Annotated in this window: 116 protein-coding genes, 2 pseudogenes and 1 riboswitch (1 of these 119 cut by a window edge); of the genes and pseudogenes, 21 read left to right on the forward strand and 97 right to left on the reverse strand. The window is 73.8% G+C overall.

Features of this window, described 5'->3' with window-relative positions; translation table 11 throughout:
* From LPA54_RS12050 to LPA54_RS12080, 8 genes and pseudogenes are all read right to left on the reverse strand, one after another.
* Positions 1-940 (reverse strand): annotated as a pseudogene (locus tag LPA54_RS12050) (hypothetical protein); the annotation flags it as partial.
* Positions 940-1,416, reverse strand: coding sequence for a hypothetical protein (locus LPA54_RS12055; protein WP_228976667.1), 477 nt, complete (start codon positions 1,414-1,416; stop codon positions 940-942). The pseudogene LPA54_RS12050 and the gene LPA54_RS12055, both read right to left, overlap by 1 nt.
* 11 nt (positions 1,417-1,427) lie before the next feature.
* A complete protein-coding gene (locus LPA54_RS12060; protein ID WP_228976669.1) occupies positions 1,428-2,564 on the reverse strand; it encodes a hypothetical protein in 1,137 nt (378 codons plus the stop codon).
* A gap of 97 nt (positions 2,565-2,661) precedes the next feature.
* Positions 2,662-3,840: a hypothetical protein gene (locus tag LPA54_RS12065; RefSeq protein WP_228976670.1), complete on the reverse strand. Its 1,179-nt coding sequence runs from the start codon at positions 3,838-3,840 to the stop codon at positions 2,662-2,664.
* A gap of 94 nt (positions 3,841-3,934) precedes the next feature.
* Positions 3,935-4,138, reverse strand: coding sequence for a hypothetical protein (locus LPA54_RS12070; protein ID WP_228976671.1), 204 nt, complete (start codon positions 4,136-4,138; stop codon positions 3,935-3,937).
* The gene (locus LPA54_RS42270; RefSeq protein ID WP_267487045.1) at positions 4,135-4,260 is read right to left on the reverse strand and encodes a hypothetical protein; all 126 of its coding nucleotides are present in this window, start codon (positions 4,258-4,260) and stop codon (positions 4,135-4,137) included. The genes LPA54_RS12070 and LPA54_RS42270 overlap by 4 nt, the downstream gene beginning before the upstream one ends.
* Positions 4,260-4,397 carry a hypothetical protein gene (locus LPA54_RS12075; RefSeq protein ID WP_228976672.1) on the reverse strand — a complete coding sequence of 46 codons (138 nt, stop codon included), beginning with the start codon at positions 4,395-4,397 and terminating at the stop codon, positions 4,260-4,262. Before LPA54_RS12075 ends, LPA54_RS42270 begins: the two co-directional genes overlap by 1 nt.
* Complete coding sequence (locus tag LPA54_RS12080) at positions 4,397-4,729, reverse strand: hypothetical protein (protein ID WP_228976673.1); 333 nt, start codon at positions 4,727-4,729, stop codon at positions 4,397-4,399. Before LPA54_RS12080 ends, LPA54_RS12075 begins: the two co-directional genes overlap by 1 nt.
* A gap of 240 nt (positions 4,730-4,969) precedes the next feature.
* Between LPA54_RS12080 and LPA54_RS12085 the strand changes: the two genes are divergently transcribed.
* Positions 4,970-5,302 carry a hypothetical protein gene (locus LPA54_RS12085; RefSeq protein ID WP_228976676.1) on the forward strand — a complete coding sequence of 111 codons (333 nt, stop codon included), beginning with the start codon at positions 4,970-4,972 and terminating at the stop codon, positions 5,300-5,302.
* 978 nt (positions 5,303-6,280) lie between these two features.
* On the opposite strand, the gene LPA54_RS12090 is transcribed toward LPA54_RS12085, so the two are convergent.
* The 11 genes from LPA54_RS12090 to LPA54_RS12140 all read right to left on the reverse strand — a co-directional run bounded on the left by LPA54_RS12090 (position 6,281) and on the right by LPA54_RS12140 (position 13,884).
* Entirely contained in the window at positions 6,281-6,625 is a 345-nt protein-coding gene (locus LPA54_RS12090) for a DUF6087 family protein (RefSeq protein ID WP_228976678.1), read from the reverse strand.
* Positions 6,618-7,079, reverse strand: a complete 462-nt coding sequence (locus tag LPA54_RS12095; RefSeq protein WP_228976680.1) for an NUDIX hydrolase — start codon at positions 7,077-7,079, stop codon at positions 6,618-6,620. Before LPA54_RS12095 ends, LPA54_RS12090 begins: the two co-directional genes overlap by 8 nt.
* 18 nt (positions 7,080-7,097) lie before the next feature.
* Complete coding sequence (locus LPA54_RS12100) at positions 7,098-7,892, reverse strand: STM4013/SEN3800 family hydrolase (protein WP_228976682.1); 795 nt, start codon at positions 7,890-7,892, stop codon at positions 7,098-7,100.
* Positions 7,889-8,392, reverse strand: a complete 504-nt coding sequence (locus tag LPA54_RS12105) for a hypothetical protein (RefSeq protein WP_228976683.1) — start codon at positions 8,390-8,392, stop codon at positions 7,889-7,891. Before LPA54_RS12105 ends, LPA54_RS12100 begins: the two co-directional genes overlap by 4 nt.
* Positions 8,386-9,027 (reverse strand): thymidylate kinase, encoded by a 642-nt coding sequence (locus tag LPA54_RS12110; protein ID WP_228976685.1) that lies wholly within the window; start codon positions 9,025-9,027, stop codon positions 8,386-8,388. The genes LPA54_RS12105 and LPA54_RS12110 overlap by 7 nt, the downstream gene beginning before the upstream one ends.
* Positions 9,024-10,049: a radical SAM protein gene (locus LPA54_RS12115; protein ID WP_228976686.1), complete on the reverse strand. Its 1,026-nt coding sequence runs from the start codon at positions 10,047-10,049 to the stop codon at positions 9,024-9,026. Before LPA54_RS12115 ends, LPA54_RS12110 begins: the two co-directional genes overlap by 4 nt.
* A gap of 172 nt (positions 10,050-10,221) precedes the next feature.
* Positions 10,222-11,223, reverse strand: a complete 1,002-nt coding sequence (locus LPA54_RS12120) for a Scr1 family TA system antitoxin-like transcriptional regulator (RefSeq protein ID WP_228976688.1) — start codon at positions 11,221-11,223, stop codon at positions 10,222-10,224.
* Entirely contained in the window at positions 11,213-11,815 is a 603-nt protein-coding gene (locus tag LPA54_RS12125) for a bifunctional 2-polyprenyl-6-hydroxyphenol methylase/3-demethylubiquinol 3-O-methyltransferase UbiG (RefSeq protein ID WP_228976689.1), read from the reverse strand. The genes LPA54_RS12120 and LPA54_RS12125 overlap by 11 nt, the downstream gene beginning before the upstream one ends.
* 230 nt (positions 11,816-12,045) lie before the next feature.
* A complete protein-coding gene (locus tag LPA54_RS12130) occupies positions 12,046-12,528 on the reverse strand; it encodes a hypothetical protein (RefSeq protein ID WP_228976691.1) in 483 nt (160 codons plus the stop codon).
* Complete coding sequence (locus LPA54_RS12135) at positions 12,525-13,256, reverse strand: Scr1 family TA system antitoxin-like transcriptional regulator (protein WP_228976693.1); 732 nt, start codon at positions 13,254-13,256, stop codon at positions 12,525-12,527. The genes LPA54_RS12130 and LPA54_RS12135 overlap by 4 nt, the downstream gene beginning before the upstream one ends.
* 232 nt (positions 13,257-13,488) lie before the next feature.
* A complete protein-coding gene (locus LPA54_RS12140) occupies positions 13,489-13,884 on the reverse strand; it encodes a hypothetical protein (protein ID WP_228976695.1) in 396 nt (131 codons plus the stop codon).
* A gap of 403 nt (positions 13,885-14,287) precedes the next feature.
* Here LPA54_RS12140 and LPA54_RS12145 point away from each other — a divergent pair, with 403 nt between their 5' ends.
* Positions 14,288-15,571: a Tat pathway signal protein gene (locus LPA54_RS12145; protein ID WP_228976697.1), complete on the forward strand. Its 1,284-nt coding sequence runs from the start codon at positions 14,288-14,290 to the stop codon at positions 15,569-15,571.
* A gap of 23 nt (positions 15,572-15,594) precedes the next feature.
* Positions 15,595-16,146 (forward strand): GNAT family N-acetyltransferase, encoded by a 552-nt coding sequence (locus tag LPA54_RS12150; RefSeq protein ID WP_228976698.1) that lies wholly within the window; start codon positions 15,595-15,597, stop codon positions 16,144-16,146.
* Positions 16,147-16,156: 10 nt separating this feature from the next.
* Here LPA54_RS12150 and LPA54_RS12155 read toward each other — a convergent pair whose 3' ends face one another.
* The 27 genes from LPA54_RS12155 to LPA54_RS12285 all read right to left on the reverse strand — a co-directional run bounded on the left by LPA54_RS12155 (position 16,157) and on the right by LPA54_RS12285 (position 31,450).
* The gene (locus LPA54_RS12155; RefSeq protein ID WP_228976701.1) at positions 16,157-17,023 is read right to left on the reverse strand and encodes a DNA ligase; all 867 of its coding nucleotides are present in this window, start codon (positions 17,021-17,023) and stop codon (positions 16,157-16,159) included.
* Between the two features lie 378 nt (positions 17,024-17,401).
* Positions 17,402-17,737 carry a DUF6233 domain-containing protein gene (locus LPA54_RS12160; protein ID WP_228976703.1) on the reverse strand — a complete coding sequence of 112 codons (336 nt, stop codon included), beginning with the start codon at positions 17,735-17,737 and terminating at the stop codon, positions 17,402-17,404.
* Between the two features lie 396 nt (positions 17,738-18,133).
* Positions 18,134-18,484, reverse strand: a complete 351-nt coding sequence (locus tag LPA54_RS12165; protein ID WP_228976704.1) for a hypothetical protein — start codon at positions 18,482-18,484, stop codon at positions 18,134-18,136.
* Positions 18,485-18,752: 268 nt separating this feature from the next.
* Complete coding sequence (locus LPA54_RS12170) at positions 18,753-19,310, reverse strand: hypothetical protein (RefSeq protein ID WP_228976706.1); 558 nt, start codon at positions 19,308-19,310, stop codon at positions 18,753-18,755.
* A 58-nt stretch (positions 19,311-19,368) separates the two neighbouring features.
* Positions 19,369-19,761, reverse strand: coding sequence for a hypothetical protein (locus tag LPA54_RS12175; protein WP_228976708.1), 393 nt, complete (start codon positions 19,759-19,761; stop codon positions 19,369-19,371).
* Between the two features lie 9 nt (positions 19,762-19,770).
* A complete protein-coding gene (locus tag LPA54_RS12180; protein ID WP_228976709.1) occupies positions 19,771-19,923 on the reverse strand; it encodes a hypothetical protein in 153 nt (50 codons plus the stop codon).
* Positions 19,924-20,022: 99 nt separating this feature from the next.
* Complete coding sequence (locus LPA54_RS12185) at positions 20,023-20,475, reverse strand: hypothetical protein (RefSeq protein ID WP_228976711.1); 453 nt, start codon at positions 20,473-20,475, stop codon at positions 20,023-20,025.
* Between the two features lie 158 nt (positions 20,476-20,633).
* Positions 20,634-20,864, reverse strand: coding sequence for a hypothetical protein (locus LPA54_RS12190; RefSeq protein WP_267487048.1), 231 nt, complete (start codon positions 20,862-20,864; stop codon positions 20,634-20,636).
* On the reverse strand, positions 20,861-21,043 hold the full coding sequence (locus LPA54_RS12195; protein ID WP_228976712.1) for a hypothetical protein: 183 nt from the start codon (positions 21,041-21,043) through the stop codon (positions 20,861-20,863). Before LPA54_RS12195 ends, LPA54_RS12190 begins: the two co-directional genes overlap by 4 nt.
* Complete coding sequence (locus LPA54_RS12200; RefSeq protein WP_228976716.1) at positions 21,043-21,543, reverse strand: hypothetical protein; 501 nt, start codon at positions 21,541-21,543, stop codon at positions 21,043-21,045. The genes LPA54_RS12195 and LPA54_RS12200 overlap by 1 nt, the downstream gene beginning before the upstream one ends.
* A gap of 2 nt (positions 21,544-21,545) precedes the next feature.
* Positions 21,546-21,977 carry a hypothetical protein gene (locus tag LPA54_RS12205; RefSeq protein ID WP_228976718.1) on the reverse strand — a complete coding sequence of 144 codons (432 nt, stop codon included), beginning with the start codon at positions 21,975-21,977 and terminating at the stop codon, positions 21,546-21,548.
* Positions 21,974-23,059, reverse strand: a complete 1,086-nt coding sequence (locus LPA54_RS12210; RefSeq protein ID WP_228976720.1) for a hypothetical protein — start codon at positions 23,057-23,059, stop codon at positions 21,974-21,976. Before LPA54_RS12210 ends, LPA54_RS12205 begins: the two co-directional genes overlap by 4 nt.
* 88 nt (positions 23,060-23,147) lie before the next feature.
* Entirely contained in the window at positions 23,148-23,450 is a 303-nt protein-coding gene (locus tag LPA54_RS12215) for a hypothetical protein (RefSeq protein WP_228976722.1), read from the reverse strand.
* 140 nt (positions 23,451-23,590) lie between these two features.
* Entirely contained in the window at positions 23,591-23,941 is a 351-nt protein-coding gene (locus tag LPA54_RS12220; protein ID WP_306806493.1) for a WhiB family transcriptional regulator, read from the reverse strand.
* Positions 23,942-24,223: 282 nt separating this feature from the next.
* Positions 24,224-24,892, reverse strand: coding sequence for a helix-turn-helix domain-containing protein (locus LPA54_RS12225; RefSeq protein WP_228976724.1), 669 nt, complete (start codon positions 24,890-24,892; stop codon positions 24,224-24,226).
* A complete protein-coding gene (locus LPA54_RS12230) occupies positions 24,889-25,461 on the reverse strand; it encodes a RusA family crossover junction endodeoxyribonuclease (protein WP_228976726.1) in 573 nt (190 codons plus the stop codon). Before LPA54_RS12230 ends, LPA54_RS12225 begins: the two co-directional genes overlap by 4 nt.
* Entirely contained in the window at positions 25,458-26,171 is a 714-nt protein-coding gene (locus LPA54_RS12235) for a hypothetical protein (RefSeq protein ID WP_228976733.1), read from the reverse strand. Before LPA54_RS12235 ends, LPA54_RS12230 begins: the two co-directional genes overlap by 4 nt.
* On the reverse strand, positions 26,168-26,458 hold the full coding sequence (locus LPA54_RS12240) for a hypothetical protein (protein ID WP_228976735.1): 291 nt from the start codon (positions 26,456-26,458) through the stop codon (positions 26,168-26,170). Before LPA54_RS12240 ends, LPA54_RS12235 begins: the two co-directional genes overlap by 4 nt.
* A complete protein-coding gene (locus tag LPA54_RS12245) occupies positions 26,452-27,195 on the reverse strand; it encodes an exonuclease domain-containing protein (RefSeq protein WP_228976736.1) in 744 nt (247 codons plus the stop codon). Before LPA54_RS12245 ends, LPA54_RS12240 begins: the two co-directional genes overlap by 7 nt.
* Complete coding sequence (locus LPA54_RS12250; protein ID WP_228976739.1) at positions 27,192-28,211, reverse strand: RecT family recombinase; 1,020 nt, start codon at positions 28,209-28,211, stop codon at positions 27,192-27,194. The genes LPA54_RS12245 and LPA54_RS12250 overlap by 4 nt, the downstream gene beginning before the upstream one ends.
* 2 nt (positions 28,212-28,213) lie before the next feature.
* On the reverse strand, positions 28,214-29,269 hold the full coding sequence (locus LPA54_RS12255) for a YqaJ viral recombinase family protein (protein ID WP_228976741.1): 1,056 nt from the start codon (positions 29,267-29,269) through the stop codon (positions 28,214-28,216).
* Positions 29,262-29,501, reverse strand: coding sequence for a hypothetical protein (locus tag LPA54_RS12260; RefSeq protein ID WP_228976743.1), 240 nt, complete (start codon positions 29,499-29,501; stop codon positions 29,262-29,264). Before LPA54_RS12260 ends, LPA54_RS12255 begins: the two co-directional genes overlap by 8 nt.
* Positions 29,498-30,022, reverse strand: a complete 525-nt coding sequence (locus LPA54_RS12265) for a hypothetical protein (protein ID WP_228976745.1) — start codon at positions 30,020-30,022, stop codon at positions 29,498-29,500. The genes LPA54_RS12260 and LPA54_RS12265 overlap by 4 nt, the downstream gene beginning before the upstream one ends.
* On the reverse strand, positions 30,019-30,336 hold the full coding sequence (locus LPA54_RS12270) for a hypothetical protein (RefSeq protein WP_228976747.1): 318 nt from the start codon (positions 30,334-30,336) through the stop codon (positions 30,019-30,021). The genes LPA54_RS12265 and LPA54_RS12270 overlap by 4 nt, the downstream gene beginning before the upstream one ends.
* On the reverse strand, positions 30,329-30,778 hold the full coding sequence (locus LPA54_RS12275) for a hypothetical protein (protein ID WP_228976748.1): 450 nt from the start codon (positions 30,776-30,778) through the stop codon (positions 30,329-30,331). Before LPA54_RS12275 ends, LPA54_RS12270 begins: the two co-directional genes overlap by 8 nt.
* 82 nt (positions 30,779-30,860) lie before the next feature.
* Entirely contained in the window at positions 30,861-31,181 is a 321-nt protein-coding gene (locus LPA54_RS12280) for a hypothetical protein (protein WP_228976749.1), read from the reverse strand.
* A complete protein-coding gene (locus tag LPA54_RS12285; RefSeq protein ID WP_228976750.1) occupies positions 31,178-31,450 on the reverse strand; it encodes a helix-turn-helix domain-containing protein in 273 nt (90 codons plus the stop codon). The genes LPA54_RS12280 and LPA54_RS12285 overlap by 4 nt, the downstream gene beginning before the upstream one ends.
* Positions 31,451-31,605: 155 nt before the next feature.
* Between LPA54_RS12285 and LPA54_RS12290 the strand changes: the two genes are divergently transcribed.
* Both LPA54_RS12290 and LPA54_RS12295 read left to right on the forward strand, forming a co-directional pair.
* Positions 31,606-32,055, forward strand: a complete 450-nt coding sequence (locus LPA54_RS12290; RefSeq protein ID WP_228976751.1) for a hypothetical protein — start codon at positions 31,606-31,608, stop codon at positions 32,053-32,055.
* Positions 32,056-32,155: 100 nt separating this feature from the next.
* The gene (locus LPA54_RS12295; RefSeq protein ID WP_228976753.1) at positions 32,156-33,064 is read left to right on the forward strand and encodes a hypothetical protein; all 909 of its coding nucleotides are present in this window, start codon (positions 32,156-32,158) and stop codon (positions 33,062-33,064) included.
* 168 nt (positions 33,065-33,232) lie between these two features.
* Here LPA54_RS12295 and LPA54_RS12300 read toward each other — a convergent pair whose 3' ends face one another.
* The 5 genes from LPA54_RS12300 to LPA54_RS12320 form a co-directional block, all read right to left on the reverse strand.
* Positions 33,233-35,002, reverse strand: coding sequence for a site-specific integrase (locus LPA54_RS12300; RefSeq protein ID WP_228976754.1), 1,770 nt, complete (start codon positions 35,000-35,002; stop codon positions 33,233-33,235).
* Positions 35,003-35,159: 157 nt separating this feature from the next.
* Positions 35,160-36,605, reverse strand: coding sequence for an aldehyde dehydrogenase family protein (locus tag LPA54_RS12305; protein ID WP_228976756.1), 1,446 nt, complete (start codon positions 36,603-36,605; stop codon positions 35,160-35,162).
* A 34-nt stretch (positions 36,606-36,639) separates the two neighbouring features.
* Positions 36,640-37,641 (reverse strand): EamA family transporter, encoded by a 1,002-nt coding sequence (locus LPA54_RS12310; protein ID WP_228976758.1) that lies wholly within the window; start codon positions 37,639-37,641, stop codon positions 36,640-36,642.
* A 90-nt stretch (positions 37,642-37,731) separates the two neighbouring features.
* A complete protein-coding gene (locus LPA54_RS12315) occupies positions 37,732-39,300 on the reverse strand; it encodes a PucR family transcriptional regulator (protein ID WP_228976760.1) in 1,569 nt (522 codons plus the stop codon).
* Between the two features lie 144 nt (positions 39,301-39,444).
* The gene (locus LPA54_RS12320) at positions 39,445-41,673 is read right to left on the reverse strand and encodes an ATP-binding protein (protein ID WP_228976762.1); all 2,229 of its coding nucleotides are present in this window, start codon (positions 41,671-41,673) and stop codon (positions 39,445-39,447) included.
* A gap of 242 nt (positions 41,674-41,915) precedes the next feature.
* Here LPA54_RS12320 and gabT point away from each other — a divergent pair, with 242 nt between their 5' ends.
* Both gabT and LPA54_RS12330 read left to right on the forward strand, forming a co-directional pair.
* Positions 41,916-43,265: a 4-aminobutyrate--2-oxoglutarate transaminase gene (gabT, locus tag LPA54_RS12325; protein WP_228976764.1), complete on the forward strand. Its 1,350-nt coding sequence runs from the start codon at positions 41,916-41,918 to the stop codon at positions 43,263-43,265.
* 183 nt (positions 43,266-43,448) lie between these two features.
* A complete protein-coding gene (locus LPA54_RS12330) occupies positions 43,449-44,237 on the forward strand; it encodes a phosphatase PAP2 family protein (protein WP_228976766.1) in 789 nt (262 codons plus the stop codon).
* On the opposite strand, the gene LPA54_RS12335 is transcribed toward LPA54_RS12330, so the two are convergent.
* The 8 genes from LPA54_RS12335 to LPA54_RS12370 form a co-directional block, all read right to left on the reverse strand.
* On the reverse strand, positions 44,188-46,044 hold the full coding sequence (locus LPA54_RS12335; protein WP_228976769.1) for a chitinase: 1,857 nt from the start codon (positions 46,042-46,044) through the stop codon (positions 44,188-44,190). The genes LPA54_RS12330 and LPA54_RS12335 overlap by 50 nt on opposite strands.
* A gap of 69 nt (positions 46,045-46,113) precedes the next feature.
* On the reverse strand, positions 46,114-46,665 hold the full coding sequence (locus LPA54_RS12340) for a hypothetical protein (RefSeq protein ID WP_228976771.1): 552 nt from the start codon (positions 46,663-46,665) through the stop codon (positions 46,114-46,116).
* Between the two features lie 239 nt (positions 46,666-46,904).
* Positions 46,905-48,323: an FAD-binding oxidoreductase gene (locus LPA54_RS12345; RefSeq protein WP_228976773.1), complete on the reverse strand. Its 1,419-nt coding sequence runs from the start codon at positions 48,321-48,323 to the stop codon at positions 46,905-46,907.
* A gap of 29 nt (positions 48,324-48,352) precedes the next feature.
* Positions 48,353-49,150: an ABC transporter permease gene (locus tag LPA54_RS12350; protein WP_228976775.1), complete on the reverse strand. Its 798-nt coding sequence runs from the start codon at positions 49,148-49,150 to the stop codon at positions 48,353-48,355.
* Complete coding sequence (locus LPA54_RS12355) at positions 49,150-50,112, reverse strand: ABC transporter permease (protein ID WP_228976776.1); 963 nt, start codon at positions 50,110-50,112, stop codon at positions 49,150-49,152. Before LPA54_RS12355 ends, LPA54_RS12350 begins: the two co-directional genes overlap by 1 nt.
* Entirely contained in the window at positions 50,109-51,275 is a 1,167-nt protein-coding gene (locus LPA54_RS12360; RefSeq protein ID WP_228976778.1) for an ABC transporter ATP-binding protein, read from the reverse strand. Before LPA54_RS12360 ends, LPA54_RS12355 begins: the two co-directional genes overlap by 4 nt.
* Before the next feature lie 53 nt (positions 51,276-51,328).
* On the reverse strand, positions 51,329-52,576 hold the full coding sequence (locus LPA54_RS12365) for a spermidine/putrescine ABC transporter substrate-binding protein (protein WP_228976780.1): 1,248 nt from the start codon (positions 52,574-52,576) through the stop codon (positions 51,329-51,331).
* A 78-nt stretch (positions 52,577-52,654) separates the two neighbouring features.
* Positions 52,655-54,214 (reverse strand): gamma-aminobutyraldehyde dehydrogenase, encoded by a 1,560-nt coding sequence (locus LPA54_RS12370; RefSeq protein WP_228976781.1) that lies wholly within the window; start codon positions 54,212-54,214, stop codon positions 52,655-52,657.
* A gap of 176 nt (positions 54,215-54,390) precedes the next feature.
* Between LPA54_RS12370 and LPA54_RS12375 the strand changes: the two genes are divergently transcribed.
* Complete coding sequence (locus LPA54_RS12375; RefSeq protein ID WP_228976784.1) at positions 54,391-54,942, forward strand: NADAR family protein; 552 nt, start codon at positions 54,391-54,393, stop codon at positions 54,940-54,942.
* A 113-nt stretch (positions 54,943-55,055) separates the two neighbouring features.
* Here the strand turns inward: LPA54_RS12375 and LPA54_RS12380 are convergent, their stop codons facing one another.
* Positions 55,056-55,541, reverse strand: a complete 486-nt coding sequence (locus LPA54_RS12380) for a DUF4190 domain-containing protein (RefSeq protein ID WP_228976785.1) — start codon at positions 55,539-55,541, stop codon at positions 55,056-55,058.
* A 126-nt stretch (positions 55,542-55,667) separates the two neighbouring features.
* Positions 55,668-56,399, reverse strand: a complete 732-nt coding sequence (locus LPA54_RS12385; RefSeq protein ID WP_228976788.1) for a DUF4190 domain-containing protein — start codon at positions 56,397-56,399, stop codon at positions 55,668-55,670.
* Positions 56,400-56,486: 87 nt separating this feature from the next.
* On the opposite strand from LPA54_RS12385, the gene LPA54_RS12390 reads away from it, so the two are divergent.
* Genes LPA54_RS12390 through LPA54_RS12400 form a run of 3 tightly spaced genes read left to right on the forward strand, consistent with a single transcriptional unit; the run spans position 56,487 to position 59,019 of the window.
* Positions 56,487-57,512: an adenosine deaminase gene (locus LPA54_RS12390; protein ID WP_228976789.1), complete on the forward strand. Its 1,026-nt coding sequence runs from the start codon at positions 56,487-56,489 to the stop codon at positions 57,510-57,512.
* 26 nt (positions 57,513-57,538) lie between these two features.
* Complete coding sequence (locus LPA54_RS12395; protein WP_228976790.1) at positions 57,539-58,231, forward strand: glycerophosphodiester phosphodiesterase; 693 nt, start codon at positions 57,539-57,541, stop codon at positions 58,229-58,231.
* Positions 58,228-59,019: an SAM-dependent methyltransferase gene (locus LPA54_RS12400; protein WP_228976791.1), complete on the forward strand. Its 792-nt coding sequence runs from the start codon at positions 58,228-58,230 to the stop codon at positions 59,017-59,019. The genes LPA54_RS12395 and LPA54_RS12400 overlap by 4 nt, the downstream gene beginning before the upstream one ends.
* 46 nt (positions 59,020-59,065) lie before the next feature.
* On the opposite strand, the gene LPA54_RS12405 is transcribed toward LPA54_RS12400, so the two are convergent.
* Positions 59,066-59,659: a hypothetical protein gene (locus tag LPA54_RS12405; protein WP_228976792.1), complete on the reverse strand. Its 594-nt coding sequence runs from the start codon at positions 59,657-59,659 to the stop codon at positions 59,066-59,068.
* A 336-nt stretch (positions 59,660-59,995) separates the two neighbouring features.
* Here LPA54_RS12405 and LPA54_RS12410 point away from each other — a divergent pair, with 336 nt between their 5' ends.
* Positions 59,996-61,138, forward strand: a complete 1,143-nt coding sequence (locus tag LPA54_RS12410; protein WP_308112839.1) for a beta-ketoacyl synthase N-terminal-like domain-containing protein — start codon at positions 59,996-59,998, stop codon at positions 61,136-61,138.
* A gap of 124 nt (positions 61,139-61,262) precedes the next feature.
* Here LPA54_RS12410 and LPA54_RS12415 read toward each other — a convergent pair whose 3' ends face one another.
* Positions 61,263-62,699, reverse strand: a complete 1,437-nt coding sequence (locus LPA54_RS12415) for a gamma-aminobutyraldehyde dehydrogenase (protein WP_228976795.1) — start codon at positions 62,697-62,699, stop codon at positions 61,263-61,265.
* A 203-nt stretch (positions 62,700-62,902) separates the two neighbouring features.
* Here LPA54_RS12415 and LPA54_RS12420 point away from each other — a divergent pair, with 203 nt between their 5' ends.
* The 5 genes from LPA54_RS12420 (at position 62,903) to LPA54_RS12440 (ending at position 68,080) form a co-directional block, all read left to right on the forward strand.
* On the forward strand, positions 62,903-63,409 hold the full coding sequence (locus LPA54_RS12420) for an Lrp/AsnC family transcriptional regulator (protein WP_228976797.1): 507 nt from the start codon (positions 62,903-62,905) through the stop codon (positions 63,407-63,409).
* Positions 63,394-64,779 (forward strand): aspartate aminotransferase family protein, encoded by a 1,386-nt coding sequence (locus LPA54_RS12425; RefSeq protein WP_228976800.1) that lies wholly within the window; start codon positions 63,394-63,396, stop codon positions 64,777-64,779. The genes LPA54_RS12420 and LPA54_RS12425 overlap by 16 nt, the downstream gene beginning before the upstream one ends.
* A gap of 217 nt (positions 64,780-64,996) precedes the next feature.
* A complete protein-coding gene (locus LPA54_RS12430) occupies positions 64,997-65,725 on the forward strand; it encodes an ABC transporter ATP-binding protein (RefSeq protein WP_228976802.1) in 729 nt (242 codons plus the stop codon).
* A complete protein-coding gene (locus LPA54_RS12435; RefSeq protein ID WP_228976804.1) occupies positions 65,707-66,909 on the forward strand; it encodes a hypothetical protein in 1,203 nt (400 codons plus the stop codon). Before LPA54_RS12430 ends, LPA54_RS12435 begins: the two co-directional genes overlap by 19 nt.
* 37 nt (positions 66,910-66,946) lie before the next feature.
* Entirely contained in the window at positions 66,947-68,080 is a 1,134-nt protein-coding gene (locus tag LPA54_RS12440; RefSeq protein WP_228976806.1) for an LOG family protein, read from the forward strand.
* 96 nt (positions 68,081-68,176) lie between these two features.
* Here the strand turns inward: LPA54_RS12440 and LPA54_RS12445 are convergent, their stop codons facing one another.
* The 9 genes from LPA54_RS12445 to rpsB form a co-directional block, all read right to left on the reverse strand.
* Positions 68,177-69,199 (reverse strand): ABC transporter ATP-binding protein, encoded by a 1,023-nt coding sequence (locus LPA54_RS12445; protein WP_228976809.1) that lies wholly within the window; start codon positions 69,197-69,199, stop codon positions 68,177-68,179.
* 1 nt (position 69,200) lies between these two features.
* Positions 69,201-70,841 carry an iron ABC transporter permease gene (locus LPA54_RS12450; RefSeq protein ID WP_228976993.1) on the reverse strand — a complete coding sequence of 547 codons (1,641 nt, stop codon included), beginning with the start codon at positions 70,839-70,841 and terminating at the stop codon, positions 69,201-69,203.
* A 35-nt stretch (positions 70,842-70,876) separates the two neighbouring features.
* On the reverse strand, positions 70,877-71,971 hold the full coding sequence (locus tag LPA54_RS12455; RefSeq protein WP_228976811.1) for a thiamine ABC transporter substrate binding subunit: 1,095 nt from the start codon (positions 71,969-71,971) through the stop codon (positions 70,877-70,879).
* 76 nt (positions 71,972-72,047) lie between these two features.
* A riboswitch (TPP riboswitch) is annotated at positions 72,048-72,158 on the reverse strand.
* Positions 72,159-72,187: 29 nt separating this feature from the next.
* Positions 72,188-73,294, reverse strand: coding sequence for a 23S rRNA (adenine(2503)-C(2))-methyltransferase RlmN (gene rlmN / locus LPA54_RS12460; RefSeq protein WP_228976812.1), 1,107 nt, complete (start codon positions 73,292-73,294; stop codon positions 72,188-72,190).
* A gap of 155 nt (positions 73,295-73,449) precedes the next feature.
* Positions 73,450-74,571, reverse strand: coding sequence for a phosphatidate cytidylyltransferase (locus tag LPA54_RS12465; protein WP_228976814.1), 1,122 nt, complete (start codon positions 74,569-74,571; stop codon positions 73,450-73,452).
* Entirely contained in the window at positions 74,571-75,128 is a 558-nt protein-coding gene (frr, locus tag LPA54_RS12470; protein WP_058943998.1) for a ribosome recycling factor, read from the reverse strand. The genes LPA54_RS12465 and frr overlap by 1 nt, the downstream gene beginning before the upstream one ends.
* 127 nt (positions 75,129-75,255) lie before the next feature.
* Positions 75,256-76,020, reverse strand: coding sequence for a UMP kinase (gene pyrH, locus LPA54_RS12475; RefSeq protein ID WP_058943999.1), 765 nt, complete (start codon positions 76,018-76,020; stop codon positions 75,256-75,258).
* Positions 76,021-76,174: 154 nt separating this feature from the next.
* Positions 76,175-77,011 (reverse strand): translation elongation factor Ts, encoded by an 837-nt coding sequence (gene tsf, locus LPA54_RS12480; protein ID WP_228976815.1) that lies wholly within the window; start codon positions 77,009-77,011, stop codon positions 76,175-76,177.
* A gap of 145 nt (positions 77,012-77,156) precedes the next feature.
* Positions 77,157-78,080 carry a 30S ribosomal protein S2 gene (rpsB, locus tag LPA54_RS12485; RefSeq protein WP_228976816.1) on the reverse strand — a complete coding sequence of 308 codons (924 nt, stop codon included), beginning with the start codon at positions 78,078-78,080 and terminating at the stop codon, positions 77,157-77,159.
* Positions 78,081-78,814: 734 nt separating this feature from the next.
* On the opposite strand from rpsB, the gene LPA54_RS12490 reads away from it, so the two are divergent.
* Positions 78,815-79,408, forward strand: a complete 594-nt coding sequence (locus LPA54_RS12490; protein ID WP_228976818.1) for a M23 family metallopeptidase — start codon at positions 78,815-78,817, stop codon at positions 79,406-79,408.
* Positions 79,409-79,654: 246 nt separating this feature from the next.
* On the opposite strand, the gene LPA54_RS12495 is transcribed toward LPA54_RS12490, so the two are convergent.
* From LPA54_RS12495 to LPA54_RS12575, 17 genes and pseudogenes are all read right to left on the reverse strand, one after another.
* Positions 79,655-80,215: a TetR/AcrR family transcriptional regulator gene (locus LPA54_RS12495; protein ID WP_228976995.1), complete on the reverse strand. Its 561-nt coding sequence runs from the start codon at positions 80,213-80,215 to the stop codon at positions 79,655-79,657.
* A gap of 72 nt (positions 80,216-80,287) precedes the next feature.
* Entirely contained in the window at positions 80,288-81,124 is an 837-nt protein-coding gene (gene whiG / locus LPA54_RS12500) for an RNA polymerase sigma factor WhiG (RefSeq protein ID WP_228976819.1), read from the reverse strand.
* 235 nt (positions 81,125-81,359) lie between these two features.
* On the reverse strand, positions 81,360-82,517 hold the full coding sequence (gene dprA, locus LPA54_RS12505) for a DNA-processing protein DprA (RefSeq protein WP_228976997.1): 1,158 nt from the start codon (positions 82,515-82,517) through the stop codon (positions 81,360-81,362).
* A gap of 325 nt (positions 82,518-82,842) precedes the next feature.
* The gene (locus tag LPA54_RS12510; RefSeq protein ID WP_228976821.1) at positions 82,843-84,462 is read right to left on the reverse strand and encodes a YifB family Mg chelatase-like AAA ATPase; all 1,620 of its coding nucleotides are present in this window, start codon (positions 84,460-84,462) and stop codon (positions 82,843-82,845) included.
* On the reverse strand, positions 84,462-84,824 hold the full coding sequence (locus LPA54_RS12515) for a YraN family protein (RefSeq protein WP_228976822.1): 363 nt from the start codon (positions 84,822-84,824) through the stop codon (positions 84,462-84,464). Before LPA54_RS12515 ends, LPA54_RS12510 begins: the two co-directional genes overlap by 1 nt.
* Positions 84,825-84,930: 106 nt before the next feature.
* On the reverse strand, positions 84,931-85,239 hold the full coding sequence (locus LPA54_RS12520) for a DUF2469 domain-containing protein (RefSeq protein WP_058945263.1): 309 nt from the start codon (positions 85,237-85,239) through the stop codon (positions 84,931-84,933).
* A 43-nt stretch (positions 85,240-85,282) separates the two neighbouring features.
* Positions 85,283-85,774, reverse strand: coding sequence for an NUDIX hydrolase (locus tag LPA54_RS12525; RefSeq protein WP_308112838.1), 492 nt, complete (start codon positions 85,772-85,774; stop codon positions 85,283-85,285).
* Between the two features lie 85 nt (positions 85,775-85,859).
* Complete coding sequence (gene lepB / locus LPA54_RS12530) at positions 85,860-86,666, reverse strand: signal peptidase I (protein ID WP_228976824.1); 807 nt, start codon at positions 86,664-86,666, stop codon at positions 85,860-85,862.
* 247 nt (positions 86,667-86,913) lie between these two features.
* On the reverse strand, positions 86,914-88,029 hold the full coding sequence (lepB, locus tag LPA54_RS12535) for a signal peptidase I (protein WP_228976827.1): 1,116 nt from the start codon (positions 88,027-88,029) through the stop codon (positions 86,914-86,916).
* A pseudogene (gene lepB, locus LPA54_RS12540) lies at positions 87,986-88,997 on the reverse strand (signal peptidase I); the annotation flags it as partial. The pseudogene lepB (LPA54_RS12540) and the gene lepB (LPA54_RS12535), both read right to left, overlap by 44 nt.
* Positions 88,990-89,742 carry a signal peptidase I gene (gene lepB / locus LPA54_RS12545; protein ID WP_228976829.1) on the reverse strand — a complete coding sequence of 251 codons (753 nt, stop codon included), beginning with the start codon at positions 89,740-89,742 and terminating at the stop codon, positions 88,990-88,992. The gene lepB (LPA54_RS12545) and the pseudogene lepB (LPA54_RS12540), both read right to left, overlap by 8 nt.
* Positions 89,743-89,811: 69 nt before the next feature.
* Positions 89,812-90,162, reverse strand: a complete 351-nt coding sequence (gene rplS / locus LPA54_RS12550) for a 50S ribosomal protein L19 (protein ID WP_228976831.1) — start codon at positions 90,160-90,162, stop codon at positions 89,812-89,814.
* 129 nt (positions 90,163-90,291) lie between these two features.
* On the reverse strand, positions 90,292-91,113 hold the full coding sequence (gene trmD, locus LPA54_RS12555; RefSeq protein ID WP_228976833.1) for a tRNA (guanosine(37)-N1)-methyltransferase TrmD: 822 nt from the start codon (positions 91,111-91,113) through the stop codon (positions 90,292-90,294).
* The gene (gene rimM, locus LPA54_RS12560; protein WP_228976835.1) at positions 91,113-91,742 is read right to left on the reverse strand and encodes a ribosome maturation factor RimM; all 630 of its coding nucleotides are present in this window, start codon (positions 91,740-91,742) and stop codon (positions 91,113-91,115) included. Before rimM ends, trmD begins: the two co-directional genes overlap by 1 nt.
* An 82-nt stretch (positions 91,743-91,824) precedes the next feature.
* Positions 91,825-92,064, reverse strand: a complete 240-nt coding sequence (locus LPA54_RS12565) for an RNA-binding protein (RefSeq protein ID WP_003980229.1) — start codon at positions 92,062-92,064, stop codon at positions 91,825-91,827.
* 2 nt (positions 92,065-92,066) lie between these two features.
* Positions 92,067-92,522, reverse strand: a complete 456-nt coding sequence (gene rpsP / locus LPA54_RS12570) for a 30S ribosomal protein S16 (protein WP_228976837.1) — start codon at positions 92,520-92,522, stop codon at positions 92,067-92,069.
* Between the two features lie 184 nt (positions 92,523-92,706).
* On the reverse strand, positions 92,707-93,300 hold the full coding sequence (locus LPA54_RS12575; RefSeq protein WP_228976838.1) for a hypothetical protein: 594 nt from the start codon (positions 93,298-93,300) through the stop codon (positions 92,707-92,709).
* A gap of 523 nt (positions 93,301-93,823) precedes the next feature.
* Between LPA54_RS12575 and LPA54_RS12580 the strand changes: the two genes are divergently transcribed.
* Positions 93,824-94,696 carry a methyltransferase domain-containing protein gene (locus LPA54_RS12580; RefSeq protein ID WP_228976841.1) on the forward strand — a complete coding sequence of 291 codons (873 nt, stop codon included), beginning with the start codon at positions 93,824-93,826 and terminating at the stop codon, positions 94,694-94,696.
* Positions 94,697-94,840: 144 nt separating this feature from the next.
* On the opposite strand, the gene ffh is transcribed toward LPA54_RS12580, so the two are convergent.
* The 5 genes from ffh to LPA54_RS12605 form a co-directional block, all read right to left on the reverse strand.
* Positions 94,841-96,394 (reverse strand): signal recognition particle protein, encoded by a 1,554-nt coding sequence (gene ffh / locus LPA54_RS12585; RefSeq protein ID WP_228976842.1) that lies wholly within the window; start codon positions 96,392-96,394, stop codon positions 94,841-94,843.
* Positions 96,395-96,578: 184 nt separating this feature from the next.
* Positions 96,579-99,182 carry a [protein-PII] uridylyltransferase gene (locus tag LPA54_RS12590; protein WP_228976844.1) on the reverse strand — a complete coding sequence of 868 codons (2,604 nt, stop codon included), beginning with the start codon at positions 99,180-99,182 and terminating at the stop codon, positions 96,579-96,581.
* Positions 99,183-99,195: 13 nt separating this feature from the next.
* Positions 99,196-99,534: a P-II family nitrogen regulator gene (locus LPA54_RS12595; RefSeq protein ID WP_228976846.1), complete on the reverse strand. Its 339-nt coding sequence runs from the start codon at positions 99,532-99,534 to the stop codon at positions 99,196-99,198.
* On the reverse strand, positions 99,531-100,892 hold the full coding sequence (locus LPA54_RS12600; RefSeq protein ID WP_228976848.1) for an ammonium transporter: 1,362 nt from the start codon (positions 100,890-100,892) through the stop codon (positions 99,531-99,533). Before LPA54_RS12600 ends, LPA54_RS12595 begins: the two co-directional genes overlap by 4 nt.
* Before the next feature lie 307 nt (positions 100,893-101,199).
* Positions 101,200-102,678 (reverse strand): hypothetical protein, encoded by a 1,479-nt coding sequence (locus tag LPA54_RS12605; protein WP_228976850.1) that lies wholly within the window; start codon positions 102,676-102,678, stop codon positions 101,200-101,202.
* Between the two features lie 430 nt (positions 102,679-103,108).
* On the opposite strand from LPA54_RS12605, the gene LPA54_RS12610 reads away from it, so the two are divergent.
* Positions 103,109-103,813: a bifunctional DNA primase/polymerase gene (locus LPA54_RS12610; protein WP_228976852.1), complete on the forward strand. Its 705-nt coding sequence runs from the start codon at positions 103,109-103,111 to the stop codon at positions 103,811-103,813.
* Positions 103,814-103,909: 96 nt separating this feature from the next.
* Here the strand turns inward: LPA54_RS12610 and ftsY are convergent, their stop codons facing one another.
* Positions 103,910-105,151, reverse strand: coding sequence for a signal recognition particle-docking protein FtsY (gene ftsY / locus LPA54_RS12615; protein ID WP_228976855.1), 1,242 nt, complete (start codon positions 105,149-105,151; stop codon positions 103,910-103,912).
* Between the two features lie 73 nt (positions 105,152-105,224).
* Here ftsY and LPA54_RS12620 point away from each other — a divergent pair, with 73 nt between their 5' ends.
* On the forward strand, positions 105,225-106,652 hold the full coding sequence (locus tag LPA54_RS12620; protein WP_228976857.1) for a cytosine permease: 1,428 nt from the start codon (positions 105,225-105,227) through the stop codon (positions 106,650-106,652).
* On the opposite strand, the gene LPA54_RS12625 is transcribed toward LPA54_RS12620, so the two are convergent.
* Positions 106,649-108,067: a sugar porter family MFS transporter gene (locus LPA54_RS12625; RefSeq protein WP_228976859.1), complete on the reverse strand. Its 1,419-nt coding sequence runs from the start codon at positions 108,065-108,067 to the stop codon at positions 106,649-106,651. The two genes, LPA54_RS12620 and LPA54_RS12625, sit on opposite strands and share 4 nt — an antisense overlap.
* Positions 108,068-108,277: 210 nt before the next feature.
* On the reverse strand, positions 108,278-111,352 hold the 3' portion of the coding sequence (locus tag LPA54_RS12630; RefSeq protein WP_228976861.1) for an AAA family ATPase. 645 nt of this gene lie beyond the right edge of the window; 3,075 of the gene's 3,720 nt are visible here — the last part of the coding sequence; its start codon lies beyond the right edge, outside the window — the gene reads right to left on this strand; it ends in the stop codon at positions 108,278-108,280.

Genomic DNA, 111,352 nt, shown 5'->3' on the forward strand with positions numbered 1-111,352 from the left:
GGGGGTGCTGCTCGGGCGCCGGACGGGCGGCCTCTGTCACCTCCACGGCGGGGGCGTGCGGCGCTCCTGTGCCGGGGGCCGGGAGGGGCGCGGCAGGGGTGTCGGGGAGGGCCGCGAGGACGTTTCCCACGGGGGCGCGGAGCACGGCTTCCAGGTCGTCGACGTGGACGCCCCACGTGCTGCCCTTGCCTTGCCCGCGGATCTGCATCTTGCGGACGGGGATGCCCAGGCGGTCGCAGTGCTGCCGAACAACGGCCACGTCCCACCCCACACTGTCGGGCAGACCCTCCACGAGGGTCGCGAGGTGGACGCCCTTGCGGCCCTGCGCGGTGGCGTCGTGGACGGCGTCGAGGACCAGGCGGACGAACCACAGCTCGGCGGCCTGCTGACGGGCGGCGGCCGCTTCCTCGGGCGTGATGGTGTGCTGCTCCCCCGAAGTTTCATGATCGTTTCGAGGGGTGGCCTCGCGCGCGGGAGCGACGAGGGCGGCCGTGATGATCCAGGCGACGGCCAGCACTCCGAGGACGCTCGGGGCGAACGGGGCGACGGCGCGTGTGACGCTGCCCGCGGCCGCCTCCACCACGCCGCCGAGCACGCCTATGCCGACGGCGACGGCCAGGACGGCGACGGCCGCCTGCTCGACGCGGTCGGTGCCGCTGCGCCCGGCGGGCGTCTTCCTGGACGGCGCGCGCCGTGCCTTGCCCGCTCGGGGGTTCGGCGCCACGTCCTTGGACGGCTCGACATGAGGCTCCTGCGCATCGGCAGCGTCGGCATCGAGAGCGGGTCGCTCCGGGGCGGGCCCGCGCATACGGCGCAGGCAGAACCGTACGTTGCGGACCAGGGTGCCGAGCAGCAGCCGCAGCAGCACCCCGGACCCGGCCACGACTGCGGACACGGTGAGGCCGCGCACGACCCCGGTGACCTCCTGGCGGACGCCCATCACGCACCCCCGGTGATCTTTGCGGCGCCCATGCGGATGATGTTCACCAGGATCTCGAAAATCCCACCGGCCTGGCCGTACGTGACGGCGGCCGCGATGCCGAAAAGCGCGGGGAAAACGGGGCGCTCCCACCGGGGGGCGAACGTGAGCAGGGTGAGGGCGAGGGCGGTTCCTCCGATGCCGGGGTCCCCGAGGCCGCTGTCGCCGATGACGGACGTGGGCACGCTGTTGATGCCGCGTGCCATGTCAGACCACGATCCGCCGGCGGCCTCCCACAGGGTGCCGGTGACGATGCTGAAGGTGCCGGCCCTGTCCCGGTTATGGATCTTGATGCGGTCGGAGCCGCGCACGCCGAGGACGAGGGCAATGGCCGCACCGAGGGACAGGCCGGACAGGGTGATGGCCCCCAGCACTTGAATTAGGGTGATGCCGTCGAAGAGCCCGCCGGACCCGGCGAGTTGGTGGAGCGCGGACACGGTGATGCCTCTCAGTGGGTGGTGCCGGGCTCGTAGAGCAGTACGGCGACAAGGGCGGATGCGAACGGGACGGCGACGATCAAGCGCGCGGTCCAGTGGAGGTGGACGGCTCGGCGGTCGAGGGCCCAGTAGAGGCCGCCGCACATGACGGCCACGGTGAGCAGCAGCGACGCCTCCGGGGCGGCGAGCTGGTACGGGCCGCCGTGCTCGTTGATCCACGCCACGGGGACGGGGGCGAGCTGGCGGCCTGCCTCGGCGGCGCCCAGGACGATGACGGCCCGGAGCCAGGGGTAGACGAGGACGTACCGCACGGCGGGCAGGGCGGTGATGTACCAGGCCGCGACCGCCCCGGCCAGGACGAGGGCCGTGCGGAAAATGCCGGTTGCGGACCGCTCGGCGTACGGGAGGACCTGGCTGAAGAGGTCGACCAGGCCGAGGCTGGCGCCGAGGGCGGCGGCCGCGCCGAGGAAGCCGATCACGCGTAGCCGGTCGTTGCCCTTCTCCGGGTCGGAGGTCCGGGCCCGTACGCGGGCGGTGCGGGGCGCTGCCGGTGCGCGGCGCGGCATACGCCAGCGGGCGGCCGGGCGCGGGGCCTCGGGCTCGTGGTCCTCGTCGTCCTCGTCCTCGTCGTGCTCCACGTCGGTGGTGGCCGCGGTGGGGCCCTTGCGGGGGCCGTTGGCCTGCGTGGGGGCGGGCGGCTCGCCGCCGTCCCGGGTATCCCGGTCGTCGGGGTCCTGCTTGTCCGGCTCGGGCCGGGCCGTGGCCGGCGGGGCGCCGGCCGATCCGTCGATCTGCCACCAGTTCGCGGACTTGGGCGCCCACCACGGCGGAATGCGGGGCGTGCGGTTCGGCGCGGTGGCGGGGTCGGCCTTCTCCGGGGCGGCGGGCTCGACGTCGGCCTGGTCGTCGTGCGGCTCCTCGGCCGGGGCGGCGGCCTCGACGTCGGCCTGGTCGTCGTGCGGCTCCTCAGCCGGGGCGGCGGCCTCGACGTCGACCTGGTCGTCGTGCGGCTCCTCAGCCGGGGCGGCGGGCTCACCCGGCGCGGTGTCCGGCGGCGTGGTGATGGTCGACGCAGCGTCGGGGCCGACGCCACGGCTGCGGAGGAGTTCGCGGATACGGAGTTCGTCGGCTCCGACGTCGACGGTCACCACGCCTCCACACGGTCGGGCGTCGGCCCGGGGTTGTTGATCACGGGATCGTCCTTGGCAGGTGGGGCGGCCGCCCGCGTGGGGCGGCCGCACGGAGTCAGGAAGCAGCAGACTTCTCGGCGTGCTTGCGGCGGTAGCGCTCCACGGTCCCGGCGAGGGTCCGGCTGTCACCGTGAACGGCGCGGACGTGAGCGAGGAGGGCGTCGTCGTCGATGTCCGGGTCCTGGTCCAGGACGTCGAACGTGGTCTGCCGGATGGAGGTGGGCACTACGTGCAGCTGGTGTGCGGGCTGGCCGTGGCCGACCGGCTGGTGGTCCGGACCGGCGGCGGACGGGTGTCCGGGCGTGTCCGGGGCAGACGCGGACGTGGTGTCCGTCGTCGGCGCCTGGACCGGCTGTGGCGGGGGGTTGACCTGTGCGGAGGCGTGTCCAGCCACGTCGCCGGATGGCCTGTACACCGGCGGGGTGGGCGCGACCGGGGGGACCGGGGCCGGGGTGGGGGCCACTGGCGCAGGCTCCTGCGCCGGCCTGCCCGAGGTCTTCCGCAGGGACGCGGAAACCGTCCTCGCCGCGGTGGGCAGCGCCCGCTCCTGGACGGTGTCCAGCAGCGCCCCGGCGGCCTGGTAGTGGCGGCCGCCGACGGCTTGCTGGTAGGCCGCCCTCCGGTCGAGGCGGCGGAAACGGGTGCCGACCCGGGCCCGCGCCGCAATGGTCTGCTCCTGCACGTTCAGCCAGTGCGCGGTCCCCGCGGGGAGCGGTACGGCGTACTGGCGGAACAGCAGCCACCATGAGCCCTTGGCCACTACGTCGATGCACGCGCCGACCGCCGCGGCGGGCATCTCATCGTGCTTGTGGCCGTACATCAGCACGGCGGCCATGCTGTACGCGAGGACAACCCATCCGGCGGTCCGCGCGGCTCCTGCGCGGGTGGGGTCGTCGCGGTCCAGCCACTCGTACCCCAGGCAGACGAGCCAGCCGCTCGCGAATGCCGCGCCCGCCGCGTAGGCGACACCCTCACCCAGCAGGGGGGAGAGCAGCCTGCCGAAGCTGGTCGCCGTGGTGACGATCGCGGTCAGGGTGAACAGGAGCGCGGCGATGAACTCCGCGCGCAGGATGACCTCGTCCCAGTCACGCGGGGGGACGGGCTCCTCCACCTCGTAGGGGACGCGGTAGGTGACGGTGATGCCGTCGATGGTGGTCGTCTCGTCGCGCTCGCGGGTGACCCTGCGGTACCGCACGCCGGGGATGCGCGGCTGCTGCTCGTCGGGGGTGTGCATGAAGGGGCGCCCTTCGCCTGGGTGAACTGGAGACGGGCCGGGCCCACGGAGGTGGGCCCGGCCGGTTCGGGAGGGCGGGCGGGCGGGCGGAGGGTTACCGGCGGCGCCGCTCGCGGTTCCGGTCGGCCTCCTCCCACGCCTGCCCGCGAGCGGCCGCCTTGTCGGCGCCGCTGGTGCGGTGGGTGGTGCGCCGCTTGCGGGCGGCGCGTTCGGTCGCGGACTCACAGCCCGCGTAGGTGGTGGCGGCGAGCTGGCGGTCGTGACCGCCCGCGAGCCAGCCGAAGCCGGGCAGCTTCATCGCTGGCCCCTCGCCGTCTCGTTGGCGACCTGCTCCGCGCGGTCGGCCTTGGCGCGCCCGAGGAGCTGGGCAGCCGTCGCGTTCTTGTCCTCGGTGACGGGAGTCGTCTTCGGCGTCGACATCAGCGCACCCCCTGCGCGAGGACGGCGACCCGGGCGGTGAGGGCCGAGTCCAGCCAGCCCTTGCACTTCGAGCACACGAACTGGCGGCCGTCGCGGCGCATGGTGCGCCCGCAGCACTCCGGGGCCTGCGCGCCCATCAGCGGTCGCCGCCCTTCGCCGGGATCGGCTCGGTGCGCGGGCCGGGGATGCCGGCGATCCGGGGGATCGCGGGGTCGTTGTCGCCGTCGGGCCAGTCGTGACCGGCCTCCGCGGCGGCGCCGCGGAGGATCAGCGCGTACTCGCCCCGGGTGATGCCCTCACGGGGCGCGGGCGCCATGGTGAAGGCCGCTTTGGCCAGCTCCTGGCCCTTGCCGTCGAGCCTCCCCCCGGTGAGCAGGTACGCCTCGGCTCCGAAGGCGACGACCAGGGAGAGCTGCTCCAGCTTGGCGGTCGGGTCGGTGTCGGTGAAGTGGTCCGCAACGGCGAGCACAACGCTATACGCCGCCTTCTGGACCTCCTCAGCCTTCCGATCAGTAATCTGGGTCATGCGTCAGCTCCATCTGACGTGGCCCCCGGTCGGCGTTTCTCAGGCCCCGACCGGGGGCCGACTTGTACGTACGGACCCACGGGAGGTCACGCGATCCAAACCCTAGGGCTTGTTTCGTGAGGATGGCAAGCCCTAGGGTTTGTTTCGCGTGATCGTCCCGCATTTGCAGGAAGGAGCGGGACGTTGGCCGAGGAGACGGAGGAGGTGCCGCCGGAGGTGACGAACGTCCTGGAGGCGATCAAGGCGCTGTCGTCGATAGAGGACGACGCCGCATGCACGAGCGCGGTCTCGGAGGTGCTGCGCCGGTGGCCCGATCTCGGGTCGGAGCTGCGCCAGCTCCGGGAGAAGCGCGTGAACGCCCTGCGGGCCGAGCGGCGGACGTGGGCGGAGATCGCCGGCATCATCGGCGAGGTGACACCCGAGCGCGCCCAGCAGATCGGCAAGGGGCTGAGCGGCGCCCAACGGAAGAAGAACGAGGCGGCGAAGAAGGCCGCCGAGAAGCGGCCCGAGAACTAGCAGGGCCGAGGTGGCGGGCCGATCTGCCCCGAAGTGAAGGCCGTGGCTGCTGCTCCACCGCGCCAACGAAGCCCCCGTTCCCGGTACGGGAAGCGGGGGCCTTCGGCGTATCCGGACAGTGCTGCCGCCTGGTCAGCCGACTCCATCCCCGACGTAGCGTCGACTACACAGGCACTCCGTGCCGCCGGCCTCATGGACGGCGCCGACCCGTCCGGGTGGCACCCAAGCCGTCGTCCCGCCTGACAGTCGCCGTACGGGCCGCCCCCGCCCCGACGCGACTGACCCCGGCCGCCGCTCCACCCATTGAGCACGGCTCCATGCCGGGTCATACGAGGTCCCCGCTGTCGGCGCGGGCCTTCCTACGTAGTCGGCTGGCAGGCCGGGCGCGCCCGGCGGGATAAACGAGCCGCCCGCCCGCCAAGCAGTCGCCGCCGGCCGATAGCGACACCGAGCGCGGGGGCTCCGCCAGGCCGGCGGAGTCCCCGCGAACCGTTCAGTCCAGGAAGGAGCCGTCCCGACGCCGCCCGTGGCCGGACAGCAGGTGCTTACACTGCGGGCAGTGCCGCGAGGTCCCACGCTTCACCGCCCACGAGATCCCCGCCGTGCACAAATGCAGAAAGCCCAGCGCCCAGTCCTGCGCCACCCGCGCGAACCCCGGCTGCGTACACGTCCCACAGTCCCGACAACCGCCAGCCACGCCCAACCCCCTCGCCCTGCGTCCGATGACGCCCGCCACACTGAAGACCACAACGCCGCCCACCGTACCGGGGCTTGCGCAGGCCGACGGTCAATCTGCGCCCTGCGCGGGAAGCGACGAACAATCCGGAGCAGGGCAGCGACCCACCCCGCGGGTGGCGCAACGTCGATCGGCAGCCGACACCTGACCACCTCCGCTCACCCTCGACGTGCACACGACGGCCCACCGCCGACCAATCGGTGGGCCGCAGCTGAGTATCCGGTCAGCCCTGCCTGACGTGGCTACACACTGCTCCCTGTGGGGTCCGGGTCTGGCCGGTGCCATACCTGCGGCGGCCGCCACGGCTGCCACATCGGGGGGAGCTTGCCGGACGGTGGCAGGGGCACGTTCTCCGCGGTCTGCGGGGCGTGTTCGCGTGTGGCTGCGTCGGCGGCTTCCCGGTCGGCGGCCACCCCCTGGGGCACCCACTGGTGTCCGTCCCATTCGCTCACCGCGCGCGGTGCCTGCGGCTCGACGTGCCGGGCGCGGGCCGGGCCGTCGCCCAGCGGAATGGCCCGACGGTCGCCCTGCCGGGGGCGCTGAGCGTTCCGCCGGGCCGCCCACTCCTCCAGCGGCTCGTCACGCATCCGGGGTGCTTCTTCCCAGGTCGGCCTTGCGGGTGAGCATGAGGGCGAGTGGGCCGGCTGGGAGAAGGAAGCGACCGGCCGAAGCTGCGTCGATCGCCTCTTCCAGGGGCCACCACGACAGCTTGAAGTCGACCTCGCTCGGGGTGAGCTGCTGGGGCCCGAGGATGAGGCCGGCCGCCTCGAAGAGGTGGACGCGGGCGGTAGAGGAGAGGGTGATGGCGTAGGAGCCCAGGGAGCGCCAGGAGGAGGCGGTGATGCCCGCCTCCTCCTTCAGTTCACGGTGCGCGCACTGCTGCGGGGTCTCGCCGGGCTCCATCCGGCCGCCGGGCAGGAAGAGGTACTCGCCGCCGTGGTCGGGGAAGTGCGCGCTCAGCAGAGCGACGAGGCCCTGGTCGTCGCGGGCGACGATGACCGACGCGTCCGGTCCGGCGCCGCCGGGTGTGGGGGTGCTCATGGGGCGCGAGCGTAGTCGTCATCCGCGCACCAGGGTTGCGAACGGGACGTTCATGACGGCCGGGTGGGCGATGCCGCGGCCGTGGAAGCCGTCGTCGCCGTAGGCGTCGCCGTGATCGGCGCACATGATGATCAGCCAGCGGCCGCGGCTGGTGAGGCTGGTGATCAGGTGCGCGAGGTGCTCGTCGGCGTAGGCGAGCGCGGCCTGCTGGGAGGCGCGGGTGTCGGTACTGGCGCCCAGGTAGTGGCCGTGCGGGACGTGGGTGGCGGAGACGTTGACGAACAGCAGCAGCGGCCGGCCCGTGTAGTGGTCTGCGACGGCGAGCGCCCGGTCGACCTGGTGGCGGGTGGAGTCCGGCTCGGGGGAGCAGAACCGCGGCTCCCAGTGGTCCTCGTCGAACATCTCCGGCAGGACCGACCCGAGGGGCGTCTCGCGGGAGAAGTACGTCACGCCTCCGATGCAGACACTGCGGTAGCCGTGCAGGGCCAGGCCCTGGAGGAGGTTGGCCGCCTCGAAGACGAAGGTGCCGGGGTGCGGCCTCTTGAAGGCCGGCGGGCGGCACTCCCACAGGCGCGGCGGCTGCTGCGGGTGGGGCAGCTTGGGCAGGAAGCCGGAGAAGAACGCCATGTGGGCCGGCAGGGTGAAGGATCCGGGCGTCTGGCGGCGCTCCCAGCCGCCTGCGGGCAGGAGCCGGGCCAGCTGGGGGGTGCGCCCTGCGTCGAGGGCGTCGCGCGCCACGTCGTAGCGCAGGGAGTCGAGGGTGACGAAGAGGATGCTGCTGCCCGAGCGGATGATGTCGGCGGCGTCGATCACGGCGCGTCCCCCTGCCGGGGTTCGGTCGGGGCGTTCACGATGCGGCCTTTCGCCTGGATGTTGACGGGGATGGGCACGCGGTCCTCGGCGATGCGGCGCCGGATCTCGGCGAGGCCGGTCCCCTCGCGCAAAGGGGCGGCGTCGCGGTCGTAGAGGGTGATGCGGATGTGGCAGTCCGCCGGGTCGCCGTCCGCGGCGAGGTAGATGCCGGGGGTCTGCTCGGTGGCCAGCACGCGCTGAAGGGTCTCCTCGGTTTGGCGGCCGAGGTCGCGGACCAGGCAGGCGTAGTGCTCGGCGTTGATGGCTCCGGACAGCGCGGGCCCCGCGAAGCGGACGGCGGCGGGGTGGCCGTTGTGGGCCAGCGCCAGGACGGACGCCTTCTGGGTGACGACGAGGCAGGCGCCCAGCCACCATCCGACGCCCTCGTGGAGGTCGCCGGGGAACCGGCCGACGGCGCCGCCCTCGCGGATGACCGCGGCGGTGTCGATGGGGTTCAGCATGCCTGGCTCTCCTCGATGTGGGCGCGGATGGCGCGGGCGAGGTCGTCCGGGCTGCGGTCGTCGGTGTCGAGGACGACGGCGCTGGGGTCCGTGCCGGCGACGCGGTCGAAGTTCGCGACCAGCCTGGCGAGGCGGTCCGGCACGGTGAGCAGGTCGGTGTCGTCCTGCTTCAGGTCCGTCTTCGTGGCCAGACGCGCGCGCAAGGTGGCCTGCGAGCAGCGCAGGTAGAACGTGAGGTCGGGCGCCACCAGGTAGGGGTGGAAGGGGGCCAGCAGCCCCTGCACCGTCTCGACCGAGACTCGGTGGACGGCGGCGTGGCAGGCGATCACGGAGGAGATGTAGCGGTCGGCGACGACCGGGCCGATGGCCCGGCACTCGCGGATCCGGTCGGAGGCGTGCAGCGCGCCGGAGAGGTAGAACGCGAACTGCGGCAGCGGACGCAGGCCGCTGTTGGCCGTCTTGGACCAGTCGGCGTGGGGGCGGGGCAGGGTGTGGAGGGAGGAGGCGCCGAGCTGCATGGCCAGGGCGCGGGCGAGGGTCGACTTGCCGATGCCGGAGACGCCCTCCAAGACGATGAACGGGTGGCGGGGGCCGTCGTGGGTCAGCGGCTGGTACGGGCCGGGTGTCGTGGTCACAGGGTCCCCTGGGTGAAGGCGTCGATGTGGTGGGCGACGGCGTGGGTGAGGGCCGTGGGGTCGTCCAGCAGGTCGTTGATCCTGATTCGAAGGTCGTCACGCAGGAGGCAGGGCTGGACGCCGCCGGCGTGGTCGACGCGCAGCGCCCAGAAACCCTCCACGCAGGCGGACCGCTGGGGGCAGGTGCCGCACTGGCCGACGTGGTAGCGGCCGAGGTCGCGGTGGATCACGTCGACCTCGACGCCGTCGATGCGGAAGACACGGCGCCCCTGTCCGACACCGGCGACCTCGGTGTGCTCGTCGGTGGTCAGGGTGCGCAGGTGGCTGATGATGCCGTCCGCCGAGAGCGCTGAGCCGGCCATGCCGGAGTTGAAGTCGGTGTCCACCAGCTCGATGAACTGCACCGGCAGGCGCCGCTCCAGGGCGTAGTCGAGGATGCCGCGGACCTCGTGGGCGTTCTCCTTCAGCAGCAGGCAGTTCAGCTCCACCCGGCGCCCCAGTTCCCGAGCGGCGTCGACGCCGTCCAGGACCGCGGCGATGCCGACCTTCGTCTGCGCGATCTCGTACAGGGAGGCGTCGGAGAAGTAGTGCAGCGACACCTTCACCTTGTCCAGGCGCGTGCGCCGCAGCCAGCTCCGATTCGCCCTCACGCGCGTGCCGTTGGTGATCAGCGTGTACGAGCTGTCGGGGCCCGCGTCGGGAAGGCCGGACAGCACGGGCTTGGCCAGGGGCGAGATGAGCGGCTCGCCGCCGGTGAAGTAGACGCGCTTCAGCCCGGCATCGAGCAACGCGCTGATCACGTTGATCATCTCCTGCGCGTCGAGCTCGCGCCGGCGGGGCTGGCGGCTGCGGTCCAGGCGCTGGAGGGGCGGCGGCACGTCGCTCTCGTTGTGGCAGAAGCGGCAGCCGATGTTGCACCGCGGGGTCAGCGACACGCGCAGTTGCCCGCGAAGGGCGGCGAAGCTCGCGAGCGCCGTCAGGTCGACCGGCGCCTGCGCGGGTGGTGTGAGGAAGGTGGACACGTCGGACCTCCGTCGAAGGAAGGTGCTGGATGGACGTGGGGGGTTGTCGGGTAGTGCTGGAACCCGCCTCCTGCCCGAGCTCTCACACCGGGACCTTGACCCGTGAGCGGCGGGCGGGAGGCGGGGGCTTGTCAGACCGCGGAGCCCAGGGCCCGTGGCCGTGCGGGTGCGGTCATGAGCCGGGCCGTCGGGACCACCAGTAGGCGGCCTCCTGGATGAGGGCGCACGACTCGACGTGGCTGGCGGCGTCGGCGAGGGCCTGGTCCAGGCCCGCCTGGAGTGCGCGGGCGTGGGCGGAGCGGTTTTCGTACCAGGGCGCCTCGGCGGCGCCGGCGTAGAGGTGGCGGTCGTGGACGGTGAACGCGGCGACCTCGCCGACCAGGTGGAGGGCGCTGGTCTTCGCGCTGCGCGGCAGGACCCGCAGGGTCAGGGCGCCGACGTCGGCCAGGCCCAGCAGGTGCCGCAGCTGGCCGGCGGTGATGTCCGGGGCGGCGGAGGGCCGGTGCAGGACGGAGTCGTCCAGCAGGAGCGTGCGCCGTTGGGATGCCGTCCGTCGCAGTTCGGCCAGCCAGCGCGGTTTCACGGCGGGCTCGTCGGGGTCGGGGGCCCAGTGGGCGAGTGCGGCCCGGTACTCGGCGGTGCGCAAGCCCGGCGGGATCCGCTGCGTGGTGAAGTAGACGGCCTGGCTCGCGACCCGGGTGAGCGCCGCGTACCGGGCCACCGCCTCCACGCCGACGTCGACCCACTTGTCCCACGGTCCCCGGTGCACGACGTCCCAGGGGTCGGGGGGCACGCGGTCGTCGGGCTGGCCGTGGTCGCGGGAGTTCCGCGCGATATGGAGGCCACGGGAGGCCGGCAGGTGCCGGCGCAGATACCGGGCCTCCTCCGGATCGGCGCCCCAGTGCGTGAGCAGGACTTCCAGGGCGGGCCCGGGAATGGGGCTCTCGGCGCGCTCCCACCGGCTGACCGCGGAGATGCTGGCGCGGGCGACCGAGGCTGCCTGGTCCAACATGCCGTCGGCGGCTTCGCGCAGGGCACGCAGGTAGATGCCGGCGACGATCTCGACCGGCGCGCGCGGAGCCTGCTCGATGGCGCGCGTCGGGGCGCTGGTGGGTGATGGGGGCATGGGCGTCCTCGTCAGGCCGAAGCGGTCGGGTCGGTTGTCAGCTGTCATGGGGGCGGTGCAGGACGAGCCCTCGGTGGCCGTGGCCGAGGCGGTAGTCGCTCCGGCCGGTCCAGCCTTCCCCTGCGAGCCGGTCGACCTCGTCGGGCGTCATCCCCCGGTAGAAGGGGCCGTCGAGGTAGGAGGGGCGGAGGGGGATCAGCGCGTAGAACACCCCGCCCGGCGCCAGCAGGGGACCGACCTTGTCCAGCAGGACGGCCGGCTCCAGATAGGCGAGGGAAGCGCGGCAGGTGATCAGGTCGATGCTGCCCGCGGTCAGCTCCCCGGGGCACGGGTCGCGCGCGATGTCCCACAGCCGGAAGTCGATGCCCCGCCCGTAGGGGGTGGCGACGCCGCGCCGCAGGGCCTGGCTGATGGCGCGGCGGCTGTAGTCGTAGCCGGTGACCTTCAGGCCCCAGCGGTTGAGCTGCCGCGTCCACCGCCCCGGCCCGCACCCCAGGTCGATCGCCCGCCACCCGGCGCGCGGCCGCACCCGGCGCCGGAAGCGCATGGCCTCCTGCTCGGTGATGAGGCGGGGCTGCTGGCGCAGGTAGTGCTCGTCCCAGTCGGCGGCCGTCACCTCGACGGTCGTGTCGGCGCCCACGGCAGCCTCCACAAGCCGCCCGGGACGCGGGGGATGCGCGGGGTGCGGCACACCGGCAGGGCGGCGCCCCGGCGGGGGCAACGGCTCGCAGGGCATCGAGGGGTCCTTCAGCTTCCGGAGTGAGAGAGGGCCAGGGCGAGGAGGAGGGCGGCGACCGCGACGACGTACACGGCCTGCCCCAGGAGTACGGGCAAGGGGAGCCGGTCGACCGGCTCGGGGCCGCGGGGCCTTCACGGGACGGCCTCACTGACGCATAGCTGGACGAAGGCCAGGCGGCCGGTCAGCAGCCGCAGCTCCTCCTCGTAGCGGCCGGGGTCCGGGTCGAGCTGGTGGCGGTCGGTGAGCAGGACGCCGTCGGCGAACCCGCGCACGCACAGGCTCCGGGTCCGGGCCCATCCCGGGCGCCGCGGGGAGGGCTGGGGGCCGGTGTCGTCGTGGATCCGGTAGCGCACTTCCCATCCGCGGTCCGCCGCGAGCTGTTCCAGCCGGGCGTACGCCGGGCCGGGGTCCTCACCGGGCCAGGTGCACACGTAGGCGACGACCCGGCGCGCGCGGTGGGGCGGCTTCATGTTCATCGCCTGCTGGTTCAGGCGCCGGCGCGTGCGGTACAGGTACAGCCCGTGGGGCTCGTAGTAGCGCGGACCGGCCGCCTCGCGGTAGTCGTACCGCTCGTTCTCGGCGTCCATCCACGCCGTGCGCTCGTCGTACCTCACGCCCGGCCCTCCATCTCGGCGGCGGCCGCGGCCAGGCGCCGCAGGCTGGTCTGCGGCGTCAGGGCAGCCCGCTCGAAGCGGTCCATCAGCGCGCGCAGCGCCGGGCCGTGCGGGCCGCTCTGGTAGAAGACCGCGAGGCCGCTGTCGATCGCGTACAGGGTCTCCTCGCGTCGGGTGATCTCGTGCAGCGCTCCGGCCGGGGCCGCGAGGCAGGCGTCGGCCGGCAGGACGAGCACCGTGACGCCGCCCGCTTCCGCGAGCTCCCTGAGGTGGCACAGTTGCTCGGCCATCACGGCGGGCCCGCCGCGCGGGCGCCGCAGCGCGTACTCGTCGAGGATGAGCGTCGCCGGCCGCTCCAGGCTCGGCGCCCACGCGGGACGGACGTACGTCGCCGACGGGGCGCCGGCCGTGCTGCTCGCCGCCCGGTAGGCGTCGGTCTGGAACAGCGTCGGGATGCCGAGGGCGAAGACGCGCAGGCACCTCGCGCCGGCGAGGACCGCGTGGAGGCGGTCGGTGCGGTGCAGGCCGCCGTCGACCATGCAGTGCCGCTGCCCCTCGCCCTCGGCCTCCGTACGCACGAGGTGCCCGTCCGGCGCCCGCAGCAGCCCGTCCCACTCGCTGATCATCTTCCCCGGCAGGGTCATCAGCTGGTCCAGGGTCAGTGCCTCGATGTGGAGGTCGACCACGCGGTCGGCCAGCGTCGCAGGGAGAGCGGGGGAGGGATGCATGGCGTCCTCGTCAAGGGAGGGGTGGGCGTGCTGCCGGAAGGAGGGAGGTGCCGGCCGTTCCCCCTGACGGACGGGGGGGGAACGGCCGGGGCCCGCACTCCGCGAGCCCGACGGGGGGCGAGCTGCGCCGGAGAGGGGCCGGCCCCGGCCCGGCGGTCAGGCCGCTCCATCCGTCGTGACCCGAGATGGAGGGACCGCGCGCCGGGCAGGGCCCGTCATGGAGGACCGGGTGCTACCGGTCGGTCCAGCGGGCGAGGAGCTCCGAGTCGTGCGGGGAGGGCATCGGCTGGCACCACATCAGCGCCCGCCACAGCAGGCCCGGGTCCACGAAGTACTCCCGCGGCGGCCGCAGCCAGAACGTCCCCGGCCGCCTGGCCCGGGCCCGGGGCGGCAGGTGCAGCGCCACCCCGCCGCCCAGACACAGCCCGTACGGCTGCACCGGCCACCGGGACAGCGTGCCCGGCGGCACCAGCCAGTACAGCCACGCCCCCGTGTCGATCACCGGCCCACACCCGCGCTGCGCGGCGTCCATCCGGTTCACCGCGGCCAGCCCGTCGATAGAGGCGGAGGAGACGACGACCTCACACGTGGTCGGCCCCAGCCGGATCGAGCCACCACCGTCCGTCAACCAACCGCCCAACCGCGCGTCAAACGCCGCAGGTGAGATGCGGAACGGCTGCATCGTGGCTGTCGACGCAGCCACGGCACGGCGTCGCTGAGCTCCGCAGTCAGGAGCTGCCGGACGGGTCGTGCACCCCTGCGACGTGTGAGGTGTGGCCGTTGGCTGAGGGGACATCCTGGAAGCCTCCGGAGCTGCTGTGAGTACGGTGCTCCTGTCACATAGGCAGGAGTGGTCCGAGAGCCCGTTGAACGGGGCTGACACTCCCTGTTGTGGGGAGCGACACACAGAGCTAACCGCTGTGACGTACGAGGCACCATGACAAATCCGCCGCCCTCGTCACGCCCTGCACCTGACGAATTGACCGTTCCTTTACTTTCGGTGCTCACCTCGTCACGCTTACCGTGAGCGGGTGAAGCGCGAGAAGAACCACCGCTTGCAGAGCTGGATGATTGACCACGGCCTGAGCGCCAACGAGCTGGCGGAACAGGTAAACAAGGCAGTGCGTGCTTTCAGCGGGCAGTCCGGGAAGGCCACGGAGCGCACCGTGTTCCGGTGGTTGTCCGGCGAGAACCGCTGGCCACAGACGCGCTTCCGCAAGGCACTTGAGCAGGTCACGGGGCTGCCCGTCGCCGACTTAGGGTTCGTCCCCACAAGCCGCCGCGAGACGAGCGTGGCCGCAGCTCTCCAGGAGGACCCCATGCGCCGTCGTCACTTCTTCACAGCCACCACCGGCACGGCGCTTGCCCTCGGCGCCACCGGACCGGCCGCAGCCGCTTCGCGGCCAACGGTAGGGCTGCGCGATGTCGAGCACCTGCGCACCGAACTCTCCAAGCTATGGCAACTCGATGACCAGCATGGCGGCAGCATCGCCCTCGAAACCAGGGCGGCCGCCCTGGCGCAGCGGACCCTGGGCCTCCAGCGCAACGGCAGCGCGCACCAGCGCATTCGGTCCCGGCTGTATGCCCTTGCGGCCGCCTTCACCGCGGCCGCCATGTGGGCGGCAGTCGACCTGCGGCGGATGCGCGACGCTCAGCGATACCTCGACGAGGCGGTCAAACTCGCCGGCTTGTCCGGGGACGGCGAAGTCCAACACCAGACCTGGCGGTACGCCGCGATGCTCGCCACCCAGCGCGGCGACTACACCGAGGCGATGGCCGCCTCGGAGGCGGCCATGAGCACCCACGCACACCGAACCGACCCGCTCTACATGTCGATCTCCCACAGCCGCCTCGCACTGTCCGCCGCCAACGCAGGCGAGCACACCCGCGCAAGGCGGGCGCTGGACCGGGCTACCACCGCGTTGGACCGCGCAGACCTCAACTCGGCCCGCTCGGCCAGCGTGGCCTACTACACCCGCGCGGAATTGCAGGGCCTCACCGGCATCGTCCACTACCGCCTTGGTCAGCCGGACCACGCGGAGTACCACGTCCACCAGTGCCTGGCCGAGCTCCGCGAAGACCAGCACCGAAACCGCGCCTACTACACCGCCCAGGCAGCCCTGTTCCAGATCGCCCAAGGCGACCTCGACCAGGCAGTCGATACGGCCGCAACCGTCATCCCTCCTACCGACGCCGCCTCCGGCCGCATCCACCACCTCCTCGGCACGTTCACGTCCGCGCTCAACATGAAGGCCCCCGACGCGCGCGTCACCCAGGACTGGAACAACCGGATCCGCGCCGCACGCCACCCCTGACCACCCCCGAGGAGCCTGTACCAGTGAGCCAGAGCCCGGCCATCACGCTCGCCCGCTACGGAACCGACCAACTGCCAGCCATCCGCGCCACGCTCGTCAGCCTGTACGGCGAGGTGTACGAGAAGGAGATCGCCGAGGACCCGTTCTTCTCCGTGGAGCGCTTCGAGCAGCGCCTCCAAGGCCACGCCTCACGTCCCGGATGGGAGGCAGTCGTCGCCTACGACGGCGGCGAGGCGGCCGGCTACGCGTACGCCGCGGCCCTGCCCGAACGAACCGGCTGGTGGTCGCACATGCTCACACCACTGCCCGCGGAGGAGATCCAAGAGGATGGACAGCGCACCCTCGCCCTGTTCGAACTCATGGTGCGGGCGCCGTGGAGGAAAACCGGCCTCGCTGCTCGCATTCACGAAGAGCTGCTGGCCAACCGTCAGGAGGAACGGGTGACACTCCTTGTGGAACCGGGGCATCCCAAGGTCAAAGCTCTCTACGAGCGATGGGGTTACCACCATATCGGTGACCAGCAGCCCTTCCCCGACGCGCCCATCTACGCCACCATGCTGCGCCTACTGCGTTGATCTGACGTGGTCAGCGAATTCTGGTGGCGCTGACGACCGCGTGTCGGGTCGTGCCGCTCAGCACCTCCACCACGGTCTCGGCGGTTGTCGCGGTGTACGGCTCGCCCGCGGTGGTGCGCGCGCGGGGGCCGGGCGCGGCCGCAGTCAGGTGTTCGGCGGCGGCCGCGGCGAGGGCGCCGGTCAGCCGCTGCGTCAGCGCGATGCGGCCGTCGGGCAGCCGTACGGCCAGGTGTCGCGGGCGGGCGGCGGCGCCGGTGTGGCCGACGACCGGCACGTCGACCGTCTCTGCGTGCCGGATCTTCTGCCACGACCTCGATGCGCCTCGGTACGGGGAGCGTGCGGGCTTGGCGACCACACCCTCGATGCCCTGGGCCTGGAGGGTCTCGTACCAGGTCGTCGCCACGTCGATGTCGTCGGTCGCGGGGACTGCCTGGATCGGCGGCGGCACACCGGCGAGCAGGTCAAGAAGTAGCCGGCGGCGGTCCAGGTAGGGCCGCGGCCGCACGTCGCCGGCGGTCGGGTGCTGGAGGATGTCCCACGCCGGGTACGCCGCCGGGAGAGCGGCGGCCAGGCGCCGGGCGCGCGCGGGGGAGGACGCGGCGCGGGACTGCACGGCGTGGAAGTCACACCGGCCGTCCACCCAGATCACCGCCTCGCCGTCCAGGACCGTGCCCGGCGGCAGGCGCCGGCCGGCTTCCGCCAGGTCGTGCCAGGTCGCGGTGACGTCGCGGCCGCTGCGGGACTGGAGCCGCACCGCCTCCTCGTCACGGAACATCACGACCCGGTGCCCGTCGAACTTCGGCTCGTACCACCAGCCCGGCCCCCGCGGCAGGCGGGCGACGGGCCGGGACAACGCGACGAGGACCGGACGCTCCACCTCTCCAGCCTCCCCCGGCACCCGCCACGCGGCGACACGGCGGCACCGCCAGACGACGCGCCGCATTTCGGTCGCTGCCCCACCGCCACCAGGGAACAATTCCTGCCACACATCTACCCCCTTGGCCGGATCTGGGTGCATGATGCGGGTGTGGCACCGCCCCCACTCACCCCCACGGCGGCGCCCGTCGGCCCCGCCCTGCGCTGACCACGCGGGCGGGGCCGCGCCATCCCTCCCGGCTCCCCACGGGAGGGCAGGCGCATGTGCAGCAAGGGCATCGATACGCCGCGCCACCCTGACGCCCAGTGCTACCGAGCGCACAGCCCCAGCAACGGGGCATCGCTCCCCGCACCAGCGGGGACGTCCCGGCGCGTCATGCTAGACGTCGAGGATCCCCAGCAAGGACTCCGGTCGGCAGACCTGGCAGGGTGGCACCCCTTCGGCCAAGGCGCGGCGGGCGGTGTCCGCCGAAACGCCGGGCGCCTTCCGGCCCATCCCGCAGGAACCGATGTGCACTGCGGTCGGCGCGCGGCCGGCGCCGGGGCTGCGCTGGATCCGGTAGTCCGGCTCCGGCGGCGGCACGGCGCGCTGCCGGACGGCCTGCTCGGCGCGGAGCTGCGTGATCCGGGCGTCGGCCTCCTTCAGGGCGAGCGCGAGCCAGTGCCGTACGACGAGCAGCCGGTCGAGGTCAGGGGGGAACACGGAATCGTACACATGTACGAGTCTAGGAGGGTGGGGTCCCGGTATGCGACCCAGGGCCCGCACCTGTCCCTGCGCTGGACCGCCGCTGTGGCGGGCGGCGCCGGTGACCACCGGGGCGTGATCCGGATACTCACCAGTGCACGGGAGGGTGCTTTCCGTCATGGGAACGTGTGAGCGGCCCCTGCGCCCTGGGGGCGGAGGCGGGGGCCGCTCGGTATCTCCGGATAGCGCCAGACACTGTCCGGGCTGGTCAGTGGCTTGTCCGGTGGCCAGCCGTCGCGGCGGGGGTGGGAAAGCCTCCGGGCGGAGGCGGGCCGCTCTCCGCAGACAGCAGCAGTTGGGTTCCGTGCTCGACGTGGTACTCGCGGGGCGGCGCGGGCCACCAGGAATTTCTTCTAGGGCTGGCGGTCAACGGCGGCGCGGGGGCGGCCCGTAGGGCGAGGCCCACGCCGGCCGGTCGGCGCGCGTACCTCGGGTCGCGGTGGCGGCCTGCCGCAGGGCGCGGGCGAGGTCGGCCATCGCCGCAGCGGCGGCCTGGGCCATCGGCCGCAGCGCCTCCATGACCGCCCGGACGGGCGCGAGGACTTCGGCGAGGACGGCGGTCGCTTCGGCGACGACCAGGTCCGTGTGCGGGCCGGCCTCGCGGCGGCGCCGCTGGGCGACCGCGGCGACGGCCTCCTCGACGGTCAGGCCGTGGCGCTTCACCAAGCGACCGATCAGCAGCTGGGCGGCGCGGACGGATGCCTGCTCGGGCGTCATTCGGTCGGGTCCTCTCTGTCTGGGGTAGGCGGTTGTGTGGCGTCGGCGAGGAGGGCCAGGCCCTCGACGAGGGCGGCGCCCACCAGTCGGCGGGGCACGCGCGCCGAGTAGGCGAACCGGACACCCGGGTTGTTCGGACTGTCGCTGTCCGGAGCTGTCCGGACGGTGTCCGGCCTGGTGGGAGGGGTCCGCAGCCGGTCGCCTCGCCGACGGCCGAGGGTGTCCGGACAATCCCTCCGGACGCCCTCCGGACGCTGTTCGGGCTCGGTCACGACTCGCCGCCGGAAGCGCTGCCCGGGGCGCTGCCGGTCGGCCCGGCCGGGACGTCGGGACGCTGCTGGAGCGGGATCGGCACCTGGGCGGTCGCGGTCGTGTCGGGCTCGACCGGGCCGGCCGGGGGGACGAGGGGCGGGCGGCCGGCGCGCGGCACCCACATCGGGTGGTCGGTGCGCACGAGCAGGTACAGCGACTCGGTCAGCCGCTTCGCCATATACGCCGCCACCTCGGGGTACAGGTCGACCGCGTACGGTGCCGTCGCCTGGTCCAGGGCGTAGGCGATCTCCTCGATGGTCGCGACGCGGACGCCGGGCGCCGGGTTCAGCGCCTCGTCCCACCGGTAGTCGCAGCGCTCGCAGCGGCGCTCCAGCCGGGCCGGGAGCGGGCCGCGCTGCTCCGTCTGCCCGTTGTACTCCTCCACCACGATGCGGTGGACGGCCTGCCGGTACTCGGTGAACGCGGCCGTGTTCGAGCACATGGCGCACGTGGCGTCGTCACCGGAGTACGGCGGCAGCTGCTGGGTCGTCGGGGTGTCGTCGGGGCGGGTCATCTACGGCTCCTCGGTGAGGTTGGGGCGGCGGGCGGGCCGCCGTCCTGGTCGGTTCGGGTCAGTGGTCTCGGGCGTACGCCAGGGCCTCGTGGCAGTTGATGGTGCGGCAGCCGTCGGCGAGGTACGGGCCGTGGGCGCAGCGGGGGGCGTTGTACTCGGGCTGCTCGTCTCGGCGCGGGGCGCGGCGCGGCGGGCGAGTGGGGCGCTTGTGCCAGCCCATCGGCTCGTCCTGGGTGTCGGCGTCCCACGCGGCGACCGCGTCGGCGACGGCGTCGGGGTCCCGCGGGTAGCACCAGCCGTGGTCGTAGCCGCTTCCGTCTCCTTGTACGGGGACGGCCAGGAGTCGGATGTTGAATCCGTGCCAAATCCAGATGAAGCGGTGGGTGGCGTCGGCGGCGAGTTCGTAGCCCTGCCAGTGCAGGTCGAGGAGGGGGCGCGGGTGGTGGCGCATGGGCGTTCCTTACTGCGGCTTGGTGGCGTTGGTGGCGTCGCGGAACGCCTCGGCGCGGCCCCGGCTGCCGGTCCGGGGCCGGCCGTCGCCGGGAACGACGTCGAGCGGTACGGACGCCATCGTCTGGCCGGTCGCCGGCGTCGGGACGGTGCTGGTGGTCACGGGGTCGTGTCTCCGGGCTGGTCGTCGAATGGAGGTAGAGCACGGCGCGGCGGAGTGCAGGGTTGCCGCTGCACTCTGGCGGTGGCCGGGGCCGCCGGTTCAGGGCAGAGTGCGGCCGGTGCGCAGGAGGCGGAGGACCTGCGCGGTGATCTGGTGCGGGTCGTCGGGCGGGGCCAGGAGCACCCCGGCGCGTCCGCCGGCGGGCGCGTTGGGGTGGGCGGTGCTCCAGGACCACTCGGGCCGGGCTCCGCCCCACACGACGTAGAGGTGCTCGCCGCGTGCGGCGGGGCCGGGCAGGCCCTCGGCGCGTTCGTCGAGCGGGACGACGACGGCGTGCTCGGTGGCGTGAGCGTCGGTCCAGCCGGCGTCGGCGAGGACGGCGACGATCTCGGCGGTGAGCGCCGGGGGGACCTCGCGCCAGGTGGCCGGGTCGCCGTACACGCCGCTGCACGGCAGGGAGGACCAGCCGAATGGGGAATCCTCTCGGTCCTGGGGGCAGACGGGGGCGACGAGCCGCGCGTTGTGCTCGTCACCAGGTCGGGAGTGGTTCACGGGCTGTCCTTCGGGCGTGGGCGGGGCAGGTTTCGTCGTGTCGGGTGCCGAGGCTGATCCGCCACGCCTCGTAGTGGAGGCCGACGGCGGCGCGGCGCGGGATGGGGGTCACGGCGCGACGGCCAGGGCCTCGGCGGCGCCAATGCGCCTGTGCCAGGTCATGAGGTGATCTCCAGTTCTGTGAGCGGGAGCCCGCGGTCGATGTGGCCGTGCAGTGCGCGGAGCCGGGCCAGGGCCTGGCCGTCGCGCCGATTCAGGGCCCGGCGGGTGGGAACAGGCAGGAGCGCCCAGCAGGCGCCGCACAGGTACCAGCGCACCGGCTTCGGGGTGCGGCAGCGGCGGCACGGGGTGAGGGCGTGCGCGCCCCGCGGGCGGGACTGGCCGGTCACCTGCCCTCCCCCGCCGCGGCGGGGGCCGCCAGGTGCTCGGCGTGGATCCGACCGACTTCCGGCGTGCCGTGGTGGCGGCCCACCCGGCCGGTCTTCGCCTGCGCGTAGACCCCGTGGCACACCGGGCACTCCACGCGCCGCTTCACCGGCTTCGGGCACGGTCGGTCTTCGGTGCCCATCAGCGTCCTTCCGTCTCGTCGTCCAGGAGGGTCGGGCACAGCTCGACCAGCTCACCGGCATGCTCGGCGAGCCACCGCGCCGCCGCGTCGCGGGCGGCTGGTGGGTGGACGAGGCCGGCCTCCTCGTAGATGGCGGTCAGGGACTCCAGCGCCGAGCGGCGCGGCTGGTCGAGGCTCGGCTCGTCGGTGACGGTCTGCCACGTCAGGGAGACCACGGGGCGCTGCTCGACTTCCACTGCCTCGACGGTGTCGCCGTACCAGCCGTGTCCCTCCGGGGCGGTGCCGATTTCGTAGTCCCCTGCGTCGATGGGGGCCTCGTAGGTGACGGCGTACGTCCTGCCGTCGTCGTCATGAAAGACGCACCGGCGCAGCACGGTGTACTTCATCGTCGTCACCGGCTCGTCGGCCAGGACGGTGTCGCTGTACTGGACCTCCTCCGGGTCGGCCAACGGGACGCCGAGCGCCGCCAGCTCGGCGCGGCTGAATCTGCGGGTGGGCATGATCAGTTCTCTCCTTCGGTGTTGGGAGCCGGGACGACCGGCCGCCGGTGGGAGGGGTGTCGGCCGGCGATACCGAGCGCGTGCGTGACCGCTCGCGGCCCGTACCGCGCGGTGGCCGCCTCGTGGCCGTGCTCCTCGAGGAACCGCAGCACCTCGCCGGGTGCGAAGTCGGCGGGCAGTTCGCGGGCGCGGCGCCGGAGCGCTTGGCCGCAGAGCAGGCAGCCGGTGTCGACATCCGGGTCGACCGGCCCGCCAGGGTGCCGGGTGCACCGATTCGCCCGCGCGGTGCCCCGGGCAGACGCGACGAGGGAGCGGGCCCGGTCCAGCTCAGCGGCGATCTCGGCGAGGGTGCCGTCGTTCACCTCGTGCCGGGTGGCGAACGCGCCCAGGGTCCGGAGCGATGCGGCTAGCGGGGGCAGAAAGTCCAGGTTCACGCGTTGCTCACAACGTTCAGGGCGATCTGCTGCTCCTCGGCAGCGAACACGCAGTCGGAACAGCGGTCGGAGTGCCGCAGCCGGTACTCACGACCGCAGCCGCAGACCCGCACCGGCGCGAGCGGGTCGTCCTGGGGCCGCTGGGGGCGCTCACAGCGGCTCTGCGGGGTTCCCTGGCCTCCACCGGCCAGCGGCAGCAGGAACGCCCCTTGCACTGGCTTCTGGGCGTCTCGCTCCCGCTTGCCGGCCTTCTGCTCCTCGGCCTCCCGCTTGAGGCAGCCGCCGCAGCGGTTCCGGTCCTGGCGAACGATCCGCTGACCGCAGGAGCAGAACCGGGCAGCAGGGTCGGTTTCGAGTCCGCCCGGCCGCGCAGCGGGCTGGGTCACCTCGTGCTGCTGGAGCGAATCGTCTTCGGCCTCTTCGCCCGCGCGCTCCTGTGGCTGAGGTACTACACCAGCCACCTCTTGGGGTAGTACCTGGGTACTTCCTGGGTTATTCGGGCCGCTGCGGCCCGAACCGTTCGGGCCGCTGGGGCCCGAACCGATACGGGCCGCTGTGGCCCGAACCGCTTCCCGCTCAGTTCGGGCCTCCGTGGCCCGAACATCGTCACCGGAGTTCGGGCCGCCGTGGCCCGAACCTGTGACACCTGGGTTCGGGCCGCTGTGGCCCGAACCCGGGTCGTCGGACCTGCGGGGTCGGGCCGTCGACTTGAGGTGGTCGACCGCCGCCGCCCACGTCGGCCAAGGGCACAACACCAGGGCGTACAGAGTCGGCTTGCCACGGCGGCGTTCGCCGATGGCCACCACGACGCCGGCCAGGATCGCGGCGTCCAGGTAGCGCCGAGCGTCCTTTTCCCGGCACCCGGCGGCCCTCGCGATGTCCTGGATCCGGATTGGTTTCCCATCGCCGGAGAATCGCAGCTCACCGCTCGCGGCGGCCATCGCCCGGATCGCGTACAGCAGCGTCAGGAACCCGCCCTTGAGGCTCGGCGGCATTTCTCGCGTCCACTTCCAGGCGAGGACGTTGCCGAACTCGTGCGGCGCGCAGCCGGGCGTGCGACCGCTGCCGTCCTGCTCGTTCACGGCTTCTCTTCTCGGTCATGCGTAGAGGGGCGGCCAAGAGGCTGAGGGAGGGGGTGTGACAGGCCAGAGAGCGGGCCGGGGGGCTGGCTCACGGTCGTCCCCGTGCCTTGAGGCGGTACGCGGCCAGGTCGGTCACACCGGGCGGCAGCTCGGCGGGCGTCGGCCTCCGGCCCTGACAGGTGGCGATGTGCGGGACGTGCAGCCGCTCGTAGCCCATCGGGGGCAGTTCGTCCGTGGGTCGGCGGGACCGGTACGCGCCGAGCCCGTCACGGACCACAGCGGTGTTACCCGACGGGTCGGGTGTCGGGTCGACCGCGAGCCGCTTCCCCGCAGCTGTGACCGTCCACAGCACCTCGTGGCCGCAGTCGGAGCAGACGGAGCGTCTACGCATCTGCCCTCTTCTCGTTCGGAACGTCCGGCGGCCACCCCGTCGCGGGCGGGGTGGCGCAGCCGGATGAGTCATCGGCTTGGTCGGACCAGTGCCGTGGAGTGGTCCAGTCGAGTCCGTTAGGCGAAGGTTCCGGGGGTGGCTTACGCCGTCGGGGAGGCATCGGCTCGCGCCTTCTGACGCTGGCGGCGCTCCTTGTCGGCAGCTCGACGGGTCTGCTCGCGCAGCTTGGCGCGCTCGGTCTCGTCCGTGCCGCCCCATACGCCGTACTGCTCACCGCGGTCCAAGGCGTGCGCCAGGCACGCGGAGCGAACCTGACACCCGTCACAGAAGCTCTTCGCGTGGGCAGACTCCATGGAGACCGGTGCTCCCCCCTTGCTAACGGGGAAGAACACGGCGGTGTCCGCGCCGACGCAGGCCGCGTCGTCCGACCAGTGGCGGGCCCGGGGCAGGGAGGTGTGGTCAGTCGGTCGGGGTATGCGGGGCATGATCATCGCTCCTTGCGTCGCAGTGCTCCAGTCGGGGCGCGGTGGACGTGTCCGGACACGTGTCCGCGCAGGTCATCGGGTGAGGTGCGGAGGACGATGGGCCGGTCCCCGTGTCTGTGCGGACACGCGTCCGGACGGAGATGCGGGCACCGCGATGGCGGCCGGTGGGCCGCAGCCGCCACCACCCCAGGGCGACGGCTGCGGCCAAGAGGACCGGACCCCATACGGGCGCCGAGTCCACGACGGCGCCGACGAAGGCACCGACGGTCAGCAGCACTCCGAACGCGATCACTGGCCTATCCCCGGTCCCGGTTCGCTCAGCCCGGCATGGGCGCGCCACCGCACGACGGTCCGCTCCAAGATGCCCAGCCGACCGGCGATGGCCTCACCGCTGTACCCGGCCCGCGTCATCACGACCACGGCGTACCGCTGCTCCCGCTCCGTCAGCTCCGGCCGCGGCGAATCGCCGCGCACCGCCCGGTCCACCGCGACGAGGTCGACGTCCCGGTGCCACGTGGCGCCCGCCGGCGGGTCGGTGATCAGGCCGCGGCTCTCCCGGCGCTCCCGCATAACGCGGTCCTCCAGGTGGCCACCGGCCACACAGTGGGGGTAGCCGCACACCGGCACCGTGCGGCCCTCCGCGTCCCGCCCGTGATGTGCGCGGAACGCGACCCGGTAGGCGGTCGTGGTCTGCGTGCCGAGGCGCACCAGCGGAGTTCCGTACTCCGACACCGGCCCCGTCCACTCAACGTGTCCGTCCTCAACCGCGAGGACGCGCGCGGTGTACGCCTCCTCCAGCGTCTCGAAGGCCGGCCGGTGCCCGCGCCGATAGGCGGGCAGGCCGACCACGGCCCGCACTCGCCGCACTCGCTCCGGGGAGCAGCCGACGCGCCGGGCCACCGCGCAGTTCGACACCTGGGCGTCGAGCTCGCGGGCGATCTCCTCCAGGGTCGTCATGCGCCCACCGCCCCACGGTTCAGGCGCCACAGGCGGATCGTGCAGCCGGGGCCGTCCAGCACGCCGTCGACCAGGCCGTGGTCGGTCACGTACCACTTCCCGAGCCGCCGGTACTCCACGATCAGCGCGTCGTCCGCGTTCACCGCGGCGGTCGTCAGCGCGTCCTCGGTGGACCGGGCCAGTTTGGACAGGTCCGGTGTGACGGCTGGTCGCGCCGGCGCCGACGGCCGTAGCCGCCCGGCGTTCCGGCCGGTGCCGAAGTGGCCCCGCGGGCGGGCGAAGCAGAACACCATCTCCGCCGCGAGTGGCCCGTCCAGGGTCGGCGAGCCCTTGATGGCCCGCCGGGCCTGGACGGCAGACCAGACGACGGCCTCCCGCCACGGCTTGACCTTCGCGGAGGACTCGACCATGCGGCCGTTGCCCACGTGGCGCTTGCTGCCCTGCGGGCCGGGCAGGCCCCGGACGACCACCTCGAACGTCGGCGCCTCCAGCGGTGCCGCCGTGGGTGCCGTGTCGTCCGGCCGGGCGGGCTCGGGCACGTCGTCGAACAGCGGAACCGTCCACGTCATCGCGCACCGCCCACGGCCGTGCCGACGCCCGCCGGGAGGCCCGCGATCCACGCGTCGGGCAGTGGCTCCGCCACCCGCACGTTCATCAGCACCACGTCGTCCGCCTCGGTGGCGGTGACGTTCACGAGCGCCCGCAGGACACGGCCCGGCAGCTGACTCGGGCGGAGATCCGTCTCCCCGATCAGCTGGTCCAGGAGGACGGTCACCTCCCCGCCGCGCCAGTCGTCCACCCGGACACGCGCGGTGCGGCTCTTGCGGTCGATGGACTCGACGACGAGCTGGCTGGCGAAGCGCGGTTCGTCGCGCGCGGCCAGGTAGCGGCGGCCGCGGTCGGTGATGCGCAGCACGCCACCCTCGTCCGTCACGTACTCCCATTCGCGGAGCGTCAGCAGCACCAGCGGCGAGGGGGTCACGCTCTCTTCACCCAGCAGCGCCCGCAAGACGCGCTCGGACTCCGCCGCCATCGGGTGGTCGACCGCGTGCCGCACGATGCGGACCTGGTCCAGGCGCCACGCGCTGGTGCCCCGTACGGTCGGCTGCGTGCACGGGCACGCGGCGACGATGGCCACGTGCTCGGCGTCGACGGCGCCGACGCACCCGGTCACGCAGGTACGGCCCCGCTCACACAGCGCCGCCGTGCAGCACCGGCAGTGCGGGCACTCGGTCTGGGCCGGGCGCAGCGCCTCGGGCCCACAGAGGGTGTCGGTCATCGGGTGGCTCCTGGAGTCTCGCAGCCGCAGACCCAGCACCGGCGGGACTCGTCCGCACGCACGGCGTGCGGGGTCCTGCGGCCCTGGTCCGGGCAGATCGCATAGTCGAGGGCGTCGACCTGACCGTCCGCGTGGAGCGCGGTGATCACGTCAGGGCCGGGCAGCGCCGGCGGGGTGGTCGCCCGGCGCGCCTGAAGGGCGGGGATGACGAGGCGGGTGGCGGCCGCCGCCACGGCGGCCGCGCACACCGCGGCCGCCGTGACGACGATGACCGGGTCGCTCACCACGGGGTGCCGGTCCTCGGCGCCGGGATGAGCGGCCAGTCCGTGCGGACCGTCCCGGCCAGGTGCTCCTTGCCTTCGGTCCGCTCGAAGTGCGCCCGCAGGCTCACCGCCTGCCGGTGCGCCCACCGAGCCTGGTCCTCGTGGAGCACACCGAGGTCGAGGCGCCCCAGCCACGGGTGCCGGATCGCCAGCTTCCACACGATGGCGCACGCGGCGACCGCGTCCGCGTCGGCCGTGTGAGCGTTCTCCAGCCCCACCACGTAGTGACGGCACAGGTCGGTCAGGGTGCGCCCGCCGCGCCGGTACGGGTCGACCTTCTTGTCCAGGACGCGGGGGTCGACCACCCGGGGCACGGCCCGGTTGATCAGTGGCCTAACGCCATGCCGCCGCGACTCACGGTCCAGCACGGTCAGGTCGAACGGGGCGTTCATCACCACGACCGGCCGGTCCGCGTCTGCGGCCTCGGCTAGCGTCGTGGTGATCTCCTCGACGACCTCGGCGGCCGGGCGGCCCTGAGCGCGGGCCGCCTCCGTCGTCCATCCGTGAATCGCCGTCGCATCCGGCGGGATCTCCGCCCCGTCGAGGTCGGACACCCAGGAGCGGACGGTGGTCGGCTGCCCGCCGCCGTAGTGGACGACGGACGCGGTCACGATCTGCGCCGTCTCCACGTCGGTGCCGGTCGTCTCCGTGTCAAACCCCACGAGCCGGCGGCGGTACCAGGGAACGCGGTTGCTGCTCATGCGGCAGCCCTCCCCTGCCCGACTCGCGCCCGGCGCCCGCCGCGGTTCTTCTTCGGCTTCGACCGGCCGCTGCGCCGCTTCACGGGCAGCTGCCGGGTGCTCGGCTCCTGCGGCCCCTCGGCCGCCGCGTGGGCCCGCGCCCCGTCCGCCCGCAGGCCGGCCGCTTCACGGGCGGCCTGCGGGTCCGGGGCGTGGAGGACCTGCACCTGCCCGGCGTCCCCGGCGTCGTCTGCGGCCGCCAGCGCCCGCAGCTCCGCCGACGTCGGCACCAACTTCGCCAGCCGCCGGATCGCGCTCTTGAGCCACATCGCGTCGAAGTCGGTGTGCCAGAAGCTGGAGGTCTCCCCGGCGTCCCGAGCCCGCTGGTACGCGCGGGAGTACTCGTCCCGGATCTCTTCGGCGTCCTCCCGAGACAGGACAATCACCTGCGATCGGACACCGCCCCGCAGCCAGCAGAACGCGTACGCCAGAATCGGCTCCCCGCGCTGACTCTTCGGCGACTCGACGCGCGGCTCGTGCATGAAGTCGTCCGGCGCGGGCGCCGACGGCACATACCGCCAGTCGTCACCCGCGTGGATCATCCCGACGCGAACCGACTCCACGAGCCCCGACCGGTGCATGAGGTCGACGAGCCCCTGGTACATGGGGATCATGACCGCCCGGCCCTCATCCGCGACGACCGCCGCGTGCTGCCCGTCCGGCACGAGCCCGAACCGGGCGCACGTCAGAAGCGCTTGCAGCACGCTCGCCGGCGTGCAGCCACGCAGGTGAGGCAGCACGTCCCGTACGGCCGCGAAGAACGCCGGCGGGGCGAGGTGCTGCGGCAGGGCGTCCGCGAAGTGCTGCTCGTAACGGCGCAGCCACTCCACCGACGCGTCGACCGCGTCCTGCTGGTGCTCGTGCTCGGCGGGCTCCTCCGCCGTGCGGTCGTGGGCGACGGCCGCCGCCCGGCGGGCGGGCGCTGAAGCACCCGCCGCAGCCGCCCGCACGCGTTCCTTCAGGGTTGTCGGCGACATCGTCACAGCTCCTTCGCGGGCACGCGCAGCACGCGGGCCCGGTACTGGCGGTAGATCTTGGGGTGGTCTTCCTTGAGCCGGTCGGTGTCGATGGCCTCGACCAGGCGTGTGTACTTCGCGGCCAACTCCGGCTGCTCCGTGCGGAACCGGGACGGGGCGAAGTTGCCGTTCTGCTTCCAGCTCCACGCCGGGCGGCCGCCCGCCTTGACGATCTCCCCGGCCCCGGCCGCGTCGCGCATCTCGTTCTCAACCGCGTTCAACTCGGCCTCCAGAGCCTCGATCTGCTCGCACAGCGCGGCCCGGCGCGCCCGCAGGTCGCGCGCCTTGCCGAGATCGACCTCTACGACCTCCGCGGGCTGGACCTCCCACAACCTGGCCAGGAGTTCGGTCGTGGCCTCCAGCCCGTCCACGGCCGGGGGTAGCCCCTCGACGACGTGGCGCTGGTACCAGTCGCCGCAGTAGCGGAACAGCTCCTCGATCAGCTCCTCGTCCCGCTCCAGACGGAACACCTGGAGCCGGTTCCCGCCGATCAGGCCGGCAACGTAGGCGTGCGACCAGCCGCCCACTGCCATGTACCAGTGCGCCTGGAGCGCGGGGCCGTCCGGCGGCTCGTCGCCCTCCCACTCGCCGGACAGGTACTCCGACTTGTTCTTGCACTCCAGCGGCGCGACGGCCCGCCCGTCCGCGTCGAGGACGAACCGGTCGACGTTCGCGATGGCCCACGGGTGTTCGATGTGGGCGAAGGTGCCGGGAGGCTTCCGCGTGGCCAGCCCGTAGTCCTCTTCGAACCCCTCCGCGATGGACGCCTCCAGACGACGGCCCCACTTGGTGTAGGTGTTGTCCGGCTCGCGGTAGCCGTTCTTCTCCTCGTACACGCGGCGCGCCCCATGCCGCTTGTCCAGCCCGTAGAGAGCCGCGATGTTGGACCCGCCGAGGCCGGCCCGCCGGACGGCGTGCCACTGCTCTTCGGGCGCGTCGGCCGGGAGGATCAGGCGCGCGGTCGGCGCGTCGGGGTGACCGCCCTCGGCGGGCAGGGCGATGGCGAGGGTGTCAGCCATGGCGCCGCTCCTCCGTGCTGCTGCTCGTGCGGGCCCGGTGGACCCGCTTGGTCGGGTTGGAGTCATCGAGGACAAGCAGGGGTTCGCTCCTCAGGGCCTTCCGCGCGGTCGCCCGCAGGGGTGCGTCCACGCCGGTGGCACGCCACAGCTCCTGCACGTCCTTCGTCGTCCACTCCTTGGTCGGGTCGGCCAGTACCGCCCGCCTCAGAACCTGGTCGCGTTCGCGGCTCACAGGTCCTCACCCCCCGAGGCGGGCATGTCGAAGACCGCCCGCAGGCGCGCGGCCGCGCGCTCGATGGCGGCGGCCCGCTCCCCGGCCTCGGTGAGGGCGAAGGGAATGGGGGGCTCGGACGAGGCGTAGGGCAGCGTCACGCCGAGCACCCCGGCCACCAGCTCCCACGCGCCGTACTCCGCCTCAGCGGCCGCCAGCGCGTTGGGGGTGCCTTCGGTGATGCACGCGTCGCGCGGAAGGAGGGCCAGCAGCCCCGCCCGTTCCTTCTCCAGTGTCGCGAGCCGGTCGTTCAGCGGGTCCTGCTGCGTGGGGGCGGGGCCCGGGGCCTCGGCGGCGAGGGCCGGGGGTGGCGGCGTCGGACGGAGTCCGTGAACGGTCAGATCCGACAGCGTCGCCATGACGAACGCCGGGCAGTCGCGCACCCCGGCGCACGTGTACAGGCCCCGCCCGTCGGCGGTCTCCGCGCGGCGCTCCCAGACCACCCCGTTCAGGGTGGTCACGGTCAGCGGGTCGGTCGTCATGCCGCACCCCCCGCCCGGCCGGCGTGGTACCGGCCGCGCATGTCTGCGGCATGGGCCTCGCGGCACGGCGGGCACGGGGTGGTGCCACGGCGGCGGTGGAGGTCCCACCCGCGCGTCGTGCCCACCACGTCGTCGTGCTCAACGTGGCGTACCGGGGGCGGCCCGCCGGCCGGTCGGCCCGCGCGCTCCCACCGGCGGGCGCAGGCGGCGCACCAGCCGTACGCCCGGTTGTCGCGGAGATGGCCGCACGAGCCGCAGACGACGGCGCGGCGGCCCGGCGTGCAGTCGACGCCGTCGCAGAACTTGCTAGGCATCGGCGGCACCGCCCGCCTCGGTGCCCGGGGTGACGGCGCGGATGGCGTCGCGGGAGAGCCGCGTCACCATCTGGTCCAACGCGTCCGCCTTGTGCGCGTGCTCGGGGCTGCGGGTCGACCGGTAGGCGCGGGACTCCCGGGCGAGCATCGCGGCGATGTCCCCCAAGGTCTTGGCGCGGACTTGGACCGCGTCCGTCGTGGGGGTGCTCTGGCCGTTGGTCGGTGCGGTGTGGAGCGTCGCGGCGGCGACGGCGAGCGTCGCGTATACCTGCGCCTCGGCGGCGAGCGCGGCGCCGGTGACCGCGTCGGCGCCGTCGCCGTAGGTGAAGTGGTGCGCCTGGTTGACCAGGCGCATGGCCTCGGCCTTGGCCGCCAGGTACTCGTCGTGGACGGTCGTGGAGTCCGGTGGTGGGGGTGCCGGACGGTTAGAGTTGCTGGTCACGGTGCCTCTTCTCACGGTGGTTGAGGTGCCTGGTGACCGGGGTTGTTCGAGCCCTGCACGGCGCGGGCAGCCCCGGTTGCCGCTACGACGCGATGCGCGTCCTCCGACCCCGAGCGGGTCGGATCGCCGCCAGCGGCTGGGCGGCGGGGATGGTCGAGCCAGTCGGCTCGTCGTTGGTCTTGTTGCACAGGGCGTCGACCCAGGCGGGCACGAACGTGAAGTGCGTCTGGATCAGCCGAAGTTCGCAGTCGCAGAAGCTGACCGACTCGCCCATCCGCTGATGCGGAAGTTCCTTGATCCGGTCCCGCAGGAACCGTTCCTTGCACCGCAGCTTCTCGGCGGCCTGCGCGTAGTCGTAGTTCTGGACGGCTTCGCAGGAGCAGTAGAGGGGTCGGCCCGTCACTGCTCTGCCCTGCCGGTCGGTTCGGGCTCCGGCTTGGCCCTCAGGTCCGCCTCGGAGCGGCCCAAGAGGAACGCGAGCATGGCGAGCTTCTGCGGCGTCGCGTTGCGCCGCCCGGCCTCTATGTCGCACATCAGCTGCTCCGAGAACCCGCACTGATGCGCCACTGCGCGCTTCGTCAGCCCCCTCTCCTCACGGGCGATCCTCACCGCCTCGGGGTCGTGGTCCAAAGGGGCGCCCCACGGACGCCGCTTCCTGCGAGGGTCGATCATGCATGGACGGTAGCGCGTAGCTACGCACACTGCAAGCACTGCGCGGAAGTGGCGCCACTACTGCGCGCGGCGCCGCTGCGCGCCACCAGAGCGGAATCCGCCACAGGGGAAGTCGGAGTAGCGAAGTAGTGCGTAGTTCTGCCAAGCTGCCGCCCATGAATACGAGGTCGCGCCCCGAGCCCCCACCCGAGGCCGCGCTCATCAAGACCGCACTCCAAAGGACCCGCCGCACCGTGCGTGGTGCAGCGCTTGAGTCCAAGGTGGGCGAGACTCGGTGGCGCCAGATCCTGTCGGGCCACCAGACGGTAGGGGGCACGTTCATCCCGGTCAGGGCCCCCGCCGACACTCTGGCCGACATGGCCCGGGTAGTCGGTGTCACTCCTGCGGAGCTGCGCGGAGTCGACCGCGCAGACGCCGCAGAGATTTTGGAGGAGAGCACACGCCGCCTCGCAGAGTCGAACCCGCAGGTGGACGCCATCGCACAACTGCTCGCCACCCTGCCCCCGGAGGCCCAGGCGGAGGTATTCAGGCGGCTGAATCTGGGCGCGGCCGGCACGGCCGCCGCTGACGACACATCAGGAGGACAGCACCGTCAGGCCGGTTGACTGATGTCACGGAATGGTCACGACCTGTAATATGCCGTGCGCATTGTGCCTGTGGCACACAATTATTTCTCAAGTTGAAAGCCGAACTTGAGGGGTGATTGTGGCCATAGAGCCGGACGTACTGCTGGCTGGCGTGCTCGGAGCCTCAGTTCTCGCAATCGTTCTCCTTTATCGGGAGAACGTGCGGCACACCCAGCAGATCAATCAACTGAAAGCGGATATCGTCGCCCAGAAGATCGCCACCGCGCTGAACACCAAGCCGGGTAGTGCGGATCCCACGGCAACCGCCGACCTCGCTCCGGTACCGGATGAGGCACCCGGTCCGGCGAGTCCCGTACGGAAGAAGCGCCACATGAAGCTCTACGCGGGCGGCGGCGGTGTTGCCGCCGCTCTCGTCTGGCTCGGTGACCGCATCAGCGCCGCATGGGCCGGTCACCGAGGCATCACCGCGACGGCGGCCGCCGTCACCGTAGCCGTCTTCGGAGCTGCGACCCTGGCACTCACCACCGACGGCGCAGCACCCACCCGCGCGAGCGGTGCCCCCGGCGGCGGAACGCCCACATCGCTCCGGGGGGCTCCCCCGGTGAACCTGCCCGCGAGGCCGCAGCCGGGGCACACCCACCGGGACGGGATGCACACGGCGCCGGACGGCATCGGCGCGCCCTCCAGCTCCACGCCTCCTGGCTACCCCTTGGGGCGCCAGGAGACGGGGAAGGCCGTCCCCACGCCGACCGCCGCCCACGCGCGCAAGGGCCAGGGCCCCTCCGCCAACGACCAGGGCAGGGGTGGCAGCCAAGTGCCCATCCCGCCGGCTCCGCGGCCGGGGACCACGCCACCCACGCAGACGGCCCCGCCGCCTTCCTCTGCACCGCCGACCAGCATCCCCGACCCCTCGCCGGATCCCTCACCGGAACCGTCGCCACAGCCGAGCAAGGGCGCCGTGTGCTTCAACGTGCTGCCGCTCCTGGATCTCTGCCCGGCCGGCAGTACCCGACCTGCGAGGGGTTGACATAGACAAGCCAGACCGCTCAAGGCCCTGTCTCCGCGGCGCTGTCCGCGGTCTGTAGGGGGCCCCGCCGCCGCCGGGGCCCCCTTTTCCATCTCTTCCCGGTTCCGGACCGTGGCGCTGCCTACGGGCCGACCGGTGATCGAGCCCGCCCGATACCGGCGATAGCCGTCAGGCCGGCGTCTCCTGCTGCTCCCCATCGTCGACACCCGAGTGGGGGTTGCTCCCGCAGATCCTCAGCGCCTCCGCGCGGGCCTCCTCGTACGCGGCCAGGACCTGGTCTCGATCGACCCCCCATGCGACCACCTCGGTGACACCTCCCGCACACCACTGCGCGCGGCCCTGTCCGGTCGCGTCGGTGAACAGGCCCTCCCACTCCCACGCCCACACTTCCCGCGGCGTGTGATCGCTCGGCGTCTCTACATGCTCGGTACCGTCCGTCGAGTAGTACGCCGGCCCGACGGTCCACACCCGCGCGCGGGCCGGAACGGAGCTGCGGACCGAGCCCAGCCCTCCGGCCGCCTGGCTCCACCACGCCGCGGAGCACTCCTCGACCCGGGCCGCCTGCCCGCGGTCCAGCGCCCACTGCTCCGCCACGGCGTGCGCATCCGCCTCCGACCAGAACGCTTCGGCGTAGACCCGCGAAAGGTCCACGACGTACACCTTCCCGCCTCGCCCTGTCGGCACCGCGGACGCCCCTTGGTCGGAGTCCGGCGCCGTGACGTTCATGACTCGCGAGAGGGTGACCAGCGCCGCTTTGTGGGCGGTCTCCAGCAGGTGCCCGTACCTGTCGCTGGTGGTCGTGATCGACTCATGCCCGAGGCGCCGCTGCACGTAGGTCAGACTGTGACCGTCCGACAGCAACGCCGCCACGTGCGAGTGCCGCACGTCGTGGAACGTCGGCGTCTTCCACTCCGGCAGGACGCCGCGCCGATGCGCCTCCGCTACCGCCGACGTCCACCGGTCGTAGAAAGTGCTGTACGGCAGGCGTCCTCCGGAGCCGTCGTGGAAGATCAAGTCGTCCAGCCGCAGGTCGAGCAACCCGTAGTCGGCGAGTTCGCACCACAGCCCGTGGGTGATGTCGACGGTGCGCCGGCCCGCCCGGCTCTTGGGCGCACCCAGCTCCCACGGCTGCCCGGGGATCCGCTTCCACGCCCGGGTGACACGCAGCTGGTAGACGTCGGTCTCAGGATTGCGTGCGTGCCTGCGGGCGAGAGCGGTGATCTCCCCCCAGCGCAGGCCGCTGCCGTACGCCGTTCGCACGAGCAGCCGGTCGCTGGCACGGGGGAAGCACTCGCACAGGCCGGCGACCTCCTCGGGAGACATGAACTCCAGGAGCTCGGTGGACTCGTCGTCCGCGATGCCCCAGTCGTCGAGCGACGGAAGCCTGGTGAGGTCGCAGGGGTTGCGGTCGCGCAGCGGCGGTTCGGCGACGGTCGCCTCCTTGAGTACCGAGGACAGCAGGCCGTGCAGTCCCCGAAGTGTCTCGGGAGACATGATCTTCCGCTTGGCTCCGCGCTTGACCTGGGTCGTCATCATCTTGTTGACCCAGGCGCCGATGGTGGCCTTACTGAAGTGCTCGGGTGACCGCACATCGCAGTTGCCGAACGTGGGGTTGAGGTACATCTCGATCGCCCGGAGGCGCTGGTTCTTGTACCGCTGGGACGCTGTGCGGTTCTCGATGGACGCTCGCGCGAACCGGTCGAATCGGTACTGGAGTTCGTCTGCCGCCGCCGCGTCGATGTACCCCTCGCCCTTCACCCACCCCGGCGGCCAGGCGTGACCGTGCTCCTCCACGGCGTTCCTGAAGACCTTCGCCGAGTCCTCGTCGTCGAACCGTTCGGTCTGCCAGTCGCCCGTCCTTGACCCACCAAGACGCCACTTCACCTGGTAGCTGGTCACCTCGCCAGCCTTGTTCTTCCGTTCCACGATGCTCGCCATGGCGCGGGAGAGTACCCCGGTGTTCCCACCGTGTTCCCGGGCCGTCGCGAAGGAACGCAGAGAATCGGGCATCTTCGCAGGTCACAAAGAGGCACGAAAAGGCGGCCGGAGCCCCCGCACAGTGGGCTCCGGCCGCCGGCTCGACGGGGCGGGTGGCCTACAGGGCCAGGCCGGTGAGGACCAGCACCCGCTCGTAGGTGTAGTCGTCCATCGCGTAGGCCACGCCCTCGCGGCCGACGCCGGACTGCTTGACGCCGCCGTACGGCATCTGGTCGGCGCGGTACGAGGGGACGTCGCCGACGATCACGCCGCCCACCTCCAGCGCGCGGTGGGCGCGGAAGGCGGTCTGCACGTCGTGCGTGAAGACACCGGCCTGGAGGCCGAACTTGGAGTCGTTGACCGCGGCGAACGCGGCGGCCTCGCCGTCGACCTTGTGGAGGGTCAGGACCGGGCCGAAGACCTCCTCGCGGGCGAGGGTCGTGTCGGCCGGGAGGTCGGCGACGACGGTCGGGGCGTAGCTCGCGCCCTCGCGCTTGCCGCCGGCCAGGAGGGTCGCGCCGGCGGCGACGGCCTCGTCGACCCAGGACTCCACGCGCCGGGCGGCGTCCTCGCTGACCAGCGGGCCGACGTCGGTGGACTCGTCGGCCGGGTCGCCGGTGCCCTGCGCCTCGACGGCGGCGACGACCTTGGCGACGAGCCGGTCGTACACGGCGGCGTCGGCGATGACGCGCTGGACGGAGATGCAGGACTGGCCGGCCTGGTAGTTGGAGAAGGTGGCGATGCGGCTCGCCGCCCAGTCCAGGTCCTCCTCGGAGGACCAGTCGGCGAGGACGACGGCCGCGGCGTTGCCGCCCAGCTCCAGCGTGCAGTGCTTGTGCGGCACGGACTGCTGGATGGCGTAGCCGACCGTGTCGGAGCCGGTGAAGGAGATGACCGGCAGGCGCTCGTCCTGGACGAGGGCCGGCATGCGGTCGTTGGCCACCGGCAGGACCGACCAGGAGCCGGCGGGCAGGTCCGTCTCGGCCAGCAGCTCGCCGAGGACCAGCGCGGAGAGCGGGGTGGCCGGGGCGGGCTTGAGGATGATGGGCGCGCCGACGGCGAGGGCCGGGGCGACCTTGTGGGCGCAGAGGTTCAGCGGGAAGTTGAACGGCGCGATGCCGAGGACGACGCCCTTGGGGAAGCGGCGGGTCAGGGCGAGGCGGCCGGTGCCGCCGGCGTCGGTGTCGAGGCGCTGGGCCTCGCCGCCGTTGAAGCGGCGGGCCTCCTCGGCGGCGAAGCGGAAGACGGAGACGGCGCGGCCGACCTCGCCGCGGGCCCACTTGATCGGCTTGCCGTTCTCGGCGGAGATCAGTCGGGCGATCTCCTCCGTGCGCTCGGCGAGCCGCTTCGACACGTGGTCGAGGGCGGCGGCGCGGACGTGCGCGGGGGTCGCGGCGAACTCTTCGAGGACGGTGTGCGCCGCGGCCACGGCCTCTTCGACCTGGGCCTCGGTGGGCACGCTCACCCGGCCGACGAGGTGGCCGTCCCAGGGGGAGGTGACGTCGAAGGTGGTCTCGCCGGTGGCCTCGCGGCCGGCGAGCCAGAAGGCGTGGGTGGCGGTCATCGCGGTCCCGGCCCTTCGCAGTAGTTGGGGGTGTTCAGCGCAGGCGCTTGCTCTCAGGGGACACGGTAGGCCGGGTGGGCCGGCCCGGCGTTTGTCCTTGGTGGAGTGGTCGGGGTGTCGGGTCCGACGCTTCGGCAGGTGTGCCGCCGCGTTCGGCGCGGACGATCTGCCACACGCCCGCCACGACGACGGCGCCGCCCACGGCGATGGGCCAGGTCAGGGCCTCGTCGAGGATCAGCCAGCCGAGGAGGACGGCGACGACGGGGTTGACGTAGGCGTAGGTCGCGACGAGGGAGAGCGGGGCGCTCTGGAGGAGCCAGGCGTACGCGGTGAACGCGATCAGCGAGCCGAAGACGACGAGGTAGGCCAGGGCGGTCCAGGAGCGGGCGGAGACCTCCGACAGGTCCAGGCCGCGCTGCTCGCCGCGGGCGAGGCCGACGAGGGCGCAGGCGAGCCCGCCCGCCAGCATCTCGTACGCGCTCGCGGTGAACGGGTTGCGGGGCATCGGGATGCGGGAGGAGGAGAAGGAGCCGGCGGACCACATGAGGGTGGCGGCGACGACGGTGAGGACGCCGCCCAGGTGCACGTCGCCGCTGAGCCCCGGCAGGGTCAGGACGGCGAGCCCGGCGAGGCCGAGCAGCACGCCGGCGTACGCGCGGGGGCCCGGGCGTTCGCCGAAGGCGGTGCGCAGGACCACCACCCAGGCCGGCATGACGGCGACGAGCAGGGCGGCGAGGCCGGACGGCACGGAGGTCTCGGCGAGCACGACGAGGCCGTTGCCGCCGAGGAGCAGCAGCACGCCGACGACGGCGGCGGAGGCGAGCTGGGCGCGGGTCACCCGCAGGACGGACGGCCCGTGGCGCCAGACGAGCAGCGCGGCGAGCAGGAGGCCGGCGACGACGAAGCGCGCGCCGGCGGAGAGGAAGGGCGGCAGGGTCTCCACGGTGACGCGGATGCCGAGGTAGGTGGAGCCCCACACGAGGTACACGATCGCCAGCGCGGCCCAGACGCTGCCGCTGATGCGCGCGGTTGTCATGATCAGGAGATTAGGGACTCCCCCGACCGGTCGGCAAAGAATTTGCCCGAGTCCGGGCAGGGGATGGGCGATCGGACCGAGCGAAACCGGTCAATTGGGCGGCTGGGGCGGCTGGTCACCGGTGGTCTTGAGGGCGAGCCACAGCTCCATGCGGACGTCCGGATCGTCCAGGGAGCGGCCGAGGATCTCCTCCACGCGCCGCATCCGGTACCGGAGCGTGTGCCGGTGCACGCCGAGGTCGGCGGCGGCGGCGTCCCACTGGCCGTGCCGGGAGAGCCACGCGCGGACCGAGGCGACGAGGTCGCCGCGGCCGGTCGCGTCGTGCTCGTACAGCGCCCGCAGCAGGCCGTCGGCGAAGGCCCGGACCGCGTCGTCGGCGAGCAGCGGCAGGAGGGAGCCGGTCGCCAGCTCCTCGTGCTCGACGAGGGCCCGCCCGCGCCGGCGGGCGACCGACAGTGCCTGCTCCGCCTGCTTGTACGCGGTGCCGGCCGCTATCGGGCCGGCCGGGGCGGACAGCCCGACCAGGGCGCCCGCCTCGTCGGCCTCCTGCGCCGCGTACGCGGCACAGGCCGCCACCACCGCTCCCCCGTCCTCGGCGAGGACCACCAGCCGGTCGTCCCCCTCCGGCACGGTGAGCACCGCTTCGCCGGCGTGCGCGGCGGCCGCCTCCAGCACGTCGGCGAGCACGGCCAGCGGCGGCTCGCCGGCCGGGTCGCCGTCGCCGGCGGACTCGGCGATCAGCAGTCGGAACGGGGCGTCGAGGAGCCCGCCGTACAGGTCCCCGGCGACCGTCCGGGCGTGGTCCGGCTGCCCGGCGAGCATCATGCGCAGCACCGCCGCGCCGAGGCGCTGCTCGGCGGCCTGGAGGGACCGGGACCGCTCCGTGGTGAGGGTGAGCAGGGCGACGGCCGAGTGCACGGCGTACCGCTCCGCCGTGCCGAGCGGCGCCCCGGTGCCGACCGCCAGCGCGCCGCGCACCCGCCGCCCGGTGCCGAGCGACTGGAGCTCCACCCGGTCCTCGGTGCCGCCGACGACGGCGCTGGCCGGAGCGGTCCGCTCGCGCAGCCGCTCGACGTCCGGGGTGAGCCGCGCGGCCCGCCGCGCCGCCCAGTCGGGGGCGGCGGCCAGGACGGCACCGGAGGCGTCGTAGAGCGCCGCCCAGCCGTCGACGTGCGCGGCCAGCCGGGCCACCACGGCGCCGGGCCCCTCGGCGAGCGCCGCGCGGGTCAGCTCGCGCTGCACCTCGAAACCGGCGGTCACCGCCCGGTACTGGTCGGCGGCGAGCGCGGCGGACACCGCCTTGACGATGGCGAGGAAGGGGGTGCGGCGGGGCACCTCCAGCAGCGGCAGGTCCTCGTCGTGGGCGGCGTCCAGCAGCGCCTGCGGGATCTCGTCGTGGTTCACGCCGACGGCGAAGCCCACACCCACCACCCCCGCCCCGGCGAGCCGGCGGACGTAGCGGCGCATGGCCTCGGCGTCCGTCGCGTCGAGCGTCATGGCGGTGGTGAGCAGCAGCTCGCCGCCCTCCATGTACGGGACGGGGTCGGCGAGTTCGCTGACGTGGGCCCAGCGCACCGGGGTGTCGAGGCGCTCCGCACCGGCGCGCACGACGAGCTTGAGCGCCGGGTGCTGGACGAGCGAGGCAAGGGTGAGCGGCATGGGACCGGCCGGCCTTCGGGAGGGAGACGGGCGTGAGGGACGGCAGGGGGTTCCTCGCCGTTCCTCACCGATTTCGCCGTCCCGTATGAACGGCTCCCCTCAATTGTGCCAGGACGTACCAGTGCCGCTTGCGACGCGCGCCGGTCAGCCCCGCAGATCGACCAGGACCGGGGGCGCGTGCTCCCCCCGGACGCCCGTCACGGACAGCACCGCGTGCCCGGCGGGCACCCCGTGCGCCAGCTCCGACGCCGACCAGCGCTGCCGCTCCACCTCGCGCACGGTGACCGCCTCCGCGGTGGCCGCCCGGCCGGTCACCAGGCGGCGCATGAAGTGCATCGCCTTGGTCAGCGGCTCGTCGGAGATGATCTGCCGGTTGGTGACGTCCCGGGTCTGCACCCACTCGGTGCCCCAGACCTCGGCGAACCTGCCGCCGTCCCACGGCGCGAGCCCGGCGAACGCCATGCGGCAGCCGACCGCGCCGAGCAGCGGCCCGCGCAGGTGCTCGGGCACGTCCTGGAGGGTGCGCAGCGCGAGGACGACGCCGGCGTGGGCGGAGCGCAGCCGCTGCACGGCGCGCACGGAGTCGGCGGTGACGGTGTCCGTCGCGTCGTCCAGCACGAGGCACGCGAAGAGCGAGCGGTCGGCGCGGGCGAGCGCGGCCTCGGTGAACTGGGCGAGCAGCAGCCGGGCCACGATCCGCGACGCCTCGGCGTGGCCGCGCTCGGGCAGGTCGACGCGGACGCGCAGCGGGTGCTCGATGGCGCGCAGCGAGAAGGGGCGGCCGGCGCCGTCGGTGCGGAAGGAGCCGGCGAAGGCCGGGCGGTCCAGGAAGGCGACGCGCTCGGCGAGGAGCACCGCGACGTCGTCGCCGCGCTCGGCCTGCCGGGCGCGCGCGTCCACCTCGCGCAGCTGCGCGGGGTCGCCGGCGACGGCGGCCCGCAGCTCGGCGAGGGCCCGCGGATCGCCGCCGAGCAGCTCCCGCAGCTCCGGTACGCCGGGGAAGCGCCCGTGCGCGGCCCGGTAGGGGCCGATGAGCTGGGCGAGCGCCGTCGCGGCGCGGCGGCTGTCGGGCACGAGGTCGCCGACGAGCGCCTCGGCGAGCGTACGGGCCGCCTCGTCGGCGTCGTCCGCGCCGCCGTACAGGTCGAGGTCGTGCCGCGAGCCGGGGCGGCCGACGGGGATGACCACGTCGAACGCCGCGTCCGGGGCGAGCGGCGAGCCCTGGGCGGTCACGGCGACCACGGCGGCGCGGTTGGCGAGCGCCTGGAGGCACAGCGCCTCGGTGACGGGCCGCACGAGCCGGTCGGTCTTGCCCGCCGCGGCGGGACCGACCGCGAGGAGGGAGGTGCCGAGCAGGGCCGGTTCGAGGGCGACTGCGGTGGTGCGGCGGCCGTAGGGGTTGCGCGGGTGGTCGGCGGCGGTGCCGATGCGCACCTGGCCGGTGGCCAGGTCGTGGACGGCGGTACGGGCCGGCAGGTCGCGCGCGCCCGAGGGGTGGGCGCAGGCGGCGGGCCCGTGGGCGCGTACCGCGTCGGTGAACGCGGCGAGCCGGTCGGGGTGGCTGCGCACGCCGTGCCAGGCCCGCTGGATCCGGGCGTAGTCGACGTCGCCGAGGGCGCCGGTGCGAGTCGCCTCGGCGAGCCGGTCGGCCGCCTCGGTCAGGCCGGCGGCGCGCAGCTCGGGCCAGTCGGCGGGGTCGGGGCCGGTACGGGGCGGCGGGACGGCGGCGGCCCGGGCGCGGGAGCGCCGGGCGTAGCGCCGCCAGATCTCCGGGACGTGGCCGACGCGCGCGAAGAAGACGAGCAGGCCGCCGCCGACGAGGGCGTAGTACACGTAGCTGGCGGTGGCCCAGGTCTCCGGCTGGGAGCGCCAGGCGTCGGGGGTGAAGGCGACGAGCGGCCAGAGCCAGTAGTGGCCCAGGTAGCCGTTCCACAGCAGGGACCACAGCAGCCAGCCGCTCAGCAGCGCGATGAGCGCCCCGGCGACGAGCCGGCGGGCGGGGACGTGCTCGGGCTCCTCCGCCGGCCGGGGCCGGTGGCCCAGCCGCCACACCCCCGGTTCCGCCTCGGGGCGCGGGGTGCGCAGCCAGTCGAGGACGGACCCGGCCGTCGCGGGCGCGTGGCGCGGCGCGGGCGGCGGGGCCGCCGGTGCGGCGAGGCCGCCGGACGGGGCCGCGCCGGAAGGCACCGGGGCCGGGACGTCGGGGGTCGCCGGGCCCGGGTGCGCCGCCGGCGCCGCGGGCGGGGTCGGCGGCAGCGGCGGTGGGGCGGCCGGGCGCGGCGGGGGGCCGGCCCGGTGCGGCGGGGCGGTCGGGTGCGGGACGGGGTCGGCGTGGGCGCCCCGAGCCTCGTACGACGTGCCGTCCCTGTCCATGATTCCCCTGCCCCCTGACCCGCCGGGCCGCCCGCGTGCGTGCACCGGCCAATGTAGTGCCCGCGGCGGCCGTCGGGGCCGGTCGACGCGGACCCGCGGGCCGCGCCCGGGTCGCTATGTCCGCCACGGACAACGACGCGCGCCCCACCACTCCCGAACGGCGCATGCCTCCTCGCCCCGTGGGGCCTAGCCTGCGGGAGAAAGCAGAGCCACCGCCTCGTACGTACCCCCAGGAGCCCCGCATGACCGAAATCCCGCAGGAGCGCCGCGTCGTCACCGCCATTCCCGGCCCGAAGTCGCAGGAGCTCCAGGCCCGGCGACTCGCCTCCGTCGCGGGCGGCGTCGGCTCGGTGCTGCCGGTGTTCACCGCCCGCGCGGGCGGCGGTGTCATCGAGGACGTGGACGGCAACAGCCTGATCGACTTCGGTTCCGGCATCGCGGTCACCTCCGTGGGCGCCTCCGCCGAGGCCGTCGTGCGCCGCGCCTCCGCGCAGCTCCAGGACTTCACCCACACCTGCTTCATGGTCACCCCGTACGAGGGGTACGTGGAGGTCTGCGAGGCGCTGGCCGAGCTCACCCCCGGTGACCACGCGAAGAAGTCGGCCCTGTTCAACAGCGGCGCCGAGGCCGTCGAGAACGCGGTCAAGATCGCCCGTTCGTACACCAAGCGCCAGGCCGTCGTCGTCTTCGACCACGGCTACCACGGCCGGACGAACCTCACGATGGCGCTGACCGCCAAGAACATGCCGTACAAGCACGGCTTCGGGCCGTTCGCGCCCGAGGTGTACCGCGTGCCGGTGGCGTACGGCTACCGCTGGCCGACCGGTCCGGAGAACTGCGGCCCCGAGGCCGCCGCGCAGGCGATCGACCAGATCACCAAGCAGATCGGCGCCGAGAACGTCGCCGCGATCATCATCGAGCCCGTGCTGGGCGAGGGCGGCTTCATCGAGCCGGCCAAGGGCTTCCTCCCCGCGATCGTCGAGTTCGCCAACGCCAACGGCATCGTCTTCGTCGCGGACGAGATCCAGTCCGGCTTCTGCCGCACCGGCCAGTGGTTCGCCTGCGAGGACGAGGGCATCGTCCCCGACCTGATCACGACGGCCAAGGGCATCGCGGGCGGCCTGCCGCTCGCCGCCGTCACCGGCCGCGCCGAGATCATGGACTCCGTCCACGGCGGCGGCCTCGGCGGCACCTACGGCGGCAACCCGGTGGCCTGCGCGGGCGCGCTCGGCTCCATCGAGACGATGCGGGAGCTCGACCTCAACGCCAAGGCCAAGCGCATCGAGGAGGTCATGAAGGGCCGTCTCGCCGCGCTGCAGGAGAAGTACGCCGACAAGGTCGGGTGCCAGATCGGCGACATCCGCGGCCGCGGCGCCATGATCGCGATCGAGCTGGTGAAGGACGCGGCGACCAAGGAGCCGAACCCGGAGGCCGCCGCCGCGCTCGCCAAGGCCTGCCACGCCGAGGGCGTGCTCGTCCTGACCTGCGGAACGTACGGCAACGTGCTGCGCTTCCTGCCGCCGCTGGTGATCGGCGAGGACCTGCTCGACGAGGGCCTGGACGTCATCGAGGCCGCGTACGCCGGCATCTGACGCGGGTTCGGGTCACCGGTCCGGCACGGGTTCGGGTCACCGGTCCGGCACGGCTCGCCCGTGCGCGCTCCGGACGGCCGGGGCGCGCCGGGACGCGCACGTCGTGAAGAAGGTGTGGGGGGCCGATGGCGGGTTGGGGAGCCGCCTGTCGGCCCCCCGGCCCGTGGCGTACGGTCGGAACGGATGAGAGAAGAAAGCCGCTCGCAGGGGACTGCGGGCGGATCCAGGCCGGGACCTCCCCAGTTCCGCCCTGGCCGTGCCCTCGCGCACCGCGCCGGCGCCTCAGGCTCCGGCACTCCTCACCGATCGGACGGTCGCCCGCCCCACACCCCCCGGGGCGAGCGGCACACCGGTCCTGCCGGCCGTCCCGGAACAACCCCCCCTGTTCCGGGACGGCCGGCTTTCGTCTGCGCGCTCCTGCTGCTCGTCGGCTTCCTGCTGGTCACCTGGCAGGTGGCCGTCCGCGGCCCGCTGGCCGGCCTGGACGAGCGGTGGGGCCGCGCCCTGGCCGGCCGGGGCCCCGCCCCGCTCGCCGAGCTGGGCGCCGACCTCGGCAACGTCGCGGTCGCCGTGCCCGTCCTCGCCGCTGCCGCCGCGTACGCCGCGTGGCGCGGGCGGCGGCGCCCGGCGCTCTACGCGCTCGCCGCGATGGCCCTCGTCCCGGCCCTGGTGGTGCCGCTGAAGGCGCTGCTCGACCGGCCGGGGCCGCTGACCCAGGCGACCGGCTACTACCCGTCGGGGCACACCGCGACCGCGCTGGTGGCGTACTGCGGGGCGGCGCTGCTGGTGCACCGGCGGGCGCTGCTGCCCGTCGCCGCGGTGCTGACGGCGGCGACGGGCGCGGGGCTGGTGCTGCGCGGGTACCACTGGCCGCTGGACGTCGCCGGGAGCCTGCTGCTCTTCGGCGCTGGCGGCCTGGCGGTCAGTTCCAGCGGTAGGCGTCGAAGTTCCGGGAGAACTCCCCGCCGTTGAAGCGGTCCCAGTTGACGGACCAGGTCATGAGGCCGCGCAGGCCGGGCCAGGTGCCGTGGGTGCGGTAGGTGCCGCAGCCGGTGCCCTTGGTGAGGCAGTCGAGCGCCTTGTCCACCTCGGCGGGCGGGGTGTGGCCGTTGCCCGCGTGGGTCGAGGCGGGCAGGCCGATGGCGACCTGCTCGGGGCGCAGGGCCGGGAAGAACCGGCCCGGGTCGCGCGCCACGGGGAATCCGGTGAGCAGCATGTCGGTGAGCGCGATGTGGAAGTCGGCGCCGCCCATCGAGTGGTACTGGTCGTCCAGTCCCATGATCGGGCCGGAGTTGTAGTGCTGGACGTGCAGGAGGGTCAGGTCGTCGCGCAGCGCGTGGATGACCGGCAGGTAGGCGCCGGCGCGCGGGTCCTGGCCGCCCCAGGGGCCCGAGCCGTAGTACTGGTAGCCGAGTTGCACGAAGAACGTCTCGGGCGCCATGGTCAGCACGAAGTCCTCGCCGTACCGGGCCTTCAGGGTGCGCAGCGCCGAGATCAGGTGGACGACGACCGGGGTCTTCGGGTTGCGGAAGTCGGTGTCGCCGGTGTCCAGCGAGAGGGAGTGGCCCTCGAAGTCGATGTCGAGGCCGTCGAGGCCGTACTCGTCGATGATCTTCGAGACGGACGTGACGAAGGTGTCGCGGGCGGCGGCGGTGGCGAGCCGGACCTGCCCGTTCTGGCCGCCGATGGAGATGAGGACCTTCTTGCCCGCGGCCTGCTTGGCGCGGATCGCGGCCTTGAACTCGTCCTCCGTCTCGACGTTCGGGCACTCCGTCCTCGGGCAGAGGCGGAAGCGGATGTCGCCGGAGGTGACGGAGGTGGGTTCGCCGAAGGCGAGGTCGATGACGTCCCAGGAGTCCGGGACGTCGGCCATGCGGGTGTACCCGGAGCCGTTGGCGAAACTGGCGTGCAGGTAGCCGACGAGGGCGTGGGCGGGCAGCGCCGGGCCGGGGCCCGTACCTCCGTCGGCCGTGCGCGCGGTCACGGCCGCGGAGCGGGGCGACTCGCCGGCGCTGTTGGTCGCGGTCACCTGGAAGGTGTACGACGTGGCCGGGGTGAGCCCGGTGACGGTGGCGGAGGTGCCGGTGGTCGTCAGGGCCCTGGCGCCGTCGCGGTACACGGTGTAGCCGGTCGCGCCGGCGGAGGGCCGCCAGGTGAGCGGCACGCCGGAGGAGGTGGGGGTCCCGGCGGTGAGGTCGGCGGGGGCGGCGGGGAGCTGCACCGGGTCGCCGCCGGGGCCGGTGAGCGACAGGTCGTCGGCGTGGTAGGCGGCGGTGCCGTACCAGCCGTGGGTGTAGACGGTCACCGAGCGGGTGGCCGGGCCGGTGCGGAAGGTGGTGGTGAGCTTCTGCCAGTCGGGGGCGGACGGGGTCCAGGTGGAGACGTCGGTGGTGCCGGTGCCGGACGCGCCGAGGTAGGCGAGCCCGCCGTGCACCCAGCCGCTCAGCGTGTAGGCCGCGTCGGGCCGGACGGCGACGGTCTGGGCGCAGCGCGCGTGGTCGCCGCCCGCGGGGGCGGCGCGCAGGGCCCGGCTGCCGGTGCGTACGGGCGCCTCGACGGCGGCGCCGCTCCCCGCCGAGCAGGTCCAGCCGTCCAGGCCGGCCTCGAAGCCGCCGTTGCGGGCCAGTTCGGTGTCGGCGGCGGGCGCGGCGGCCGGCCCCGGGGCGGGCCGGGCGCGGGGGTGCGCCTCGGCGGTGTGGGCGGCTGCGGCGAGGCCGCCCGCCGCGAGTACGGCCGCCAGCGCGGCGGCGAGGGGTCTGGTGCGACGTGTGCGGTCCACAACTGCTCCCGTGGGTGGGGGTGTCGAGGGTGCGGCGCGCCCACAAGATGGTCCAGACCAATTCGGTTGTCAAGCCCTCCCGTCGCCACCGCCCCCGCCGCCGCGCTCCCCGCCGTCACCGCCGCCGTCACCCCCGCCGCCTTCACCGCCGCCGGCGATGCGCCCGGCCGCCTCGTGCAGCGCCAGCTCCAGCAGGGCCGGTTCGGTCAGCGTGCCGGAGCCGTCCGGCAGGACCAGCCAGCGCGCCGCGCCCACCACCCGCCCCGGGTGCGGCACCGCGATCCACGCGCCCCGCCCGGCGGTGCGCGTCCCGGTGCCGACCCAGCGCGCGGCCGTGCCGACGGGGACGAAGAACCCCGTCCGCTCGCCGCCGAAGCCCCGCAGCACCGGCCCCGGGCGCTCCACCAGCCGGTGCAGCACCTCCAGCGCCGGGCGGCCGAGCCACTCCGGCACGATGAGCACGTCCCAGCGGCGCCCCGCCGGGAGGAGGGCGGTCCCCAGCGGGTCGCGCTCCCACTCCCGGCGGCAGGCGCCGGGGTCGGGTGCCGCCGCCGCCAGCCACTCCACCGCCGCCCGAGCCCCCGCCGAGCCGCGCCGGCCCGAAGCCCCCGTACCCGTCATCGCGCATCGCCTCCGTGTCCGTGTCCGACCGCCCGTCAGGGCGGTGCCGTCGCACGGGGAGAGCCGGGCGGGCCCGGATCATTACGCGACTTCGGCCACCACGAAGGGGTGAACCGGCCCGCGGGGGCGCACGCCGGGCGGGTACGGGGGCGCTCGCGCCTCCCCGTACCGCCAGGGCCTCCGGCGGGCCAGGACCTGGGGGGCGTCTCGCCGATCCGGCCCGGTCGACGAGACACCCCCTAGCTGTCGAAGCCGAGCCCGACCCGGTCCATCGCCCGCAGCCACAGGTTGCGGCGGCCGCCGTTGGCGTCGGCGCGGGCCAGCGACCACTTCGTCACGCCGATGCCCGCCCAGGCGAACGGCTCGGGCGGGAACGGCAGCGGCTTCCTGCGCACCATCTCCAGCTCGGTGCGCTCCGTGCGCTCCCCCGCCAGCAGGTCCAGCATCACGTCGGCGCCGAACCGGGACGCGCCGACGCCGAGCCCGGTGTAGCCGGCGGCGTACGCGACCCGGCCGCGGTGCGCCGTGCCGAAGAAGGCCGAGAAGCGGGAGCACGTGTCGATGGCGCCGCCCCAGGCGTGGGTGAACCGCACGCCCTCCAGCTGCGGGAAGCAGCGGAAGAAGTGCTCCGCCAGGGTGAGGTAGGTCTCGGGCCGCTGGTCCAGCTCCGTCCGCACGCGCCCGCCGAAGGGGTAGATCGCGTCGTAGCCGCCCCACAGGACGCGGTTGTCGGCGCTGAGGCGGAAGTAGTGGAACTGGTTGGCGCTGTCGCCCAGGCCCTGGCGGCCGCGCCAGCCGACGGAGGCCAGCTGCTGCGCCGTCAGCGGCTCGGTCATCAGGGCGTAGTCGTAGACGGGCACCGTGTACAGCCGTGTGCGCCGGACCAGCGACGGGAAGACGTTGGTGCCGAGGGCCACCTGCCGGGCGACGACCCGGCCGTAGGGGGTCCGTACGGCCATGGCGGCGCCGGCCGGGGCGAGGTCGAGGCCGCGGGTGTTCTCGTACACGCGCACCCCCGCCTCCAGGCAGGCCCGCTTCAGGCCCCAGGCGAGCTTCGCCGGGTGCAGCAGCGCGACCCCGCGCCGGTCCCACACGCCGCCGAGGAACGTCGGCGAGTCGACCTGCGCGCACACCGCCTCCCGGTCCATCAGCTCCAGTCCGTCGGCGAGGCCGAGGCGCCGGGCCTCCTCGTAGGTGTCGCGCAGCTCGGCGAGCTGGTGCGGCTCGGTGGCCACGTCGATCTCGCCGGTCCGCTCGAAGTCGCAGTCGATGCCGTACACGGCGACGGCGGCCTCGATGGCGTCGAGGTTGCGTGCGCCGAGCTCCTCCAGCTTCGGCAGTTCCTCCGGCCACCGGGCCAGGCCGTTGCCGAAGCCGTGGGTGAGGGAGGCGGCGCAGAAGCCGCCGTTGCGCCCCGAGGCGGCCCAGCCCGCCTCGCGGCCCTCGATGAGCACCACGTCCCGCCGCGGGTCGCGCTCCTTGGCGAGGAGCGCGGTCCACAGCCCGCTGTAGCCGCCGCCCACCACGAGCAGGTCGCAGTTCTCCGTGGCGGTGAGGGCGGGGCGGGCGGCGGGCTTGCCGGGGTCTTCCAGCCAGAAGGGGACGGGCTGGGCGTCCGAGAGTGATCGTGCAGCGGTCCGCATGGCGACGGGGGCCATGGCTTCCAACTCCCTTGCAGGTGCGGGTGTTACCGGAGGTTGTCCGTACGCTTGCGCCGGGCGGCGACGAGCTGCCCGACGACGACGAGCAGCACCGCGACGACGAACATCGCCGTGCCGATGACGTTGATCTGCACGGGCGTGCCGCGCTGGGCCGAGCCCCACACGAACATGGGGAAGGTGACCGTCGAGCCCGCGTTGAAGTTCGTGATGATGAAGTCGTCGAACGACAGGGCGAACGCGAGCAGCGCGCCGGCCGCGATGCCGGGGGCCGCGATCGGCAGGGTGACCCGCAGGAAGGTCTGCACCGGGCCCGCGTACAGGTCCCGGGCCGCCTCCTCCAGGCGGGGGTCCATGGACAGCACCCGGGCCTTGACCGCCACGACGACGAAGCTCAGGCAGAACATGACGTGCGCGATGAGGACGGTCGTGAAGCCCAGCTCGGCGCCCATGTTGAGGAAGAGCGTGAGCAGCGAGGCGGCCATGACCACCTCGGGCATGGACATCGGCAGGAAGATCAGCGAGTTGACCGCGCCGCGCGCCCGGAAGCGGTACCGGACGAGGGCGAAGGCGATCATCGTGCCGAGGACGGTCGCGCCGAGCGTGGCCCAGGCGGCCAGCTGGAGGGAGAGGGCGAGCGAGCCGCACAGGCCCGCGACGCCGCACGGGTCCCGCCAGGCGGCGGTGGAGAACTCCTGCCAGGAGTAGTTGAAGCGTCCCACCGGGTCGTTGAAGGAGAACACCGTCACGACGACGTTCGGCAGGAGCAGGTAGGCGAGCGTCAGCAGTCCCGCCAGCGGGACGAGCTTCTCGCGGAGCCGGCGCATCAGACCAGGTCCTCCGTTCCGGCGCGGCGGATGTAGAAGGTGACCGCGACGAGCACGGCGGCCATGAGCAGGAAGGAGAGCGCGGCGGCCGTCGGGTAGTCGAGCACCCGCAGGAACTGCGACTGGATGACGTTGCCGACCATCTTGGTCTCGGTCGAGCCGAGCAGTTCGGCGTTGACGTAGTCGCCGCTCGCCGGGATGAAGGTGAGCAGGGTGCCGGAGACGACGCCGGGGAGGGAGAGCGGGAAGGTCACCTTGCGGAAGGTGGTGGCGGGGGACGCGTACAGGTCCTTGGCGGCCTCGTGCAGCCGGCCGTCGATCCGCTCCAGCGAGGTGTACAGCGGCAGGATCATGAACGGCAGGAAGTTGTACGTCAGCCCGCACACGACCGCGAGCGGGGTGGCCAGCACCCGGTCGCCCTCGGTCCAGCCGAGCCAGCTCGTGACGTCCAGGACGTGCAGCGCGTTCAGGGCGCCGACGACGGCGCTGTCGTCCGCCAGGATCGTCTTCCACGCGAGCGTGCGGATGAGGAAGCTGGTGAAGAAGGGGGCGATGACGAGGACGAGGAGCACGGTGCGCCACCGTCCGGCCCGGAACGCGATGAGGTACGCGAGCGGGTAGCCGAGCAGCAGGCACAGCGCGGTCGCGGTCCCCGCGTACAGCAGGGAGCGGACGAACTGCGGCCAGTACTCCCGCAGCGCCTCCCAGTAGGTCGGGAAGTGCCAGGTGACCTCGAAGCCCTCCTCCAGGGAGCCGGTCTGCACGGAGGTCGACGCCTGGTAGACCATCGGCAGCGCGAAGAAGACGAGCAGCCACAGGACACCGGGCAGGAGCAGCCAGTACGGGACGAGCCGCCGCCGGACCGGGCGCCGGCGCGGCGCCGGCGACGTGCCGGGTCCGGCCGGAGCCCCGGTCGCTCCGGGCGTATCGGGTGGCGTGCCGGGTGCTTCGGTGACGGTCACGCGGCGTCCTCCACCTTCTCCACGCCCGCGTCGGCGTCCTGGGCGGCGTCGAGACCGAAGGTGTGCGCCGGGTTCCAGTGCAGGACGACCTCGGCGCCGGGGGCGAGGCGCGGGTCGCGTTCGACGTTCTGCTCGTACACCTGCAGACCGGTGCCGGCCGGCCCGTCCACGACGTACTGGGTGGAGACGCCGATGAAGGACGTGGTGACGATCCGGCCGGTGACGCGGTTGCGGCCCGTGTCGATCGCGCCCGCGTCGTCGGCGTGGGCGAGCGAGATCTTCTCCGGGCGGATGCCGACCAGCAGCCTGCCGCCGGCGGTCGCGGGGGCCTGGCAGCGGTCCGCGGGCAGCCGCAGCGCGCCCCCGCCGGCGGTCACGACGAGGTCCCGGCCGCCCGCCTCGGCGACCTCGGCCGCGATGAGGTTGGAGGTGCCGAGGAAGTTGGCGACGAAGGTGGTGCGCGGGTTGTCGTAGAGGTCGGCGGGGGCGCCGAGCTGTTCCACGCGTCCGCCGTTCATCACCGCGACGGTGTCGGCCATCGTCATGGCCTCCTCCTGGTCGTGGGTGACGTGGACGAAGGTGATGCCGACCTCGGTCTGGATCCGCTTGAGCTCCAGCTGCATCCGGCGGCGCAGCTTGAGGTCGAGGGCGCCCAGCGGCTCGTCGAGCAGCAGCACCTGGGGGTGGTTGATGAGCGCGCGGGCGACGGCGACGCGCTGCTGCTGGCCGCCGGAGAGCTGGTGCGGCCGGTGCCCCGCCTTGTCGCCGAGCTGGACGAGGTCGAGCATGTCGGCGACCTGCTTGCGGACGGACTTGACGCCGCGGCGGCGCAGCCCGAAGGCGACGTTCTCGTGGATCGACAGGTGCGGGAAGAGGGCGTAGGACTGGAAGACGGTGTTGACGGGCCGCTTGTGGGGCGGCAGGTCGGTGACGTCCCGGTCGCCGAGGAAGACCGTGCCGGTGGTGGGGTCCTCCAGGCCGGCGATCATGCGCAGGGTGGTCGTCTTGCCGCAGCCGGAGGCGCCGAGGAGGGCGAAGAAGGAACCCTGCGGGACGGTGAGGTCCAGGGGGTGGACGGCGGTGAAGGAGCCGTAGGTCTTGCTGATGCCGGTGAGGCGGACGTCGCCGCCGGCGGTGTGCGTGTCGGTGGTGTCAGTGGTCATGGAGGGCGGTCCCGGAGGTCGAGGGGTGGACGGCGGCGGTGGGCGCGGCGGGCTCAGGCACCGATGAGCCCGGCGAACTTCTCCTCGTACGCCGTCTCCTCCGCGCTGGTGAGGGAGCGGAAGGCGCGCGACTTCGCCGCCATGGCCTTGTCCGGGAGGATCAGCGTGTTCGACGCCAGGGCGGGGTCGATCCGCGCGAGCTCGTCGCGCACCCCGTCGACCGGGCAGACGTAGTTGATGTAGGCGGCGAGGCGGGCGGCGACCGGCAGCTCGTAGTAGTAGTCGATGAGCTTCTCCGCGTTCGTCTTGTGCCGGGCGCCGACGGGCACGAGGAGGTTGTCGCTGGAGGTGATGTAGCCGGCCGACGGGATGGCGAAGCGGATGTCGGGGTTGTCGGCCTGGAGCTGGATGACGTCGCCGGCCCAGGCGAGGCAGGCGGCCAGGTCGCCCTTGTTCAGGTCGGAGGTGTAGTCGTTGCCGGTGAAGCGGCGGATCTGCCGGGTCTCGGTGCCCTTGCGGAGCCGGCCGATCGCGGCGTCGTAGTCGGCGTCGGTGAACGCGCCCGGGTCCTTGCCGAGGTCGAGGAGGGTCATGCCGACGGTGTCGCGCATCTCGGTCAGGAAGCCGACCCGGCCCTTGAGCCGCGGGTCGTCCAGCATCTGGCTGACGGAGTCGACCTTGCGGCCGCCGGTGGCCTTGGCGTTGTACGCGATGACCGTCGAGATGCCGGTCCAGGGGTAGGAGTGCGCCCGGCCCGGGTCCCAGTCGGGGCGGCGGAACTGCGCGGAGAGGTTCGCGTACGCGTGGGGCAGGTTCGCCGCGTCCAGCTTCTGCGCCCAGCCGAGCCGGATGATGCGGGCGGCGAGCCAGTCGGTGACGCAGATCAGGTCGCGGCCGGTGTCCTGGCCGGCGGCCAGCTGCGGCTTGATCTTGCCGAAGAACTCGACGTTGTCGTTGATGTCGGCGGTGTACTTCACCGCGATCCCGGTGCGCCGGGTGAACGCCTCCAGCGACGGGTGGCTCTTCTCGTCCTCGCCGACGTCCATGTACTCGGTCCAGTTGGAGAAGGCCAGCCGCTTCTCCGCCGCCGAGAAGTCCGTCGCGGCGGGACCCCCGCCCTCCCGCTTGGCGGGCGGGATCCCGCAGGCGCTCACCCCGGCGAGGCCGCCGACGGCGAGCGCCCCGAAGCCCGTGGCACGCAGCACGGACCGGCGGGTGAGGGCCCCCCTGCCCTCGGTCAGGCTGCGCCGCATCGCGGCGGCCTGGGCCGCGGAGGGGGTGTCGGGCTCGTACTGCTCCATGCGCTGTGCCCTTTCGGGAGGGGTGGGTGGCCACTGGTCCTGCGGTACGCCGTCACCGCGCGGCGGCGGCCGCGAGGGTCACGGGCGGTCCCCGAAGACCGTGCGGTGCCAGGGCTTCCTGGCGACCGCCGTGTTGTCGTACATCACATGCTTGACCTGCGTGTACTCCTCGAAGGAGTAGGTTGACATGTCCTTTCCGGAGCCCGAGGCGCCGTACCCCCCGTGCGGCATCTCGCTGATGATCGGGATGTGGTCGTTGATCCAGACGCAGCCGGCCGCCAGCTCGCGGGTGGCCCGGCCCGCGCGGTAGACGTCGCGGGTCCAGGCGGACGCGGCCAGCCCGTAGGGGGTGTCGTCGGCCAGGGCGAGGCCCTCGTCGTCGGTGTCGAAGGGCAGCACGACGAGGACCGGTCCGAAGACCTCCGCCTGGACGAGTTCGCTGCCCTGCGGCGCGCCGGTGACGAGGGTGGGCCGGTAGTAGGCGCCGGGGCCGGTCGGCGCCGTACCGCCGGTGACGACGGTGGCGTACGCGCGGGCGCGCTCCACGAAGGCGGCGACGCGGTCGCGGTGGGCGTGGGTGACGAGCGGCCCGAGGTCGGTCTCCGGGTCGAAGGGGTCGCCGAGGCGCACGCCCGCCATCAGCCCCGCGACCCGCTCGACGAACGCGTCGTACAGGGGGCGTTGGACGTACGCGCGGGTGGCGGCGGTGCAGTCCTGGCCGGTGTTGATCAGGGCGCCGGCGACCGCGCCGTGGGCGGCGGCCTCGGGGTCGGCGTCGTCGAAGACGACGAACGGGGCCTTGCCGCCCAGTTCGAGGTGGAGGCGCTTGACCGTGCGCGTGCCGATCGCGGCGACGCGCCGGCCGACGGCGGTGGAGCCGGTGAAGGAGGTCATCGCGACGCCCGGGTGCCCCACGAGGTGCTCGCCGGCCTCCCGCCCCGTGCCGTTGACGACGTTGACGACGCCGTCGGGGATGCCCGCCTCGGTGGCGGCCTGCGCGAACATCAGCGCGGTCAGCGGGGTGGGCTCGGCCGGTTTGAGGACGACGGTGTTGCCCGCGGCGACGGCCGGGAGGATCTTCCACGCCGCCATCTGGAGGGGGTAGTTCCAGGGGGCGATCGAGCCGACGACGCCGATGGGCTCCCGCCGGACGTAGGAGGTGTGGTCGCCGCTGTACTCGCCGGCCGACTGGCCCTGGAGGTGGCGGGCGGCCCCCGCGAAGAAGGCCGTGTTGTCGACCGTCCCGGGCACGTCGAACTCACGCGTCAGCCGCAGCGGCTTGCCGCACTGGAGGGACTCGGTCAGCGCCAGGTCCTCGGCCAACTCGGCGAGGCGGGTGGCGAAGCGGTGCAGCGCGTCGGATCGCTCGCCGGGGGTCGCCCCCGCCCAGCCGGGGAAGGCGGCGCGGGCGGCGGCGACGGCCGCGTCCACGTCGGCGGTGGAGGCGAGCGCGTAGGTGAGGACCTCCTCGCCCGTCGCGGGGTCGACCACGGTGTGGGTGCGGTCCGAGGTGCCGGGGCGCAGCCGCCCGCCGACGTACTGCGCGCCCGCCGAGAAGCGCCGGCGCGCACGGTCGGCGGTGAGGGTGCGCAGACCCTCCGGGTGCTGTGTCTCCGCTGTCCGAAAGCGGTCTTCCATGGACGCTCTCCGTTGCTCCAGCCCGAGTTGAGTGCCGATCCTGACAGAGGCGTCCCGACCCAACAAGGGATTCCGTTGTTGCCTTTTGATTACGCGACGGATTCGGTGGACCATCTGTCGCGTGCGGGCGGAAATCCCCGTACGGAGTGTCCGTGGCGGCTGCGATGCTGGCGTGCATGGAGCGTCTGGAAGCGCTGACCCGGCAGGTCAGCAAGGGTGAGCGGGTGAAGTGGCTGCACTTCTGGGGGCACCGCCCCCGGCCGGACGGACGGCTCGGACCGAGCTGTCTCAGCCAGTGGTGGCCCTCGCCGTTCACCGTCGACGGAGTGCGGTACGCGACGGCCGAGCACTGGATGATGGCCGCCAAGGCCCGGCTCTTCGGCGACGCGGAGGCCGAGCGGCAGGCCGTCTCGGCGGCGAACCCGGCCCTCGCGAAGAAGGCGGGCCGGCTCGTGCGCGGCTTCGACGAGGAGGTGTGGCGGCGCGAGCGGTACGGGATCGTGGTGGCGGGCAGCGTCCACAAGTTCGCGCAGGACCCGCGGCTCGCGGGCTACCTGCTCGGCACCGGCGGCCGCGTCCTGGTGGAGGCGAGCCCGGTGGACCGCGTCTGGGGCATCGGACTCGCCGCCGACGACGAGCGGGCGTACGACCCGGCCCGCTGGCAGGGGCTGAACCTGCTGGGGTTCGCGCTGATGGACGCCCGCGACCGGCTCGGCGACCGCCCGTAGCGGGCGCGGGGGAGGGGTGGACGGGTACGGGTGGCCGGTACGGCGGGGGCCCGGCACGCGGTGGGTGCCGGGCCTCCGGGGTGGCGGCGCGGGGCCGGTGGGCGGCGGCGCGGTCAGATGCCGCCCGCCGCGCCCACGGCGCCGGCGAAGATCACCAGGATGAGGGCCGGCAGCAGGACCGTCGCGATGATGCCCATGACCAGGCCGGCCGTGGCCGCGCCCTTGTTCGTGGCCTCGCCGCGGTTGGCCTTGCCGCGCCCCACCGCGCCGAAGATGATCGCGAGGACGCCGAGGACCATGCCGACGAACCACAGCACCATGATGACGTTGCAGACGACGCCGATGATGCCGAGCACGAGGCCCGCCGTGCCCATGCCGTTGCTGGGGCGCGGAGCGGCGTAGCCGGGCGCGGCGTACGGGGAGGGCGGCGGCGGGTAGGAGGCCGGCGGGTGCGCGGGCGCTCCGGCCGCCGGGTAGCCGTAGCCGGGCTGCGGCGGCTGGGCGGGGGAGGCCGGGTACCCGTAACCGGGCTGCGGCGGCTGGGCGGGGCCGTACGGGCTGGGCCCGAAGCCGCCGGGCTGCTGGTTCGGATCGGACATGGGTGGTCTCCCCTCCAAGGACTTCGTCGGCCCATCGTATGGCCCGACGATCAGCCCTGGATGCCGCTCAGCACCGACGGGCGGGCGTCCGGTTCCCGCCGGGAACGGACCGCCGGGGCCGCTCCGTCAGCGGCCGGTGCCGCTGACCACCAGGGAGGTGGCGTACGGGTCGTCGCGGTCGGGTCCGTCGTCCTTCTTGATCTCCTCGGTGATGGCCCATATGAGCCCGGCGAGCACCAGGGCGCCCAGGGCGATGCCGACCGCGCCGGTGACGATGCCCGCGGTGGCGATGGGGCCGTTGTTCGCCTCGCCGCGCCGGACCCGCTTGCGGCCCACGATGCCGAAGATGAGGGCGAGCACGCCCAGGACGATGCCGAGGCCGTACATCCAGCAGCCGACGATCGAGACGATGCCGAGCACCATCGACGCGACGCCCAGCCCGTTGGCCGGGGCCGGGCCCCAGGCGCCCGCGCCGTACGGGGCCGCGTAGCCGCCGGGGTGCGCCGGGTAGCCGGGCAGGCCCGCCGCGGGTGCGGCCGGCGCGGGGTAGCCGTACGGGCCGGGGGCGGGCTGCGCCGGGCCGCCCGGCGCGATCGGCGGCGGGGGCAGTTCGTCGCCGGCCCCCGGCGGGCCGAAGCCGGCGCCGGGCATCGAGGTCACCGTGGGCTGGTCGTGCGGCGCCGCGGGCGCGGCCTGCGCGACCGGCGGGGTCGGTGAGGACTGGGTGACCGGGGCCTGCGTGGTCGGCGGGGCCGGTGAGGGTCGCGGGGTCGCGGACTTGCCGAGGTCGACCCCCGGTACGGGCGGCCGGCTCTCCGGCGGCGCCCAGGGATCGTTCCGGTCGTTGTCGTCTGGCATGAGCCTCCCCCATCGTCTCCGGCCATGCTAACGACCGGCCTACGATGATCCCTGACCAGGGACGGCTCACCCACCCGGAGGACCCCGATGACCGATCTGCTGCCCTTCATCGCCGGGCTGCCCAAGGCGGAGCTGCACGTCCACCACGTCGGGTCGGCCTCCCCCCGCATCGTCTCCGAGCTGGCCGCGCGGCACCCGGACTCCAAGGTGCCGACCGACCCCGGGGCCCTGGTGGACTACTTCACGTTCACCGACTTCGCCCACTTCATCGAGGTCTACCTGTCGGTCGTCGACCTGGTCCGCACCCCCGAGGACGTCCGGCTGCTGACGTACGAGGTCGCCCGGGACATGGCCCGGCAGAACATCCGGTACGCCGAGCTCACCGTCACGCCGTACAGCTCGACCCGGCGCGGCATCGACGCCGAGGCGTTCATGGAGGCCATCGAGGACGCCCGGACCGCCGCCGAGGCGGAGCTGGGCGTGGTCCTGCGGTGGTGCTTCGACATCCCCGGCGAGGCCGGCCTTGAGGCCGCCGAGGAGACCGCCCGGCTCGCCGTCGACCTGCGGCCGGAGGGGCTGGTGTCGTTCGGCCTCGGCGGCCCGGAGATCGGCGTGCCCCGCCCGCAGTTCAAGCCGTACTTCGACCGGGCCATCGCGGCCGGGCTGCACTCCGTCCCGCACGCCGGCGAGACCACCGGCCCCGAGACCGTGTGGGACGCGCTGACCGACCTGCGCGCCGAGCGCATCGGCCACGGCACCAGCGCGGTGCGGGACCCCCGGCTCCTCGCCCACCTCGCCGAGCACCGCGTCGCGCTGGAGGTGTGCCCCACCTCCAACATCGCCACCCGCGCCGTCACCGACCTCGACCGGCACCCGATCAGGGAGATGGTCGAGGCGGGCGTCCTCGTGACGGTCAACTCCGACGACCCGCCCATGTTCGGCACCGACCTCAACGGCGAGTACGCCATCGCCGCCCGCCTCCTCGACCTCGACGAGCGCGGCGTCGCCGCCCTCGCCCGCAACGCCGTCGAGGCGTCCTTCCTGGACCCGGCCGGCAAGGAGCGCCTCGGGCGGGAGATCGACACGTACACGGAGCAGTGGCTCGCGCGCTGACCGGCGCCGTGCCGACAATGGGCCCCATGCGCACCGTCACCGTCGTCGGGCACCGGGGCGACCCCTACCGGGTCCGTGAGAACACGACCGCGTCGATCCGTTCGGCGGTGGCGCGCGGCGCTGACGCCGTCGAAGTCGACGTACGGCTGACCTGGGACGGCGTCCCGGTGCTCCTCCACGACGAGACGCTGCGGCGGCTGTGGCGGATCGACCGGCCGCTCGCGGCGCTCTCCCTGGCCGAGGTGCGGGAGCTGACCGGGCCGCAGGGCGTGCCCACGCTGTACGAGGCGCTCGCCGCGGCCGCCCCGCAGCGCGTGATGATCGACCTGCCGGGCGCCACCGAGCGGACCGTGCGGGCCGTCGTCGGCACGGTCCGCGAGTGCGACGCGGAGGACCGGGTCTTCTACTGCTCGGGCGCCGCCGCGATGCTGCTGGTCCGCGCCGCCGACCCGGCCGCCGAGATCGCCCTGACGTGGACGTCGCTCGCCCCGGCCCGGCCGGTGCTGCTGGACGCGGTGGCGCCGCGCTGGCTGAACTACCGCTTCGGGCTGGTCGGCCGGGACCTCGCGGACCGGGTGCACCGCGACGGGCTGCTGGTCTCCGCCTGGACCGCCGACACGCGCAGGACCATGCGTAAGCTGATCGACAACGGGGTGGACTCGATCACCACCAACCGCGTGGACACCCTGAACTCCGTACTGACGGGAGCCCGCACGTGACGTCGCCGCACATCGACAGGATCCGCACCGACATCGCCCACAACGCGCGCGTCTGGAACTACTGGCTGGGTGGCAAGGACAACTACTCCGTCGACCGCGCCGTCGGCGACCAGGTCACCTCGCTGTACCCGAGCATCGGTGAAGTGGCCCGCGCCGACCGGGCGTTCCTGGGCCGCGCGGTGCGGTACCTCGCGGGCGAGGCGGGCGTACGGCAGTTCCTCGACATCGGCACCGGGCTGCCGACCGCCGACAACACCCACGAGGTGGCGCAGCGCGTCGCCCCGGACGCCCGGGTGGTGTACGTCGACAACGACCCGATCGTGCTGACCCACGCGCGGGCGCTGCTCACCAGTTCGCGGCGGGGCGTCACGGAGTACGTCGACGCGGACGCGCACGACCCGGAGCGGATCCTGCGGGCGGTCGGGCGGACGCTGGACCTGGAGCAGCCGGTCGCCGTGATGATGCTCGGCATCCTCAACTTCGTCCTCGACACCGACACCGCCCGCTCCATCGTGCGCACCCTGATGGCCGCCGTCCCCTCGGGCAGCCACCTGGTGCTGACCCACCCCACGCTGGAGCCGGCGCTGGGCGGCGCGGGCAACGCCGAGGCGATGGCGTTCTGGAACGCGAACGCCACCCCGCCCATCACCGCCCGCAGCCGCGAGGAGTTCGCGTCGTTCCTCGACGGCCTGGAGGTCCTGGAGCCGGGCATCGTCTCGTGCTCCCGCTGGCGCTCCGAGGCGGGCCCCGAGGTCGCCCAGTTCGGAGCGGTGGCCCGCAAGCCCTGACCGCCCTCGGCCACCCGGCCGGCGCCGGCGCTCCCCGGGGCTTTCCTCAGCCCCGCGGCGTCCCGGGCGCCGGCCCGGCCGGTGCCGCGAGGGCCGCCGGCGTCCCGGGCGGCGCCACCGGTGCGGCGTACCCGGCCGGCGCCGTCAGCGCCTCGAGCCGCTTGATGTGGCGGCGGACCACGAGCAGCGGAACCACCCCGAAGACCCCGAACGCCATGTCGATGACGGTCCACCAGAAGGGGATGTCCCGGATCCGGCCGCAGATCAGGGCGAGGGGCACGATCCCCGCGCAGGCGATGACGCCGAAGTCGACGACCCAGATGTTCCGTACGGGATCGCGGTACGGCCCGTAGAAGGCGACCGCGATCACGAGGTGGGCGAACGCCAGCCAGTCGGTGCCGTACAGGAGGAACGGGTAGCGGGCGTCGGCGGTGTCGAGGCCGGCGCGCACCCGCCCGATCCACTCCAGGAGGCCGGGGAGGGCGTCGCCGACGGGGGACGCCCAGCCGGTCAGCGCCTCGTGCATCAGGCGCACCTCGGTGACGAGCGGAAAGGCCGTCACCCCGCTCAGCACGAGGCACACGACGAAGAACGCCAACCACGCGCGTATCCGCCTCGACAGGGCGTTCGCTTCGCTCATGTCCGCAGCGTACGCCCGGGTCCGGGCCCCCTTCACCGGGACCCGGCCGCCGTGCGGGCGGGGGCGCGGGGGAGCCCGGCGGCGGCTGTGGCAGGCGCCGGGCCGCCATCCTCCATGTGGGCGTGGCCGGACCGGAGTTGACGCCTCCGGTGGCGGTCCGCGCGATCGGCGGTGCGGCGTCGCCCCCGGGGCGGAACGCGGCGTCACCCGCGCGGGTGCTTTTGCCCCGGGCGGGCCGCCGATCGGCACCGCGGCGGGCCCGCGCCCGGCCGGGCCGCCCGTAGGGTGGCGCTCCTCCCCCGTCGTCACCGCCCCCCTCTGGAGCCCGTCTTGCACGTGAGAGAGCGCGTCCGCGCACACCTGAACGACATCGCGGTCACCGGCATCGGTCTGGTCACCCCGGCCGGACGGACCGCGGAGTGCACGTGGGACGGGCTGCTCGACGGCGTCCCTACGGCGTCCCGGGACGTGCGCCTGGCGGGGCTGCCGGTCGACTTCTCCTGCCGGGTCGCGGGCTTCGAGGGGCCCGCCCGGCTGGGCCTCGCCGCGGCCCGCGAGGCGGTCGCCGACGCGTCCTGGCCGGCGGGCGGCTGGGACGGTACGCGGGTGGCGGTGGTGCTGGGCACCGGCTGCGGCCCGGGCGGGGGGACCGCGCGGGGGGTGAGCGCCGCGGAGGTGAGTACGGAGCTGGGCGCGCTGGGCCCGAGCTTCGTGACGTCCGGCGGGTGCGCCTCGGGCGCGACCGCCATCGGCGTGGCGCGCGACCTGCTGCGGGCGGGCACGTGCGACGTCGCCGTCGCCGGCGGCTGCGACGGCGTCCCGGGGCGCACGGCGGCTGCGGGGCTCGGCCGCGCGGGCAGCCTGTCGTCGCGTACGTTCGACCCGACCGGGGCCTCCCGCCCGTTCGACGCCGAGCGGGACGGGTTCGTGCTGGGCGAGGGCGCGGGCGTGCTGGTGATGGAGCGGCTGGCGGACGCGCGGGCGCGGCGGGCGCGGGTGCGGGCGGTGCTCTGCGGGTACGGGGCGTCGGCGGAGGCGCGGTGCGCGCCGGGCGCGGCGGGCGTGGACCCGCAGGGCCGGGGGGTGGAGCGGGCGGTGCGGGCGGCGTTCGCGGACGCCGGGCTGACCCCGGAGGACGTCGACCACGTGAACGCGCACGGCAGCGGCGGCGCGCTGGACGACCTGGCCGAGGCGCGGGCGCTGCGGCGGGTGTTCCGGGGGACGCCGCCGCCGGTGACGGCCGTGAAGAGCGTGCTGGGGCACGCGGGCGGCGGCGCGGCCGCGGTGGAGGCGGCGTGCACGGTGCTGACCCTCCAGCACCAGGCGATCCCGCCGACGGCCAACCTGGACCGGCTGGACCCGGAGATCGAGCTGGACGTGGTGGTCAAGTCGCCGCGGCGCAGGCCGGTGCGGGCGGCGCTGAGCACGTCGTTCGGGCTGGGCGGGCACAGCGCGGCCCTGCTGTTCCGCACCGCCTGACGGGCCCGCCGTACCGCGCGGGTAGCCCGCACGACGCGCGCCGGAGGGCGGGCCCGTGACGGGCCCGCCCTCCGGCGCGAAGACGCGGTGACGCGGTGACGCAGGGGGCGCGGGGGCCCGGGGGTCAGCCCAGCGAGGTCATCACGTGCTTGATGCGCGTGTAGTCCTCGAAGCCGTACGCCGACAGGTCCTTGCCGTAGCCGGACTTCTTGAAGCCGCCGTGCGGCATCTCGGCGACGAGCGGGATGTGGGTGTTGATCCACACGCAGCCGAAGTCGAGGGCCTTGGACATGCGCATCGCGCGCGCGTGGTCCTTGGTCCACACGGAGGAGGCGAGGGCGAACTCGACGCCGTTGGCGTACTCCAGCGCCTGCTCCTCGTCGCGGAAGGGCTGGACGGTGATGACGGGGCCGAAGACCTCGTTCTGGATGATCTCGTCGTCCTGGCGGAGGCCGGAGACGACGGTCGGGGCGTAGTAGTAGCCCTTGTCGCCGACGCGGTGGCCGCCGGCCTCGACCTTGGCGTGGGCGGGGAGGCGGTCGATGAAGCCGCTGACCTGCTTCAGCTGGTTGGCGTTGTTGAGCGGGCCGTACAGCACGTCCTCGTCGTCCGGGGCGCCGGTCCTGGTGTCGGCGGCGGCCTTGGCGAGGGCGGCGACGAACTCGTCGTGGATGGACTCGTGGACCAGGACGCGGGTGGCGGCCGTGCAGTCCTGGCCGGCGTTGAAGAAGCCGGCGACGGAGATGTCCTCGACGGCCTTGGCGATGTCGGTGTCCTCGAAGACGACGACCGGGGCCTTGCCGCCCAGCTCCAGGTGGACGCGCTTGACGTCCTTGGCCGCCGACTCGGCGACCTGCATGCCGGCGCGCACGGAGCCGGTGATGGAGGCCATGGCGGGGGTCGGGTGCTCGACCATGAGGCGGCCGCTGTCGCGGTCGCCGCAGACGACGTTGAAGACGCCCTTGGGGAGGATCTGCCCGATGATCTCGGCGATGAGGACCGTCGAGGCGGGCGTGGTGTCCGAGGGCTTCAGCACGACGGTGTTGCCCGCGGCGAGGGCCGGGGCGAACTTCCAGACGGCCATCATCATCGGGTAGTTCCAGGGGGCGACCTGGGCGCAGACGCCGACCGGCTCGCGGCGCACGATGGAGGTCATGCCCTCCATGTACTCGCCCGCGGAGCGGCCCTCCAGCAGACGGGCGGCGCCGGCGAAGAAGCGGATCTGGTCGACCATCGGGGGCAGCTCCTCGCTGCGGGTGAGGCCCACGGGCTTGCCCGTGTTCTCGCACTCCGCGGCGATGAGGTCCTCGGCGCGCTCCTCGAAGGCGTCCGCGATCCGCAGCAGGGCCTTCTGGCGCTCGGCGGGGGTGGTGTCCCGCCAGGCGGGGAACGCGGCGGCCGCGGCCTCCATGGCGGCGTCGACGTCGGCCGCGCCGGAGAGCGGGGAGGTGGCGTAGACCTCACCGGTGGCGGGGTTGACGACGTCGATGGTCCGGCCGTCGGCGGCATCCCGGAACTCGCCGTTGATGTAGTTGCGCAGACGACGCAGTTCGGTGGTCACGTGGCCACCCCTCCTGTCGGTTTCGGTGTTCGTGGTCACCCGCCGCCCCCGCGGGGGCCTGTCCGGTGGGTGAGACACCCAAGCCTAGTCGCTGGGTCCACGCTTTCGACAGCCCCGACGCTCCAGAACTTCGGATTCAGTGAGATCAAACCTCCGCGACAACGAATTACATCGGTTCGGGGTTGCGTGAGCGACGAGTCTCGGTGCACAGTGAAGTCGTGGCCAGCCGAAGCGCAGAGTCCAGGACCGGCAGTGGATCGTCCCCCGCGATCGACGCCGTGTCCCTGGCGATCATCGAACAGCTCCAGGAGGACGGACGCCGTCCCTACGCCGCGATCGGCAAGGCCGTGGGCCTGTCGGAGGCGGCGGTGCGCCAGCGCGTCCAGAAGCTCCTCGACCAGGGCGTCATGCAGATCGTCGCCGTCACCGACCCGCTCACCGTGGGCTTCCGGCGGCAGGCGATGGTCGGCATCAACGTCGAGGGCGACGTGGAGCAGGTGGCGGACGCGGTGACGGCCATGGCCGAGTGCGAGTACGTGGTGATGACCGCGGGCTCCTTCGACCTCATGGTGGAGATCGTCTGCGAGGACGACGACCACCTGCTGGATGTGATCAACAAGCGCATCCGCACCCTTCCCGGCGTGCGCTCCACCGAGAGCTTCGTCTACCTCAAGCTCAAGAAGCAGACCTACATGTGGGGAACCCGATAGCCGTGAGCAACTCCCGCGATCTCTCCAAGACCGCGTACGACCACCTGTGGATGCACTTCACCCGCATGTCGTCGTACGAGAACAGCCCCGTCCCGACCATCGTCCGCGGCGAGGGCACCTACATCTACGACGACAAGGGCAAGCGCTACCTCGACGGCCTCGCCGGCCTCTTCGTGGTGCAGGCCGGCCACGGCCGCACCGAGCTGGCCGAGACGGCGTACAAGCAGGCGCAGGAGCTCGCGTTCTTCCCCGTGTGGTCCTACGCCCACCCGAAGGCCGTCGAGCTGGCCGAGCGGATCGCCCACCACGCCCCCGGCGACCTGAACAAGGTCTTCTTCACCACCGGCGGCGGCGAGGCGGTCGAGACCGCCTGGAAGCTGGCGAAGCAGTACTTCAAGCTCGTCGGCAAGCCGACCAAGCACAAGGTGATCTCCCGGGCCGTCGCCTACCACGGCACCCCGCAGGGCGCCCTGTCCATCACCGGCCTGCCCGCCCTCAAGGCGCCCTTCGAGCCGCTCGTCCCGGGCGCGCACAAGGTGCCGAACACCAACATCTACCGCGCCCCGATCCACGGCGACGACCCCGAGGCCTTCGGCCGCTGGGCCGCCGACCAGATCGAGCAGCAGATCCTCTTCGAGGGCCCGGACACCGTCGCCGCCGTCTTCCTGGAGCCGGTGCAGAACGCCGGCGGCTGCTTCCCGCCGCCGCCCGGGTACTTCCAGCGGGTCCGCGAGATCTGCGACCAGTACGACGTGCTGCTCGTCTCCGACGAGGTCATCTGCGCCTTCGGCCGTCTCGGCACGATGTTCGCCTGCGACAAGTTCGGCTACGTGCCCGACATGATCACCTGCGCCAAGGGCATGACCTCGGGGTACTCCCCGATCGGCGCGTGCGTCATCTCCGACCGCCTGGCCGAGCCGTTCTACAAGGGCGACAACACCTTCCTGCACGGCTACACCTTCGGCGGCCACCCGGTCTCCGCGGCGGTCGGCCTCGCCAACCTCGACATCTTCGAGCGCGAGAACCTCAACCAGCACGTCCTGGACAACGAGGGCGCCTTCCGCTCGACCCTGGAGAAGCTCCACGACCTGCCCATCGTCGGCGACGTGCGCGGCAACGGCTTCTTCTACGGCATCGAGCTGGTCAAGGACAAGAACACCAAGGAGTCGTTCGACGAGGCCGAGACCGAGCGCGTCCTGTACGGCTTCCTCTCCAAGGCGCTCTACGACAACGGCCTGTACTGCCGCGCCGACGACCGCGGCGACCCGGTCGTCCAGCTCGCCCCGCCGCTGGTCTCCGACCAGTCGACGTTCGACGAGATCGAGCAGATCCTCCGGGCCACCCTCACCGAGGCCTGGACCAAGCTCTGACCGGTCCGAGCCGAAACCTTCCCTCACCTCGGCTCACCGTCGTCCGCCGACGGGCCGCGGCCCGGGTTCACCCACGCGGGTGCATCCGGGCCGCGGCCGTTTGCCGTTCCGGCGACACACCGTCCGACCAGGGTGAACAGCGTGTTATGTTCCGACCGGTTCGGGGGGACAGGAACGGGACAGGAACGGCTCCGAGCTGATCTGAGGTGTGACGGACATGGTGGCCCCGCCCGACAACGACGTGCTGTGGGCGCGTTCCCTGCACCACACGCACCACGGCTCCCCCGCACTCAGCGGCGTCTCCCTCGGCGTCCGCGAGGGCGAGATCCTCGCCGTGCACGGCCCGCGCGGCTGCGGCAAGACGACCCTGCTGCGCTGCCTCGCCGGCCACGTGGTCCCCGAGGAGGGCGAGGTCTGGTTCAACAGCCTCCCCGTGCACACCATGAGCGAGGTCCAGCGCGAACGGCTGCGCCGCGACCGCTTCGGCTGGATCGACCCCGAGCCGGGCCTCGTGCCCGAGCTGACCGCCTGGGAGAACGCCGCGCTGCCGCTGCTCCTGCGCGGCTGCTCGCACCGGGCGGCCCGGTCCGCCGCCCTCGAATGGCTCGAACGGCTCGACATCGGCTCGTGCGCGACCAGCCGCCCGCACGCCCTGCTCCAGTCGCAGCGCCAGCGCGTCGCCGTCGCCCGCGCCCTCGTCGCCGCCCCGGCGGTCCTCTTCGCCGACGAACCCACCGCGCCCCTGTACAGCGCCGACCGCTCCCAGGTGCTGCGGACCCTGACCGCCGCGGCCCGCTCCCACCGCATCACCGTCGTCCTCGCCACGCACGACGCGGACGTCGCCGCGCTCGCCGACCGCACGGTGGCCCTCCTCGACGGGCGCCGCGTCAACTCCCTGCACGTCAACGGCGCGGAGGGGCTCGACGCGTGCTCGCTCTCCGTCTAGCCCGCGGCGCCCACCCCTTCCTCCTCCTGCGCCGCCTGCTGGTCACCGCGGCCTCCGCCGGAGTGGGCTTCCTGCTGCTGAGCGCCCTCGGCCACGCCCTCGCGCACCCTGACCGGTCCTCCGCCTCCGCGGTGCGCCTGGCGTGGAGCGCCCTGCCGCTGGCCGCGGCCGTGTACCTGGCCGTCGCCGTCGCCCGTACCGACCCCGGCACCCGGCCCCGGCGCGGCCTGTCCGCCGCCGGTCTGGGCCCGGCCCGGCTCGCCGCGCTGGCCGCCGCGTCCACGGCCGCCGTCTGCGCGCTCGGCTCCGCCCTGGGGCTCCTGCTCTTCCTCCACCTGCGCGGCGGCCTGTCGGGGCTGCCGTTCGGCGGGGCCGCCGCCGGGCTCCTCGGCGCCGGACGGCCCCTGCCGGTGCCGGCCGCGCTCACCCTGCTGGCCGTCGTCCCCGCCACCGCGTACGCCGCGACCACCCTCGCCCTGCTGCCCCGCGCGGGCCGCTTCGGCGGGCGCCGCGGCGCCGCCCGGGGCGACGGCGCGGCCGCGCCCGTCGAGGCCCGCGACCCGTTCGACCCGGCACCGGCGCCGACCGGCCTGCCCTGGGGGGTCGCCCTGATCGCCCTCGGCCTGGCCGCCGAGGTGTACGGGGCGCGCGGCGCCGACGGCGGCGCGGTCCCCCTGCCGGGCGGGTTCCCGGGCAGCCCCGGCCCGGTGGTGGCCGGCTGGGTCCTCACCACCCTGGGCCTCGCGGTCGCCGGGCCGGGCATCGTCCACCTGTGCGGGCGGCTCGTCCAGGCGTACCGGCCGGGCGCCACCCGGCTCCTGTCGGGCCGGGCGCTGATGGACGAGGCCCGCCGCATCGGCCGCCCGCTGGGCGTGCTGTGCGCGGCGGTCTCCGCGGCGATCACGGCGTACGCCCTGGCCGGCCAGGGCGGCTCCCGCCCCTTCGGGCCGCTCACGGGCCTCGGCGCCGGGCTCGTCCTGGCCTGCGCGACGGCGACGCTCCTCACCGCCGCCGTCGAGACGCGCCAGAGCCGCGCCGGGACGACCGCCGCCCTGATCCGCCTCGGCGCCCCGGCGGGCCTGCTGCGCGGCGCGGCGCTGCTGCGCGCCGCGGTCCTGCTGGCCGTGTTCGCCCCGCTCGCCTGGGTCGTGGCCGTCCTGACCGCCCTGCCCCTGCGGCCCTGACCAGGGTGCCGCCCCACGGCCCGGCTACCCTGGCGCCATGGCGCACCCTCCCCCGCACCGGCACGGGCACCGGCACGACCGCGAGATCGAGACCCTGGAGGAGTTCGACCGGGTCGCGGCGGACGGCAGCCTCCTCGGATGGCGTGTACAGGCCCTCGATTTGAGGGGCCGTACGGCGGCGCTGCTGGCGGCCGACACCACCGCCGCCGTCTTCCTCGGCTGCCCCATGGCGCCCGAGGCGGCGGCCAAGGTCCGCGCCGACGGGGCGCTCGTCTTCCCGCCCGTGCCGGGCGTGCCGTTCGACCCCTACCGGGGACTGCTGTACACCCCGGACGAGCTCTTCGCCGGACTGGACGAGGAGCACGGCTACGCGGCGACGCCGGACGCGCGGACGTACGCGTGGTTCCAGCGGACCATGCGGGACGGCGACGTCTTCGCGTCGATGCTGCGCTCCGTCCACGACGACGCGATCTCCGACGCGCTCGACGAGCGGCTCGCGGGCCTGCCCGTCGTCGGGGTGATGGGCGGCCACGCCATGGCACGCGGCACCGACGCGTACGAGGGCGCCGCCCGCCTCGGCCGGAGCCTCGCCCGGGCCGGGCTGACCGTGGCGACCGGGGGCGGTCCCGGCGCGATGGAGGCCGCCAACCTCGGCGCGTACACGGCGCCGCTCCCCGACGCCGTACTGGACGAGGCGCTGCTGCTGCTCGGCAAGGAGCCGTCGTACGCGCCGTCCGTCGGCGCCTGGGCGCGCGCCGCGTTCGACGTGCGGGCCCGCTGGCCCCGGGGCGGCGACTCGATCGGCATCCCCACGTGGTTCTACGGCCACGAGCCGCCCAACGCCTTCGCCGGGCACATCGCGAAGTACTTCGCCAACGCCACCCGGGAGGACGGCCTGCTGGCGCGCTGCACGGCCGGCGTCGTGTACCTGCCGGGCGCGGCCGGCACCGTCCAGGAGATCTTCGACAACGCCACGCCGAACTACTACGAGTCACGCGGCGAACCGACGCCGATGGTGCTGGTCAACCGGACCCACTGGACCGAGCACCTGCCCGCCTGGCCGCTGCTGCGGGCCCTCGCGGAGGGCCGGTCGATGGCGCCGCGCATCGCCCTGGTCGACACGGTGGAGGAGGCCCCGCAGGCCCTGCTCCGCCTGTCCGCCGCCCGCTGAGGCACCCGACCCAGCCGCGCCCGACCGGGCCGCCCCGCTGGGCCGCCCGCCGAGGGGCGGCGCGGCCGCGGGGCCCCGCTGCGGCGCGGGCCCGCGTCAGCCCAGGACGACGACCTCGTCGGGGTCGAAGGCCACCCCGACCGCCGCGCCCTCATCTGGGGTGTCGCGCAGGGCGCACTCGGCCTCCAGGGGCGGGGCCTGCCCGTCGGCGGGGCGCAGCCGCACCGCGACGTGGTGGCCCCGGAACGTACGCCCCTCGACCGTGCAGCGCAGCCCGCCGGCCGGGTCGCCGAGCCGTACGCCGGCGGGGCGCACCAGCAGCCGGGCGGCGCCCTCCCGGGTGCCGGCCGGTACGGGCAGCGGGCCCCACGGGGTGGTGGCGGCGGTGCCGCGGACGGTGGCGGCGACCACGTTGTCGAAGCCGAGGAACCGCGCGACGAACTCCGACGCCGGCCGCCGCCACACCTCCAGGGGGCTGCCCACCTGGGCGATGCGCCCCTCGTGCATGACGACGACCCGGTCGGCGAGGGCGAACGCCTCGGCCTGGTCGTGGGTGACGGCGAGCACGGTCGTGCCGAGCTGCCCGAAGAGGCGGCGCAGCTCGGTGACGAGCCGTTCGCGCAGGCCCCGGTCGAGCTGGCCGAGCGGTTCGTCCAGCATCAGCAGGCGCGGTCGGGGCGCCAGGGCGCGGGCGAGGGCCACGCGCTGCTGCTCACCGCCGGACAGGGCGGCGACGGACCGCCGCCCCGCGCCCGGCAGACCCACCAGGTCCAGCAGTTCCTCGACCCGCGCGGTCCGCTCGGCGCGCGGCACCCCGCGCACGCGCAGCCCGAAGGAGACGTTGCCGGCGACGTCGCGCTGCGGGAAGAGCTGGTGGTCCTGGAACATCAGGCCCACACCGCGCCGGTGCGCGGGCACACCCGACTGGTCGGCGCCGTCGAGCAGGACGCGTCCCGCGTCGAGGGGCTGGAGTCCGGCCACCACGCGCAGCAGGGTGGACTTGCCGCTGCCGCTCGGGCCGAGCACGCAGACGATCTCGTGGTCGGCGACGTCCAGCGACACGGCGTCGACCGCGGCGCGCGGACCGAAGCGGACGGTCACGTCCTGGAGGGCGAGCACGTCACAGCTCCCCGGACCGGTCGACGCGGACACGTTCGAGCAGGAGCAGGGCCACCGCGCACACCACCATCAGGATCGTCGAGAGGGCCATCGCCTGGCCGTAGTTGAGTTCGCCGGGCCGGCCGAGGAGCCGGGCCACGGCGACCGGGAGGGTGGGGTCGTCGGGGCGGGCGATGAAGACGGTCGCCCCGAACTCGCCGAGGGACACGGCGAACGCGAACCCCGCCGCCACCAGCAGGGCCCGCCCCACCATCGGCAGGTCCACCTCGCGCCAGGCCCGCCACGGCGACGCGCCGAGCACCGCCGCGGCCTCGCGCAGCCGCGCGTCCACCGCCCGCAGCACGGGGAGCACCGTCCGTACGACGAAGGGAACGCCGACCAGGGCCTGGGCGAGCGGTACGAGGATCCACGAGGAGCGCAGGTCGAGCGGCGGTTCGTCCAGCGTGATGAGGAAGCCGAAGCCGACGGTCACGGCGGACACCCCGAGCGGCAGCATCAGCAGCGCGTCGAAGCCGCGCACCAGCCGCCCGGCGGTGGGGGCCGCCCCGTTCGTCGAGCGGTACCGGGAGTCGGGCAGGGTGAGCGCGGCGGCGGCGAGCCCGCCGATCAGCAGGGCGACGGCCGTCGCGACGAGGGCGTACTCCAGGGAGTTGCCGATGGCCTCGACGGGCGGCACGAGGAACGTCCCGCCGCCCGCGCCCGCGTCGCCGAGCGCCCGGTAGTAGCCGAGCCCGCCGTCGAAGGACCGTTCCACGAGCACGGCGAGCGGCAGCAGGAGCAGCAGCACCACCGTCAGGAGGACGGCGGCCAGCAGCGCCCACTGACCGGCGCCGCGCGGGCGCCGGGCGGTGCCGCCCGCGTCCACCAGCCCCAGCGCGGACTCGCGGCGCCGGACCGTGCGGGCGTGTACGGCGAGGATCGCGCCGACCGCGGCGAACTGCACCAGCGTGAGCACCGCCGCCGTCGGCAGGTCGAGCAGCTGCGCGGTCTGCCGGTAGATCTCCGCCTCCAGCGTGCGGTACGCGGGCCCGCCGAGGATCTGGACGATGCCGAAGGAGGTGTACGTGAAGAGGAAGACCATCAGCGCGGCGGCGGCCACGGCGGGCGCGAGCGCCGGCAGGGTGACCCGGCGCCACGCCGCGAACCGCGAGGCGCCGAGCACCCGGGCGGCCTCCTCCTGGCGCGGGTCGAGCTGCGCCCACAGTCCGCCGACGGTGCGGACGACGACCGCGTAGTTGAAGAAGACGTGCGCGAGGAGGATCGCCCACACGGTGGTGTCGAGCCGTACGCCCCACAGCTCGTCGAGGAGCCCGTCCCGGCCGAGGACGGCGAGGAACGCGGTCCCGACGACGACCGTCGGCAGGACGAACGGCACGGTGACGACCGCCCGCAGCAGCCCCTTGCCGGGGAAGTCGAAACGGGCGAGGACGTACGCGCCGGGCAGCGCGACCAGCAGGGTGAGGGCGGTCGAGGCGAGCGCCTGCCAGGTGGTGAACCACAGGACGTCCAGGACGTCGGGGCGGCCCAGCACGTCGCCGAGCCGCCCGAGCCGCCAGCCGTCGTCGGTCCGCAGCCCGCGGCCGACGATCGCGGTGACGGGGTAGGCGAAGAAGACGCCGAAGAACGCCACGGGCAGGACCATGAGCCCGGCCCGCAGCGCTCGGCGCCCGCGGGTGCCTACTTCAGGACGAGCGAGGACCACGTCTGGATCCACTGGTCGCGCTTCTCGGCGATCTTCCCGGGGGCGAGGGTGTACGGCCGGTCGACCCGGGCGCCGTGCCTGGTGAACAGCTCGGGCAGCTTCGCGTCCTCGACCACCGGGTTCACGAACATCTGCAGTGGCATGTCCTCCTGGAACTTCCTGCTGATGAGGAAGTCGATGAGGGCCTTGCCGCCGTCGGGGTTCCGCGCGCCGGTCAGCAGCCCGGCGAACTCGGTCTGCCGGAAGCAGGTGCCGGTGGCGACGCCGGTCGGCGCCTCGGCGGGCTGCGGCTCGGCGTACAGCACCTCGACGGGCGGGCTGGAGGCGTACGACACGACGAGCGGCCGGTCGCCCTTGGCCTTCCTGCCGCCGGCGGAGCCGGAGAACTCCTGGTTGTAGGCGATCTCCCAGCTGTCGACGACCTTGACGCCGTTGTCCTTCAGCTTCTTCCAGTACCCCTGCCAGCCCTCGTCGCCGTACCGGGCGGCCGTGCCGAGCAGGAAGCCGAGGCCGGGCGAGGACCGCTCGGGGTTCTCGACGACGAGGAGGTCCCGGTAGGCGGGCTTCACGAGGTCGTCGAAGGTCTGCGGGGGTGCGAGCTTCTTCTCCGCGAAGTACTTCTTGTCGTGGTTGACGCAGATCTCGCCGGTGTCGACGGGGGTGACGCGGTGCTCGCCCTTGTCGAGCTGCACGGCCTCGGGGACCCGGTCCAGGCCCTTCGCCTCGTACGGCTCGAAGATCCCGTTGTCGAGGGCGCGGGAGAGCAGGGTGTTGTCGACGCCGAAGAGGACGTCGCCCTGCGGGGCGCCCTTGGTGAGGACGGCCTTGTTGACGGTCTCGCCGGCGTCGCCGCTCTTGAGGACCTTGACGGTGTAGCCGCTCTGCCGGGTGAACTCCTTCAGGACCGCCGGCGAGGCGTTGAAGGAGTCGTGGCTGACGAGCGTCACGGTCTTGGACGCCGTACCGCCGTCGTCTGCCGCCCGGTCGGGGTCCCCGCCGCAGGCGGTGAGCGTCGAGACGCCCAGCGCGGCGGCGAGCGTGCCGACCGCGATCTTCCTGGTGGTGCTCACTGAGATTCCTCCTGGGGTGTCCAGGAGAAGACGCGGCCCTGCCCACCGGAACCGTCCGGTGGGCAGGGCGCAACAGCTCGAGTAACGACCGAACTTCCTACCCAGAATGACCTGGGCGAGGTTCAGAGGGTCTGCGGTCTGACGGTCACCGCACTCTCAGCGCTGTGGCGCTCCCCTGTCGGAATATGCAGATGTGTTCGAGCCCAGAGTACAAGGTCAGCGTTCGGCGGCCGCGAGCTGTCCACAGGCGCCGTCGATCTCCTGGCCGCGCGTGTCCCGGACGGTGACCGGGACGCCGTGCGCCGCGATGGCCTCGACGAACGCCTTCTCGTCCTCGGGGCGGGACGCGGTCCACTTGGAGCCGGGCGTGGGGTTGAGCGGGATGAGGTTGACGTGCACCCGCTTGCCCTTGAGCAGTCGGCCCAGCAGGTCGCCGCGCCACGCCTGGTCGTTGATGTCGCGGATCAGCGCGTACTCGATGGAGACGCGGCGGCCGGACTTCTCGGCGTACTCCCAGGCCGCGTCGAGCACCTCGCGGACCTTCCAACGCGTGTTGACCGGGACGAGCGTGTCGCGCAGCTCGTCGTCGGGGGCGTGGAGGGAGACGGCGAGGCGGCACTTGAAGCCCTCGTCGGCGAAGCGCAGCATCGCGGGGACGAGGCCGACGGTGGAGACGGTGATGCCGCGCTGCGACAGTCCGAGGCCGTCCGGCTCGGGGTCGGTGAGGCGGCGGATGGCGCCCACGACGCGGTTGTAGTTGGCGAGGGGCTCGCCCATGCCCATGAAGACGATGTTCGACAGCCGCGCGGGGCCGCCGGGGACCTCCCCGTCGCGCAGGGCGCGCATGCCGTCGACGATCTGGTGCACGATCTCGGCGGTCGACAGGTTCCGGTCGAGGCCCGCCTGGCCGGTCGCGCAGAACGGGCAGTTCATGCCGCAGCCGGCCTGCGAGGAGATGCACATCGTCACCCGGTCCGGGTAGCGCATCAGCACCGACTCGACGAGCGTCCCGTCGTGGAGCCGCCAGAGCGTCTTGCGGGTGGTGTCGTCGTCGCACGAGATGTGCCGGACGACGCTCATCAGCTCGGGCAGCAGCTCGCCGGCGAGCTTCTCCCGGGAGCCGGCGGGGATGTCGGTCCACTGGGCGGGGTCGTGGGCGTACCGCGCGAAGTAGTGCTGGGACAGCTGCTTGGCGCGGAACGGCTTCTCGCCGATCGCGGCGACGGCTTCCTTGCGCTCGGCGGGTGTGAGGTCGGCGAGGTGCCGCGGCGGCTTCTTGGCTCCGCGGGGCGCGACGAAAGTGAGTTCTCCGGGCTTGGGCATGGTCCTACCAGTGTCGCAGAAGCGCGACGGAAGGCCCGCCGCCCTGTGGACGACGGGCCTTCCGAAGACGTGAAGCGCAGGTCGGAGGGGGTGTTCGGGCTCTCTCGCCCACTGCTGTCCCGCTCTGTTCCGCTCCGTTCCGCTCTGCTGCGCTCCTAGCCTGCTCCCACGAACAGCACGAGCAGCAGCCACACCACGGGCGCCGTCGGCAGCAGGGAGTCGAGCCGGTCCATGATCCCGCCGTGGCCGGGGAGGAGCGTGCCCATGTCCTTGATCCCCAGGTCCCGCTTGATCATGGACTCGCCGAGGTCCCCGAGGGTCGCGCTGACCGCGACGGCCAGGCCCAGGACGAGCCCCTGCCACCAGGTGCCGCCCTCGATGAGGAACGCCATGCACAGCGCGCCGGCGGCCATGGCGAAGGCGACCGCGCCGAACAGGCCCTCGCGGGTCTTCCCGGGGCTGATGCGCGGGGCGAGCTTGGTCCGGCCGAACCGCCAGCCGACGGCGTACGCGCCGGTGTCGCTGACGATGGTCAGCAGCAGGAAGGTGAGCACCCGCTGCGGCCCGTCGTCGGCGGCCAGCATCAGCGCCACGAACGTCGCCAGGAACGGCACGTAGAACGCGGCGAAGACCCCGGCGGTGACGTCCTTGAGGTAGCCCTCGGGGGGCTCCGTCATCCGCCACACCAGCACCGCGAGCGCGGTGAGCGCCATCGCCACCCACGCGCCCTCGGCGCCGCGCACGTAGCCGGCGACGACCATCGCCGCGCCGCCGACGGCGAGCGGGACGAGGGGCGCCCTGATGCCCTTGCGCTCCTGGAGGCGGGAGGTGAGCTCCCACAGGCCGACGACGACGGCGACCGCTATGACGCCGACGAAGACGGCCTTCTGGACGAAGAGCGACGCGATGATGACCGCGCCGAGACCCACGCCGACCCCTATGGCGGCCCGCAGGTCGCGTCCGGCCTGCTTCTTCTGCCGCTCCTGCTTCTTCTGCGCGCGCCCCCGCGGCGGGGCGGGCTCCGGCGGTTCCGGGGGCATGGGCTCCTGCGGCATCTCGTCGCGGAACAGGGGACCGCCGCCCAGCGGGGCGGCCCCCCGGTCGTGGTCGTCCTGGCCCCCGCCGGCGGGGACGTCGGGCACGATGGGCATGGGCCGAGTCTGCTGCGCGGCGGGCCCGTCGTGGACGGGACCCGCCGGGACGAACGGAGCGAGCCCCTGGTCGGGTGGGCCCCAGTACCCGTCTCGTGGCGGGGCCCCCCGGGAAGCGTCGTTCATCAGACCTCGAGGAGCTCGGCTTCCTTGTGCTTCAGCAGCTCGTCGACCTGCGCCACGTACTTGGCGGTGGTGTCGTCGAGCTCCTTCTCCGCACGGCGGCCCTCGTCCTCGCCGACCTCGCCGTCCTTGACGAACTTGTCGATGGTCTCCTTGGCCTTGCGCCGGACGGCGCGGATCGAGATCTTCGCGTCCTCGCCCTTGCCCTTGGCGACCTTGATGAACTCGCGGCGGCGCTCCTCGGTGAGCTCGGGGAAGACCACCCGGATGATGTTGCCGTCGTTGGACGGGTTGACGCCGAGGTCGGAGTCGCGGATCGCCTGCTCGATGTTGCGCAGGGCGGTCTTGTCGAACGGGGTCACGACCGCCATGCGCGGCTCCGGCACCGAGAAGGAGGCCAGCTGGTTGATCGGCGTGAGGGCACCGTAGTAGTCGGCCACGATCTTGTTGAACATGGCCGGGTGCGCACGCCCGGTGCGGATCGCGGCGAAGTCCTCCTTGGCGACAAGGACGGCCTTCTCCATCTTCTCCTCGGCTTCGAGGAGGGTCTCTTCGATCACCACTTGCTCCTGCGTGTCTTGGTTTGTCCCGGCGTGCACCAGGGCCGCGGAACCTGCGTCGCGTCTTTCCCTGCACGGTGTACGACCGGCAGGGCTTTGTCCATCCCCGGGCGGGGCGACCCGGGGGTCAGTGCCGGGTGCCCTCGTCGCTCACGAGCGTGCCGATCTTCTCACCCTTCACGGCGCGCGCGATGTTGCCGGCCGTGAGGAGTTCGAAGACGAGGATCGGCAGCTTGTTGTCGCGGCAGAGGGTGATGGCGGTGGCGTCGGCGACCCGGAGGTCGCGGGAGATCACCTCGCCGTACTCCAGCGCGTCGAACTTCACCGCGTCCGGGTTGGCCTTGGGGTCGGAGTCGTAGACCCCGTCGACGCCGTTCTTACCCATGAGGAGGGCTTCGGCGTCGATCTCCAGCGCGCGCTGGGCGGCGGTGGTGTCGGTGGAGAAGTACGGCATGCCCATGCCCGCGCCGAAGATGACGACGCGGCCCTTCTCCAGGTGGCGCACGGCGCGCAGCGGGATGTACGGCTCCGCGACCTGGCCCATGGTGATGGCGGTCTGGACGCGGGACTGGATGCCCTCCTTCTCCAGGAAGTCCTGGAGGGCGAGGCAGTTCATGACCGTGCCGAGCATGCCCATGTAGTCGGAGCGGGCCCGGTCCATGCCGCGCTGCTGGAGCTCGGCGCCGCGGAAGAAGTTGCCTCCGCCGATGACGATCGCGATCTGCGCGCCGTCGCGGACGACCGCGGCGATCTCGCGGGCGATGGCGTGGACGACGTCGGGATCGACGCCGAGGCCGCCGCCTCCGGCGAACGCCTCGCCGGACAGCTTCAGCAGGAAGCGGCCGGCCTTTTTACCGGTGGTGTCGTCGCTCTGTGCGGCGCCCTGATTCATTGGGGATCTCCTCGTGCGCATACGAAGAAGGCCATTGCCGGGGGTGCTGGTGTCCCAGTGCGGCAATGGCCTCCTCGTCAGATCTGCGGTCGTCCGGCGCGGACGCGGACGACTGCTACGGCCCCAGCGGGGCCCGGTGTCCGTGGGTGCGGACTCAGATGCCGACCTTGATGCGCGAGAAGCGCTTCAGGGTGACACCGGCCTCGTCCAGGATCTGCTGGACCGACTTCTTGTTGTCGAGCGCGTACGGCTGGCCGAGCAGCGTCGCGTCCTTGAAGAAGCCGTTGAGACGACCCTCGACGATCTTCGGGAGCGCGGCCTCGGGCTTGCCCTCGGCGCGGGTGGTCTCCTCGGCGACGCGGCGCTCGGCCTCGACGACCTCGGCCGGGACGTCGTCCTTGGCGAGGTACTTCGGGGCGAAGGCGGCGATGTGCTGCGCGACGCCCTTCGCGACCTCGGCGTTCTCCTTGTCGAGCTCGACGAGGACGCCGATCTGCGGGGGCAGGTCGGGCATGGTGCGGTGCATGTACGCGGTGACGTAGCCGCCGGAGAACTGCGCGAAGCGGTCGAGGACGATCTTCTCGCCGAGGTTGGCGTTGGCCTCGTCCACGAAGGCCTGCACGGTCTTGCCGGCCTCGATCTCGGAGGCGAGCAGCGCCTCCAGGTCGGCCGGGCGGGTGGCGGCGACGTGCTGGGCGAGCTGGTTGGCGACCGACTGGAACTTGTCGCCCTTGGCGACGAAGTCCGTCTCGCACTTCAGCTCGACGATGACGCCGGAGGTGTTGTCGTCGGCGATGAGGGAGACGACCGCGCCGTTCTCGGCGGAGCGGCCCTCGCGCTTGGCGACGCCCTTCTGGCCCTTGATGCGCAGGGCCTCGACGGCCTTGTCGACGTTGCCGTCGGACTCGTCCAGCGCCTTCTTGCAGTCCATCATGCCGGCGCCGGTGAGCTCGCGGAGCTTCTTGACGTCGGCGGCGGTGTAGTTCGCCATGATTCGTGAATCTCTCTCGAAGTCTGGAGGATCTACCAAGATCTGGGGGTGGACGGAGGGGGCGCGTGGCCCCCTCCGTCGACGACCGGACCGGTCAGGCCGGGCCGGGAGAACCCGGCCCGGACCCGGAGGTCTGGACCGCGGTTCAGGCCTGCTCGGCCTCGGCGGCCGGAGCCTCGGCGGCCGGGGCCTCCTCGGCGGCGGCCTCGGCAGCCGGGGCCTCCTCGGCGGCGGGGGCCTCGGCGGCCGGCGCCTCGGCGGGCTTCTCGGCGGCCTCGTCGTCCGCCTTCTTCTCGCCCGCGAGCAGGTCGCGCTCCCACTCGGCGAGCGGCTCGCCGGCGGCCTTGTCGCCCGGCTTCGAGTCGCCGGTCGCGGCGCCGGAGCGGGCGATGAGGCCCTCGGCGACGGCGTCGGCGATCACGCGGGTGAGCAGGGTGACGGAGCGGATCGCGTCGTCGTTGCCCGGGATCTTGTAGTCGACCTCGTCCGGGTCGCAGTTGGTGTCGAGGATCGCGACGACCGGGATGTTGAGCTTGCGAGCCTCGCCGACGGCGATGTGCTCCTTCTTGGTGTCGACGATCCAGACGGCGCTGGGCACCTTCTGCATGTCGCGGATGCCGCCGAGGGTCTTCTCCAGCTTGGCCTTCTCGCGGGAGAGGACCAGCAGCTCCTTCTTGGTGAGGCCGGAGGCGGCCACGTCCTCGAAGTCGATGCCCTCGAGCTCCTTCAGGCGCTGGAGGCGCTTGTAGACGGTCGAGAAGTTGGTGAGCATGCCACCCAGCCAGCGCTGGTTGACGAACGGCATGCCGACGCGCGTCGCCTGCTCGGCGATGGCCTCCTGCGCCTGCTTCTTGGTGCCGACGAACATGATGGAGCCGCCGTGCGCGACGGTCTCCTTGACGAACTCGTAGGCGCGGTCGATGTACGACAGCGACTGGAGCAGGTCGATGATGTAGATGCCGTTGCGCTCGGTGAAGATGAAGCGCTTCATCTTCGGGTTCCAGCGACGGGTCTGGTGACCGAAGTGGACGCCGCTCTCCAGCAGCTCCCGCATCGTGACGACGGCCATGGCCGTATCTCCTTGGTTCTCGGTTGTGTCCTGACGCCCCGACGCGCCGTTCCACGAATGGACCGATGGGCGCTGCCACGACTTGTGAGGGTGGTGGCGGGGCGTGCGAAGTCGACCCGGTGGCCCGGGTCGCCAGAAGAAGTGTACGGGACCTGGGCAGCACCGGGTGACGGCGCTGTCCACAACCGGCCTCGCCGTCCACAGTCCCGCACCATGATCCACTCGGCGGGGCCGTGCGGGAGGAGAGTGCGGGCATGACATCACTCCACCGCCCCGCCACCAGGACGGCGCGCCCGCTCGCTGCCGTCGCGCTGCTCACCGCGCTCGGCCTGCTCGCGCCGCTCGCCGCGCTCCCGTCGCCGACCCCGCCGCCCGGACCGACACCGACCCGGGCCCTGCACCCGTCCGCCGTCCCCGTCCGGGCCTCCCCGGCGGCGCCGCACCTCGGGCCGCCGAGACCCGTGACGGCCCTCGTGGGGCGGGTACGGGAGGCGGGCGTGGGGGTGGGGGCGAGCGTGGGGGTTGGGGCGGGCGTGGGGGCTGGGCCACCGCCGGTTTCGGGGCCGGTGCCGGTGCCGGTGGACGTTCCCGTGGCGGCGGACGTGGCTGGGGCGGCTGGGCGGTCGGTGCCAGGGGAGGCTGCGGGTCGGCCCGTTCCGGCGGACGACGCGGGGCGGCCGGGTGGCTCCTCGACCGAGGCCCGGCCGGGCGGGCCGGCGACGGACCGGAGGCCGTTGGAGCCGGGTCCGGGTGGTGCGGGGCCGGTGGGCGCCGGCCCGGCGGATGTCGGGCCGGCGGGTGTCGAGCCGTGGCGGGTCGGGTCGTGGCGGGTGGGACCGTCGGGGGCCGGCCGTGCCGGGAGCCGGGTCGGCACACTGCCGGTGGCGGAGGCCGTCTGGCCGGTGGGACCGCCGCGGGCGCTGGTGCTGCGGGGCTGGGAGCCGCCCGCGTCGACGTACGGGCCGGGGCACCGGGGCGTCGACCTCGCGGCCCCGCCCGGCACGCCGGTGCGGGCGGCCGCGGGCGGGCGGGTGGCGTTCGCGGGGCCGGTGGGGGGACGGGGCGTGCTGTCGGTGACGCTGCCCGCGCCGCCGGGCGGGGTGCCGGTGCGCTTCACGTATGAGCCGGTGCGCGCCGTGGTGGCCCGGGGTGCCGACGTGCGCGCGGGCCAGGTGGTGGCGGTGACGGCGGCGGACGCGCCATCGCACTGTGCGGGGGTCTGCCTGCACTGGGGCCTACGACGCGGGACGGCCTACCTGAACCCGCTCTCCCTGCTGCCGCCCCACCTCCTGCGCCGTCCACCGTCCCGGCTGCTGCCGCTGGACTGACACACCGCACGAGCCGGTGGACGAGGCGGCGGGGGTGCCGGGGCGCCAGGGGCCGGCAGGAGTCGGCACGCCCGGAGGCCGGGGCCCCACGAGGGATCCGAACCCCAAGGCGCCCGCGGGGTCGGGGCGCCGGAGGCAGCGACGCCGGGGCCACGGCGGCGCGGGAGGCAGGTGGGACCCTGGGGGCCATGACGAAGGCCGGGAGAGCGGGGGGAGGGGGGCGGGGGGGGAGGGAGCGGGAGGGGGTCAGGTGCCGGTGACGCCGCGTAGGGCTACCGCGACGGCTGTGTCGGCGATGGCGGTCGGCTCCTCCGCCACGCCCAGCTCGATCCGGCGGACCGCGGCGTCGACGACGCCCTGGAGGAGCATCGCGGCGAGCCTCGGCTCGGCCTGGCCGAGGTCGCGCAGGGCGTCCACGACCATCGTGACGAGCCCGCCGTGCGCGGCGCGGATCTTCTCGCGGGCGCCGTCGTCGAGTTCGCTGGCGGAGATGGCGACGACCGCGCGGTGCCTGCGGTCGCCGACGAGCTCCAGCTGCCGGCGTACGTATGCCTCGACCCTTCCCTCCGGCGTGCCGGCGGCGGCCATGGCCGCCTCGACCTCGGCGGCCCAGACGGGGAAGTCGACCGCGCACAGCTCCTCGACCACGGCCGCGCGGGAGCGGAAGTACTCGTACACCGACGACCGGGCCAGGCCGGTGCGCTCGGCGAGGGCGGGGAAGGTCAGCGCTTCCGTACCGCCCTCGGACAGCAGGGAGCGCGCCGCGTCCAGCAGGGCGGCGCGCTGCATCGTCCGGTGCTCGGCCACCGAGGCCGCTCGAATCCTTGGCACGGCTCCAACTCTACGGCCGTCCGTTCGACGTCGGGGGGCTCTCCGCGGTCAACGTCCCAGATCCGCCAGCTTCGCCCGGAGCTGGAGCACGGACTTCGTGTGGATCTGGCTGACGCGGCTCTCGGTGACGCCGAGGACGTTGCCGATCTCGGCGAGGGTGAGTCCCTCGTAGTAGTAGAGCGTGACGACGGTCTTCTCCCGGTCGGGGAGGGTGTTGATGGCGCGGGCGAGGAGCCGGCGCAGCTCACGACCCTCGGCGACCTCGACGGGGTCGTCGGCGGCGGTGTCCTCCAGGGTGTCCATGAGGCTGAGCCGGTCGCCGCCCTCCCCTCCGACGTGGAGCAGTTCCTCCAGGGCGACCACGTTGGCGAGGGACAGCTGGCTGAAGACGCCGTGCAGTTCCTCGACGGGGATGCCCATCTCGGCGGCGACCTCCCCCTCGGAGGGGGTGCGCCGCAGCTGGGCCTCCAGGGTGGCGTAGGCGCGCTCGACGGCTCTGGCCTTCTGCCGTACCGAGCGGGGGATCCAGTCCAGGGCGCGCAGTTCGTCGATCATGGCCCCGCGGATCCGGGTGATCGCGTACGTCTCGAACTTGATCGACCGGTCGATGTCGAACTTCTCGATCGCGTCGATCAGTCCGAAGACCCCGGAGGAGACGAAGTCGGCCTGCTCGACGTTGGACGGCAGGCCGACGCTGACCCGGCCCGCGACGTACTTCACGAGGGGCGAGTAGTGCAGGATCAGCTGTTCCCGCAGCCGCTCGTCACCGGTGTCCTTGTACGACCGCCACAGCTCGTCCAGGGACGAGGGAGCGGCCGGCCGCACGCTGCTCCGGGCAGCGCGGGGCACCGCAGCGCGGTCGGACCCGGAGGTGTGCTGGGGCATGCGTCGCCTTGAGCCGTTCTGCCGTGGTGTGCGGGGGTGCGGGGGAGGTGGTAGCGGTGAGCGTAGCGTGACTGGGCCGTTGCGGTGAGCGAAGGCGGGGGGTTCGACCGCAGGCGGGAACGCACCCTCGGCCGCATCTTCGAACGGGGGCGGCTGACCGCCCGCCGGCCCTTCCGCCGTCTCCGGTGGGACGAAGCTGGTCATCGGGCTCACCTTTTCACCCGAATGCTCCAGGTCAAGGACCGCCTCGCCGGGTGTTCGGGGGGTGTCGGGCGAGGTCGGTCAACCGCCATGCGTCACCGTGCCGTTCGGCGTGGCCGAGGGAGTGGAGTTCGTACAGCCTGCCGAGAACGTCGTCAACGCTCGTCCCGGCGGTCGCCGCCAGGTCGGTGGCACTGGCGGTCCGGCCGGGCGAGGGGAGGGCGTCGAGTACGCGGGCGGTGACCGGGTCGAGGAGGTCGCGGGGGACGACGGGGCCGCGGCGGGCGGGAGCGAGTTCGCCGATGTCGCCGACGAGTTCGGCGATGTCGTCGGCGTCGGTGACGAGGACGGCGCCGCCGCGGAGCAGTTCGTGGACGCCGCCGGAGAGGCCGCTGGTGGCGGGGCCCGGCACGCCCATGGTGTGGCGACCGAGGCGCTGGGCGTCGCGCGCGGTGGCGAGCGCGCCGCTGCGGTAGGCGGCCTCCACGACGACGGTGCCGCGCGTGAGGGCGGCGATGACGCGGTTGCGCAGCAGGAACCGCGCCGGGGTGGGGTGGTCGCCAGGTGGCAGTTCGCCCAGCAGCAGCCCTTGTTCGGCGATGCGGCCGATCAGCCCGGCGTGGCCGCGCGGGTAGGCGACATCGACGCCGCAGGCGAGGACGGCGACGGTGGCGCCCTGCGCGCCGAGGGCGCCGCGGTGCGCGGCGCCGTCGATGCCGAAGGCGGCGCCGGAGACGACCACCCAGCCCCGCTCGGCGAGGCCCGCGCCGAGGGTGGCGGCCATGTGCGCCCCGTACGGCGTGCAGCCGCGGGCGCCGACCACGGCGACGGACCGCAGCGCCCAGCGGCGCAGGTCGGGGCCTCCGCGCAGCCACAGGCCCACGGGCCTGGCGTCGCCGAGGTCGTCGAGCTGGCTCGGCCACTCCGGGTCGCCGGGTACGACGAAGCGCCCGCCGATGCGCCCGATGTCGTCCAGGTCCTGGTGCGGTCGCACTCGGGCCGCGCGGGCCAGGTAGCCCTGGATCCGCCGCTCGCGGGCGCCGGTGAGCGCCCCTGCCCGGTACGGCTCCGCGGTCAGCCGTCGCAGCAGTTCCACGGCGCCCAGTTCCCGCAGCCACCGGCCGCCGTGTTCGTCTCCGGGCTCGACCACCCGGCACAGCGCGGCTCGGGCGAGCCGTTCGTCGTCCACCACCGTCACTTCCCCACCCCCGTGCACATGTGTTCCACCTGTCCGTCCGTCCACAGCCGCTCCGCCACGGCGCTCCACGGCCAGCCCCTCCGCTCACGCCCGCCGCCGCACCGATCGGCGACCCCGCGCACGCCGGTCGCACCGATCGACGGTCGCCCGCGTTCGCCCTGCGGGGTGCGGCCGTCCGCACGTCCTTCGGGCCGCCACCCCGCTCCGCGCCCCTCTCCCGCCCGCTCCCCCGGGCCCGCCGAGCACACCGCCCGCCGTCGCCCCCGGAGGGCCGCCCGCCGCCATCTGCGGGGACCCGTGCGGCGTGCGGGCAACGCGTTCACCGTCGACAGCCGCGGCCCTGGGCCGCCCCCACGGGGACGCCTCGGGAGATGCCCGTGCGCAGCTCCAGGGCGAGGTTGACGTCGTTCGTCTCGGGGCGGGAGCGGCCCGCCAGGTCGGCGAGGGTCCAGGCGACGCGCAGGACCCGGTCCAGGCCGCGGGCGGTGAGCAGGCCGTGCTCGATGTCGCGTTCCGCCGCGGCCAGCGCGCCGGGGGCGGGGTGCCACCGGGTGCGCAGTTCGTGGCCGGGCACGTCGGCGTTCCGGGTCCACGGGGTGCCGGCCAGGCGGGCGGCGGTACGGGCCCGTGCGGCGTGCACGCGGGCGGCGACGGCGGCGGTCGACTCGCCGTCCGCCGCCAGCAGGTCGGCGCGGCTGACCGGCTCCGCCTCGACCCGTAGGTCGACCCGGTCCAGGAGGGGCCCGGACAGGCGGGCCTGGTAGCGGCGGATGACCGACGAGGGGCACTCGCAGCTGTCGCCGTGCGCGCTGTGCCGTCCGCAGGGGCAGGGGTTCGCGGCGAGGACCATGAGGAACCGCGCCGGCAGCCGGACCACGCCCGCCGCACGGGCGATCACCACGTGGCCGGACTCCAGCGGCTGCCGCAGCGCGTCCAGGGCTCGGCCGGAGAACTCAGGCGCCTCGTCGAGGAAGAGGACTCCGCGGTGGGCGAGGGAGACGGCGCCGGGCCGTGGCACCCCGTTGCCGCCGCCGACGAGCGACTGCATCGTCGCCGAGTGGTGCGGGGCGCAGTAGGGGGCCCTGCTGACGAGGGGCTTGCCCGGGGGCAGGATGCCCGCGACGGAGTGGACGGCGGTCACCTCCAGCGACTCGGGCGGGGTGAGCGGCGGCAGCAGGCCGGGCATCCGCTCGGCGAGCATGGTCTTGCCCGCGCCGGGCGGGCCGGAGAGCAGCAGGTGGTGGCCGCCCGCGGCGGCGACCTCCAGGGCCAGCCGGGCGGCGCGCTGCCCGGCGACATCCGCCAGGTCCGGGCTGTCGCCGGGGTCCGACGCCAGACCGGTGCCGAGACCGGCGCCGGGGACGACGAGGCCCGCCAGCATGGGATCGGGCCTGCCGGCCTCCGTGGGCTCCTCCTCGGGCACGGGGCCGTCGGTGAGGACGGCGAGGAGCTGGCGCAGGCTGCGCACGCCGAGGACGGACACCCCGGGCACCAGGGATGCCTCGCCGGCGTTCTGTTCGGGGACGACGACCTGGTCGTACCCGGCTTCGGCGGCCGCGAGCACCGCGGGCAGGACGCCGCGCACCGGGCGGACCCGTCCGTCGAGGCCGAGTTCCCCGATGAGGACGAGGTCGGCGATGGCGCGCGGGTCGACCAGCTCGGCGGCGCCCAGCACGGCGCTGGCGACGGCGAGGTCGAAGCTCGAACCGGCTTTCGGTACCGAGGCGGGGCTGAGCCCGACCGTGAGCTTCTTCTGCGGCCACTCGGCGCCGGAGTTGACGATGGCGGCGCGGACCCGGTCGCGGCTCTCGGAGAGGCTCTTGTCCGGCAGGCCGACGAGCGTGAACGCCGCGACCCCGGGCTCCAGGTCCGCCTGGACCTCCACCACCACCCCGTCGACGCCGACCAGCGCCACCGAGCACGAGCGTGCGAACCCCATCAGGCCGCCCCCCGCACGTGCTCCACCACGGGGGCGCCGCGCCGGGGCAGCACCACCCCGACCAGGTCGATGCGGACGCCGCCCGGGGGTGGTCCGCCGTGCCGTTCGAGCCAGCATCCGGCGAGTCTGCGCAGCCGCTCCGCCTTGGCGGGCGTGAGAGCCGCCAGCGGGTGCTGGAACCGGCCCGCCCTGCGCGTCTTCACCTCGCACAGCACGACGGCGTCGCCGTCGCGGGCGACGATGTCGATCTCGCCGCCCCGTCCGCACCGCCAGTTCACGGCGAGCACGGCCATGCCGGCCTCGCCCAGCCGGCGTACCGCCAGCCGTTCCCCGTACCGTCCCAGAGCCCCCGTCGCGTTCATCGCGGCACCACCTCCGGCACCGACTGTGCCGCCTCGGGCGCTCAGTTGTGGATCTTGGTGGACAACGGGCCCGTTGTGGAGAAGCTCGTCACCCACACGGGTGGAATCAGTTGCCCGGGAGCTCCAGGTCCGTCTTGTTCAGCTCCTCGATGTTCACGTCCTTGAACGTGAGGACGCGGACCTGCTTGACGAACCGGGCCGGTCGGTACATGTCCCAGACCCAGGCGTCCGCCATCGACACCTCGAAGAAGACCTCGCCGTGCACGGAGTGCACCTGCATCTCGTAGTCGTTCGTGAGGTAGAAGCGTCGCTCCGTCTCGATGACGTATTTGAACAGCCCGACGACGTCGCGGTACTCCCGGTAGAGCTTCAGCTCCATCTCGGTTTCGTACTTCTCGAGGTCCTCGGCGCTCATGGCATGTTCCCCTTCAGCCGTGCGTGCCCCCATTGTGCGCCAGTCATCCGGACCCCCAGACGATTTCCGGGGACAGGACGACCGGCTCCGTCGGCGGGCCGTCGACGAGCAGCGTGCGCAGCAGCTCGGCGAGTCGTGTCGGGTACACCGTCTCACGGGCCGCCGACAGTTCGGCGGACGTCCACCACCTCAGCCCCGCGACACTGCGCTTCTCCAGCTCGGTGAGGTCCGCGCCGAGAGCGACGGCCGTGTGCCGGGTCCGGGCGAGGTAGTACCACTCGTCCTGGTTCCAGCGGCGCCCGTCGAACGGGAAGGAGCAGAGCCGCCGCCACACCACGGGGCCGAGCTCGACGCCGGTGAGACCGGTCTCCTCCGCCAGTTCGCGCAGCGCGGCCAGCTCCGGGGTCTCCTCGCCCTCGACGCCGCCGCCCGGGGTGAACCACCAGGTCCGCGAGGGGTCGCCGGGCTCGAAGCCGTGCAGGAGCAGGACGCGGTTATCGGGGTCGAGCAGCACGACCCGGGCGACCCGGCGCACCTCCCCCGGCGGCAGCCCCGGCTCACCGGCACCGGTCCCTTCCGGCTCCCCCGGCGGGACCCCGGGTCCCCGCCCCGCCGCCCGGTCAGCCACGCGGCGCCGCCCCGCCCGAAGCCCCCGGCCCGGACCGCGGGCCCCGCACCGATCGGGACGCCGCCCCCGGACGGGACCGCGACCCGAGCCGGGCCAGCGGCCCGTACGCCGCTCCGCCCAGGATCAGCGCGGCACCGGCGACCACGGCCCAGCCCAGCTCCCGTACCGGACCGGGCTGCGACACGCCGCCGGGGAGCCCCGCGAAGACCTCCGGCCGCTCGACGACCGCCGCCCCGTCCCACGGCCACACGACGGCGTCCAGCCGCGCGCTGACCGCGCTGCGGGGCACCGAGCCGCGGCCTGGGTCCTGGAGGTGCACCCGGGAGTCCTGCGACGTGGCGCGCTGGTCGCCGAGGAGGAACAGGTGGCCGTCCGGCACGGTGGCGGAGAACGTCGACGGGGACGCCGCCTCGTCCGCGCCCCACCCCTGGGAGCGCACGTACGGCTCTTCGACGGGCTTGCCGTCGAGGGTGAGGCGGCCGCCGGGGTCGCAGCAGGCGACGGTGTCGCCGCCCACCCCGACCACCCGCTTGATCATCGGGAGGTCGCCCCAGGTGCTGTCCGTGAAGACGACGACATCGCCGCGCCGCACCTCGGCGCCGTCGATCCGGTGGGCCAGGACGCGGTCGCCGGCCGTGACGGTGGGGCTCATCGAGTCGGTGGGCACCGTGTAGGGCCGGTAGACGAGCGCCCCCCAGGCGAACGCGCCCAGGAAGAGCACACAGCCGACGGCCACGGCCAGCCCCGACAGCACGCTGCCGAGGCGGCCGCGGCCGCCCGTACGTATCGTTCCGCCCATCCCAGCGCTCCCCACTCCAGGAGATCGGTGCTCCGGGACGGCACCCTACCCGCGCCCGCTACCAGGCGGTACGCCTCGCGGCACGCGACCCCGGGCCCCGGCGGGCCCCCGGCCGAATGGACCCGATGCCCGAAACAGGCCCGGTCCGAACAGGCCCCGGTCCGACCAGGCCCCGGTCCGAGCGGACCTCCGCCCGAACGGACCGCGGCCCACGCGGACCTCGGGGTTCCCGCCGCTGTCCGCCCGCTCAGCCCCGGTCGCGCGCCGCGGCGGGCGCCCCGACCGGTGCCGTGCCGCGCGCGAGGGCGCGGCGGCGGTGCCACAGCACCAGCGGCACCGCTCCGGCGAGCCCCAGGGCACCCGGCCCCGCGACCGCCGCGGCGGCCGCGGCCGGGCCGGCCCGGTCGAAGGCGTCAGGCACCGGCAGGGTCGACCAGCGGCCGACCGGCCAGGCGACGACGACCGCGCGGCCGACGACCTCCTTCTCGGCGACCGTGCCGTTGCCGGGCAGCTCCTGGTGGTAGCGGGAGTCGAGCGAGTTCTGCCGGTTGTCGCCCATCACCCAGATGCGGTCCGCGGGGACCTTGACGGGACCGAAGGGCTCGTCGTCGCACGGCGTGGAGCCGGGGTACAGGTAGGCGCTCTCGTCGAGTTCCTTGCCGTTGAGGACGACCTTGCCGCCCTTCTTGCACTCGACGGTGTCGCCCCCGACCGCGATGACGCGCTTGATCAGGTCCTGCTTCTCGGAGGACGGCATCAGGCCGATGAAGCTGAGGAACCGCTGGAGCGGGTTCGGCTCGGGGGCGGGCTCGTTGAGCCAGCCGCCCGGGTCGTGGAAGACGACGACCTCGCCGCGCTCGGGCTCCGAGCCGAACCACGGCGTCAGCTTGTCGACCAGGACCCGGTCGCCGCGCTGCAGGGTGTTCATCATCGACTCGGACGGGATCGAGAACGCCTGGACGAGGAACGTCTTGATCAGGAGCGCCAGCAGCAGCGCGATACCGATCAGCAGCGGCAGCTCCTTCCAGAAGGAGCGCTGCTTGCGCGGCTGCTCGCCGCCGTCACCGCCGTCGGCGGCGTCCCCGCTCGTGCCGCTGCTCCCGCCGTCACCGGCCCGGTCGTCGTCCACCCTGTCGTCCTCGGCGTTCTCGGTGTTCTCGGCGCTGCGAGCGCTGCGCGCGGTGTCCGCGGTGTGCGCGCTCTGCGCGGTGCTCACGTTCCTGTCGTCTCCCGGGACGGCCGGGCCCGGGGTCACGCCCGCGGCGGGTGGTCCGCCCGGGCCGGGGACCGGGCCGGCGAACTGCTCGCGCCCCTTCTCCGGCTCCTCGCGCCCGGATCGCGCGCCGACCGCCAGATCCCCCACATCCACTCCTCAGTCCGTGCTTTCGCCCGCCCCCGAAGCAGGGGAAGGCCCACCACTCCCATAACGAGCGGGAGTTCCGCAGGGGTCGGGAGCCGCGGCGGTCCCGTGGGACGCCAAGGGGACACACTATGCGACGCGCCGAGCGCCGTCGCGGTCCCGGGCGGCGCGTCCGGGACCGCGGCGAACGCGTCGCCGTCTCCCAGCCGCCGCCAGTGCGAGAAGGGCCAGGCGATCACCATGGCACGCCCCACCACCTGCTCTTCCGCGACGGTGCCCTGGAACTCCTCGTCGAGGTGGAAGCGGGAGTCGGCGGAGTCGGTGCGGTGGTCGCCGAGGACGAACAGCCGCCCCTCGGGGACCCGGACGTCGAAGGTGATCGCCGAGGGCGCGTTCCCCGGATGGAGGTACGGCTCGGTCACCGGTACGCCGTTGACGGTCAGCCGCCCGTCGCGGTCGCAGCACTTGACGGTGTCCCCGCCGACCGCCACCACCCGCTTGATGAGGTCCTGTTCGTCCTCCGACGGGAGCAGGCCGATGAAGGTGAGCGCGCGCTTGACCTGGGCGACGACGACCGGGTCGTCGGCCGGCGGCGTCTGCTCGTCCCTGAGCCAGCCGCCGGGGTCGCGGAAGACGACGACGTCGCCGCGCTCCGGGCGGGAGCCGAACCAGGGCGTCAGCTTGTCGACGAGGACCCGGTCGTCGATCCGGATGGTCTGCTCCATGGAGCCGGACGGGATGACGAACGCCTGCACCAGGAACGTCTTCAGCACCAGCGCGATGAGCACGGCGACGGTGATGAGGAGGGGGATCTCCTTGAGCGCGGAACGGCGCCTGCGCCGCTTGACCCGTCGGGCGAGCCTGCGCCGCTCGGCCCGGCCCGGCAGCGGGCGGCGGCCGTCGGTGGGCCGCGACCCGGTGGGCAGCCGGGTGTCGGCGCGGTGCCCGGCGCGCCGGCCGCGGTTACCCATGGCCGCTCCCCGCGGCGGGCGGCCCCGGTACGCGCGCGAAGGCGTCCGTCGGTGCGACGGTCGACCAGCGTCCGGCGGGCCAGGCGATCCACCCGGCCCGGCCGATCACCATGTCGACCGGGACCATCCCGCCGCCGGGGGCGCCGAGGTGGTCGCGGGAGTCCCGGGAGTTGCTGCGGTGGTCGCCCATGACCCAGAGGCCGCCCTGCGGCACCACGATGTCGAACCGCACCTGGGAGGGGGCGTCACCGGGGTGCAGATACCCCTCCCGCACGGGTACGCCGTTCACCTCGATCCTGCCCTCCTTGTCGCAGCACACCACCCGGTCGCCCCCGACCCCGACGACGCGCTTGACGAAGTCGGTGTCGGCGGGCTCCGCCAGGCCCAGCGCCGCGGCGGCGCCGCGCACGAGCCCGGTGACGGGGTTCTCCTGCGGAACGGTACGGACGAAGGAGCCGGTTCCGTCGAAGACGACGACGTCCCCGCGCGCGGGGACGTCGCCGAAACGGTACGCCAGCTTGTCGACGAGCACCCGGTCGCCGACCTGGAGCGTGGGCTCCATGGATCCGCTGGGAATCTGGAACGGCTGGATGACGAAGTGGCTGAGGAGCAGCATGCCGAGGGCCCAGGTGAGGCCGATCAGGCCGGCCCTGCGCCGGGAAAGCGCGAAGCGCGACCTCCCCGTCGTCCGCCTGTCGGCGTCGTCGGGGAGGTCGCGCTCCGTGTGCTGTGCTTCGGTGTCCATCGGGGCCAGAGCCTAACCGGCGACCCTGTGGGACTCGTCCGAAGTGCGAGCCGCGAGGTGAGCCGGAGCTCAGTTGTCGCGCTTCTCCTTGATCTTCGCGGCCTTGCCGCGCAGCTCACGGAGGTAGTACAGCTTGGCGCGACGGACGTCACCGCGGGTGACGAGCTCGATCTTCTCGAAGATCGGGCTGTGCACCGGGAAGGTGCGCTCGACGCCGACGGAGAAGGAGACCTTGCGCACCGTGAAGGTCTCGGAGACGCCCGAGCCCTGGCGGCGGATGACGACGCCCTTGAACTGCTGGATACGGGAGCGGTTGCCCTCGATGACGCGGACGTGGACGTTCACGGTGTCACCGGGACGGAACGCCGGGACGTCGGACCGCAGGGACGCCGAGTTGACGACGTCGAGCACGTGGGACATGTTCGTCTGCTTCCTCGCTGATGCCACAGGTCATCAGCGGCATGTGGATGGTGATCGGGGAGCCGTCGTGCGGGGTGCGGCGTCGTGTCCCCCTGTGGCAGGGGCGCCGACCGGACGTACGGCAGCGGCCTATTCTTCCACGGCCGGGGGCCTGCGCCAAAATCGGCCACCGGGCTCGGGGGCCCAGCCGAGCATGGAGAGGATCTCGCGGTCCTTCTTGTCGAAGGCGGAGGGGTCGCACCGCTCGATGAGGTCGGGGCGGTGCAGGGCGGTGCGCCGGAACGCCTCGTCTCGCCGCCAGCGGGCGATCCGCCCGTGGTGGCCGCTGAGGAGGACGTCGGGGATGCCGCGGCCGCGCCAGACGGGCGGCTTGGTGTAGACCGGGCCCTCCAGCAGGTCGGCCATGGCGCCGGGGGCGAACGAGTCGTCCCGGTGGGACTCGGCGTTGCCGAGGACTCCCGGCAGGAGCCGGGCCACGGCCTCCGTGACGACGAGGACGGCGGCCTCCCCGCCGGCGAGGACGTAGTCGCCGATGGAGACCTCGTAGACGGGCATGCGGGTGGCGTACTCGTCGGTGACGCGCCGGTCGATGCCCTCGTACCGGGCGGGGGCGAAGATCAGCCACGGTCGCCGGGAGAGCTCGACGGCGACCTCCTGGGTGAACGGGCGGCCGCTGGGCGTCGGGACGACGAGTACGGGCCCGTGGTGCCCCGCCTCGTAGCCGTCGGCGGTGATCTCGTCGAGGGCGTCGCCCCAGGGCTCGGTCTTCATGACCATGCCGGGGCCACCGCCATAGGGGGTGTCGTCGACGGTGTTGTGCCGGTCGTACGTCCAGTCGCGCAGGTCGTGGACGTGGACGTCGAGCCGGCCGCTGGCGCGGGCCTTGCCGACGAGGGACACGTTCAGCGGGTCGAGGTACTCCGGGAAGATGGTGACGACGTCGAGCCGCATCAGCGACCGTCCTCCGCGCCGGGGCGCCGGCCGCCGTCGGGGTGGCCGTCGGAGTCCGGGTGACCGTCGGAGTCCGGGTGGCCGTCCTCGTCTTCCCCGCGGGCGGAGGCGATGACGGCGCGGTCGTCGACGAGGCCGGGCGGCGGGACGATGACGGCCCGCTGCGCCTCCAGGTCGACGTCGGTGACGATCTCCTCGACGAAGGGGATGAGCACCTCGGTGCCGTCGGGCCGCTCGACGACGAACAGGTCCTGGGACGGCAGGTGGCTGATCTCCGTGATCCGGCCGATCTCCGTGCCGTCGGCGAGGACCACGTCCAGGTCGACGAGCTGGTGGTCGTAGTACTCGTCCGGCTCCTCGGGGCGCTCGTCGGGGTCGACGTCCGCGATGAGCAGGGTGTTGCGCAGCGCCTCGGCGGCGTTCCGGTCGCGTACGCCCGCGAAGCGCAGGAGCAGCCGCCCGCTGTGCACCCGTCCGCTCTCGATGGTCAGGGGTCCGACGCCGGCCGGGTCGGTGGTGAGGACGGCACCCGGCCCGAGCCGCAGTTCCGGCTCGTCGGTGCGCACCTCGACGGTGACCTCGCCCTTGACTCCGTGAGCGCGGCCGATCCGCGCGACTACGAGCTGCACTTCCTTGACTCTCCTGTCGGACGACGACGGGCCGGGGCGGGCGGCTGCCCTCCCCGGCCCGTGCGCCGGTGTTCAACTTCGCTCAGCGAACCTGGTCCACGTCGACGAGGTCGACCCGGATACCACGGCCGCCGATGGCGCCCACGACCGTACGCAGCGCGCGGGCGGTGCGGCCGTTGCGGCCGATCACCTTGCCGAGGTCGTCCGGGTGGACCCGGACCTCCAGCACGCGCCCGCGACGCAGGGTGCGCGAGGCGACCTGCACGTCGTCGGGGTTGTCGACGATGCCCTTCACGAGGTGCTCGAGAGCCTCCTCGAGCATGCTCAGGCCTCGGGCGACTCTGCGGCCGTCGCCGCAGACTCAGTCTCGGCCTCGTCCGCCTTCTTGTCGGCCTTCTTGGCCTTGGGGGTGATGGCCTCACCCTTGTCGTCGTCGCCCGCGAGCGCCTTGGCGAAGTCGTCGAAGGAACGACGCTTGTCTTCCTTCGTCGCCGGGGCGAGCAGCGGCTTCTCGGGGGCCGGGAGGCCCTTGACCTTCTGCCAGTCGCCGGTGAGCTTCAGGATGGCGAGGACCGGCTCGGTCGGCTGGGCGCCGACGGACAGCCAGTACTGCGCACGCTCCGAGTCGACCTCGATGCGCGAGGGGTTCTGCACCGGGTGGTACAGGCCGATCTCCTCGATCGCACGGCCGTCACGGCGGGTGCGGGAGTCGGCGACGACGATGCGGTAGTGAGGCGAACGGATCTTGCCCAGACGCTTCAGCTTGATCTTGACTGCCACGGGTGTGGTGTCTCCTGGTCTTGACGTGAGTTGGGCACGACGACATGCCGCGTGGGGTTGCGGTACCCGAGTGCCCGATGGACGCGTCAGCCGTAGGAGAGAGGGGTCCTGTTCGACTGTCGAGTACAGCTAGCCATTGTGCCACACCCCGCGCGGCCCCCGTGCCCCCGGGCCTCCCGGCGGATCACCGGGCGGCGCCCACCGCTTCCGGGATCCGGAAGGGCTTGCCGCAGCCGCCGCAGACGATCGGCGCCTGGGCGAGGACGGAGGGGACGACCCGGACGTTGCGGCCGCAGTCGCACACCGCCTTGACCCGGACGCCACCGCCCGACGAGCCGTGCCTGGCGGCGGGCCCGCGGAAGGAGCGCTTGGTGTCGCCCGCGGTGGCCGCGGTGTGCGCCTTGAGGGCGCGCTGCAGCCGCTCGATCGTCTGCCGGTACCGGCGCTTCGCCTCGGGGCTGAGCGTGACCAGGGAGAAGCCGCTGCTCGGGTGCGGCTCCTCGGAGTGGTCCAGGCCCATCTCCTCGGCGATCGCCAGGAAGCGGCGGTTGTGGTACCGGCCGGCTCGCGAGGTGTCGCGGACACCCCGGGCGGCGGCGATGCCGTGGACTGCCTCATGCAGCAGTCGCTCGAAGGAGAGCTCGGCGCCGCAGGCGGACGACGACTCTCCGATCAGGGACTCGGGCGCAGCGAGATCGGGCAGTTCGGGGTGGTGCCGCTGAATGTCGGCCCACGCCTGTGCCAGTTCCGCGGCGAGGACAGGTGGTGTCGTGCTCACGTCGTGAACAACGAGCCGGGACGCCGTCGGGTTCCATTCCGGGGCATCCCAAATATTTTGCACGTACCCGTCAGTTGCCATTGATGTGTCCTCACGAGGGCCAGTGCGCTGATCTGCGGAGAAGCCACACAGCTCGCATCAAGGTGGTACGTAGCGGCGCCGTCCGCGGAGCTTCCCCCGCAGTGCGCGCCCCGGCGCTCGCACATGTCCGTGCGCCGGTCGTGCTCACCGTGCGGCGGCGAAGGCGCATCGCCGTGGGCGACAGTACCGCTACTGCGGGTACCGCGTGGCACCGACCCCGTTGCCATGGCGGGATTCGCGCGGCGGCCTCACTATGGGAGTGGTTCGTGCCGGCCCAGGGGGCGCACGACCGGGGCACGCAAGCATTGCGGCCCGACCCCCTGGACGCCGGGGCGGAAGCGGAGTTCCCTGGCTTACGGGACGTGCCGGCGCACGTACACGGGGGCTGTCCATCAGGGCAAGGACGCAGAGTTGAACCTCTCGGCTGATTGGGGCGCTTTCGATGACACCTATGCTCGTCCAGCACCACCCCCACCCGGCCTCGGCCCCTCCGGCCGCGGACGCGCCACGGCGCGCCCGTGACTGGGCGGAGATCCAGGAGCGGATGCTGGTACCGCTCTACGAAGCGGTGTACGAGCACCTGGAGGTCGGCACCGGGACACGGCTCCTCGGTCTCGGTTGCGGCTCGGGGCTCGCCCTGCTCATGGCCGCCACACGCGGGGCCCGGGTGACGGGTGTCGACACCGACCACGCGCGCGTGGACCTGGCCCGGGAGCGGCTCACGCCCGAGCCGCCCGGCCACGGACCGGGCCCGTACGGCGCCGGGCGCCCCGAGCCGAGGCTCCTGTACGGCTCCCCCGACGCCGCGGCGGACCCCGCGGGCACGGCGTACAACCTGGTCACGGCGTTGCAGCCGATCGGTTGCACCGCCGGCGACTCCGACGGGCTCGTCCCCTCCCTGGCCGCCGCCGTCCGGATGGCGGAGCGGGGCGGCGCCGTGGTCCTCACCGGTTGGGGCCCGCCCGAGCGGTGCGCCACGACGGCCGTGTTCCGGGTCGCGGGGCGGCTCACCGAGCGGCTGCGGGGCGGGGACGCCTGGCGGCCCGCCCTCCGCGACGACCTGGAGGAGGTGGCCGCGCGGGCCGGGCTGCGTCCGGACGGCTCCGGCCGCGTCTCCTGTCCGTTCGGGTACGCGGACACGGACAGCGCGGTGCGCGGGCTGCTCTCCACCGGCCTGTTCGACGCGGCCGTGCGGGCCGCGGACCAGGTGACCGTGGAGAAGGAGATCACGGAGGCCCTCCACTCGTACGTCCGTCCGGACGGCACGGTGTGGATGCCGAACGTCTTCCGGTACCTGGTGGCCAGGATCCCCTAGGCGCCCCCGGGTTCGCCGGAACGGTTCTGCCCGAGAAGGCGCACGGCATGAGCGAGGGGCACCCACCGCACTGGTGGGTGCCCCTCGCCGCGCGTACCGTCGGGCCCCGCGCGTGCCGTCGGGCCGTCGCCGCGCGCGCCGTGCTCAGCCCATGAACTTCTTGAACTCGTCCGGCAGCTCGAAGTCCTGGCCCGGCTGCCCGGCCGGGAGGCCGAACGCGCCGCCCTGCTGGGCCTGCTCCTCGCGGCGCGCGGCGGCGGCCTCCTCCTCGGCCTTCCGCTTCAGCGGGTTGCCGCTGCGCCGCTTGCCCTTGGCCTGCTTCTGCTGCTTCTTCTGGCGGCCCGCGCCGCCCCCCGTGCCGGGCATGCCGGGCATGCCCGGCATGCCGCCGCCCTGCGCCATCCGCGACATCATCTTGCGGGCCTCGAAGAACCGCTCCACCAGCGACTTCACGGCGCTGACGTCGACGCCCGAACCACGCGCGATCCGGGCCCGGCGCGAGCCGTTGATGATCGTGGGGTCCTGGCGCTCGGCCGGGGTCATGGACTTGATGACCGCCGCCGTGCGGTCGACGTCCCGCTCGTCGATGTTGTTGATCTGGTCCCGCATCTGCGCCATGCCCGGCAGCATGCCGAGCAGCTTGGAGATGGAGCCCATCTTGCGGACCTGCTCCATCTGGGCCAGGAAGTCGTCGAGGGTGAAGTCCTTGCCCTTGCTGCTCGCCAGCTTGGAGGCCATCTTGGCGGCCTCTTCCTGGCTGAAGGTCTGCTCGGCCTTCTCGATCAGCGACAGCACGTCGCCCATGCCGAGGATGCGCGACGCCATGCGGTCCGGGTGGAACGCGTCGAACTCGTCCAGCTTCTCGCCGTTGGAGGCGAACATGATCTGGCGGCCGGTGACGTGCGCGATGGACAGGGCGGCACCGCCGCGGGCGTCGCCGTCGAGCTTCGACAGGACGACGCCGTCGAAGCCCACGCCGTCGCGGAACGCCTCGGCCGTGTTGACGGCGTCCTGACCGATCATCGCGTCGACGACGAAGAGGATCTCGTCCGGGCGGACGGCGTCCCGGATGTCGGCGGCCTGCCGCATCATCTCCTGGTCGATGCCCAGGCGGCCGGCGGTGTCGACGATGACGATGTCGAACTGCTTGGTCCGCGCGTACTCGATCGAGTCCTTGGCGACCTGGACCGGGTCGCCGACGCCGTTGCCCGGCTCGGGCGCGTAGACGCCGACGCCGGCGCGGTCGGCGACGACGGAGAGCTGGTTGACGGCGTTGGGGCGCTGGAGGTCGCAGGCGACGAGCAGCGGGGAGTGGCCCTGGCCCTTGAGCCAGAGGCCGAGCTTGCCGGCGAGCGTGGTCTTGCCCGCACCCTGCAGACCGGCCAGCATGATCACGGTCGGGGCGGTCTTGGCGAAGCGCAGGCGGCGGGTCTCACCGCCGAGGATGGAGACCAGCTCGTCATTGACGATCTTGATGACCTGCTGTGAGGGGTTGAGCGCCTTGGACACCTCGGCCCCGGACGCCCTCTCCTTCACGTTCTTGATGAACGCCCGGACCACCGGCAGGGCGACGTCCGCTTCCAGCAGGGCGATGCGGATCTCGCGGGCGGTGGCGTCGATGTCCGCCTCGGACAACCTGCCTTTGCCTCGCAGAGTCTTGAAAGTCGCGGAGAGGCGGTCGGAGAGGGTATCGAACACGGCGCTCGTCGGTCCTCGGGTCTCGGAAGCAGGCGGACAGTCGGAGTCAAGGGTATCCGCCCGCGCGGCGGGGGCGCCCTCCCCTCGCGCATCCCGCCGGCCGGGGCGGCGGCCCGGGGGCCCGCCGGGGTGTCCGGGACGCACGCCGGCGGTGCCGCAACCGGCGCCGCCCGGCCCGGCCCGGTCACGCCCGCAGGGCCTCCTCCAGGGCCCGCGCCGCCTGCGCGGCCGCCCCGGTCGACAGCGGGGCGCCCTCGGTGTCCGTGACGTAGACCGTGTCCACCGCGTTCGCGCCGAGGGTGCTGACGTGGGCGCTGCGCACCCGTACCTCCGCGCCCTCCAATGCCCGGCCGATGCGGTGCAGCAGGCCCGGGGCGTCCTGGGCGCGGACCTCCAGGACCGTGGCGCGGGCGGCCGAGCCCGCCGGGGCGACGGTGACGCGGGGCGGCGGGCCCTGGACGCCCCGGCGCCGCGGGTGGGCGGCGTCGCGCTCGGCGAGCCGGGCGGCCACGTCGAGGGAGCCGTCCAGGGCGCGTACGAGGTCGGCGCGGAGCCGCACGGCCTGCGGCAGGGAGCCGTACTCGGCGGCGACGCGCCAGTTCAGCACCAGCACGGGACCGGGGCGGACCGGCCCGGCGGACGGAGCGCCGGTCCCGGCCGCCGACCGGGCGCGGGGCGCGGCGGGCGGCGCGGCGGCGGGCCGCGGGTCGGGCGCCGGGGGGTGGGGCGGCTCGATGGGCAGGTCGACGGCGCGCAGGTCGGCGGAGCGGACGGTGAGCCGGTGCAGGGCGAGGACCCCGGCGACGGCGGGGAGGACGCCCGGCCGGTCGGGCAGGGCGACCAGCAGCTCCACGCCCACCGGCTCAGGCTCGCCCGCCGGCCCGGCGCCGTCCCCGCCGCAGCCGTCACCGGCGCGGCCGCCCCCGTCGCCGTCGTCCTCGTGCTGGGTGCGGAGGGCCAGTACCGGTTCGCCGGTGCGCAGCGCCTCGACGGCGAGGCGCTCCTCCTCGGCGCCGGGCGCGGCCGGTTCGGGCGCCGTGGGGGTGTCGCCGGAGAGGGCGGCCGCCACCCGCCCGACGAGGTCGGCGACGAGCCCGGCCCGCCAGGAGGACCAGGCGGCGGGCCCGGTGGCGAGGGCGTCGGCCTCGGTGAGGGCGTGCAGCAGCTCCAGGGTGGCCGGGCTGCCGACGGCCTCGGCGACGGCGGTGACGGTGGCCGGGTCGTCGAGGTCGCGCCGGGTCGCGGTCTCCACGAGGAGCAGGTGGTGGCGGACGAGGGCGGCGAGCACCTCCGTGTCGGCCCGGTCGAAGCCGACGCGGACGGCGACGTCGCGGGCGATGGTCGCGCCGGCGACGGAGTGGTCGCCGGGCCACCCCTTGCCGAGGTCGTGCAGGAGCGCGGCGACGAGGAGCAGGTCGGGGCGGCCGACGCGGCGGGTGAGGGAGGAGGCGCGGACGGCGGTCTCCACGAGGTGCCGGTCGACGGTCCAGGTGTGGACGGGGTTGCGCTGCGGGCGGCAGCGGACGCGTTCCCAGTCCGGTACGAGTCGGGTGACGAGCCCCTCGGCCTCCAGCGCCTCCCAGACGGCGACGGCGGGTTCGCCCGCGCCGAGCAGCGTGACCAGTTGTTCGCGGGCCTCGGCGGGCCAGGGCACGGGGAGCGGCTTCGCGGTGGTGGCGAGGTGGCGCACGGCGTGCCGGGACAGGGGCAGCCCGGCCTGGGCCGCGGCCGCGGCGGCGCGCAGCGGGAGGACGGGGTCGCGTTCGGGGCGGGCGGTGCGCGCGAGGACGGCCTCGCCGTCCATCTCGACGACGCCCTCGGCGAGGGGTGTGCGTTCCGGTCGGGTGCGGGGGGCCCTGCCGCCGCCGAGGAGGGCGCGCAGCCTCGGCCGGGCGGAGCGGGCGCGCAGCACGCGGTGGACCTCGCGCCAGGTGACGTCGGAGGCGTAGGCGATGGTCCGGGCGGCTTCCGAGACGCGGCGGAGCAGGGCGTCGGCGTCGAGCAGGCCGAGGGCGGCGGCGACCTGGTCCTGTTCCTGGAGGGCGAGCCGGTCGGTGGCGCGTCCGGTGGCGAGGTGGAGCGCGTCGCGGACGTCGAGGAGGGTGCGGGCCGCGTCGGCGAGGCCCTCGCGGGGGGCGTCGGCCAGCCAGGAGGCGGCGACGGCGCGCAGGGCGGTGGCGTCGCGCAGTCCGCCGCGGGCCTCCTTGAGGTCGCCTTCGAGGAGGTGGGGCAGCTCGCCCTGGCGCTCGGCGCGTTCCCGGCACAGCTCGTGCAGGGCGGGGAGGCGGGCGGGGGCCTGGTTGCGCCAGTCGGCGAGGACGGTGGTGCGCAGGGCGGCGACGAGCCCGGCGTCGCCGGCGAGCGGGCGGGCGTCGAGGAGGCCGAGGTGGACCTTGAGGTCCTCGCGGGCGGTCCTGCGGGCCTCCCCCGGGGTGCGTACGGAGTGGTCGAGTGCCAGCCCGAGGTCCCACACGGGGTACCAGAGGCGGTCGGCGAGGGCGGCGACGGCGCCGGGCTCGGCCGTGCCGTCGTGGAGCAGGAGCAGGTCGAGGTCGCTGCGCGGGGAGAGTTCGCCGCGTCCGTAGCCGCCGACGGCGACGAGCGCGGTGCCGCGGGGCGGGTCGGCCGCGGCGTACAGCCCGGCGAGCCAGTCGTCGGTGAGCCGGGCCAGCGCGGCGCGGCGGGCCGGCCCGGGGCGGCCCTCCTGGCGGAGGAGGGCCGTCCGGGCCGCCGCGTGGCCGCCGGGTCCCGAGTCGTCGTCCTTCTCGTGCGTCGCGTGGCTCGTCACCCGGCAGCTCCCCTTACAGCGCGTCGGGTCCGCGTTCGCCCGTGCGGACGCGGACGGCGGTCTCGACGGGGACGCTCCACACCTTGCCGTCGCCGATCTTGCCGGTGCGGGCGGCCTTCACGACGACCTCGATGAGCTGTTCGGCGTCGTCGTCCTCGACGAGGACCTCGATGCGGATCTTCGGGACGAGGTCGACGGTGTACTCGGCACCCCGGTAGACCTCGGTGTGGCCGCGCTGGCGCCCGTAGCCGCTGGCCTCGGTGACGGTCAGGCCGTGGACTCCGAAGGCCTGGAGGGCCTCCTTGATCTCGTCCAGCCGGTGCGGCTTGACGATCGCGGTGATGAGCTTCATGCGTCGACCTTCCTGGTGTGCTGGGCTGCCGCCGTGGTGTCGCCGGTGGCGGGCACGGACCTGCGGGGGGCGGTGCCGCCGCCGGCGCCGCTGAAGTCGTAGGCGGTCTCGGCGTGCTCGCCCTGGTCGATGCCGGCGACCTCGTCGTCCTCGCTGACGCGCATGCCGATCGTCCGGTGGATGACGAGGGCGAGGACCGCGGAGACGACGAAGGAGTACGCGAAGACCGCGACGACCCCGGTGACCTGCTTGACCAGCTGCTCGGCGCCGCCGCCGTAGAACAGGCCCCTGGCCTCGGACTGGACGCCGCCGGTGGCGAAGAAGCCGACGAGGACGGAGCCGACGACACCGCCGACGAGGTGGACGCCGACGACGTCGAGGGAGTCGTCGTAGCCGAACCTGTACTTCAGCCCGACGGCCATGGCGCACAACAGGCCGGCGACGGCGCCGATGGCGAGGGCGCCGAGCGGGGAGGAGGAGCCGCCGGCGGGGGTGATGGCGACGAGGCCGGCGACGGCGCCGGAGGCGGCGCCGAGGGTGGTGCAGGCGCCGTGGCGGACCTTCTCCCAGGCGAGCCAGGCGAGCATGGCGGCGGCGGTGGCGACCTGCGTGTTGACGAACATCACGGCGCCGACGCCGTCGTCGTTGCCGAGCCAGGAGCCGGCGTTGAAGCCGAACCAGCCGAACCACAGCAGGCCGGCGCCGAGCATGACGAGGGGCAGGCTGTGCGGACGCATCGGGTCCTTCTTGAAGCCGACGCGCTTGCCGATGACGAGGATCACGCCGAGGGCGGCGGCGCCGGCGTTGATGTGGACGGCGGTGCCGCCGGCGAAGTCGATGACGCCCCTCTCGAAGAGCCAGCCGCCCGCCCCCCACACCCAGTGGGCGACGGGGAAGTACACGACGGTGGCCCACAGGGTGATGAAGAGCGCCCAGGCGCCGAACTTGACGCGGTCGGCGAGCGCGCCGCTGATCAGGGCGGGCGTGATGACGGCGAACATCAGCTGGAAGACGGCGAAGACGTAGACGGGGATGGTGTAGCCGTCCCACAGCTGGTCGCGGCCGATGCCGCTCAGGCCGACGTACTCGGAGGACCAGCCGACGACCGAGCCGATGTCGGTGCCGAAGGCGATGCTGAAGCCGTAGAGCACCCAGAGGACCGTGACGATCCCGAGGCTGACGAAGCTCATCATCAGCATGTTGAGCGTGCTCTTGACGCGGACCATGCCTCCGTAGAAGAAGGCGAGGCCCGGCGTCATGAGCATCACGAGGGCGGAGCAGATGAGCATGAAGCCGGTGTTGGCGGCAGAGAGCGCGGGCGCTTCCTCTGCGGCGAGCGTCAGGATGCCTGGGGGCATCGGCGTCTCCTCGTCGTCGGTCGGCCTGTGCGGGGTGCGGAGCCGGGGCTGCGCGGCTGTGAGAAGTGGCCGGTTATGACGCAGGAGATTCGCGCAGCGCCGTTTCCGCGGATGCCGCCCGATGTTTCGGCGCAGTGACGAAGGGGTGGGGTGTGTTACGTCGCCGTGAACCGCCGGATCACGGGTGTGTCACGGCGGCGGCCGCGGCCGGTCCGTCGAGGACCGACCGCGGCGGCCGCGCCCGTCACCTGCGGTGGGGGAACCGAGTCGGGCTGTCAGGGGCGGCCGCCGCGGCCGGGGTCCGTGGTCAGACGGCCTCGGCGGTCTCGGGCAGCTGTTCGGCGAGGAGTTCGGTGATCCGGGTGACCTCCGGTACGTCGCCGAAGTCGCGTACGGCGGTGTCGACGGTCTTGCGCAGGCGGGTGTTGACCCGCTCGGAGCGGACCCGTCGGGCCACCGCGAGGGCGTCCTCGGCGCGGGCGCTGGCCTGCTCGGGCTCGCGCTTGAGGAGGTGGACGGTGGCCATGCCGACGAGGTTGAGGGCGTAGGAGCGCTGGTGTTCGCGGTCCTGTGAGAAGAGGTCGACGGCGCGCCGCATGACGGGTTCGGCGAGGGAGGCGTAGGTGGGGCTGCGGCCGGCGACGTAGGCGAGGTCGCGGAAGGAGTGGGAGTTCTCGCCGTTCAGCTCGGCCTCGGTGAAGAAGCGGATCCAGTCGGGCTCCGGCTCGCCGTCGAGGCCGGCGTCGGCGAAGGTGTCCTCGGCCATCCGGACGGCCCGCTTGCACTTGCTCGGCTGCCCCATGTTGGCGTACGCGCGGGCCTCCATCGCATACAGCATCGCCTGGGTGCGGGCGGTGGCGCAGTCGCGGCTGCCGTACTGCGCGAGGTGGATGAGTTCAAGGGCGTCGTCCGGCCGTCCGAGGTGGATCATCTGACGGCCCATCGAGGACAGGACGTACGAGCCGAGCGGTTTGTCGCCGGCTTCCTTGGCGGCGTGCAGGGCGAGCACGAAGTACTTCTGGGCGGTGGGCTGGAGGCCGACGTCGTAGCTCATCCACCCGGCGAGCTGGGCCAGTTCGGCCGCGCAGCGGAAGAGGCGGCGGGTGGTGTCGGCGGGCTGGGTCTCCTGGAGGAGGTCGGTCACCTCGTGCAGCTGCCCGACGACGGCCTTGCGGCGCAGTCCGCCGCCGCACTGCGCGTCCCACTTGCGGAACATCGCCGTGGTGGACTCCAGCATCTCCAGCTCCGCCCGGGAGAGCCGGTACGGGCGGCGACCGGGGGACTGCGCCTCGCCGCGGTCGGGCCGGTCGGGGGTGGGGGTGGGCACCAGCCAGCGCTGCATGGGCTCGATGAGGGAGGGCCCTGCGGCGAGGGAGAGCGACGTGCCGAGGAAGCCGCGCCGGGCGAGCATGAGGTCGCTGCGGGAGAACTCGCTGAGCAGCGAGACGGTCTGCGGGCCGGCCCAGGGCAGGTCCACGCCGGACACCGAGGGTGACTGGTGGGCGGTGCGCAGGCCGAGGTCCTCGACGGCGACGACGGAGCCGAAGCGCTCGGAGAACAGCTCGGAGAGGATGCGCGGGATGGGTTCGCGCGGCTGCTCGCCGTCCAGCCAGCGCCGTACGCGGGAGGTGTCGGTGCTGATGTGGTGCGCGCCCATCTGGCGGGCGCGGCGGTTGACCTGGCGCGCCAGCTCGCCCTTCGACCAGCCGCTGCGGACGAACCACGAGCCGAGCTGCTCGTTCGGGCGCTTGCCGGCATTCGTACCGTCTGTGCCGCTGCCGCCCACTGGAAGGCCCCCATCCGCCGAGTCACCGTGTTGCCCGAACCCTTGCCAGGATGCCGTCGATCGCGGCCCCGCGTCCGGGGATCGCGGCCCTCCGGACGGGGCGCCGCGTGCCTCCGGCATACCCATGGGTGGAGACGCTACCCCGGGTTCGTGCACTGAAAGTAATGCTTCGATCACCGCCGCCGCGAGGCCGATTCCTCAAACGCCACCATTCGCCACCCCTTCGAATGAACCTCCCCACCGCGGGGCGCGATTCACTGGTCGCATGACGATCGGGAGCCCGGCGCGCTGATGCACGAGTCAGCGCGCGGACAGCGGCGCACCACCTCGCTCGCGGTCGAGCGCCACCCGAACGAGGGACAGGGCGACGCAGCGTCACGATGGAACTCCAGGTCGTAACCACCGGCGAGTTCGACGCGTTGGAGGAGACATGGGCTTCACGATCGGCGGCACGCGCATCCGCGACATGCGGTCCGGATGGACCGGGTTCACCGGACTCACGGGGTTGGCGCTGTCGGGCTCGCGCCGCCGCGCGACCCGGGCGGCGGAGTGGACGGCGGTGGCGGAGTACACCGGTCTGTGGGGCTGGGACGTGGCGCCGGGGGCGCGGGCCGCGGCGGGCGCCTGCTCCTGCGGTGACGCCGCGTGCCCGGCGCCGGGCGCCCATCCGCTGGGCTTCGCGCCCGAGGTGCCCGCGGGCTCGTCGGTGGACGCGGTCGCGGAGGCGTGGGCGCGGTGTCCGGGCGCGTCGATGCTGCTGCCGGTGGGGCGGTCGTTCGACGTGCTGGAGGTCGCCGAGGCGGCGGGGCGGCGGGCCCTGGTGCGGCTGGAGCGGATGGGGCTGCCGCTGGGGCCGGTCTGCGTGACGCCGACCGGTCGGGCGCAGTTCTTCGTGGCGCCGGGGGCGTCGGCGCAGCTGCCGCGGCTGCTGTACCGCATGGGGTGGGACGACGCCGACCTCGACCTGCGGTGCCTGGGGCCGGGCTCCTGGATCACGGCGCCGCCGTCGGACCACGGCGGGCTGGGCCCGGCGCGGTGGCTGCGGGCGCCGTCCCTCGACGCGGGCCACGCGGCGCCGCAGGCCCGGCTGCTGCTCGGCACCCTGGCGTACATCTGCCACCGCTCGGCGGCCTGACCCGCGGCGCGCGGGGGCGTACGTCAGCGGTGCGGGGATGCGGTCGGGCCGGCCGGCGGGGTCGGGACCGCGCCGGCCGGCCCGGGGGCGTCACGGTCAGGCGGGGTCGGCCGGCTCCCCGATGAGGGCGTCCACGAACGCCTCCGGCTCGAAGGGCGCCAGGTCGTCCGGGCCCTCCCCGAGACCGACGAGCTTCACCGGCACGCCCAGCTCCCGCTGGACGGCGATGACGATGCCGCCCTTGGCGGTGCCGTCCAGCTTGGTGAGCACGATGCCGGTGATGTCGACGACCTCCGCGAAGACGCGCGCCTGGACCAGGCCGTTCTGACCCGTGGTGGCGTCCAGGACGAGCAGGACCTCGTCCAGGGGGCCGTGCTTCTCGACGACGCGCTTGACCTTGCCGAGCTCGTCCATGAGGCCGGTCTTGGTGTGCAGGCGGCCGGCGGTGTCGATGAGCACCACGTCGGCGCCCTCGGCGATGCCCTCCTTCACCGCGTCGAACGCGATGGACGCCGGGTCGCCGCCCTCGGGGCCGCGCACGGTGCGGGCGCCGACGCGCTCGCCCCAGGTCTGGAGCTGGTCGGCGGCGGCGGCCCGGAAGGTGTCGGCGGCGCCGAGCACCACGGAGCGCCCGTCGGCCACCAGGACCCGCGCGAGCTTGCCGGTCGTCGTGGTCTTGCCGGTGCCGTTGACGCCGACGACCATGACGACGCCGGGCGTCTCCTCGCCGCCCTCCGTCTTCACGGAGCGGTCGAAGTCGCTGCCCAGCAGGACGAGCAGCTCCTCGCGGAGCAGGGCGCGCAGCTCGTCGGGGGTGCGCGTGCCGAGGACCCGGACCCGCTCGCGCAGGCGCTCGACGAGTTCCTGGGTGGGGGCGACGCCGACGTCGGCGGTGAGGAGGGTGTCCTCGATCTCCTCCCAGGTGTCCTCGTCGAGGTTGTCGCGCGACAGCAGCGTGAGCAGGCCCTTGCCGAGGGAGTTCTGCGAGCGGGCGAGCCGGGCGCGCAGCCGCACCAGGCGGCCCGCGGTGGGCTCGGGTACCTCGACCTCGCGGGCCGGGGGCTCGGCGACGACCGGGTCCTCGACGGCGGCCGGCGTGCCGACGGCCTCCTCGGCCGTCGGGAGGTCGACCTCCTCGATGGTCCGGCGCGGCTCTTCACGGGGTTTCTCCGCCTCCTCGCCGACCTGCGGCTCGGCGGGCGGGGCGGTGATGGTCGGCGTGGTCGACGGGGCCGCGGGCGGCGGCAGCTGCTTCTTCCGGCGGCCGCCGACGACGAGGCCGCTGATCACGCCGACCGCGACCAGGGCGATGACTACAGCAAGGATGACGAATTCCATGGTCCGACCAGTATGCGCGACGCCGCCGCCCCATCCCTTGCCGTTATGACCTGTTTAGGCAAGGGTGCGGTGAATGTACGAGAGTCGGGGCCTTGAGCCCGTCCCCGCGGCCGAGCGGGTCGGCCGTGTCCGCGAGCTGTTCCCGACCTGGGTCGCGGCCAACATCACGGTCCTGCTCCTGACCCTGGGCGCCGGCCTGGTGGTGCTGCACGGGCTGAACGTGTGGCAGGTACTGGTCGTGGCGGTGACGGCGCCCGTCGTCTCGTACGGGGTCGTGGGGCTGGTGTCGGTGGCGGGCAAGCGCGGGGGCGCCCCGGGCATGGCGCTGTCCCGGGCGGTGTTCGGCCAGCGCGGGAACCTGCTGCCCGGGGCGCTGATCTGGGCGGCGCGCTGGGGGTGGGAGACGGTCAACGCCGTGACGGGCGCGTACGCGCTGCTCACGCTGGTCCGGTTGGCGGGCGGGGGGCGTACGGGCACTTCGGTGGCGGTGGTGGCGCTGGTGCTCTTCGTCGCGGCGACGTTCGCCGTGTCGGGGCTCGGCATCGGGGCGCTGCGGGTGTGCTGCCGCTGGGCGGCGTACCTGTTCGGGGCGTTCTCGGTGCCGGTCCTGGCGTACCTGGTGGCGCGGACCGACTGGGGCGCGGTGGCGGGGCGTCCGCCGGGGCCCGCGCCGATGGTGGTGGTGGGGGTCGGGACGCTGGCGGCCGGGGCGATCAGCTGGGCCCCGTCGGCGCCGGACTTCGCGCGCTACCTGCCGCGGACGGCGCGGGCGGGGGCGATGGTCGCGGCGACGGTGGCGGGGGCCCTGGTCGTGGTGGTTCCGCTGGTGCTGATGGGGGCGGTGATGGCCGAGTCGACGCCGGGGCTGGCGTCGACGGCGGACCCGGTGGGGTTCATCGGCGTCCGGCTGCCGCGGTGGCTCTCGGTGCCGTACCTGCTGCTCGCGCTCGTCGGCATGCTGCTGATCAACGCGATGTCGATGTACTCGGCCGGGTTCATGGCGCAGACGCTCGGCGTCAGGCTGCCGCGGGGGTGGGCGGTGGGAGTGAACGCGGCCATCAGCCTGGTGCTGGGGCTGTGGCTGCTGGTGGCGGCGGCCGGGTTCCTCGGGACGTTCCTGTCGTTCCTGACGCTGCTGGGGGTGGCGTTCGCCGCGTGGGTGGGGGTGTTCGGCCTGGACCTGGCGCTGGGCCGCTCGTACGACGGGGCCGCGCTGCTGGACCGGGGCCCGTCGAGCGCGTACTGGTACCGGGGCGGGTTCGCGTGGCCGGCCGTGGCGGGGTGGGGGGCCGCGCTGGCCGCGGGGCTGCTGTTCACCCGGGTCGAGTGGTTCGGCGGGCCGCTCGCGGGGAGCTGGCCGGGCCGCCACGGGCTGGGGTGGGTGGTGTCCGCGCTGGTGGCGGCCGCGGTGTACGGCGCCCTGCGGCCGACTGCCCCGGCCCGCGCACAGGAGGCGGGCCGGGGCAGCCGGAAGGTCGAGGAGAGGGGCAGCGGGGATTAGCCCATCTCCTCCAACGCCTTGCCCTTGGTCTCCTTCACGAACTTGAGCACGAAGGGGATGGAGAGCACGGCGAAGACCGTGTAGATGACGTACGTGCCGGAGAGGTTCCAGTCCGCCAGGGACGGGAAGCTCGCGGTGATGGCCCAGTTGGCGATCCACTGGGCGGACGCGGCGACGCCCAGGGCGGCGGCGCGGATCCGATTGGGGAACATCTCGCCGAGGAAGACCCAGACCACCACGCCCCATGAGAGGGCGAAGAAGAGCACGAAGAGGTGGGCGGCGATGAGGGCGACGACGCCCTGGGTCTCCGGGAGCTTGCCGTCGACGAGGTCGGCGGAGAAGGCCCACGCCTCGAAGGCGAGGGCGAGCGCCATGCCGGCGGAGCCGACGAGGGCCAGCGGCCGGCGGCCGACGCGGTCCACGAGGACCATCGCGATCACGGTGCCGACGATGTTGATGATCGACGTGGTGAACGAGTAGAAGAACGAGCTGGACGGGTTGATGCCGACCGACTGCCACAGCGTCGCGGAGTAGTAGAAGGCGACGTTGATGCCGACGAGCTGCTGGAAGACCGACAGGCCGATGCCGACCCAGACGATCGGGAGGAAGCCGAAGCGGCTGCCGAGCAGGTCCCGGAAGGTGGACTTGTGCTCGCGGTGCATGGCGTGCTCGATCTCGGCGACGCGCGCGTCCAGGTCGACGCCCGCGCCCTCGACCTCGGCGAGGACCTCCTTGGCCTTCGCCGTGCGGCCGACGGAGATGAGGAAGCGGGGCGACTCGGGGATGGCGAAGGAGAGCAGGCCGTAGAGGACGGCCGGGACGACCATGACGCCGAGCATCCACTGCCAGGCCTCCAGGCCGGCGATCTTGCCGCGCTGGTCGCCGCCGGCCATGTTGAGGATGGCCCAGTTGACGAGCTGGGAGACGGCGATGCCGACGACGATCGCGGCCTGCTGGAAGGAGCCGAGCCGGCCGCGGTAGGCGGCGGGGGCGACCTCGGCGATGTACGCGGGGCCGATCACCGAGGCCATGCCGATGGCGAAGCCGCCGACGACGCGCCACAGGGCCAGGTCCCACAGCGCGAACGGCAGCGCGGAGCCGACGGCGCTCACGGTGAACAGGGCGGCGGCGATCTGCATGCAGCGGATGCGGCCGATGCGGTCGGCGATCCGCCCCGCGGTGGCGGCGCCGACGGCGCAGCCGATCAGGGCGATGGCGATGACCTGGGCCAGCGTGCCGGAACCGATCTCGTACCGGTGGCGGATGGCTTCGACGGCGCCGTTGATGACGGAGCTGTCGTAGCCGAAGAGGAATCCGCCCATCGCGGCGGCGGCCGTGATGAAGATGACATGGCCCAGGTGGTCGGGGTGGGCCTGCCGGGCCCCCGACGCCGATGGCTGCGCGGTGCTGGTCACGTGAACTCCTGGTACCCGGCGCCGTCGCCGGGCATGGGGGGCGAGCCCTTCCAGTGGCGCACAACCTCTCGCCGCCCACCACTTGAAGGTAAAAGCAACGTTGCAGACCCTATGCCTTCAAGTTTCGAAGTCAAGAGGTCAAGTCGTGTGACTTGAAGCGCACGACTTGGCCAGATGTGTTCAGTACTTGAAGTTGATCTCGGGGGTCCGTCAGCGGAGCCTCTGACTTACGACCTTCGATACCCCGTCGCCCTGCATCGACACGCCGTAGAGCGCGTCCGCGACCTCCATGGTCCGCTTCTGGTGCGTGATGACGATGAGCTGCGAACTCTCCTGCAGCTCGCGCATGATCCGGATCAGCCGCCGGAGGTTGGTGTCGTCCAGCGCCGCCTCCACCTCGTCCATCACGTAGAACGGGCTCGGTCGGGCCTTGAAGATCGCCACCAGCATCGCGACGGCCGTCAGGGAGCGCTCGCCGCCGGACAGCAGCGACAGCCGCTTGACCTTCTTGCCCGGCGGCCGGGCCTCCACCTCGACGCCCGTGCCGAGCAGGTCGTCCGGGTCCGTCAGGACCAGCCGCCCCTCCCCGCCGGGGAACAGCCGCGCGAAGACGCCCTCGAACTCCCGGGCGGTGTCCCGGAACGCCTCCGCGAAGACCTGCTGCACGCGCTCGTCGACCTCCTTGACCACCTGGAGCAGGTCGGCGCGGGTCCGCTTGAGGTCCTCCAGCTGCTCGGAGAGGAACCGGTGGCGCTCCTCCAGTGCCGCGAACTCCTCCAGGGCGAGCGGATTCACCTTCCCGAGCTGCTGGTACGCCCGTTCGGCCGCCCTGAGCCGCTTCTCCTGCTCGGCGCGGTCGAAGGGCCGCACCCGCGCGTCGTCCGCGGGGCCGGAGCCGTCGTCCCCGGTCCCGCCCGGTGCGGGCGGCTCGGGAACGGGCGGCTCCTCGCCGGGGGCGGGCGGGGCGGCCGGCACCGGCTGGTCGGGGCCGTACTCGGCGACGAGCACGGCGGGATCGACCCCCAGCTCCTCCAGCGCCCGGGTCTCCAGCTGCTCGATGCGCAGCCGCTTCTCGGCGCCCAGGACCTCGCCTCGGTGGACGGAGTCGGTCAGCTTGTCGAGTTCGGCCTTCAGCTCCCGGCCGCGGGCGCGGGCGTCGGCCAGCTCGCGTTCGCGCACGGCCCGGCCCTCCTCGGCCGCGGACCGCTCCGCCTCGGCGCGCACCAGGGACACCTCCACGTGAGCGAGGAGCTGCCGGGCGCCGGACGCGACGGCCGCGGCGACCTCCGCCTCGTGGCGCAGCCGGGCGCGGTGGCGCTCGGCGCGCGCCCGGGCCTCGCGCTCGGCGCGGGCGGCGCGGTCCAGGGAGTCGGCCCGGCCGGCGAGGGCCTTGACCCGCTCCTCGTGCGTACGGGCCTGGAGGCGCGCCTCCATCTCGGTCTGGCGGGCGTTGGCGCCGTCGGCGGCGAGCCGGTCCCGTACCGACGTGTCGGGTTCGTCCTCGCCGGGGACCTCCTGGGCGACGAGGAGCCGCTCGGCCAACTCCTCCGCCTCCGCCGTCGCCCGTTCCAGGGCCTCCCGGGCGCGGGCGACCGCCGCGTCGGCCCGCTCGGCCTCGCCCGCGGCGCCCTTGGCCTGCCCGGCGAGGCCGCCGAGCCGCTGGGCGACGGCCGACTTCTCCCGGTCGGCGGCGCGGCGTCGCTCCCCCAGCTCCTCGACGCGGGCCGCGCACGCCTGCCGCCGCTCGGTCGCCTCCTCCTGCGCCGCGGCCAGTTCCCGGCACCGTACGGCCAGCTCGGCGAGGTCGGCGGCGGCCTCGTCGACGGACGCCCGCACCTCCAGGAGGCTGGGGGCGCCGGCGGAGCCGCCGTGCGCGAAGTGGGCGGCCAGGAGGTCGCCGTCGGAGGTGACGGCCGTCAGGCCGGGGCGCGCGCGCAGCAGCGCCTCGGCGTCCTCCAGGGTGCCGACGACCGCGACGTCCCGCAGCAGTCGCCGGACGGCCGGCATCAGCTCGCCGGGGCCGCGCACCAGCTCGGCGGCGGGCAGCGCACCACCCGGCAGGCCGGGGTCCGGTGCGGCGGCGGACAGCTGCGGCGCTCCCTGCGCGTCGGGCCCCGCCGACTGCGGCCCCTGCTCGTGGGGCCCCTGCCCCTCGGCCCCCGCCGGCTGCGGTTCCTGCGTCTCGGGTGCCGTCGGCCGCGGTGGTTCCGGCGCGCCGGACACGAGCAGGGAGGCCCGGCCGGCGTCCTCCTTGCGCAGCAGGCGGATCGCCTCGGCGGCGGTCGCCGGGCCGGTCACGGCGAGCGCGTCGGCGGCCGCGCCGAGGGCCGCGGCGATCGGCACCTCGTGGCCGGGGGTGACGGTGAGCAGTTCGGCGGCCGGGCCGAGGAGGCCGGTGAGCCGGTCGGCCGCGTCGAGCAGGGCGCCGGTGCCGTCCTTGCGGCGCAGGCCGAGGGAGAGCGCCTCGTGCCGGGCCTGGGTGGCGGCGCGGCGGCGCTCGGCGGCGGTGAGCGCCTCGCGGCCGGCGGTGAGGGCGGCCTCGGCGGCGGCGAGTTCGCGCGCGGCGGCCTCGTGGGCCGCCGCGAGGTCCGCGTCGCCCGCGTCGAGACCGTCGACCTCGGTGCGCAGCGCCTGGTACTCCTCCTGTGCGGCGGCGGCACGTTCGCGGGCCTCGTCGCGGGCGGCGGACAGCCGGTCGATCTCCGCCTGGGCGGCGCCGGCCCGGGAGCGGGCGGCGCCGGCCTGGCCGCTGAGCCGGGCGAGCCCCTCGCGGCGGTCGGCGATGGCGCGGGCGGCGTCCCGCAGCCGGCGCTCCTCCACGGCGAGGGCCTGTTCCAGCTCGGCCCGGTGGGCGACGGTGTCCTCCAGGGCCCGTTCGGCCGCCTCCAGGGCCGCCGTCAGCTCCGCCTCCTGCTCACGGACGCGGGCTGCCTCGCGCTCCAGCTCCTCCGGGTCGCGGCCGCGCCGCTCCTCGACGGGTGAGGCGGTGGCGCTGGTCACCCGGGCGTCGGCCAGCGAGACGGTGCCGCGCACCCGCTCGGCCAGCCGGGACAGCTCGTACCAGGTGTGCTGTGCGCGCTCCAGGCGCGGGGCGAGGCGGCGCACCTCGTCCTCCAGGGCGGCCTCGCGCACCAGGGCGGCCCTCAGGTCCGCCTCGGCGCGCTCCTTGCGCTCGCGTAGCGCCGCCTCGTCGGCGATCTCCGCGTCGAGCGCCGCCCGGAGGCGTACGAGGTCGTCGGCGAGGAGCCGCAGGCGGGCGTCGCGCAGCTCGGCCTGGATGACGGC

This window comes from Streptomyces sp. DH12, from assembly GCF_020873895.1.
In the GTDB taxonomy this organism is placed as follows: Bacteria; Actinomycetota; Actinomycetes; order Streptomycetales; family Streptomycetaceae; genus Streptomyces.

Excerpts from the sequence above, each read along its gene's own strand:
- LPA54_RS12065 (WP_228976670.1), bottom strand. The coding sequence starts at position 3,840 with ATGCACACCCCCGACGAGCAGCAGCCGCGCATCCCCGGCGTGCGGTAC.
- LPA54_RS12070 (WP_228976671.1), bottom strand. The coding sequence starts at position 4,138 with ATGAAGCTGCCCGGCTTCGGCTGGCTCGCGGGCGGTCACGACCGCCAG.
- LPA54_RS42270 (WP_267487045.1), bottom strand. The coding sequence starts at position 4,260 with ATGTCGACGCCGAAGACGACTCCCGTCACCGAGGACAAGAACGCGACG.
- LPA54_RS12075 (WP_228976672.1), bottom strand. The coding sequence starts at position 4,397 with ATGGGCGCGCAGGCCCCGGAGTGCTGCGGGCGCACCATGCGCCGCGAC.
- LPA54_RS12090 (WP_228976678.1), bottom strand. The coding sequence starts at position 6,625 with ATGCGTGACGAGCCGCTGGAGGAGTGGGCGGCCCGGCGGAACGCTCAG.
- LPA54_RS12095 (WP_228976680.1), bottom strand. The coding sequence starts at position 7,079 with ATGAGCACCCCCACACCCGGCGGCGCCGGACCGGACGCGTCGGTCATC.
- LPA54_RS12105 (WP_228976683.1), bottom strand. The coding sequence starts at position 8,392 with ATGCTGAACCCCATCGACACCGCCGCGGTCATCCGCGAGGGCGGCGCC.
- LPA54_RS12120 (WP_228976688.1), bottom strand. The coding sequence starts at position 11,223 with ATGACAGCTGACAACCGACCCGACCGCTTCGGCCTGACGAGGACGCCC.
- LPA54_RS12135 (WP_228976693.1), bottom strand. The coding sequence starts at position 13,256 with ATGCATCCCTCCCCCGCTCTCCCTGCGACGCTGGCCGACCGCGTGGTC.
- LPA54_RS12165 (WP_228976704.1), bottom strand. The coding sequence starts at position 18,484 with ATGACGCCCGAGCAGGCATCCGTCCGCGCCGCCCAGCTGCTGATCGGT.
- LPA54_RS12170 (WP_228976706.1), bottom strand. The coding sequence starts at position 19,310 with ATGACCCGCCCCGACGACACCCCGACGACCCAGCAGCTGCCGCCGTAC.
- LPA54_RS12175 (WP_228976708.1), bottom strand. The coding sequence starts at position 19,761 with ATGCGCCACCACCCGCGCCCCCTCCTCGACCTGCACTGGCAGGGCTAC.
- LPA54_RS12195 (WP_228976712.1), bottom strand. The coding sequence starts at position 21,043 with ATGGGCACCGAAGACCGACCGTGCCCGAAGCCGGTGAAGCGGCGCGTG.
- LPA54_RS12200 (WP_228976716.1), bottom strand. The coding sequence starts at position 21,543 with ATGCCCACCCGCAGATTCAGCCGCGCCGAGCTGGCGGCGCTCGGCGTC.
- LPA54_RS12215 (WP_228976722.1), bottom strand. The coding sequence starts at position 23,450 with ATGCGTAGACGCTCCGTCTGCTCCGACTGCGGCCACGAGGTGCTGTGG.
- LPA54_RS12220 (WP_306806493.1), bottom strand. The coding sequence starts at position 23,941 with ATGATCATGCCCCGCATACCCCGACCGACTGACCACACCTCCCTGCCC.
- LPA54_RS12225 (WP_228976724.1), bottom strand. The coding sequence starts at position 24,892 with ATGACGACCCTGGAGGAGATCGCCCGCGAGCTCGACGCCCAGGTGTCG.
- LPA54_RS12230 (WP_228976726.1), bottom strand. The coding sequence starts at position 25,461 with ATGACGTGGACGGTTCCGCTGTTCGACGACGTGCCCGAGCCCGCCCGG.
- LPA54_RS12235 (WP_228976733.1), bottom strand. The coding sequence starts at position 26,171 with ATGACCGACACCCTCTGTGGGCCCGAGGCGCTGCGCCCGGCCCAGACC.
- LPA54_RS12245 (WP_228976736.1), bottom strand. The coding sequence starts at position 27,195 with ATGAGCAGCAACCGCGTTCCCTGGTACCGCCGCCGGCTCGTGGGGTTT.
- LPA54_RS12250 (WP_228976739.1), bottom strand. The coding sequence starts at position 28,211 with ATGTCGCCGACAACCCTGAAGGAACGCGTGCGGGCGGCTGCGGCGGGT.
- LPA54_RS12255 (WP_228976741.1), bottom strand. The coding sequence starts at position 29,269 with ATGGCTGACACCCTCGCCATCGCCCTGCCCGCCGAGGGCGGTCACCCC.
- LPA54_RS12265 (WP_228976745.1), bottom strand. The coding sequence starts at position 30,022 with ATGACGACCGACCCGCTGACCGTGACCACCCTGAACGGGGTGGTCTGG.
- LPA54_RS12270 (WP_228976747.1), bottom strand. The coding sequence starts at position 30,336 with ATGCCTAGCAAGTTCTGCGACGGCGTCGACTGCACGCCGGGCCGCCGC.
- LPA54_RS12285 (WP_228976750.1), bottom strand. The coding sequence starts at position 31,450 with ATGATCGACCCTCGCAGGAAGCGGCGTCCGTGGGGCGCCCCTTTGGAC.
- LPA54_RS12290 (WP_228976751.1), top strand. The coding sequence starts at position 31,606 with ATGAATACGAGGTCGCGCCCCGAGCCCCCACCCGAGGCCGCGCTCATC.
- LPA54_RS12300 (WP_228976754.1), bottom strand. The coding sequence starts at position 35,002 with ATGGCGAGCATCGTGGAACGGAAGAACAAGGCTGGCGAGGTGACCAGC.
- LPA54_RS12305 (WP_228976756.1), bottom strand. The coding sequence starts at position 36,605 with ATGACCGCCACCCACGCCTTCTGGCTCGCCGGCCGCGAGGCCACCGGC.
- LPA54_RS12310 (WP_228976758.1), bottom strand. The coding sequence starts at position 37,641 with ATGACAACCGCGCGCATCAGCGGCAGCGTCTGGGCCGCGCTGGCGATC.
- LPA54_RS12315 (WP_228976760.1), bottom strand. The coding sequence starts at position 39,300 with ATGCCGCTCACCCTTGCCTCGCTCGTCCAGCACCCGGCGCTCAAGCTC.
- LPA54_RS12320 (WP_228976762.1), bottom strand. The coding sequence starts at position 41,673 with ATGGACAGGGACGGCACGTCGTACGAGGCTCGGGGCGCCCACGCCGAC.
- gabT (WP_228976764.1), top strand. The coding sequence starts at position 41,916 with ATGACCGAAATCCCGCAGGAGCGCCGCGTCGTCACCGCCATTCCCGGC.
- LPA54_RS12330 (WP_228976766.1), top strand. The coding sequence starts at position 43,449 with ATGAGAGAAGAAAGCCGCTCGCAGGGGACTGCGGGCGGATCCAGGCCG.
- LPA54_RS12340 (WP_228976771.1), bottom strand. The coding sequence starts at position 46,665 with ATGACGGGTACGGGGGCTTCGGGCCGGCGCGGCTCGGCGGGGGCTCGG.
- LPA54_RS12345 (WP_228976773.1), bottom strand. The coding sequence starts at position 48,323 with ATGGCCCCCGTCGCCATGCGGACCGCTGCACGATCACTCTCGGACGCC.
- LPA54_RS12350 (WP_228976775.1), bottom strand. The coding sequence starts at position 49,150 with ATGCGCCGGCTCCGCGAGAAGCTCGTCCCGCTGGCGGGACTGCTGACG.
- LPA54_RS12360 (WP_228976778.1), bottom strand. The coding sequence starts at position 51,275 with ATGACCACTGACACCACCGACACGCACACCGCCGGCGGCGACGTCCGC.
- LPA54_RS12365 (WP_228976780.1), bottom strand. The coding sequence starts at position 52,576 with ATGGAGCAGTACGAGCCCGACACCCCCTCCGCGGCCCAGGCCGCCGCG.
- LPA54_RS12370 (WP_228976781.1), bottom strand. The coding sequence starts at position 54,214 with ATGGAAGACCGCTTTCGGACAGCGGAGACACAGCACCCGGAGGGTCTG.
- LPA54_RS12375 (WP_228976784.1), top strand. The coding sequence starts at position 54,391 with ATGGAGCGTCTGGAAGCGCTGACCCGGCAGGTCAGCAAGGGTGAGCGG.
- LPA54_RS12380 (WP_228976785.1), bottom strand. The coding sequence starts at position 55,541 with ATGTCCGATCCGAACCAGCAGCCCGGCGGCTTCGGGCCCAGCCCGTAC.
- LPA54_RS12385 (WP_228976788.1), bottom strand. The coding sequence starts at position 56,399 with ATGCCAGACGACAACGACCGGAACGATCCCTGGGCGCCGCCGGAGAGC.
- LPA54_RS12390 (WP_228976789.1), top strand. The coding sequence starts at position 56,487 with ATGACCGATCTGCTGCCCTTCATCGCCGGGCTGCCCAAGGCGGAGCTG.
- LPA54_RS12395 (WP_228976790.1), top strand. The coding sequence starts at position 57,539 with ATGCGCACCGTCACCGTCGTCGGGCACCGGGGCGACCCCTACCGGGTC.
- LPA54_RS12405 (WP_228976792.1), bottom strand. The coding sequence starts at position 59,659 with ATGAGCGAAGCGAACGCCCTGTCGAGGCGGATACGCGCGTGGTTGGCG.
- LPA54_RS12430 (WP_228976802.1), top strand. The coding sequence starts at position 64,997 with ATGGTGGCCCCGCCCGACAACGACGTGCTGTGGGCGCGTTCCCTGCAC.
- LPA54_RS12440 (WP_228976806.1), top strand. The coding sequence starts at position 66,947 with ATGGCGCACCCTCCCCCGCACCGGCACGGGCACCGGCACGACCGCGAG.
- LPA54_RS12450 (WP_228976993.1), bottom strand. The coding sequence starts at position 70,841 with ATGGTCCTGCCCGTGGCGTTCTTCGGCGTCTTCTTCGCCTACCCCGTC.
- rlmN (WP_228976812.1), bottom strand. The coding sequence starts at position 73,294 with ATGCCCAAGCCCGGAGAACTCACTTTCGTCGCGCCCCGCGGAGCCAAG.
- LPA54_RS12465 (WP_228976814.1), bottom strand. The coding sequence starts at position 74,571 with ATGAACGACGCTTCCCGGGGGGCCCCGCCACGAGACGGGTACTGGGGC.
- pyrH (WP_058943999.1), bottom strand. The coding sequence starts at position 76,020 with ATGAATCAGGGCGCCGCACAGAGCGACGACACCACCGGTAAAAAGGCC.
- tsf (WP_228976815.1), bottom strand. The coding sequence starts at position 77,011 with ATGGCGAACTACACCGCCGCCGACGTCAAGAAGCTCCGCGAGCTCACC.
- rpsB (WP_228976816.1), bottom strand. The coding sequence starts at position 78,080 with ATGGCCGTCGTCACGATGCGGGAGCTGCTGGAGAGCGGCGTCCACTTC.
- whiG (WP_228976819.1), bottom strand. The coding sequence starts at position 81,124 with ATGCCCCAGCACACCTCCGGGTCCGACCGCGCTGCGGTGCCCCGCGCT.
- LPA54_RS12510 (WP_228976821.1), bottom strand. The coding sequence starts at position 84,462 with ATGGGGTTCGCACGCTCGTGCTCGGTGGCGCTGGTCGGCGTCGACGGG.
- LPA54_RS12515 (WP_228976822.1), bottom strand. The coding sequence starts at position 84,824 with ATGAACGCGACGGGGGCTCTGGGACGGTACGGGGAACGGCTGGCGGTA.
- LPA54_RS12520 (WP_058945263.1), bottom strand. The coding sequence starts at position 85,239 with ATGAGCGCCGAGGACCTCGAGAAGTACGAAACCGAGATGGAGCTGAAG.
- lepB (WP_228976824.1), bottom strand. The coding sequence starts at position 86,666 with ATGGGCGGAACGATACGTACGGGCGGCCGCGGCCGCCTCGGCAGCGTG.
- lepB (WP_228976829.1), bottom strand. The coding sequence starts at position 89,742 with ATGGACACCGAAGCACAGCACACGGAGCGCGACCTCCCCGACGACGCC.
- rplS (WP_228976831.1), bottom strand. The coding sequence starts at position 90,162 with ATGTCCCACGTGCTCGACGTCGTCAACTCGGCGTCCCTGCGGTCCGAC.
- trmD (WP_228976833.1), bottom strand. The coding sequence starts at position 91,113 with ATGCGGCTCGACGTCGTCACCATCTTCCCGGAGTACCTCGACCCGCTG.
- LPA54_RS12565 (WP_003980229.1), bottom strand. The coding sequence starts at position 92,064 with ATGCTCGAGGAGGCTCTCGAGCACCTCGTGAAGGGCATCGTCGACAAC.
- LPA54_RS12580 (WP_228976841.1), top strand. The coding sequence starts at position 93,824 with ATGACACCTATGCTCGTCCAGCACCACCCCCACCCGGCCTCGGCCCCT.
- LPA54_RS12595 (WP_228976846.1), bottom strand. The coding sequence starts at position 99,534 with ATGAAGCTCATCACCGCGATCGTCAAGCCGCACCGGCTGGACGAGATC.
- LPA54_RS12600 (WP_228976848.1), bottom strand. The coding sequence starts at position 100,892 with ATGCCCCCAGGCATCCTGACGCTCGCCGCAGAGGAAGCGCCCGCGCTC.
- LPA54_RS12610 (WP_228976852.1), top strand. The coding sequence starts at position 103,109 with ATGGGCTTCACGATCGGCGGCACGCGCATCCGCGACATGCGGTCCGGA.
- ftsY (WP_228976855.1), bottom strand. The coding sequence starts at position 105,151 with ATGGAATTCGTCATCCTTGCTGTAGTCATCGCCCTGGTCGCGGTCGGC.
- LPA54_RS12620 (WP_228976857.1), top strand. The coding sequence starts at position 105,225 with ATGTACGAGAGTCGGGGCCTTGAGCCCGTCCCCGCGGCCGAGCGGGTC.